Here is a 115,343-nt window from a genome sequence, read left to right as displayed (position 1 = left end):
GCTTCGCCGCCGGCCGACTGGCGGGCGATCTGCATCGCGGCGATGTTGATCCCCGCCTCGCCGAACTCCTTGCCGTAGACCGCGACGATGCCCGGACGGTCCGTGTAGGCCATCACGACGTGGTGCTTGTCGAGGGCGACCTCGACGTCGTAGCCGTTGATCTCGACGAGCTTCTCGACCTGCTTGGGGCCGGTGAGCGTGCCGGAGACGCTGATCGCCGGCCCGTCCGACTGGGCACCGCGGATGGTGAGCAGGTTGCGGTACTCGGGGCTGTCGGCATCCGTGATCAGCCGGACCGTGACACCGCGCTGCTCCGCGATGAGCGGTGCGTTGACGTAGGAGACCTGGTCGCTCACGACGTCGGTGAAGACGCCCTTCAGCGCGGCGAGCTTCAGCACACTGACGTCGTACGCCGCGAGCTCACCGTGGACCTCGACGTCGATGCTCGTCACCGGGGAGGTGGCCATCGCCGTGAAGACCTGGCCGAGCTTCTCGACGAGCGGGATGCCCGGGCGGACGTAGGGGTCGATGACGCCACCGGCGACGTTGACCGCGTCCGGCACGAGCTCACCGCCGAGGGCCAGGCGGACCGACTTCGCGACGGCGACACCGGCCTTCTCCTGCGCTTCGTCGGTCGAGGCCCCGAGGTGCGGGGTCACGACGACGTTCGGCAGCGACACGAGCGGCGAGTCCTTCGGCGGCTCCGACACGAAGACGTCGAGGCCGGCGCCGGCGATGGTGTTCGCGGTGAGCGCGCGGTGCAGGGCGTCCTCGTCGATGAGACCGCCGCGGGCGACGTTCACGACGAAGGCGGTCGGCTTCATCAGCGCGAACTGCTCGTCGGAGATCATGCCGACCGTCTCGGGGGTCTTCGGCATGTGGATCGTGGTGAAGTCCGCACGGCGGAGCAGGTCCTCGAGCGAGACGAGCTCGACCCCGAGCTGCTGGGCGCGGGCCGAGGTGACGTAGGGGTCGTACGCGATGACCGAGACGCCGAACGCCTGCAGGCGCTGGGTGATCAGGGCACCGATGCGGCCGAGACCGATGATGCCGACAGTCTTCTCGTAGAGCTCGACGCCGGTGTACGACGAGCGCTTCCACGCGCCGGCCGCCAGCGACGCGTGCGCGGCCGGGATGTGCCGCGCGAGCGACAGGATGTGCCCGACCGTCAGCTCGGCCGCGGAGATGATGTTCGACGTCGGCGCGTTGACGACCATCACGCCGGCGGTCGTCGCCGCCTTGATGTCGACGTTGTCGAGGCCGACGCCGGCACGGGCGATGACCTTGAGCTCGGGGGCCGCGGCGATCGCCTCGGCGTCGACCTTGGTGGCGGAGCGCACCAGGATCGCGTGCGCGTCCGACAGCGCGGCGATCAGGGCTGGACGGTCGGTGCCGTCCACGTTCCTGATCTCGAAGTCGGGCCCGAGGGCGTCGACGGTGGCGGGCGAGAGTTCTTCGGCGATCAAGACGACCGGCTTCGACACGACTGCTGTTCCTCACACGAGACGGGTGGTGTACCACCACCCTATCGACGGCCGGACCCGGTTACGACGACGGGAGGCAGGTCAGAGGTCGACGAGGCTCGGCACGTAGAGCTGCAGCGTGAGCCAGAGTGCCCCCGCGGCGGCGAAGGCCACGACGAGCACCGCGGCGGTCACGACCGCCGTGGACCGACGGGTCACCCACACGCCGACGGCGTACGCGAGCGGCGGGACGACGACGTCGAGCACGAGCCACACCCACGGCACCGGGCGCTTCAGCGACGCCCCACCGGCGGAACCGACGAACTCGTTGAACTTCTGCAGCTTGTCCGTGACCACCACGAAGTTGCCGACGCTCTGCGCCGTCATGTAGGCGAACAGCACCGCGAAGACCACCCAGACCACGATGCGCGCGACCAGTGTCTGCGTGGACCGGGACCCGGCGGTGGGACCACCGACGGCGGTCACCCGAAGCTCCGCGTCATGAGGAACGGCCACGGGAAGAGCGCCACCGCGCCGAGCAGCATCCAGAGCAGCCGCGTCCGGGTGCTGCGTGTGCGGGCGACCCAGATCACGACGGCGAACCAGAGCGCCGGCGCGACGATCGCCAGGAAGCGGAGCAGCGTGACGAACCCGGACAGCACCGCGTCGGTCGTCATCAGGTAGGTCGTCGAGGCGGTGAGCAACCAGGCCACCGTGTAGAGCAGGTACAGCCCGCCGAACACACCGAACCCGATCAGGGCACCGGACGTCTCGGGCGCGTCGGGGTCGCGAGTGTCGCGTTCCTTGACGGCGATCGGGTTGTGTGCGGCGTCGACGTGCGTGGTGTCGTCCGCGTCGCCCCACGACAGGGCTGCGTCGTCGTCGTGTTCGCGGGCCTCGGTCATGCCGTCGATTCTACGAGGGTCGCCGCTCATGCCTGGGCGGGCTGGGTCTCGAGGACGCCGGCGACGACGTCGCGGACGGCCGGGAACAGCGGGTGGCCCTCCATGAGCCCCGTGAGGATCTCGGTGAGGGCGTGCGCGGTGGCACCGGACCGGAGCAGGGCGTGCAGCTCGATCGACTCCGGGTCGTCCTGGTCGTCGAACTCGAGTGCGACCCGCACGGCACCGATGAGGTGGTCGACGGGGAGTCCGCGTTCGGCGAGCTGCGCGGCCGGACCGATGAATCGTTCGCGACGGCCGAGCTTCCGGAGCGGGTTGCGGCCGACGCGACGGGTCGTGTCGGGCAGCAGCGGGTTGGCGATGCGGGTGAGGTTCGCCGCGACGTAGCGCGCGTGGTCCTCCGGGTCGAACCCGTGCTTGGCGACGAGCAGCGCGGTCGTCTCCGCGAGCACCCCGTCGACCTCCGCCCGCACGTCGGGGTCCTGGAGGGCCTCCCGGATCAGCCGGATCCCCCGGACCCAGCCGTGGTAGGCCGCGGCGCCGTGCGCCGTGTTGACCGTGTAGAGCTTCCGCTCGACGAACGGCTGCAGGTCGTCGACCCACGTCACGCCGTCGATGACGGGGTGTTCGGAGCCGGTCCCGGCGAAGGGCGTGCGTTCGATGACCCACTCGTAGAACGGTTCGAGGACGACGTCGAGGCCGCCGGACTGCCCGAGCACCCCGGACTGGTCCGGGACGATCCGGTCGATCGCGCAGTTCGCGAAGACGGCGGCGATGTCGCGGTCCTCGAGGATCGGTGCGCGACGGATGCTGGCGTGCAGCGAGTCGGTGGCGTTGAACGCGTTCTCGCAGGCCACGATCGTGACGTCCCCGCGGTCGAGCGGGCGGGCCGCGAGCCCTTCGGCGATGAGCGGGGCCACGAGCGGGAGCGTCCGCGCGCCGACGGCCGTGGTGACGACGTCGGCGTCGGCGATCGCCTGCACGACACGCGCACGGTCGGTCTTGCTGTTCAGCGCCCGGAACCCGTGGACCTCGTGCTCGACCGGCATCTCGCCGACCTCGTGCACCACGAAGCGCCCGGCTTCGTTGAGGGCCGACACCACGCGCTCGTCCACGTCGACGAACGTCAGGTCGTAGCCGCTCGCCACGAGGAACTGGCCCACGAACCCGCGCCCGATCTTGCCGGCGCCGATGTGGACCGCTCGTCTCGTCACCGCCATCCGACGATCATCCCATGCTGATCGGTGCGCGCGAGCCACCCTGCGGACGAGCCGGCGGGGTCGGCGACGGAGCGCGTCGCCGCGCTGCACGGACGTCCTCGGGAGACGTCGGGGTACTGGAGGAGCTGTTGCATCGTGTCCGGGTCACATCGAGAGGCGGCGGTGCAGAGCACCGCCGCCTCGCGGGTCGAGCTTGTCTCAGGCAGACTACCGCGCAGCCGAACCGTCGACGTAGTCCGAGTCACCCTGCTTCCAGGCGAAGAGCTTGCGGAGCTCACGGCCGGTCGCCTCGACCGGGTGACCCTCGCCCTTCTCGCGGAGGGCGGTGAACTCCGGTGCGCCGGCGTCCTGGTCCTCGATGAAGCGCTTCGCGAAGGCACCGTTCTGGATGTCCGCGAGGACGGCCTTCATGTTCTCCTTGACGTCGGGCGAGATCACGCGCGGGCCGGAGACGTAGTCACCGAACTCGGCCGTGTCGGAGATGGACCAGCGCTGCTTGGTGAGGCCGCCCTCCCAGATCAGGTCGACGATGAGCTTGAGCTCGTGCAGGACCTCGAAGTAGGCGATCTGCGGCTGGTACCCGGCCTCGACCAGGGTCTCGAAGCCGTACTGGATCAGCTGCGACGTGCCACCGCAGAGGACGGCCTGCTCACCGAACAGGTCGGTCTCGGTCTCCTCGGTGAAGGTCGTCTTGATGCCGCCGGAGCGCAGGCCGCCGATCGCCTTGGAGTACGACCAGGCGAGGTCCCACGCGCTGCCGGAGGCGTCGACCTCGACCGCGACGATGACGGGGACGCCACGGCCAGCCTCGTACTCACGGCGGACCGTGTGGCCCGGGCCCTTCGGGGCGACGAGCGACACGTCGACGCCCTCAGGAGCCTCGATGTAGCCGAAGCGGATGTTGAAGCCGTGGCCGAAGACGAGCGTCGCGCCCGGCTGCAGGTTCGGGGCGATGTCGTCCTTGTAGACGATGCGCTGGACCTGGTCCGGCGCGAGGATGACGACGACGTCCGCCCACTTGGTGGCGTCGGCCGGCGTGTGGACCTCGAAGCCGGCCTCCTCGGCCTTCTGGCGGCTCTTCGAGCCCTCCTTCAGGCCGATCTTGACCTCGACGCCGGAGTCGCGGAGGTTCAGGGCGTGGGCGTGGCCCTGCGAGCCGTAGCCGATGACGGCGACCTTCTTGCCCTGGATGAGGCTCAGGTCGGCGTCGGCGTCGTACACGATGTCAGTCACGGTGCGTGGTCTCCTTCGTTGTGGGGTGTCTGGGGCGACCGGTGCTCAGCGCACCCGGTCGGTGATGCTCTTCGGTCCGCGGCCCATGCCCAGGAGCCCGGCGCGCGCCAGCTCCTTGATGCCGTAGGGCTCGAGGACGCGCAGGATCGCCTGGATCTTGCCGGGATCACCGGTCACCTCGACGACGAGCGAGTCGGTGGCGACGTCGACGACCTGCGCCCGGAAGAGCGTCACGGCGTCGAGCACCGCGGACCGGGTCTGGTTGTCGACCCGCACCTTGACGAGCATGTGTTCGCGCTGCACCGACTGGGGGAAGTCGAGCTCCACGATCTTGATGACGTTGACGAGCTTGTTGAGCTGCTTCGTCACCTGCTCGAGGGGAAGGTCCTCGACGTCGACGACCACGGTGATGCGGCTCAGGCCGTCCACCTCGGTGTTGCCGACGGCCAGGGACTCGATGTTGAAGCCGCGTCGGGCGAAGAGCCCGGCGACGCGGGTCAGCAGACCCGGCTTGTCCTCGACCAGGAGGGACAGGACGTGGCTCATGCGGGCTCCCCCGTCATGTCGGCGTCCTCGTCGTCCCACGTCGGGGCGAGGTCGCGGGCGTACTGGATGGACGAGTTGCCGATCCCCTGCGGGACCATCGGCCAGACCATCGAGTCGCGGCTGACCACGAAGTCGATGACCACCGGGCGGTCGTTGGTGTCGAGCGCGAGCTGGATGGCCGCGTCGACCTCCTCCGGCTTCTCGACCCGGATCCCGAGTGCGCCGTACGCGTCGGCGAGCTTCACGAAGTCCGGCACCCGACGTGTGCCGTGGCCGGTCTGCAGGTCGGTGAACGAGTGGCGGCCGTCGTAGAACAGCGTCTGCCACTGCCGCACCATGCCGAGCGACGAGTTGTTGATGATCGCGACCTTGATCGGGATGTCGTTGATGACGCAGGTCGCGAGTTCCTGGTTGGTCATCTGGAAGCAGCCGTCGCCGTCGATGGCCCACACGACGCGGTCGGGCTGGGCCACCTTGGCGCCCATCGCGGCCGGGACCGAGTACCCCATCGTGCCGGCGCCGCCGGAGTTGAGCCACGCGTTCGGGCGCTCGTACTGGATGAACTGCGCCGACCACATCTGGTGCTGTCCGACGCCGGAGGCGAAGACGCCCTCCGGTCCGGTCATCTCGCCGATGCGCTTGATGATCGCCTGCGGTGCGAGGAGCCCGTCGGTCGGCTCGGTGTAGCCGAGCGGGAAGTCCTCGAGCAGCTGGTTGAGGTGTGCCCACCAGTCGGCCGTGGAGGCCCGCTGGTCGACCGGTACGTCGGCCCACGCCGCCACCAGGTCGACGAGCACTTCCTTCGCGTCGCCGACGATCGGGACGTCGGCGTACCGGATCTTCGAGATCTCGGCCGGGTCGATGTCGACGTGCACGACCTTTGCGTCCGGGGCGAAGTCGTCGACCTTGCCGGTGACCCGGTCGTCGAAGCGGGCACCGAGGGCGATGATGAGGTCGCTCTCCTGCAGCCCGAGCACCGCGGGCACCGTGCCGTGCATGCCGGGCATGCCGAGGTGCTGCGCGTGCGAGTCCGGGAAGGCACCGCGGGCCATCAGGGTCGTGACGACCGGGGCGCCGGTGGCCTCGGCGAACGCCAGCAGCTCGGCGGAGGCACCGGAGCGGATCACACCGCCGCCGACGTAGAGCACCGGGCGCGACGACTCGGCGAGGAGCTGTGCCGCGGCGGTGATCTGCTTGCCGTGCGCCTTCGTGACCGGGCGGTAGCCGGGCAGGTCGAGCTTCGGCGGCCAGATGTACGGCGCCGACTTCTGCTGCGCGTCCTTGGTGATGTCGACCAGCACCGGGCCGGGGCGACCGGTCGTCGCGATGAGGTGCGCGGCCGCCAGGGTCGCCGGGACGTCCTCGGGCTTCGTGACCAGGAAGGAGTGCTTCGTGATCGGCATCGTGATGCCGACGATGTCGGCCTCCTGGAACGCGTCGGTGCCCATCAGCGTCGAGAACACCTGGCCCGTGATCGCGATGAACGGCACCGAGTCCATGTAGGCGTCGGCGATCGCGGTGACGAGGTTCGTCGCCCCGGGGCCGGACGTGGCGATCGCGACGCCGACCTTGCCGGACGAGGACGCGTAGCCCTCGGCGGCGTGACCGGCCCCCTGCTCGTGCCGGACCAGGATGTGGCGGATCGTCGTCGACGCCATGAGCTCGTCGTAGAACGGGATGATCGCGCCGCCGGGCAGGCCGAAGACGTCGGTGATCCCGAGGTGCTCGAGTGTGCGGAGGACGGCGCCCGAGCCGGTCAGGACCTCGGGCGATCGACGTGCTCCGGCAGCGGAGCGCGGTGTGGCTTCCGTGGGCATGAAGGGTTCCTTGCCTGGAGGGATGGCGATGGTGCGGGTGTCGACGTCAGCCCGTGACCGCGCCGAGGGCGGCGGACTGGACGAGCTTGGCGTACTTCGCGAGGACTCCGCGGGTGTAGCGCGGGGGCAACGGGGCCCAGCCGTCACGGCGGGCTTCCAACTCGGCGGGGTCGACCAGTAGGTCGAGCGAGCGAGCGGGGATGTCGACACGGATGCGGTCGCCATCGCGCACGAACGCCACTGGACCTGCGTCCACGGCTTCCGGTGCGATGTGGCCGATGCAGAGGCCGGTTGTGCCGCCTGAGAATCGACCGTCGGTCAAGAGTAGTACATCCTTGCCGAGGCCCGCGCCCTTGATGGCCGCCGTGATGGCGAGCATCTCGCGCATGCCCGGGCCGCCCTTCGGACCCTCGTAGCGGATGACGATGACGTCACCCTTCTGGATGCGCCCCTCGGTGAGGGCGTCCATGGCGGCGCGCTCCCGGTCGAACACCCGGGCCGGGCCCTCGAACACGTCGGCGTCGAACCCGGCGGTCTTCACGACGGCGCCCTCGGGGGCGAACGAGCCCTGCAGGATCGTCAGACCACCGGTGGCGTGGATCGGGTTGTCGAGCGTGCGGAACACCTGGCCGTCGAGCTGCGGCGGGTCGATCTCGGCCAGGTTCTCGGCGACGGTCTTGCCGGTCACGGTCATGCACTCACCGTGCAGCAGGCCGGCGTCGAGCAGCGCCTTCATGACCACGGGGATACCGCCCTGCTGGTCGATGTCCTTCATCACGAAGCGTCCGAACGGCTTCATGTCGGCCAGGTGCGGGACCTTCGAGCCGATGCGGTTGAAGTCGTCGAGGGTCAGTTCGACCTCGGCCTCGTGCGCGATCGCCAGCAGGTGCAGGACGGCGTTCGTCGAACCGCCGAGCGCCATGAGCACCGTGATGGCGTTCTCGAAGGCCTCGCGCGTCAGGACGTCACGGGCGGTCAGGCCCAGGCGGAGCATGTTCACGACGGCTTCGCCGGACCGGTGCGCGTAGTAGTCGCGGCGGCGGTCGGCGCTCGGCGGCGCGGCGGACCCCGGCAGCGACATGCCCAGCGCCTCGGCCAGGCTCGCCATGGTGTTGGCCGTGTACATGCCGCCGCAGGCGCCCTCACCCGGGACGATCGCACACTCGATCTTCTTGAGCTCTGCTTCGCTCATGGTGCCGGCCTTGCACGCGCCGACGCCCTCGAAGGAGTCGATGATCGTGACTTCCTTCATCGTGCCGTCGTCCTGCTTGACGTAGCCCGGCATGACCGAGCCCGCGTAGAGGAAGACACTCGCCAGGTCCAGACGCGCGGCCGCCATCAGCATGCCGGGCAGGGACTTGTCGCAGCCGGCGAGCAGGACGGTGCCGTCGAGCCGCTCGGCGTTCACGACGGTCTCGACGCTGTCGGCGATGACCTCACGCGAGACGAGCGAGAAGTGCATGCCCTCGTGGCCCATCGAGATGCCGTCGGAGACGGAGATGGTGCCGAACTGCAGCGGGTAGCCGCCGCCGCCGTGGACGCCTTCCTTGGCGCCCTGGGCGAGCCGGTCGAGGGACAGGTTGCAGGGGGTGATCTCGTTCCACGACGAGGCGATGCCGATCTGCGGCTTCTCCCAGTCCTCGTCGCCCATCCCGACGGCCCGCAGCATGCCACGCGAAGTGGTTGCTTCGATCCCGTCGGTGACGACCCGGCTGCGCGGCTTCACGTCGATGTCAGGCATGTCCAGAGTCTAGGACCGTTTGGGATACCAATGGCGCACCACCATGCATCCGCATGCTGTTCTGCCTGATGGTCCTCCAAGACACCGGTGACGGGAGGCGCGTGGCCGGGTCAGCGGGTCGCCCGCGCCCGCGCCAGCTGCTTCAGCACGTCGGTCAGCGCCCCGGGGTCGGCCACCCGGTGGGTGGCCAGGGTGTCGCCCTCCCCCACCTTCACGCCGACGTCGCCGTCGTGGAGCACCCGGAAGGCGTCCTCGTCCGTGACGTCGTCGCCCGCGAAGAACACGGCGTCCGCACCACGGAGGGCACGCAGGCGCTCGATCGCGTCGCCCTTCGTGACGTGCCGGACCGCGAACTCCAGGATGTCCTTGCCCCCGCGCTCGAGCACGTCGGGGTCCGCGTCGTGCGCCGCTCGGCTGGCCTCGGCGTTCGTGGCCGCGGCTTCCTCGGCGCCGACCCGTCGGGTGTGCACACCGTGGCCGGCGGGCTTGTGCTCGATGACGACGCCCGGGTGCCGGTCGCCGACCTCGTCGAGCGCCGCACCGATGCGCGCCACCCGGGCGGTCTCGTCCGGGGTCAGGGCGTCCGCGTCGTGGCCGTCGACCCGCCACTCGACGCCGTGCGAGCCGATCAGCGCCATGCCCTCGGGTGCGTGCGACACCTCGGCCAGGCTGCCGAGCGGCCGTCCGGAGACCAGCACGACCTCGGTGTCCCGAGCACGCTGCAGGGTGAGGACCGCCGCCCAGCTGCCGGGCAGGGCGCCGACCTGGGAGGGGTCGTCGGCGAAGGGTGCGAGCGTGCCGTCGAAGTCGAGCGCCACGAGCAGTCGCGGCGCAGCCGCGAGCGTCTCGAGGGCCGGCACGAGACCGCTGTCCGTCGTCTGGTCAGGCATCACGGTCCTCCCGGGTGTCCTCGGCGGCGCGCGCCTTCTGCGCGTCCTGGTCGAAGATCGACGTGCCGTCGGTCTGTGCCTCGCGGTGCGGCTCGCCCTGCTCGACCGACTCCGCGTCGATCTGGGCGCCCTTCGGCGCGTGCCGGTCGAGGGCTTCGAGGAACGAGCGCGACCACCGGGCCACGTCGTTGTCCTTGACGCGCTTCCGGAGGGCACGCATCCGGGTCGAGCGCTCGCGGCGCGGCATCTCGATGGCGCGCTGGATCGAGTCCTTGAGCGCCCCGATGTCGTGCGGGTTGACGATGACGGCCTGCTTGAGCTCGTCCGCTGCTCCGGCGAACTCGGACAGGATCAGGACGCCGTCGTTGTCGTGGCGGGACGCGACGTACTCCTTCGCGACCAGGTTCATGCCGTCACGGAGGGCCGTGACGAGCATGATGTCCGCGGCCAGGTACAGCGCGACCATCTCCTCGCGCGGGTAGCCGTGGTGCAGGTACGAGATCGGCTGGTGGCCGATGACGCCCAGGTCGCCGTTGATGCGACCGACGCTGAGCTCGATCTCGTCGCGGAGCATCCGGTACGTGTCGACCCGTTCGCGGCTCGGGCTGGCGACCTGGATGAGCGCGGCATCCTCGACCGCCAGACGGCCGTCCTCCACCAGTTCGCCGAACGCCTTGATGCGGTGCCGGATGCCCTTGGTGTAGTCGAGCCGGTCGACGCCGAGCAGGACGGTCTTCGGGTTGCCGAGGCCGTCGCGGATCTCCTTGGCGCGCTGCTGCACCTCGGGCCGGCGGGCGATCTCCTCGAAGCTCTCGGCATCGATCGAGATCGGGAAGTGCCGGGCCTCGACGTGCCGGACCGTGATGCCCTTGCGGCTGCGCGGCGCCTTCGGGTCGTCGACGGGCACGTCCACCGTCGAGCCCTTCGTCGTGTAGCCCTTGATGTGCCGGACCGCGCGGAGGAAGTCGCTGGCGTCGTCCTGGCGCTGGAACCCGATCACGTCGGCACCGAGCAGACCGTCGAGGATCTGCGCGCGCCACGGCAGCTGCGCGTAGATGCCGACCGGCGGGAACGGGATGTGGTTGAAGAAGCCGATCGTCAGGTCGGGGCGGAGCGCCCGGAGCAGTGCCGGTACGAGCTGCAGCTGGTAGTCCTGCACCCAGACGATGCCGTCCTGCTCGACGATCTCGGCGATCTGCTCGGCGAAGCGCTGGTTCACGCGCTTGTACGCGTTCCACCAGTCGCGGTGGTAGCTCGGGTGCTCGATGACGTCGTGGTAGAGCGGCCAGAGCGTGTCGTTGCTGAAGCCCTCGTAGTACTCCTGCACGTCGTCGGCGCTGAGCGGCACCGGGACGATGTGGATGCCCTCGTTGTCGAACGGCTCGACGGTGACGTCCGGCTGCCCGACCCACCCGACCCAGGCGCCGTCGTTCGCGCGCATCACCGGCTCGAGTGCGGTGACGAGGCCGCCCGGCGAGTGCCGCCAGCCCTCGGTGCCGTCGTCCTCGACGACGCGGTCCACGGGGAGGCGGTTGGAGGCGACGACGAAGGCGTAGCGCGTGCTGTCGGTGCGGTCTGCGGGCATGGGTGGCGGGTGCTCCGTTCCTGCCCGGCGGCCTGCCGGGGCGTCGGGACCGAAACTACCAGCGCGTGGGCGACCGGGCTGAGGGGACGCTCACCCGTGCCCGGCCGGGAGGCGCGGGGCCGGGTCCGGCACGCAGTCCTCCGTCACTAGGCTCAGCCCATGGTCGAGACCCGCTGCTGGCAGGACGGTTCGTCGGCGGAGCGGGACTTCCCCGTGGAGCAGGTCTCGGACCTGGTCGCCCGCGACGGCGCCTTCGTGTGGATCGACTTCACCGACCCGCAGCCCGCGGACCTCGAGCAGGTGCAGGAGGAACTGGGCATCCACGTCCTCGCGGTGGAGGACGCCGTCGAGAGCGGACAGCGGCCGAAGCTCGACCGGTACCGGGACAGCCTGTTCCTCGTGGTCTACGACGCCCACGGCCCGGGGAAGGACGGCGCGATCGTCACCCACGAGGTGAAGGCCTTCGTCACGAAGCACGCCCTCGTCACGATCCACGGCGCAGACTTCGACACCGCGGCCGTCCAGCGCCGGTGGGACGCGAACAGCGACCTGGCGGACCACGGCGTGCCCTGGCTGCTCTGGGGGCTGCTCGACGCGGTGGTGGACCACGCCACGAGCGTCCTCGAGACCATCGAGCGGGACATCGACGCGCTCGAGGACGACCTGTTCGAGACCGGCGACCCCCGCGAGCAGCAGATCCAGCGCCGCTCGTTCCGGCTGCGCAAGGCACTCGGGGTGCTCCGCCGACTGGTCGTGCCGACCCGGGACAGCGTCGGCTCGCTGCTGCACGGCGACGCCGAGACGATCATCAACGGCGTCCGCCCCTACTTCCGGGACGTCGAGGACCACCTAGTGTCCATCGCCGACTCCGTCGACCAGCAGCGGGACGCGGTGTCGAGCGTCCTCGACACGAACCTGAACCTGGCGTCGAACCGGCAGAACACCGTGATGAAGAAGGTGACGAGCTGGGCGGCGATCATCGCGATCCCGACCGGCATCACGAGCTTCTTCGGGCAGAACGTGTCGTTCCCCGGCGAGGGGGCCTGGAGCGGGTTCTGGGCGTCGATCGCGCTCACCGTGGCCTCGTCACTGGTGCTCTACCGGTCGTTCAAGCACCGCGACTGGCTCTGAGCCGCTGCCCCGAGCGGGATCAGATCGCGAGTGCGAACACGCCGGCGACGACCGTCAGCGGCGCCACGATGCAGCCGAGCGCGATGTAGCGCCCCCAGGACAGGTGGATGCCCTCGGCCGTCAGCCGCGCGTGCCACAGCAGCGTCGCGAGCGAGGCCCACGGCGTGATGAGGCAGCCCGCGTTGACACCGACGAGCAGCGCCGCGTAGCGCAGGGCCTCGTGTCCCGCCGCGGGCTCGAGCACCAGGTAGGCGGGCAGGTTGTCGATCGCGTTCGCCGCCACCGCGCCCGCACCGCCGAGGAGCAGCAGGGAGCCGCTGCCCGTGCCGCCACCGAGGGCGTGCACGATCGGGTCGGTGACGCCGGTCGCGTGCAGGGTCTCGACGACGACGAAGAGCCCGGCCGCGAAGACCAGCGTCGACCACGGCACCCGCGACGGCCTGAGCTCCGACGGCGCCCGGAAGGCGGCGACGACGACGAGCAGGACCGCGGCGGCGACGGCGGCCACCCAGACCTCGACGCCGGCGGTGAGCGCGACGACGAGGGCGACGAGCACCGCGGAGGCCGCCCAGAAGAACACCGGGTCGGACGCCTTCCGCAGCCCCACCGGCGTGTACCGGCCGAAGAGCGACCGTCGGAACACGACGAGCAGCACCGCGCACGGCACGACGACCCCTGCGAGCGCGGCCCAGACCATCAGGCCGGCGAACGGCAGCGGCCCGTCGAGTCCGATCTTGTCGACGGCGAGCAGGTTCGTCAGGTTCGACACCGGCAGCAGCAGGGACGCGGTGTTCGCGAGCCACACCGTGGTCAGGGCGAACGGCATCGGCGGCAGACCGACCCGACGCGCCAGCGTGATGACGATCGGCGTGAGCAGCACCGCGGTGGTGTCGATGGACAGGAAGACCGTGCAGAGCACGGCGAGGACGACGACCGCGCCCCACAGGCCGATGGTCCGTCCGCCGCCGACCCGCGCGGCGACGTCGGCCAGGCGGTCGAAGACCCCGGCGTCCGCGGCGAGTTCGGAGACGATCGTCAGGCCGAGGACGAAGCCCAGGACCGGCAGCACGCGGGCGGCGAGGGCGGCGAGTTCCGGCAGCGGCAGCAGGCCGAACGCGACGCACACCGCCCCGACGGCGAGCAGGACGGCTCCGATGACGGCTTGGCGCACGATGTGGCTCCTCAGTTCTCGCACCGGAGGACCCTTGTGCGCCCGGCGGCGCTCCAATGTAGCGCCCGGTAACGTGGCCAGGACGACGACAGGAGGAACCCGTGCGGAAGTTCATGTTCAGTGGTGCGGTGTGGGGCTCGCTCATCAGCGGCTACAGCGTGCTGCAGACGTCCAGGCGCGGACCGCGCGACTGGCGACTCGCCCTCACCTGGGTGGCGTGGCTCGCGACGACGATCGTGGCGGTCGGGACGGTCGTCGAGGACGACCGTGCGGTGAAGTCGAAGCAGCGCTAGTCGCGCTGGGTCGCGACGCGACCACCGACGCAGACGGGAGGCCCGGTACCAGCTGGTACCGGGCCTCCCGTCTGCGTCCTGGCGCGCCCGGCGCGTCTACCGGGTCCGGTCGGGCGGGACCTCGTCGGCGTGGATGCCGGAGGTCTGGATCGGCCCGGTGAAGAGGGCGGAACGTTCGTCGCCCTCGCCGAACAGCTGCGAGTCGGTCTCGCTGCGACGACCGCGTCGGGTCGGCGGCGTGCGGGTCGGCTCGGTGAGCTGCACGCGCTGCAGCGGGAGCGCGTCCGGGTGGTGCCGCTGCACCCACTCGACCATCTCCTCGCGGACGTAGCAGCGCAGGTCGAAGAGCCCGCCGGCGTCCGGGGCCGTGACGAGGATGCGGACCCGGACGAACCCGCCCACCGCGTCCGTCACCTGCAGCACCTTCGTGCGTCCGTCCCAGATCGTGCTCGTGGCGAGGATGCGGTCGAGCTCCTCGCGCATGTCGGACGGGCTGACCCGCCAGTCCAGGTCGAACTCGACGGCGCCGAGGAGCTCACTGCTCGTCCGCGTCCAGTTCTCGAACGGGGTGCTCGTGAAGTAGGTCGACGGCAGGACGAACCGGCGGTCGTCCCAGAGGTGCACGACCACGTAGGTGAGGGTGATCTCCTCGATCCGGCCCCACTGCCCCTCGACCACGACCACGTCATCGACGCGGATGGAGCCGGAGAAGGCGAGCTGCATGCCCGCGAAGACGTTGCCGAGCGTCGACTGGGCGGCGAGACCGGCGACGACCGAGATGAGACCGGCGCTGGCCAGGACGCTCGCGCCGGCGGCCTCGACCCCGTCGAAGGTCAGCAGGATCGCACCGACGGCGATGATGACGAGCAGGGCGACGGTGAGCCGCCGGATGATGAGCACCTGGGTGCGGATGCGGCGGGCCTGCCGGTTGTCGGGCACGTCGATGCGGAAGCGGTGCAGCCCGAGGTCCTCCAGGAAGATCGCGACCTGGCACGCGAGCCAGCAGCCGGTCGCGATCGTGACGACGAGGAAGCCGTGTGCGACCTCATCCCGCCACGGGAAGGCCTCGGCCTTGCGCGGGATGCTCGAGGCGAACGCGACCCAGAGCATCGCGACCAGCAGCACGGTGCGGAAGGGGTGGCGCGTCCGACGCGAGAGGACGTCGGCCCAGCGTTCCCGGCGCGCGATCGCCCGGAGGACCAGGTGCAGGACGAGGGCGACCACGGCGGTCACGAGCAGGGCGACCCCGATCGCGACGAGCAGTCGGAGGAGGATGTCCATGCCCCCATGCAACCAGGTCCGCGTTCAGGAACGGGCCACCCTCGCCTGTGCGGACGCTCAGCCCGGCGGATCGCCCGAACGGGGGGTTGCGTGTTGCCGCGGTCGCGAGCGCCTGTAGGTTGTCGCGCATGACAGCGCAGAACGACACGGGTGCGAAGCCGGCCCCGGCGAACGACTTCTCGCACGAGCAGGAGGGCTACCAGCACGGGTTGAAGCCCCGCCAGCTGCAGATGATCGCGATCGGTGGGGCGATCGGCACGGGGCTCTTCCTCGGCGCTGGCGAGCGATTGCACAACGCCGGACCGGCGCTGGCGATCACGTACCTGATCGCGGGCGTCTTCGCCTTCTTCATCCTGCGGGCCCTCGGCGAGCTCGTGCTGCACCGGCCGTCCTCGGGCTCGTTCATCTCGTACGCACGGGAGTTCTACGGCGAGAAGTTCGCCTACGCCGCCGGCTGGATGTACTTCCTCAACTGGGCGATGACGTCGATCGTGGACACCACGGCCGTCGCGGTCTACCTGAAGTACTGGTCGGCGTTCACGGCCGCACCGCAGTGGCTGCTCGCCCTCATCGCCCTGGTCGTCGTCCTGGCGGCGAACATGGTCGCCGTGAAGGTGTTCGGCGAGCTCGAGTTCTGGTTCGCCCTCATCAAGGTCGCCGCGCTCGTCGCGTTCCTCGTGGTCGCGATCATCTGGCTCGTCTTCGCGTTCCCCGTGGAGACCGGCGGCGAGGCGGTCCGCACCGGCTTCTCGATCTGGGGTGACAACGGCGGCATCCTGCCGAACGGTGTGCTGCCGGCCGTCCTGGTCATCCAGGGCGTCGTGTTCGCCTACGCCGCGATCGAGCTCGTCGGCACCGCGTCCGGCGAGACCCAGGACACCGAGAAGGTCATCCCCCGCGCCATCAACTCCGTCGTCTTCCGCATCGCGGTGTTCTACGTCGGCTCGATCGTGCTGCTCTCGATCCTGCTGCCCTACACGGCGTACAAGAAGGGCGAGAGCCCGTTCGTGACGTTCTTCTCGTCGCTCGGCAATCCGCACGTCGGGGTCATCGTCGGCTCGATCATGAACTTCGTCGTGCTCACCGCCGCCCTGTCCTCGCTGAACGCCGGGCTGTACTCGACCGGTCGCGCGCTGCACTCGATGGGCATGAACGGTTCCGCACCGAAGTGGACCACGAAGATGTCGAAGGGCGGGGTGCCGTACGCCGGCATCCTGCTGACGGCCGCGTTCACCGTCGCCGGCGTCGTGCTCAACTACTTCGTCCCCGGGCAGGCGTTCGAGATCGCCCTGAACATCGCGAGCCTCGGCATCATCACCGCGTGGGGCACGATCATCCTCTGCCAGATGAAGCTGCGGCAGTGGGCCAAGCAGGGGCTCGCGAAGGAGCCGACGTTCCGTCTGCCCGGCGCTCCGGTGACGAGCTGGCTGACCCTGGCGTTCCTCGCCGCGGTGATCGTGCTGATGGCGATCGACTACCCGATCGGCACCTACACGATCGCGTCCCTCGTGGTCGTCATCCCGCTGCTCGTCGTCGGCTGGTTCCTGCAGCGCGACCGCATCCTGCGCATCGCCTCGCTGCGGCAGGGCATCACCGGGCCGTACCCGGTGAACGGTCGCGACCCCGCCGCCCAGGTCCGCCGCCGCGACGGCGGTGACGGCACCGTCTGAACCGCGACCGACAGCAGGAAGCGCACGACCGGCACGACGGTCGACCGAGTCCGGCACCCGCAGGTACGATCAGCGGGTGCCGGACTCTCCTGTTCTCCCGACGCTCGACCTGCAGCACACCTGGCGTGGTGCGCTCTGCCGGGTCCGCGTGTTCCGCGACCGCGTGACGGCCGAGACCAGCTACGAGCGCGAGACCCTGCTGCCCGTGCCCATGGAGGCCGTCAGCGGCTGGCGCATCGAGGAGTGCGACTTCGACGCGGTGTGCGTCGAGTTCGTCACGATGACCGAGATCTGGCGGGTGCTGCTCTCCCCCGCGGACGAGTCGCTCGCGGACATGGCGTTGCGGACGGCGCTCGGCGCGCCGATGCCGGCGGCGTCGTAGCGGGGCCGACGTGCGCGCCCGCTGACGGGAGGCGCGGGGCGGGGCCGCCACGGGCCTCCCGTCCGACGCGTGCGCGGCTGGGTGCGTCCCGCTGGCCGCTCGGTGCATCCCCTGCCGACGTCAGACGAGCAGCAGTACCGCGGCGACGACCGAGGCGGCGGCGATGCCGAGCCCGATGAGCATCAGGATGAAGTGCACGCGCCAGAACGTGGTCGGGTGGCCGGCGGCGTCACGGGCACGGGTGTCCTTCGCGACGCGCTGGAAGAAGCGCGGCCAGGCGATCACGTTGAAGACGGCACCGATGAGCAGGACCACTGCGGCGAAGACGAGCACCCGACGATTGTACGTCCGGGCCTCGGCCGCCCCCCACGACCGGCCGAGACCCGCGACCACACCAGGTGTAGCACGTGCTACAGAGCCTACACGAGGGCCGGGCGGGCCCCGACGAACCGGGGTGGATCGGCGCCGAGTGTTCACGAGGACCCTGCTCAGGCGGTCACGAGGGCTCCGCTCAGGCGGTCGCGAGGATCCTGCTCGAGCGGTTCCGGGGGACGCAGCTCAGGCGCTCGCGAGGACCGCTTCCGCCTCGGCGAGGGCCGCTCGGTCCGCCGCGTCGAGGGGCCGGCGACTCCGTCGTGCGCCGTCGTTCACCTCGACGATGAGCCGACTCAGCCGCGTCGCCGGGTCGTCCGAGTCGGGGTACTCGTTGTCGGTGCCGAGCCGGGCGTGCACGGGCTCGAGGCGCTGGAGCGCCCGGGCCAGTGCGGCGGCGCGTCGCCCCTGCCCGACCCGGTGTCCGACGACGAGCAGGAGCATGCCGGAGGCGACCAGCAGGACGGCGCCGGGTGTCGTGACGTCGTACGGCAGGCCCAGGGCGTGCGTGACGTCGATCCGGCCGGCCACGTGCGCCAGGTCCATCACGGCGACGACGACCATCCGGACGGCACCGAACGCACCGCCGGCCACGAGTGCCCAGAGCCCGACGCGGTCCAGGCCGGTGCGTGCCTCCCGGATGCGCAGGACGCAGATGATGCCCGTGGCACCGAGCGCCAGACCGAGGTAGGTGGTCTGCGCGATCGAGTAGACGGCCGCCGTCGGCTGGTTGCCGACCGAGAGCATGAAGGCGGTCGTCGTCGGAACCGGGTCGAGCGTGGAGAACGCCAGGACGATGAGCACCAGGACGACCGAGCACGACGCGACGACGACGTTCCGCATCCAGGTCCGCGCCGCCCCCACGGCCTTCGCGACGCCCCAGAGCAGGGTGCTCGTCCCGAGGACCATGAGCACGTCGCAGACGAGTGTCAGGACGTTCCGGCCGCCGAGCAGCGGGTCGACCGCGCGGTAGAGCGGTCCGACGCCGGCGACGATCGTGGCCGAGAACAGCAGGAACGTCATCGTGAGCGTCCGGTCCTGGCCGCGCTGCAGCACGGCCAGGACGACCGTGCCGACGACGAGCAGGACCGCCTGGAGCAGCGCGAGGATCACCCGAAGACCCCGCGGAACGCGCTGGGACGCTCGCGGTGGCCGCGGATGAGCTGCGCGAGACGGTCCGCGAAGTGCTCGGCCTGGCGTTCGTACTCGTTCTCGAACAGGCCCCGGGCGAGCGCACGTTCGACCTTGTACTGCGGCAGGTCCGGGATCAGCGCGCGGATCGCCGCAGCTTGGGGTGCTGACTCCTGGTGCCCGTGCAGGACGTGGCCGAGCTCGTGCCCGATCACGAACGCGCGGAACGTCGGGGACGGCGTCGGCGAGATCATCACGAGGTGCTGGTGCTCGAGCGTCGCCACGAACCCGCACACCGGCTCGTCGGCCAGGAACGCCTCTTCACGGACCCGGATCGGCTTGCCGACGAGCTGCTCGGCGGCGGCGACGGCGTCCTCGACACCCGTCCAGCCCGCTTCGGCCCCCATCTGCCAGAAGCGCTCGAGGATGCGCGGGTCGCTCATGCAGCACCGCCGCGGCGCGACTCCTGCTCGATGACCTCGGCGATGCGCCGGAGGGCGTCCGGGGAGAGCTCCCCGGGGAAGGTCCGCGCCGCGAAGCCGCTGACACGTGCCGACCGGATCGACCGGACGAGTGCGAGCTGCGCCCCGATGCGGTCCGGCAGGTCGGTGTCCTCGAGCAGGAAGGCGTCGTCGACCTCGAAGAAGCCGGCGAGCAGTCGGAGCAGCTGGGTGTCGCTGTTCCGACGGCCGTCCCCGGACACCATGTAGGTCCACTTCGCCCGCGAGAGCGATCCGCCGTGCTCGTCGACGTACTGCTCGATCTCGGCGAAGGGCACGGGCGCGCCGCGCTGCGTCTCCTCGAAGTCGAGCAGCAGGTTGAGCCGGCGCGCGAGTTCGCCCGCGTCGAGCACGCCGCCCTTCGGCAGTGATGCCGTCATCGTCGCCCCCTTCGATCCCCGTGCCGGACCACTGTACCGCGCGACTACCCTCGGAAGGGTGTCGCGCCGGTACCCCTCGACCATCGCCGGCCCGGTCGAGCACGAGTTCGTCGTCTCCCGCTCCCGGTTCGTCACGACCGCCCACCCGGCTCCCGACCCGGCAGCGGCCGAGGCCGTCGTCGCCGAGGTCCGTCGGCGGTCCTGGGACGCGCGACACCACTGCACCGCCATGGTGACGGGCGTCCTCGGGGACCAGGCACGGTCCTCCGACGACGGTGAACCCTCCGGCACCGCCGGGGTGCCGATGCTCGAGGTGCTCCGACGCCGCGACCTGACCGACGTCGTCGTGGTCGTCAGCCGGTGGTTCGGCGGGGTGAAGCTCGGGGCTGGCGGGCTCGTCCGCGCCTACTCGACCTCGGTGTCCGGAGCGCTCGACCAGGCGACGGTCATCCGTCGCGCTGCTCGGACGCGGGTGCAGGTCGCCGTCCCGCACGCCGACGCCGGACGGGTCGACAACGCACTCCGGGCGTGGGTCGCGCGCCACGACGCCACCGCGGACGACACCGTGTACGGCGAGCAGGCGGTGTTCACGCTGTGGGTCCCACTCGACGGTGTCGCGACGCTCGAGGCGGAGCTGGCGAGCGTGTCCGCCGGGGCGCTCGTGCCGGTCCTCGGGGAGGAACGGGTCGTCGACCTGGCTCCGAGCTGATCCTCCGTGTCCTCGCGCAACATTTCGTGTTCCAATACCTCGTACTGCATTCCTCTGCCGGTCTAGCATCGCCCGGGTCATCGGCCACCGATGCCCGAACCGATCGAACAGAGGGAGTCCCCATGCGCCCACGCGCCACACCGCGTGCCGCGCTCGCGCTCGCCATCACGCTCGCCGTGACGAGTCCGAGCGTGGCCGCAGCCGCCACGTCGACCGACCCACCCGCCAGCACCACCGGGGCGACCGTCGGGCTGGCCGTCGAGATCGCGAAGGACGGCAACGGCCCCTTCACCCCGGACGACGGCCCGGGCGGCGACCGGGACGCCACCAACGGGATCGTGCGCACGCTCGACGCCGTCACCTACCGCGTCACGATGAACTCCACCGGCGGCACGAGCACCAACGAACGCTTCACCCTCTCGGCCCCGGCGGGCACGTCATGGGTCGGCGTCCCCGGTCCGTGCCGGGGCGCCGGGTCGTCGATCGACGGAGCAGACCTGGTGTGCAACCTGGGTGACGTCGCCGAAGGACACGCGGTCGCCGTCCCCGCAGTGCTCGACGTCTCCGGCGACCTGCGGCACGGCGACACACTCGCCGTCGCCGGCACCGGGACCGCGGACGGCGCCGAGAACGGCACGGTCACCACGGTCTCCCCCACCACGACGGTCTCGGCCGCGCCCCGCTACAACCTCAGCAAGAACATCAACGGCTCACGCCTGGACGCCGATGCGCTCGGCCCGGACGGCACCACCCACGGCATCCAGCTGGTCTACCCGATCACGGTCGACTGGCAACCGGTCGTGCCGGGCCAGGGCCTGCTCGGCTTCGAGCGGAGCGCCGGACCGATGACCTTCACCGACGACCTCTCGGAGATCCTCGGCGACCTGCCCTCCGACGCGGTGCTCTGGAACGGCGGGCACCCCGCCTGCGGCGTCAACGACGTCACCGACTGGCGCTTCGGCAACCTGCCCGGTGGTCGCGGTGGCACGGCGAACAGCGTGACGGACTCCGGCGCGATCACGTGCGAGCAGGACAGCGCCGGCGAGCCCGTGTCGGTGACGATCACCGGAACCGTCACCGACCCCACCCATCTCCCCACGACCGGGCTGACCGGTGCGCTGACACAGCCGAACCGGTCCTACTTCGTCTCCGGCTACCTGTCCGTCTGGATGCCCACGCCGCCACCCGGCACGAGCGTGGACTCGGTGAACACGTACTCGCCGCTGCGGACCACCTCGATCAGTGGAGCCCCGAACTTCCCCGGGTCCACCGAACCCCTCGGCGACAACCGAGCGGCACGCAACATCGTCGAGTTCGGTCCCGGCGGTGGCTACAAGCGCCTGTACCGGGTGCACGGCGATGGTGCGAGCGTGTCGGCCGGTTCCGCGCGGGAGGGCGATCCCTGGGTGACACCCGGCATGGTGCTCCGCAGCGACGTCGGTGCCACGAACACCGGCCTCCGCCCCCGTGACGGCGTCGTGCTCTGCGACACGTTCGACCGCGCCACCCAGCGGCTGACCCGCGTGGGTCCCGGCAGGGTCGCTGCGCGGACCGCGGGCCTCACCGGCGGGACCGTGCAGTACGCCGCGTACGACATGACCAGCCCCGAGGAAGGCCAACGACAGGCGACGTGCGACGACGACGACGGCCCCTGGTACGACCAGCCCGAGGACGTGCCGGGAGGCCTCGACGCGGTCGGGGCGATCCGCGCCACCGGGGGCGTCCGAGGCAGCACGACCGCCGTCCTCTTCTCGTACGTCGTGACGCGCGACGTCGCCGACGGCACCCGAGCCCGCGACTTCGGTCACCTGCGGTTCGGAGCCGACCAGCCCTGGATCCACGACACCGCCTCCGACCCGGTGCTCGGGGCCGGCAGCCTGTCCGACAGCGTCCTCGTCACCGAGGACCTCGCCCGGGTCACGAAGAAGGTCGTCGACGCCGGACACGACGCCACCGACACCCCGGACGCGACCCGGTTCGCCGTCGCCGGCAACACCCTCGACTACGCCCTCTACCCGTCGCTCACGAACGGCAACACCACGGGCAAGCCGTCCGACGTCACGGTCCGTGACGTCCTGCCGCCGAACGTCAGCTACGTCGCGGACAGTGCGACGCCCGCTCCGGAGACCGACACGATCACGGACGCCGACGGTGCGCAGCGGCAACGCCTCACCTGGACCCTCCACGACGTCGACCCCAACACCGAGCTGACCCCGATCACCTACACCGCCGAGGTGTCGACGTCGGCACCCGCGGCACCCGTCACCAACGAGGTCGTCATCGCCTCGCCGAGCGACCGGTCCGACGAGCGGTACCGTCGGGCCGAGCGCGCCGTGCAGATCGTCACCACCGGCGGGGTCGGCGTCCGGGAGACCGCCCTGGAGCCGGTCGTCGTCACGGGCGACGACCTCAGGTGGCAGCTCGACTACACGAACACCGACGCCAGCGCGATCGACCACGCGGACCTGATCGACGTCCTCCCGTTCCGCGGAGCCGGCGGGGACTCGTCGTTCCACGGCTCCGTCGGCCTCGCTGCACCGATCCCGATCGACGCTGCTGCCGACGAGTCCGTCGAGTACACCGCAGCGGACCCGGGCGACGTCGCCCTCGACGGATCGCACCCGTCGAACCAGCCGGGCGGTTCGACGAACTGGTGCGCGGAGGCGGACTTCGGCACCGCGGGGTGCCCCGGCACGCTCGCCGACGTCACCGCGTTCCGTCTCCAGCGAGGTGCTCCCGTCGCGGCCGGCGCGACCGTCACACACCGGATCGCCCTGCGGACCGACGGCCAGCACGACGGCGACCGCTACACGAACCGGTTCGGCCTGCGCGCCTCGAACCTGGCACTGGCGGTGCTGTCGAACGCGGCGACCGTCCGTGTCGTCGCCGGTGCCCTCGGTGACCACGTCTGGACCGACGAGGACGGCAACGGCATCCAGGACGCCGGCGAAACGGGCCTCCAGGGCGTCGACGTCCGACTGACCGGCACGGACGACCACGGCGACGACGTGGACCGCACCACGACGACCACCGCCGACGGCGACTACCGCTTCGGCGCGCTCCGACCCGGGGCGTACACGGTCACGTTCCGAGCCCCCGAGGGGCGCGCGTTCACCCGCCAGCACGCCGGCACGGACCAGGCAGTCGACTCCGACGTGGACCAGGACGGCCGCACGGCGGAGACGACCATCGCACGTGTCACGGCCGCTGGTGGCGAGCTGGAGGGTGTGCAGCGGCTGGACACGATCGATGCCGGAGTCCTGCCCGCGAACGACGTGGTCGATCCGCCGGGTACCGTCGACCCAGGCTTCACCGTGGACCCGACCGATCCCGCGAAGCCCGTCGACCCCGTCGGCCCCGTTGATCCGGACGTGCCTGGCGGGTCCGGGTCCGTCAGCGCATCGCCTGCGCCGGAGCCGGGTACCGGGCGGGGCTCGGCTGCCGACGCGACGACGGCCCGCGGAACACTCGCGTTCACCGGCAGCTCGGGGCTCCTGCTCCTCAGCACGGTGGCGATGCTGCTGGTCGTCGTCGGCGGCGTCCTCGTATGGCGCCGACGGCTGCGGCGGCGCTGAGCTCCGGCAGGCGGGGTGCTCCGGTCCGGAGGGACCCCGCCTGCCGTGATCACCACCGGACCTGCTGCGGCTCCGGCTGAGGATCCGGCTCCGGCTCCGGTTCCGGCTCCGGCTCCGGGGCTGGGTCCGGAGCCGGGCTGGGGCTGGGCTGGGCTGGGGGCGGGGGCGGGGGGCGGATTCCCCCGCGGACGACGCGACCTCCCGTGGCTGCCGAGGCAGCCTCCCGTGGCTGGCGAGTGCACTGAGCGTGCGCGCCCGCTGCACCCGCCGAGCCTGCCGAGCACGCCGAGCGACTCGTGGGCCACCGGCACCTCGGGCGCGGCGCGGAGCGCACGCGGCGCAGCACCGGCCGCTCCGCAACTCAGAAGACCCCGACCGGATCGGTCGGGGTCTTCGTGTGGTGCACCCCCTCGGACTTGAACCGAGAACCCACTGATTAAGAGTCAGTTGCTCTGCCAATTGAGCTAGAGGTGCGTGTGTGGAGTTGTTCTGGCGCTTCGGCGTGAGCCCCGCGACGGGAATCAACAATAGCATGACTTCGGTGCGCCCCTGACCACCCGGGGCGCCGAACGAACAGGAGCACCACTTGAGCGACCGTCTCGCCGCCGGCGACACCGCCCCCGACTTCACCCTCCCCGACCAGGACGGCACCGAGCACTCGCTCGCCGACCTCCGGGGCCGCAAGGTCATCGTGTACTTCTACCCCGCAGCCTCCACCCCCGGGTGCACGACCGAGGCCTGCGACTTCCGCGACAACATGTCGTCCCTGCAGGCCGCCGGGTACGAGGTGCTCGGCGTCTCGAAGGACGAACTGCCCGCCCTGCAGCGGTTCCACCACGAGCAGGCACTGAGCTTCCCGCTGCTCAGCGACCCGGACCTCGCCGTGCACCGCGCGTACGGCGCCTGGGGTGAGAAGAACAACTACGGCAAGATCGTCACCGGCACGATCCGGTCGACGATCGTCGTGGACGAGGACGGCTCGGTCCAGCTGCCGCTCTACAACGTCAAGGCCACCGGGCACGTCGCGAGCCTGCGGAAGAAGCTCGGCCTGCTCTGACCGCGTCCGGACCCCGGTCCTCGCGCCGTGCTGCTGGGAGTTCCCTCAGTCGCGTCGCGCGAGGACCGCGGTCACGGACTTCGAGAGCACCAGGGTGATGGCGAGCAACGCGGGGATGAGCAGCGCCCACCCCACGGCCGGCACCCGGAACACGCCCTGGAACGCGCCGATCGCCAGCGCACCCTGCAGGACCTGCCAGACGACGATTCCGCTCCGGACCCACGCCCGGCCGCGCCGCAGTCCGACGAGCATGGCGCCGAGCCAGAGGGTCGCGACGACCGCGAGGACGAGGAGCGCGACCGCCGATGCGATGCTCGCAGCAGGGGTCGTGAGCAGCTCGACGAGCAGGAAGACGGTCACCGCTGCCATCGCCAGGAACTCGAGTCCGACGACGACGATGAGCACGAGGAGCGCAGCGGGCCGCCCCCGGGGGACGACCTGGTCGTCCGGGATGGTGTCAGGCACAGCGATCCTCCAGCAGTGAAACCCTTGATTTGGCCATACCAGTATGGAACGATGTTCGAGGTCGTTTGGACGGCACGATGTGGTGTGCGTCTCCCGTGGTTCGACGCTCCTCCCCCGAGCGTTCTGCGGGTGTCGAACTCTCCCCGAGCGGGCTCCTCCCCACAAGGAAGCCTCCCGTACATCACATGAGCATGTGCAGAGTCCCGATCCCCCGAGTCACGGCCCCGGCCTGCCGTTCGAGCATCTAACGCAAGGAGCACCACCACATGGATTGGCGTGACCAGGCAGCCTGCCTCACCGCGGACCCCGAGCTCTTCTTCCCCGTCGGGAACACCGGCCCGGCCGTCGACCAGATCGAGAAGGCCAAGTCGGTCTGTGCTCGGTGCACCGTGACCGAGATGTGCCTGCAGTACGCACTCGAGAACAACCAGGACTCCGGTGTCTGGGGTGGCCTCAGCGAGGACGAGCGTCGCGCGCTCAAGCGCCGCGCCGCCCGCGCCCGCCGAGCCTCCTGACGCAGCAGGACTGCCAGACCGTCTGACGCCCGCCGTGCCCCCCGGGGCCGGCGGGCGTCGTCGTGCCCGGAGTCGCCGCGTGCCACGACCGCGCGCCGCGTCCGTTGGACACCGGTGTTCCTCGTTCGCATCGCGACATGACGCGGCGCGGAGGACGAACACCGGTGTTCCGCTACGCAGCCGTACCGGCGGTCAGCCAACGGAACGGGATCGAGATGGTCACCTCGGTGCCGCTACCGGTGAGCGTGTGCCAGTCGATGGTGCCGCCCAGCTCACCCTGGATGAGCGTGCGGACGATCTGCGTGCCGAGACCGGAGCCGACCTTGCCCTCGGGCAGCCCGACGCCGTTGTCCCGCACCTGGATCTCGATGTGGTCGTCGTGGCGGTTGGCGACGATCTCGACCTCACCGTCGCGGCCGTCCAGCCCGTGCTCGACGGCGTTGGTGACGAGTTCGGTGAGCCCGAGAGCGAGCGGGGTGGCCGCCTCGGATGGGAGGACACCGAACTCCCCCGTCTTCTTCGGGTGCACGGTCGTGTTGTGGGACGCGGCGACCTCGGTCACGAGCTTGAGCACGGAGTCGAACACCTCGTCGAAGTCGACCGTCTGGCTGAGCCCCGTCGACAGGGTGTCGTGCACGACGGCGATCGCAGCGACCCGGCGCATCGCGTTCTGCAGTGAGGTGCGCGCCTCGTCGGAGTGTGTCCGTCGGGCCTGGATACGGAGCAGCGACGCGACGGTCTGCAGGTTGTTCTTGACCCGGTGGTGGATCTCGCGGATCGTCGCGTCCTTCGTGATGAGCTCACGCTCCTGGTGCCGCATCTCGGTGACGTCACGGCAGAGCACGACGGCGCCGATCCGCTCGCCGTGGTCGCGGAGCGGGATCGAGCGGAGCGTCACGGTGACACCCTTCGCCTCGATGTCAGCGCGCCACGGAGCACGCCCGGTGACGACGAGCGGCAGGGACTCATCGACGTCGAGCTGTGCCCCGAGGAGCTCGGTCGTCACCTCGGCCAGGGACTTGCGCTCGAGTTCGCCGTCGAAGCCCATGCGGTTGAACGCGCTGAGGCCGTTCGGGCTGGCGAACGTCACGACGCCGTCGGTGTCCAGGCGGAGCAGGCCGTCGCTGGCGCGCGGAGCCCCACGACGGGGACCGGCCGGGGCGCCGAGGTCCGGGAAGTCACCGGTCGCGATCATGCCGAACAGGTCGTTCGCGCTCGCCGTGAAGTTGAGCTCCTGGCGACTCGGGGTCCGGGACTCGTCCTGGTTCGAGTGCCGCGTGACGACCGCGATCGGGCGGTCGGTGGTCTGCGCGCTCTTCGCCGACAGCCGTCGGAGGACGGGGATCGCGCGGACCCGGGTCGGGGTGTCCTCGTACCAGTCCGGCTCGGCCGAGTCGACGACACGGCTGCCCGTGAAGCTCTGGGTGACCTGGTCACGCCACTCTTCGCGGATCTCCTGCCCGACGATGTCGCGGTAGAACAAGGTCGCCGCCGAGGACGGCCGCGCGTGCGCGACGGCCACGAAGGTCGAGTCGTCCTTGGTCGGCACCCACAGCACCATGTCGGCGAAGGACAGGTCGGCGAGCAGCTGCCAGTCACCGACGAGCAGGTGCAGCCACTCGACGTCGGCTTCGGAGGAACGGCCTTGTGCGAGGACGAGGTCACTGAGGGTCGACACCCGATCAGTCTAGGTGCGCCCCCGCGAGACGACCGCGTCCCGCTGTGGAGAAGAACGCACTGTCCACAGGTCGCTCGTTTCGTCCGTATGTGATGTTCCACGAACCCTACGCTCGGCCTGACGAAAGGGGCCGGAGTGGCGGACAACGCACGACGGATCGACGAGGAGCCGGACGGGCACGGCACAGCCGCCGGGCTGGATGGCCTCCACGACGACCACGCGGAGCACGAGGGACACGATGACCAGCATGAGAACGGACCACCGGGCACGGTCGCCGCGGGGCTGCCGGACCCCGGCGAGACGGCACGCTCGTTGGCGCTCTGCGTCGCGGAGATCCTGACCGGTGCGCGCGAGGTCGAGACGATCGCGCGCTGGATCACGGAAGAGGTCCAACGACACCTGCAACACCGCGCTGCACTCGCGGCACGGGCCCGTTCAGCCGCTCGCCGACGCCGCCACCGTCCGGTGATCCGCGTCGGCAGCGTCGTCGTCAGCGTGCCGCGCGACGGTGTCGCCGAAGCCGCGGTCGTCGTGCACACCCGGAGCCACGCTCGCGCGGTGGCCATCCGGCTCGAGGAGCGCAAGGGCCGGTGGCGAGCCACCGCGATCGGCGTGCTCTGACGACGTCGCCGCCAGCGGACGGCCGGCCGGCCGGACGAAAGACGGCACGACGACGGACGGGAGGCCCGGTACCAGCTGGTACCGGGCCTCCCGTCAGGGGTGTGGCGCGTCAGCCCTTCTTGGCCGCCGCCCGGCGCTCGGCGCGGTTGCTCGCGTCGGCCTGGCCGGACGCGGTCGCCGCGGAGCCGAAGGCGGAGCCCTTCTCGGGGCCGGCGGCTTCTTCCTGCTCCGCCTGGGCGCGCTGCGCGCGGGCGGTCGCGGCCTGCTCGAGGCGCCCGGCCTCGTCGCGGACCTCGACCTCGCCGTCGATCGACGGTGCGGAGTACTCGAGTCCGGCGTTCTCGCCTTCCTCGTTGAGACCCTTCGCCTCGATGACCGCGCTCTCGCCGTCGGACTGCACCTGGACCTCGAGGTTGAAGAGGAAGCCGACCGACTCTTCGCGGATCTGCCCCATCATCGTCTGGAACAGCGCGTAGCCCTCACGCTGGTACTCGACCAGCGGGTCACGCTGCGCCATCGCTCGGAGGCCGATGCCGTCCTTGAGGTAGTCCATCTCGTAGAGGTGGTCGCGCCAGCGGCGGTCGATCACGGAGAGGACGACGCGACGCTCGAGCTCACGCATCGCCTCGTCGCCGAGGGCCTCTTCGCGGTTCTTGTAGGCGAGCTGCGCGTCGGAGAGGATCTCGCGCGCCAGGAACTCCCGCGAGGCCTTGCCCTTCGACCCGGCTTCGGTGATGACCTCGTCGATGGTGATCGAGATCGGGTACAGGGTCCCGAGTTCGGTCCACATGGCGTCGAGGTCCCAGTCGTCCGGGGAGCCCTCACCGGTGTGGGTGTCGATGACGTCGTCGATGACGCTCTTCAGGAACGACTGCGCGCGCTCGTGCAGGTCGTCGCCCTCGAGGATGTGCCGGCGGTCGCTGTAGATCGCTTCGCGCTGGCGGTTCAGGACGTCGTCGTACTTCAGGACGTTCTTGCGGATCTCGGCGTTGCGGCCTTCGACCTGCGACTGAGCGGACCGGATCGCGCGGCCGACGAGCTTGTTCTCGATGGCCAGGTCGTCCGGGACGTTGCCGCGGCCCATCAGGCTCTCGGCAGCACCGGAGTTGAACAGACGCATCAGGTCGTCGGTGAGCGACAGGTAGAACCGGCTCTCGCCCGGGTCACCCTGACGGCCGGAACGACCACGGAGCTGGTTGTCGATGCGGCGGGACTCGTGACGTTCGGTGCCGAGGACGTAGAGGCCGCCGGCGTCGCGGACCTTCTCGCTCTCCTGCTCCACCACGGCCTTCATCGCGGTGAAGACCTTGTCCCACTCGGCTTCGTACTCGTCCGGGGTCTCGGTCGGCGACAGGCCCTTGGCGTGCATCTCCTGCACGGCGAGGAACTCCGCGTTGCCGCCGAGCATGATGTCGGTACCACGACCGGCCATGTTCGTGGCGACCGTCACGGCACCGGCACGACCGGCCTGGGCGACGATCGCGGCTTCACGGGCGTGGTTCTTGGCGTTGAGGACCTCGTGCTTGACGCCCTTCTTGGCGAGCAGCTTCGACAGGTACTCGGACTTCTCGACGCTCGTGGTGCCGACGAGGACCGGCTGGCCCTTGAGGTGACGCTCTTCGATGTCGTTCGCGACCTGCTCGAACTTGGCCTGCTCGTTCTTGTAGACGAGGTCGGTCTGGTCGATGCGCTGCATCGGCCGGTTCGTCGGGATCGGGACCACGCCGAGCTTGTAGGTCGACATGAACTCGGCCGCTTCGGTCTCCGCGGTACCGGTCATGCCGGAGAGCTTCTGGTACAGGCGGAAGTAGTTCTGCAGCGTGACGGTGGCGAGGGTCTGGTTCTCGGCCTTGACCTCGACACCCTCCTTCGCCTCGATCGCCTGGTGGATGCCCTCGTTGTAGCGACGGCCCATCAGGATGCGGCCGGTGTGCTCGTCGACGATCAGCACCTCGCCGTTCATCACGACGTAGTCCTTGTCGCGCTTGAACAGGGCCGAGGCCTTGATCGAGTTGTTGAGGAACGAGATCAGCGGGGTGTTCGCGGACTCGTAGAGGTTGTCGATGCCGAGGTAGTCCTCGACCTTCTCGATGCCGGGCTCGAGGACACCGACGGTGCGCTTCTTCTCGTCGACCTCGTAGTCCTCGCCCGGGGTGAGCCGGGTGGCGATCGACGCGAACTCGGTGAACCAGCGGTTCGCCTCGCCCGAGGAGGGCCCGGAGATGATCAGCGGCGTGCGGGCCTCGTCGATGAGGATCGAGTCGACCTCGTCCACGATCGCGAAGAAGTGCCCGCGCTGGACCATGTCGGACGCCTGCCACGCCATGTTGTCGCGGAGGTAGTCGAAGCCGAACTCGTTGTTCGTGCCGTACGTGATGTCCGCGGCGTACTGCTCGCGACGCTCGATCGGCGACTGCCCGGCGATGATGCAGCCGGTGGTCATGCCGAGGGCGCGGAACACACGACCCATGAGCTCGGACTGGTACGACGCCAGGAAGTCGTTCACCGTGATGACGTGCACGCCGCGCGACGGGATCGCGTTGAGGTACGCGGCCGTCGTCGCCACGAGCGTCTTGCCCTCACCGGTCTTCATCTCGGCGATGTTGCCGAGGTGCAGTGCCGCGCCGCCCATGAGCTGCACGTCGAAGTGCCGCATGCCGAGGGTGCGCTTCGACGCTTCGCGGACGGCGGCGAACGCCTCCGGCAGGAGGTCGTCGAGGGTCTCGCCGTTGGCGTACCGCTCGCGGAGTTCCGTCGTCTCCTCTTGGAGTTCCTCGTCGGTGAGGCTCGCGAAGTCGTCCTCGAGGTCGTTGATCGCCGAGGCGTACGCCTTCAACCGACGGAGAGTCCGCCCTTCACCGATGCGGAGGACCTTCTCCAGCACGTTTGCCACGTGAGCTCCTTACGAAGTCGTCGTGCGCGGTCGACGCGCCCGATCAGCCAGTCATGCTAGCAACCCCGCCGGGGTCCGGCGCTGGGAGCAACACGAGTGCGCACGGCCCGGACGGGGCCGTGCGCACTCGGAGGTGGTGCGTCGCGTCGACTACGCGGTCGCGGACACGGTCTCCTCGACGAGGACGTGTTCGCTCCCTCGGGCGTCGGCGCCCGGGTTCTCGTCGATGCCGATCACGCCGTAGTCCCAGCCCTTGCGGCGGTACACGACGCTCGGGCGGTGGGTCTCGGAGTCGACGAACAGGTAGAAGTCGTGGCCGACGAGCTCCATGTGGTACAGCGCGTCGTCGACCGTCATCGGTGCGGCCTCGAAGACCTTCTGGCGGATGACGACCGGCGAGTACGCGGCGTCCTCTTCCTCGTGAGCGGCTTCCTGGTCGACGTCGACCACGGGCACGGCACCGGTGGCGACCGTCTCGATGAGCTTGCCGTCGGCGGGCTCGACGCCCATGCCCTCGAACGCGGCTCCGGCGGCCTCGGCCACGGAGGTCGGACGGTGACGTCCGCGGTGCACCTTCTTGCGGTCACGTGCCCGGCGCAGGCGCTCGGCGATGCGCGCGAACGCCAGGTCGAAGGCGGCGTACTTGTCCGACGCGGCGGACTCGGCCCGGACCAGCGGCCCCGGACCGATGAGGGTCAGTTCGACGCGGTCCTCGCCCTGCGCTCCGCTGCTCTTCTCGTGATGCCGGCTCACCCGCACCTCGAACGCGAGGGCCCGGTCGGCGAGCACGTCGATCTTCTCGGACTTCTGCTCCACGTAGGCCCGGAATCGGTCGGTGACCCCGACGTTGCGGCCCGTGATCGTCACGTCCATGGCGGCTCCCATCCACACTCGGCGGTTCGCCTGCGTCCGGCGAACACCAACGCCTTGCCGCGAGGCTAGACCCTGCGGGCTCGCCCCGTGCCGGTGCGGGCCCGCGTGCCGGAGACCTCCACCGGATGCCCAGGCGACGTCCGGGTCCGGCTGCTGCTCGTGCTCGCGCTCGCGCTCGTGCTCGCGCTCGTCGGGCACGCTCACACCTCCACCGTGGCGACGGCCACGCACCGGACGACTCGGCCGCCGGCGGCGCGGACGGCCCGGATGGCCTCGGCCATCGTCACGCCGGTGGTGACGACGTCGTCGACGAGCACGACGTCGCGGTCGGCCACGTCGTCGGCGACGAGGGTGCCGACCGTCGCCGCCACGCGCTCGATCGCGTTCCGCTCCTTCTGCCCGCCACCGGCGTACCCGTGTCCGCCCGGCCCGGCACCACCCGGCCCGACAACGGCACCGGCACCGGCACCGGCAGGCGTGTCGCTGCCCGAACCGGCACCGACCCGCCCGCCATCGGCGTCGGCTCGGTCGTCGCCGGGCAGGGGGACCCGACGCAGGGCCCGCGAACGCCGGACGCCGGCACGACGCAGGACCGTCACGACCGGGTCGAACCCGCGCCGCCGGTGCCCGCGGGGCGAGGGCGGGACCCGAAGGACCACCGTGCCAGCCGGGGACTCGGCGAGCGCCGTCCGGACGAGGTCCGCGGTGCGCCGGGTGAGCCCGCGCACCACGTCCACGCGTCCGCGCAGCTTCCACTCGAGCACCAGGGTCCGGACGAGGCCGTCGTACTCGTGGGCGGCGTCGAGCCGGACCCCGGCGACGAGCCGCGTCCGTCCGGGCAGCGCGTCGAGCGAGGACCGGCAGGCACGGCAGAGCGCGCGGTCCGGCACGCCGCAGCCGACGCAGACGACGGGCAGGACGAGTGCCAGGACGGCGGCAGCGGCGTCAGCCCAGGGGCGATCGGGAGCGCCGGACGTCGTGGACGGTGGCGGGAGGACGACCGGGTGTGTCTGGAGCGAAGGCATGCCCCGATGGTGCCCGGCGGGGACCACCGGGGGTGGGCCGCGGTGTCGGACTGTGGACGGGCCTCCCGTCCGGGGCGGGTGTGGAGGACGAGACGGCGCTCAGCGCTGGACGCCGAGCACCGACGCCTCGACTCCGGTGGTGTCCCACGCGCCGCCGGTCGACTGCAGCACCGACCCGTCCGACATCCGGAGCAGCAGTGCGCCGCCGCTCCCCCCGGTGATCGCGGTCGCCCGGCCGTCCGGCTTGGCGAGGGCGTCCCACTGTCCGCCGACGGTGGTGCGGACGACGCTCGAGCCGGCCGTGGTGCGCCCGACCGAGGCGATGTCGAGCTCGTCGATCCAGGCGGCGCCGACGGGGTCGCCCTCGGCGGCCTGCACCCGGACGGGCGGGCCGAGCGAGGTCGGTGCCCGGTCGGACCCGCGGGTGATCGCGACGACGTAGAGCGCGGCCCCGTCGTCGGTGTCGAGGAGCGCGAGCGCACGGGTGGAGTCGCGGGACACCTGGAAGGACACGAGTCTGCCGGCCGGGAGGGTCGAAGTGACGACGTGCGGGTCGCCGCCGAGCCCGTACGCGGTGATCGACCGAGTGTCGGACTGCTGGGCGACCCAGACGAAGCCCTGGTCGTCGATGCTCGGGGCGACCAGGTCCTCGCGGGTGTCGATCCGCAGCGGCGCCTTGCCGGACCGGACCACGAACACCCCGTCGTCGTTGCCCACGGCGGCGACCGTGCCGGAGGCCGACAGGGCGAGCGAGTCCGGACCGAGTCCGGCGATCCGGTCGCTGAGTCCGCCGCCGAGCGCGGTCACGTCCCCGGTGGTCGCCGTGGCGTACCCGGCGACACGGTCCTGCACGACGAGCGGGCGGGCGTCGACGTCGGGGTTCCGCTGCGCGCTCGTGCCGCTGGAGTCGGGCAACGGGACGGGGACGCCCTCGACGGTGAGGTCGACCGAGGAGATCGTGGCGACGGAGGAGAGCGACTCGGTGAGCTGTTCGCGCATCCGGACCTTCTCGACCGTGTTCGCCCGCAGTGCCTCGCTCGACAGGTCGACCTGTGCGCTGCCACTCTCGATGGTGACGGCGTTCAGCGAGAGCTGCGTGCCCTCGGGGAACGAGGACACGACGGAGCCCTCGAGCCACTCGGCGGGTCCGGCGAGCAGGGCGCTGACGATGCGGGTGCTCGTCGAGGAGCGGGCCAGGAACCAGCGTTCGTCGGGGACGAGGAACCGGTAGGTGGGGTCGTAGAAGTACAGGGCGTGCGGCTGGAACACGGAGGTGAAGTTGACCGGCGACAGGATGATGCCGTCCGGGGCGTAGGCGATGCGCCACTGGCCGTCCTCGCGGACGAACTGGAACGTCAGCGTCGAGGACGTCGGCCGGACGGCCTGGGTGTACTCGCCGTCGGCGTCGACCGAGGCGCTCGCCGTCAGCGTGTAGGTGAGCTCCTTGTCGCCGACCCGTTCGACGTCGCCGTCGCCCTGCCGGATGGTGACGCCCTGGCGCGGGTTCCACTTCTGCGAGAACCCGCTGCTGAGGAACTCCCGCGCGACCGCGTAGTCGTTCTGGGCACCCGTGGCGGCGTCGATGAACTGCGTGAGCAGGTCGGTCTGGTTCGCCCCGTCCTCGGGTCCGGTGGGGCGGTAGTCCACGCCGCCGGTCGGCGACTCGTCGGTGATCGACTGCCCGGAGCGGACCGGGCCGCCGGTCGGGATCGCGGCACAGGCGGTGGCGCCGAGCAGGGTCGCGGCGGCGAGCACCGCGGTGAGCACGAGCCGGAGGCGCGTGGTGCGGGTCCGTCGGTCGGTGCGGGTCCGTCGGTCGGTCCGGGTCATGCCGGCTCCTCCGTTCCGGTCGGTCCCTCGTAGGACTCGTCGAGTGCGGGCAGCGGGATCGCGGAGGTCGGCGGGGCCTCACTGCTCCGGCGGGGCAGGGTCAGCACGAACGCGGACCCCTCACCGGGGCGGGACCAGACGTCGATGCGGCCGCCGTGCAGCTGGGCGTCACCGAGGCTGATGGCGAGCCCGAGTCCGGTGCCGCCGATGGTGCGCTTGCGGCTCGGGTCGGCACGCCAGAAGCGGTCGAACACGCGGGCGGTGTCCTCGGCCGGCATCCCGACCCCGCGGTCGCGCACCGCGATGGCGACGGACCGGGAGTCGCTGTCGACCACCACGTCGACCGGTCGGCCGTCGCCGTGCTCGATGGCGTTGCCGACGAGGTTCCGGAGCACGCGGCGGATCCGGCGGGCGTCGAGCAGCATGGTGGTGTGCCCGCCCGGGGTCGCCAGGCGCAGCTCGATCTCGGCGCGTTCGGCGAGTGGGCGGAACTCCTCGACGATGTCGGCGGCGAGCGCGGCCGGGACGACGGGCTCCGTCTCGAGTTCGACGGCCTGGGCGTCGTAGCGGGAGATCTCGAGCAGGTCGGCGAGCAGCAGTTCGAACCGGTCGACCTGGGCGTGCAGCAGTTCCGCGGACCGCGCGACGGACGGCTCGAAGGCGTGGCGGGCGTCGAAGAGCAGGTCGCCGGCCAGGCGGATCGTGGTGAGCGGGGTACGGAGCTCGTGCGAGACGTCGGACACGAACCGCTGCTGGACGCGGGAGAGCTCCGCCAGCTGGGTGATCTGTCGGCTGACCGCGTCGGCCATGTCGTTGAAGCTCCGGGCCAGGGTGGCGATGTCGTCCTCGCCCCGGACCGGGATGCGTTCGTCCAGGCGACCGGCGGCGATCTTGCGGCTGGTCTCGGCAGCCCCGCGGATCGGGACGACGACCAGGCGGACGACGAGCGAGGTGACGAGGGCGATGAGCACGATGAGCGCGACACCGCCGATCGAGAGCGTCTGGGACACGAAGTCGAGCGTCTGCTGCGCATCGGACAGGTCGTACACGATGTACAGCTCGTACTGTCCGGCGCTCGGGATCTGCAGGGTCGACCCGACGGCGAGCCCCGGGCCCCGGCCGCCCGGACCGTCGAGCCGCACGGGTTGCAGGCTCAACTCTCCGGTGTCGGCGGCGACCCGCTTCCGCAGCTCGTCGGTGATGACCGAGTCGGGGAACCCGGTGCTCGCGACGTTCTGCAGGATCTGCGGCGTCCGGGCCCCCGGCGTCCGCTCGATCGCGATGCTCGTCCCGCCCGGACTGGTCGTGTTCGAGAGGATCGCGTTCTGCGCCTCGCTCTGCAGCGACTCGAGTTCGGTCTGGTTGTTGTCCTCGGCCGCGGTGGCCGCGTCGAAGATGTTCTGCGCCACGATCGTCGCCCGCGCCGACTCGGCCTCGATCTGGTCGCGGCGCTGTGCGTAGACGTTGTTCGAGATGCTCACCATCACCGCGGTGCCGATCACGGCGACGGCGAGCCCGGTGGTCGCGACGGTGATCGCGGCCGAGCGGACCATGAGCGACCGCCGCCAGAGGTACGCGATCCCGCGCCAGATCCGGCGGAGCCAGGTGCGGACCCGCCGGCGCGCCCGGCGGAACGGCGCCGGGGCCGACGACGACGGCACGTCGGTCAGCTCTGCGCGCCGGCCCGGTACCCGACCCCGCGGACGGTGGTCACGATGCGCGGGTTGTCCGGGTCGTGCTCGATCTTGGCGCGGAGCCGCTGCACGTGCACGTTCACCAGGCGGGTGTCCGCCTTGTAGTGGTAGCCCCAGACCTGCTCGAGCAGCATCTCGCGGGTGAACACCTGGCTGGGCTTCTCGGCGAGCGCGCGGAGCAGGTCGAACTCGAGGGGCGTGAGGGCGATGGCCGCGTCGCCCCGGCGGACCTCGTGTCCGGGGACGTCGACGACCAGGTCGCCGACGTGCAGGACCGTCGCGTCGGTCGCGGTCGGCCGCAGGCGGGTCCGGATCCGGGCGACGAGTTCCTTGGGGTTGAACGGCTTCACGACGTAGTCGTCGGCACCGTTCTCGAGGCCCGCGACGACGTCGGCGGTGTCGCCCTTCGCGGTGAGCATGATGATCGGCGTGCCGCTCTCGGCCCGGATGCGACGGCACACCTCGATGCCGTCGATGCCCGGCAGCATGACGTCGAGCAGCACCAGGTCCGGCTTCGTGGCGTGGAAGGCCTCGACGGCGTCGTTGCCGTCGGCGCTGAAGTCGGGCTCGTAGCCCTCCGAGCGGAGGACGATGCCGATCATCTCGGCGAGGGCCTGGTCGTCGTCGACGACGAGGATGCGCGGTGTCATGGGATGCGGACTCCGGAGGGCAGGGTGGGGCACCCAGGGACGGGTGCTCTCCGCTCACGATAGTCGAGCGCCCGTCGCCGCAGGTTTTCCGACAGGATGGACACGGTCGCGCGTTCCGGTGGCGGCCAGGCGAGGGGGCGGTTCGATGGTCGACGACGGATGGCAGGTCCCGGGGGCGAACCGGCCGCAGCAGGGCAGCGGGCCGCAGCCGCCGGCGACGCCGCGACCGCAGGCACCGCAGTACCCGGCGGCACCGCAGTACCCGGCGGCCTGGGGCCCGGTCGGACAGCCGGGAGGCACGCCCGCCCCCGGCTTCCCCGTCCCGCCCGCCGGTGGGCCGGCACCACTGCCGCCCGAGTCCCGCCCGGTGATCCCGCTGCGGCCGCTCGGCCTGGCGGACGTGCTCGCCGGCGCCTTCACGGTCTTCCGCCGCAACGCCCGCGTGCTGCTCCTCTGGGCCGTCATGCTCTCCGGGGTCCTCGGGCTGCTGTCCACCCTCGGGTCGGCGATCGGCCAGCAGATCCTGCAGAACCGCATGTTCTCGGTCGTCGACGGTGGCGGTCGTGGGGACTCCGACAGCATCATCGCCGGCACCGTGACCCTCTACGCCGTGCTGTCGATCGGCCTGCCGTTCGTCAGCTACCTGGCGCGCGGGTTCCTCGTCGCCCCGATCGCGGTGGACACCGGGCAGCGGGTGCTCGGACGCCGTGGCACGTTCCGCGGCCTGTGGTCCCTGCTCGCCGGTCGTCGGTGGTCGGTCATCGGCTGGATCCTGCTGCAGCTCGCCGCCGGGATCGTCGTCGGGGTCGTCTTCGTCGTCGTCGTCATCGCGTTCGTCGCCGCCCTGGCCGCCGGGGACACGTCGGCCGGCGGGTACGTGCTGGTGATCCTCCTCATGGTCCTCGGCTTCGTGGTGCTGCTCGCCTTCCTGCTCACCCGGTTCGCGTTCACGGTGCCGACGATCGCGCTCGAGGGGCGCGGCGTCTTCTCGGCCGCCGCGCAGTCGTGGCGGCTCACCCGACACGCGTTCTGGCGCACGTTCGGCATCCTGCTGCTCGTGCAGTTCGTCATCGGGTTCGCCGCGAGCATCGCCAGCATCCCGCTCACGGTCGGGCTCAGCCTGTTCTCGGGCGTCTTCGACCCGCTGGGGCAGACCACGTCGACGAGCGGGTCGCCCTCGGTCGGCGGGGTCGTGGCCCTCGTCGTCGGCAGCCTGCTCGTGATCGCGGTGCAGTGCGTGACGGACGTGCTGAGCAGCTCCGTGGTGACCTTCCTGGCGATCGACCGACGCATCCGCACCGAGGCCCTCGACCAGCGGATCGCGTCGCACCTGGACACCGGCCAGCCCGCGGACCCGTTCGCTCCGCACGCCCCGGTGGCGCGGCCGACGTGGACGCCGGGTGCGCCCTGGTCGCCGCCGCAGGGGTGGCCGCAGCAACAGCCACAGCAACAGCAGTGGCAGCCGCAGCAGCCCTGGTCGCCCCAGCAGCAGTGGCAGCCCCAACAGCCCTGGACCCCGCAACAGCAGTGGCAACCGCAGCAGCCCTGGTCCCCCCGACAGCAGCCGTCGCCCCACCAGCAGTGGCAACCGCAACAGCCGTGGCAGCCCCAGCAACCGTGGTCGCCGCAACGACCGCAGCAGCAGGGCTGGCCGCAGCAGCAGCCCCAGAAGCCCTGGACCCCCGGCCCGCAGGACGGGCCGCAGGACCCGCAAGACACGCGGCAGGACCCGCCGCGCGACGCGCCGCAGGACCCGCCGGGCGGCAGCCGGTGAGTGCCGCCGCTCCCGGGGAGGCCCGCCGTCTGCTCGAGCGCGAACTCGCCCACCGGGAGTACCGCGGCCCACAGGAGACCTGGTGGGACCGAGCCTCGCGCTCGTTCCTCGACTGGCTCGGCTCGCTCGCCCCGGACGGCGTCGGCTCGCCGGGCTTCGGCCGCACCCTGCTCGTCATCGCGATCGTCGTGCTGGTGGCCGTGGTCGTCCTGGTCGTCGTCACACGCGGTCTCCCCCGTCGCCGTGCCCGCAGCCGACCGACGGCCCTCGGTGGCGTCTTCGACGACGACGACCTCCGCTCCGCGCAGGCCGTCTCCGCCGCCGCCCAGGCCGCCTTCCGCGCCGGGGACTGGGCGACCGCCGTCCTCGAGGGCTACCGCGCCCTCGCCCGGGGCCTCGGTGAACGCGACCTGGTCCGCATCGTCCCCGGCGCGACCGCGCGTGCCATCGCCGACCGCGCCACCGTGCCGTTCCCGCAGCTCGGCACCACGCTGCGCGGTGCGTCCGACACCTTCGACGCCGTCCGCTACCTCGGTGCCGACGCCGACGAGTCCGCCGCACGTCGCGTCCTCGAGACCGAACGCGCCGTCCGGGAGGCCCGCCCCGCCCACGCAGACCGGCCGGCGGTCCCGGCATGAGCGCCACCACCACGCCGGTGCCGACGTCGGCACCGGGGTCCGCACCGACGTCGGCGCCCGCTGCGACACCGACCGCGGGGCCGGACGGGCCGGCTCCGACGGACCGCACCGTCCGGATCGTCACGTGGGTCGCGGTCGTCGTCGTCGGGCTGCTGCTCGCGGCCCTGACCGCCGCGGTGGGGCCGGGCGACCGGCAGCGGGCCGTCCCGCTCGACCCGACCTCGACGGCGACGAGCGGCTCCCGGGCCGTGGTGCGCGTGCTCGAGCAGCAGGGCACCCGGGTCGACGTGGTGCACGACGCGGACGCGCTCGACGTGGGCACGGGCGACACCGTCCTCGTCGACGACTCCGCCGGGGTGCTCGACCGCGCGGTCGCCCGGCGCATCGCGCGGACCGCTCCCGACGTGGTCCTCGTGACGAACGACCCCGGCATCCTCGAGTCCTTCGCCGTCGACGCCCGGCCGGCTGGCAGCACCTCGTCGACCCGCGTGGCCTCCACCGCGACGTGCCCGATCCCGGCGGCGCGGACCGCGGGCTCCGTCACGGTCGTCGGCGCCACGTACGACACCGACGACACCCGGGTGGAGCGCTGCGCGCCGTCCGGCACGGGCGCGGACACCCGGTGGGGGCTCCTCCGCGCCACCACCGCGGACGGCCGGGTCACGGTCCTCGGCACCACCGGCGTCCTCCGCAACGACACCGTCACCCGCGCCGGCAACGCGGCCCTCGCGCTGGGGCTGCTCGGCAGCGGGGACCGTCTGGTCTGGTACGTCCCGACGGCCGACGGCACCGATGCCGCACCGTCCCTCGGCGACCTCGCACCGCCGTGGGTACCGAGCGCGATCGCCGTCCTGGGGATCGTCGCGGTCGCCGCCGCGCTCTGGCGTGGTCGGCGGCTCGGGCCCCTGGTCGTCGAACGCCTGCCCGTCGTGGTGCGCGCCGCCGAGACCACCGAGGGCCGCGCACGCCTCTACGCCCGTGTCCGCGACCGCACCCACGCCCTCGACACGCTCCGGCTCGCGGCCGTGCGCCGGATCGGACGCAGCCTCGGGCTCCCCCGGTCGGCCCACGTCGACGAGGTCGTCCGGCGCGCCGCCGCCGTGACCGGGCGATCCGCCGACGCCGTCGGAGCCGTGCTCGTCGGCGGGACCACGGCGGACGACCGAGCCCTCGTCGACGGCGCAGCGGCGCTGGACGAACTCGAGCACGCGCTCCGGCGGGCCCGTTCCGGGGACGTGGGGCGGGCCTCCCGGCCGGACCCGACGACGGCGGCACCGACCAGACCGGCCCTGACCAGACCGGCACCCACCAGGCCGGGGCCGACCAGGCCCGACCCGAACACGACACAACCGACCACGCCGAAACGACCAGGAGGACGATCGTGACCGACCTGCCCGCCACCCCGCCCTCCGGACCCGTCCCCGCACCCGCCGCGGCGGGTGCACCCCGGCCGACACCGGACGGCGATCCGCTCCGCGACGTGCTCGGCCGTGTCCGCGCCGAGGTCGGCAAGGCCGTCGTCGGCCAGGAGGGCGCCGTCTCCGGCATGATCGTCGGCCTGCTCGCCCAGGGGCACGTGCTGCTCGAGGGTGTCCCCGGTGTCGCGAAGACCCTGCTCGTCCGGAGCCTGGCCGCGGCGATGTCGCTCGACACCAAGCGCATCCAGTTCACGCCCGACCTGATGCCCGGCGACGTCACCGGCTCGCTCGTGTACGACGCCTCGACCGGCACCTTCCCGTTCCGCGAGGGGCCGGTGTTCACGAACGTCCTGCTCGCCGACGAGGTGAACCGCACACCGCCGAAGACGCAGTCCGCCCTGCTCGAGGCGATGGAGGAACGCCAGGTCAGCGTCGACGGCTCCGCCCGGATGCTGCCCGACCCGTTCTTCGTCGCCGCGACGATGAACCCCATCGAGTTCGAGGGCACCTACACGCTCCCCGAGGCGCAGCTCGACCGGTTCCTCATGAAGCTGACGCTCGACCTGCCGCCGCGCGAGGTCGAGTGGCAGGTCCTCCGACGCCACGCCGACGGGTTCGTGCCGCGGGACGTCCGGTCTGCCGGCATCGTGCCCGTGGTCGGCGTCGACGAGGTCCGGGCCGCCCAGCGCGCCGTCCGTGCCGTCGGTGCCCGCGACGACGTGCTCGCCTACGTCGTGGACCTGGCCCGAGCCACCCGGCAGGCGCCGTCGGTCCGCATCGGGGTCAGCCCGCGCGGGTCCACCGCGCTCCTCGCGGCCGCGAAGGCCTGGGCCTGGCTGACCGGCTACGACGCCATCACGCCCGACCACGTCCAGGCGATGCTGCTGCCGGTGTGGCGGCACCGACTGCGGATCGCCGCCGACGCCGAACTCGAGGGCGTCGACGCGGACGGCGTGCTCCAGCAGGTGCTCGAGCAGGTCCGGGTGCCGATCTAGTGGCGATCTCCGGCCGGTTCGTCGCGCTGCTGGCGGTCGCCGTCGTCCCCACCGTGCTGCTCGGCAGCGGATGGGGCGCGCTGGCCTGGATCGGCCTGCTGCTCGCAGCCAGCGCCGTCGACCTGCTGCTCGCCGCGGACCTCGACCGGGTCCGCGTCGAGCGCCGGATGCCACGACTGGCGCGTCGGGACACCGCCGCCGAGGGCACCCTGGTCCTGGCGAACGACGGCCGCCGGGTCCTCCGTGCCCTGGTCCGGGACATGTGGGAGCCCTCCGCCGGTCAGGAGCCGCGTCGGATCCGGCTGACGGTGCCGTCCGGGGAGCGCCGCACCGCCCGGATCCGCTTCACCCCGTTCCGCCGCGGGCGACGGACCACCACCGGCATCGCGGTCCGGGCATCGGGTCCGCTCGGCCTCGTCGCCCGGCAGCGCGTCCTCCCCGCCCCGGGCGAACTCGTCGTCACCCCGCCGTTCCGGTCGCGGCGGCACCTGCCCTCCCGGCTCGCCCGGCTCCGTGAACTCGACGGCGAGACCACGCTGCAGCTCCGCGGCCACGGGACCGAGTTCGACTCCCTCCGCGACTACGTCCGTGGCGACGACGTCCGGTCGATCGACTGGCGTGCGACCGCTCGCCGCCAGGACCTGGTCGTCCGCACCTGGCGGCCCGAACGCGACCGCCGCGTCGTCGTGGTCGTCGACGCCGGACGCGCCGGAGCCGGACGGGTCGACGACGAACCCCGTCTGGACACCGCCATCGAGACGGCGCTGCTCGTCGGTGCCCTCGCGGCAGCCGCCGGCGACCGGGTCGACCTCGTCGTGCTCGACGACGCCGTGCGCGGCCGGGTGCACAGCGCGACCCGCTCGGACGTGGTGCAGCGGTTCGGCGAGACCCTGGCGCTGGTCGACCCGGAACTCCGGCCGACCGACTGGGCCGCGGTGCCCGGGATCGTCGACACCGTGACCACGCAGCGGGCCCTCGTGGTGCTCGCGACCAGCCTCGACTCGGTCGGCGCCTCCGGCGACCTGCTCACGGTCCTGCCGCTGCTCGCCCGTCGGCACGCGGTGGTCGTGACGTCCGTCGAGGACCCCGCCGTGGCGCGGATGGCGGCGACCGGCGAGGGCGACCAGCGGGCCGAGGGCGGAGCGCGCCGGGCGACCACGAGCGGACTGGTCTCCGCGCTCGGCGCCGGGTCCGGAGCGGGGTCGGCCGACGTGTACCGGCGGGCAGCCGCCGAACGGTCGCTGCTCGATGCCGACGGGGTCGCGGACGTCGCGCGCCGCGCCGGTGCCGAGGTCGTCCGCGGCCTCCCCGGTGAGGTGCCGCCGCGCACCGCCGACGCCTACCTCCGCGCGAAGGCGGCCGGGCGACTCTGAGCGGGACGCGCCGGCCGCACCCCGGACGACGCCGTCAGCCGGCGACGATCTCGCTGGCGCCCCGGTCGAACTCGTCGACGTCGCCGCGCTCCCCCGCCCGGTGCGCCCGTCCACCGACGCCCCACTGGTAGGTGAGGACGAGTGCGAGCGCCACGGTGCCGATCCCGATCTTCACGGGCCACGGCCAGTCCTGCCGGGTGACGGTGCCCTCGACGACACCCGACAGCAGCAGGGTCAGCACCAGGCCGATCGCCACCGTGATGAGTGCCCGGCCGTCCTCGGCGAGGGCCTGCGCACGGGTCCGCTGGCCGGGGGCGATCCACGACCACGCGATCATCAGCCCGGCGCCACCCGCCAGGAAGATCGAGTAGAGCTCGAGCTGGCCGTGCGGCGCGATGTAGAGGAAGAAGTCCCCGAGTCGACCCTGCGAGTGCATGATCGACGCCGAGACACCGAGGCTCATCGCGTTCTGCACGATCGAGTACGGCACGAAGAGGCCGGTGATGCCGAACGCCACCATGCTCGCCGCGATGTACGCGTTATTCGTCCACACCTGCGCCGTGAAGGCACCGAGGCCGTGGTCGGAGTAGTAGTCGACGAAGTCCTGCGTGGCGTACTGCCGGAGCGCCGAGTCGGTGCCGAAGGTCGCCACCGCTCCCGGCGTCGACGTGATCCACACCGCCGTGATGGCGGCGATGAGGGCCGTGGCGACGGCGACCCAGATCGTCACCCACCGGATCCGGTACAGCGCGGCCGGCAGCTGCAGGGCGAAGAACCGGACCACGGCGGTGACCGGGTCGATCGGCGTCCCCGTGAAGCGGAGGCGGGCACGGTGCAGGGTCAGGGACAGCCGGTCCCCGGTCGCGGAGCGAGGGGACACCTGCCGGATGCGCGCGAGGTCCGTCGCGGCCGACTGGTAGTCGCCGAGCATCCGGTCGACGTCGTCACCGGAGGCCGGACGGCGCCGGGCGAGCCGGTCGAGCTCGTCCCACCGCCCCCGATGGGTCTCCGCGTAGGCGTCCAGGTCCATTCGCTCCCCCTCGTCCGGATCGGAGCCGGGCTCCGGGTCGACGACCGTTCGCGGTCGTGTTCCGACAGAATGATCCCATGCCGAAGCGCGCCACGCCCCGGGACCTCGCGGACCGCCGCTTCGTCCGTGCCCTGGAGGACTCCGACGACGCCCTCGTCGTCGGGGAGGCCGTCGCCCTCGACGTCGTCCCCGCGAGCATCGTGCTGCGGGGTGCGGCCGCCCTGCTCGACGCGCTGTGCCTCGGCGTGCTCCTCGTGATGCTGTCCATCGGACTGTCGCGGGTGCTGCCGACCGGCATCGACACCGGCTGGTCCGCTGCCGCGCAGATCGTCGTGGTGGTCGTCGTGTTCGTGCTCGTGCCCGCGGCCGTCGAGACGTTCACCCGCGGCCGGAGCGTCGGGCGGTACGCCGTCGGCACCCGGGTGGTTCGGGTCGACGGCGGCGCCGTGTCGTTCCGGCACGCGTTCACCCGGGCACTGGTCGGGCTCCTGGAACTCTGGCTCACCGTCGGGTCCCTCGCCCTGGTCGTGGCGCTGTTCGGGTCCCGCCCCCGGCGTCTCGGCGACCTGCTCGCGGGCACCGTCGTGCAGTCCGAACGTCTGCGCCGATCGGTCGACCCGGTCGTGACACTGCCGCCGTCGCTCATCGGGTGGGCGGGCGTCGCGGACGTCCGGCGCTTGCCGCAGCGCCTCGAGAACCGGATCGGCGCGTTCTTCCGCGGCGTCGGCTCGGTGCAGCCCGGCCTGCGGGCCGAGGTCGCGCGGGCCCTGGCGGCCGAGGTCGCCGAGTACGCGCACCCGGTGCCGCCGGTGCCCGCCGAGGAATTCCTCGCCGGCGTGGTCGCACTGCGCCGCGCGCGTGACCTGCGCGCCTTCAGCGGCCGGGCACGCACCCTGGAGCGGGCGACCGCCACGGCGGGGGCGCGCCCGCCGGGCTTCCCGCGCTGACGTCCGCCGCTCCCCGGGCCGAACCGGGCTGATCTGGGCCGAACCGGGCTGGGCTGGGCTCAGTAGCGGTACTGCTCCGTCTTGTAGGGACCCTCGACCGGGACGCCGATGTACGACGCCTGCTCGGGCCGGAGTTCGGTCAGCCGGACCCCGAGGGCGTCGAGGTGCAGCCGGGCGACCTTCTCGTCGAGGTGCCTCGGCAGCACGTAGACACCGGTCGGGTACTGGTCGAGGCGGGTGTGCAGCTCGATCTGTGCGAGCACCTGGTTCGTGAACGAGTTGCTCATCACGAAGGACGGGTGCCCGGTCGCGTTGCCGAGGTTCATCAGACGCCCTTCGCTGAGGACCAGGATCGAGCGGCCGTTCGGCAGGCGCCACTCGTGCACCTGCGGCTTGATCTCGACCTTCTCGGCACCGGGCATCGACTCGAGACCGGTCATGTCGATCTCGTTGTCGAAGTGCCCGACGTTCGCGACGATCGCCAGGTGCTTCAGCGCGAACATGTCGTCCACGCCGACGACACCGAGGTTGCCGGTGCAGGTCACGACGATGTCGACCTGGTCCGCGACGTCCTGCAGGCGGGCGACCTGGTAGCCGTCCATCGCTGCCTGGAGCGCGCAGATCGGGTCGATCTCGCTGACGATGACGCGGGCACCCTGCCCGCGGAGGGCTTCGGCTGCGCCCTTGCCGACGTCGCCGTAGCCGACGACGAACGCGACCTTGCCGCCGATCAGGACGTCGGTGGCCCGGTTCAGGCCGTCCGGCAGCGAGTGGCGGATGCCGTACTTGTTGTCGAACTTCGACTTGGTGACCGAGTCGTTGACGTTGATCGCCGGGAACCGCAGCTCGCCGGTGCGCGCCAGCTCGTACAGGCGGTGGACGCCCGTGGTGGTCTCCTCGGTGACGCCTTCGATCTCGGCGGCGATCCGGGTCCACCGGTCGCTGGACTGCTCGAGCGAGGACGCGACCGTGGCCAGCACGATCTTCCACTCGGCGCTGGCGTCCGGGCCGGCGTCGGGCACCCGACCGGCGGCTTCGGCGTCGGCACCGGTGTGCACGAGCATGGTCGCGTCACCGCCGTCGTCGAGGATCAGGTTCGGACCGATCCACTGTGCGCCGGACTCGGCGGCCTCGGCACTCCAGTCGAAGACCTGGTTCGTGCACCACCAGTACTCGTCGAGGGTCTCGCCCTTCCACGCGAACACCGGGACACCGGCGGGGGCGTCCGGGGTGCCGGTCGGGCCGACGGCGACGGCCGCGGCCGCTTCGTCCTGCGTGGAGAAGATGTTGCAGCTGGCCCAGCGGACACGCGCGCCGAGGGCGACGAGCGTCTCGATGAGGACCGCGGTCTGCACGGTCATGTGCAGCGACCCGGCGATGCGGGCCCCGGCGAGCGGCTGCGTGGGGCCGAACTCGTCGCGGAGGGCCATCAGGCCCGGCATCTCGTTCTCGGCGAGACGGATCTGGTGGCGTCCGGCCTCGGCGAGCGAGAGGTCGGCGACGCGGAACGGGACGGCGGCGCGGGTGTCGGTCGGCATGCGGATCAGTCTCGCACGCACCGCCGACCGGAGCGGGGGTCCCGTGACGTCGGTGGACAGCACCACGGGGACGACGGGCGGTGCAGGAGGAAGCGGGACGCGCCTCCCGTCCGGCGGTGCCGCGGAGCGAGCGCGCCCGACGCCGCTCAGGAGGGGTGGCGCTCCGGCGTCCGCGGCGGCGGGTCCCGCCGGATCACGCGCCAGCCCTGCGGCACCCGCAGGGTCGCCGCGTGCCGGGCGCAGAGGTCGTACCCGTGCGGTTCGACGCGGCCGGAGAGCGGTCCGACGACGACCATCGAGTCGGCGTAGTCGTACGTCAGGGTCGCCGAGGCGCCCGCGCCACAGGCGACCTTGCTGCAGATCCGTACGTCCATACCGGAGACGACCCTACCGGCCGGACCCCGGAGGCTCCGCGGCCGGACCCCGGGGACTCCGCGGCCGGACCCCGGAGGCTCTGCGGCCGGGCCCCGGAGACCAGGCGCCGAGCCCCGCCGCGCGTCGTGCCGCGTACGATGGCCGGATGCGCCGCAAGCCCAGGATCGTCACCCCGGTCGACCGTGCTCGGGGACGCTCCCGCCACGGCCGCGGCCACCGGTCGAGCGTCACCGGACCGGAACTCGCGCCGGTGATCACCCGCGCCGAGGCCTTCGACCGCATCGTCGGCGACACCGCCCACTACCTGGTCGGGCTCTGGCCCGAGGAGCTGTCCGGCGTCGTGTTCCAGGTCGCCGACATGCCGACCGACACCGGCCTGCCCGACGAACTCCCGCGGTGGCGCGTCGAGCGTGACGACCGACGGGTGACGGTCTTCCGGATCCCGGTCGAGCGGGTCACCCACAGCCCGGAGAAGGACGACGTGGACCGTCGGATCGTCGTCGAGACCGCGGTGTTCCGCGCCGTCGCCGAACTCATCGACAAGGACCCCTGGGACCTGGCGCCGGACCGCTACCGCCACTGGTGACGTCCGGCGGGACCAGCGGACCGGTCCGACAGCCCCGCCCCACGACCGGAGCGCCCACGACCGGAGCGCCCACGACCTCTAGGGGTAGATGCGCACCGGGCTCGAGACCTCGGTCTCCGGCCGCACCGGGAACCCGGCGATGCCGTCGTCCCCCTGGTAGCTGACACCGGCGACCAGGCCGTCGGCACCGCTGATGGTGAGCTGCTGCGCGGTCGGCACCTTCACCGTGGCGGTCGAACCGGAGGTGACCCGCACCTTCTGCGAGTCGTCACCGGACCGGACCGTGACGGTCGCGTCCTGCCGGGTCGGGTTGACGACGTTCAGGCGCGCGCCGGAGCCGGCCGCGACCGCGGTCACCGTGGTGGCGGAGAGCGGCTGGGCCGAGGCGAACCACCCGAGGTCGGTGCGGCCGTCGTCGGTCGGGGTGGTGGTGCGCGCGCCCGCGACGATCGGCACCGAGGAGTCGATCGTGAACGAGTAGCGCCCGTCCGGGAAGTCGTCGAGCGGCACGTCGGTGACGACGCCCGGCTCGGCGGTGGCGTCGACGGTGGTGCCGCCGCCGTCCGCGGTGGTGATGCCGAGCGTGACGCGCGCAGCCTGGCTGCCGGGGACGTAGAGGCGCAGCACCGGGGCGGCGTCGGCGGTGTCCTCGCCGCGCTGCGCACCCTCGGCGTCCTCGAGGACGACGGCCGGGATCACCTGGGTCCGGGACGGCGATGCACCGCCGGAGACGATGTCGAAGCCGCCGGGGGTGAGCGTCCGGACGACGGTCTCCTGCATGTGCGCGACGATCTGGCCGCCGGACGAGGTGACGTGCACGACGGTCGACCCCTGGTCGGTGACGAAGCCGGAGAGCGGCACGACCTTCTGCGAGTTCGGGGCGACGACGATGCCGGTGGTCCCCGGGGCGCTGACGGTCCCGCTGCTGTCGGCGATGGTCAGGTCGACGGTCGCGTTGACGTCCGTCGGGTTGCTGAGCGTGACGAGGGTGGTGCGGCCCGTCTCGGTCGAACCGCCGACGAGCCAGGTCGACTGCGACGGGTCGTCACAGGAGGCTGCCCCCACGCCGACGACGTCGCCGTCGGACACGCTCTGGTAGCTGCTGCCCGCGACCTGCGGCGCGGTCGTGCCCGCCGGTGCGGTGAGGAGCGTCGGCGCGCTGCTGCCGGTGCTCGCGCTGCCGAGCTCGCTGCGGTCGACGCGGTCGCCGGTGGTGGCCGTGGCGATCTGGGGCGACCCGATCGTGCTCGCACGGGTGGCGTCGTTGCCGGCGTCGTCGGACAGGCGGAGCGCACTGCCGGCGCAGACCCGCTCGGCGGCGGCCGGCACCGGGGTGACGGTCCGCCCGGCGGGGTGCCCCGGGTCCTCGGTGGTGCCGATCGTGTGCGCGGCGGCGATCGTGCCCGCCGCGACGATGACGGCGACGGCGGTGGCGGTGCCGCGGAGGGCCCAGCGGCGCGCGGTGCTCGTGCTCATTCGTCGCGCTCCTCGTCGAAGGTGGTGGCGGGTTCGTCGGCCTCGAGGACGTTCGACGTCGCACGGCGGCGGCGCGGTGCGGTCGGGACGGCGAGCAGCGCGGCAGCGCCGAACACCACGCCGATGACGACGAGGTACAGCACGTGCGTGGCCTTCGTCGCCGCGGAGCCGGAGCTCGTCCGGTCGACGTCGCCCTCGTAGTGGAACAGCGACCCGTTGGTGGTCTCGCCGATGCTGGTGAACCGGGCGTCCTGGCCGATCGCACCGGCGGCACGGTCGTGGACGGCCCGGGCCTCGGCATCGTCCGGGGCGTCGTCGAGCAGCACGAAGCTGATGCCGAGGTCACGGAGGGCCGGGGCGGGGTCGTACCCGCTGCGGCTCGCCAGGTTGCCGGCGAGCGTCGCCAGGCGGCTGCCCGAGCTGCTCAGCGAGAGGGCCGTCGCGTCGAGCGTGGACTGGTCGTCGAGGGTGGAGCCCTGACCGCGCTCGAGGGCGACGGCGAGCGAACCGTCGGTCTGTGGCTGGACGACGAGTGTGCCGACGTCCGGGTTCGCCTGCGCCTCGGCGTTGACGTAGGCGCTGAGCACCCGGCCCGAGGTCGGCTGGATGGCCGCGCGGTCGAGGTAGAAGGCGGCGAAGGCCGGGGCGACCGCGACGGCGGCGAACACCGTGCCGACGAGCCCGAGGACCGGCGCGGCCCGGGGCACGGTGTCGACGCCGATGCAGGCCGCGACGATGACCGCGAGGGCGAACACCGACAGCGCGCTGCCGGGCCAGACGATCGTGGTGGTGGACCCGACGCCGGTGACGGTCAGGTGGGTCGCGCCGAACGCGGTCGCGTACCCGAGGAGTGCGGCGACGAGTGCCGTGCCGGCGAGCGACCAGCGGTGGCCGAGGACGGCCCCGACGGCACTGGCGGCGACGGGCAGGGCGAGCACGGCCATCGCGATCGGCAGCACCACGTCGCCGAGGCCGAGCGGGGCGACCGCGGACAGCCACCCGTTCCAGTCCGGCAGGGGCTGCCCGATCGCCAGCTGCAGCGCGCTCGGGGCGGGTGTCGCCGCGGGGACGCCCGGGTCGGCGAACACCGCGAGCGGGTTGCCCCGGGCGATCTGCGCGAGCACGAGCGGCACGAAGAGCACCGCGGCCGGCACCGGCACGAAGACCCGTCGGTGCGCGTGCCGCCAGCCGACCGCCAGGGCGACGAGCCAGCCGATCAGCAGGACCGGCAGGAGGGACGGCGCCGAGGCGGCGACGACCGCGAAGAGCAGGGCGGCACCGGAGGCCGACGCCCACGAGCGGTGCGCCTCCACCAGGGTGAGGAACAGCCAGGGCAGCAGGACGTGCGCGATCACCGCGCCGAGGTGGCCGGTGGTGACGGCGCCGACGAGTGCCGGTGCGACCGTGTAGAGGACGGCGCCGATGACCGGCACCCAGGTGCGCGTCGTGACCTTGCGCACCGCGGCCCACGCGCCGAGGGCGGCGAGCGGGAACGACAGCAGCATGACCAGGACGACCGAGGTGGACGGCGACCAGAACGTGATCGAGCCGAGCACCGCGACGACCGCGGCGAAGGGGTCCGAGGGGCCGGTGAAGCCCGTGCCGAGGGAGTGCCAGCCGTAGCCGACGTTCCGCCAGAGGTCGCCGACGTCGGTGCTCAGCGGCAGCAGTCCCCCGCCGGTGAGCGCGGGTGACCCGAGCAGCGGGAAGAGCGTGACGACGCTGAGCACGGCTGCGGCGAGGACCACCCAGATGCCGCCGTCGGCGAGGAACGAGGCGCGGGCGATCGGCGCGTCCTCGACCCGGGCGAGTTCGACGTCGCGGGAGGTCGTGCGGTGTTCGTGGACCCGCCGCCAGCTGATCCGCAGCGGTTCGATCGCGGCCCAGCCGAGCTTGCGGTTCGCCGCGAGGGTCTTCCGGGCACGTCCGACGCCGCCACCGAAGGCGACCGCGAACGCCGCGGCGAGCTCGCCGCCGACCGCGGCCGGGTGCTTCGCGACGAGGTGCCCGATCGCGCGGCCGAGGGCGAACGGCACGAGGGTCAGCCAGTGGATCCAGAGGACGCCGGCGGACGAGTAGGTCAGGCGGCGGTGCAGCTGCGCCTGTCGGTGCATCCGCACGCGGCGACGCTCGGACACCTTCGCGCGGCCGAACTCCTCGATCGGTCCGGCGCTGGTGGCCCGGGCCTCCGGGACGACGGCGACGCGGTGTCCGGCCAGGCGGGCGCGGACCGAGAAGTCGAGTGCCGCGTCGACGTCCGGCAGTGCCGGGTCGAAGCCGCCGAGGTGGTTCCACACGGACCGGCGGACGAGCATGCCGCCGGCGGAGACGCCGAGCACGTCGGTGTGCCGGTCGTGCTGGCCCTGGTCGAGCTCGTCCTGCACGAGCGTGACCGAGCGGCCCATCCGCGTCATGCTCTCGCCGAAGGCGGCGATCCGGGCCGGGTCGTCGACGTTGACGAGCTTCGGGCCGGCGATGGCGACGGAGGGGGCGATCTCGACGGCGCCGAGGAGCGCGGCGAGGGTGCCGGGCGTCGGGCTGTTGTCGTGGCCGATGAGCCACAGCCACTCGTCGGTGCCGTCCTCGGCGTCGGCGCGGGGTGCGACCTGCTCGCCGTGTCGGACGGCCTCGCCGAAGGACCGGCCGGCCGCGATGCGGGAGAGCTGGGCGCTGCCGCCGAAGGAGAGCTCGGAGGTGGACCCGTCGGTCGAGCCGACGTCGACCACCACGAGTCCCTCCGGCGGGCGGGTCTGTGCCGCCAGGGCGTTCAGGGTGCGGTCGAGATGGTCCGACCCGTTGGCTGCGACGAGGATCGCGGTGACGCGGGGCGTGGAGGCACTGGGCTGCATGACGGGAGCGACTCTACGGGCCGGGAGGCGCGGTGCCGGCCGCCGACGGCGGCGCGGCGTGAACCTGTGGGAACGTCAGGCGCGTTTGCGGAGCTTGCGACGTTCGCGCTCGGAGAGGCCGCCCCAGATGCCGAAGCGCTCGTCGTTCTCGAGTGCGTACTCGAGGCACTGCGACCGGACCTCGCACGAGGTGCAGATCTTCTTCGCCTCGCGGGTGGAGCCACCCTTCTCAGGGAAGAAGGCCTCGGGGTCGGTCTGCGCGCAGAGCGAGTCGACCTGCCACGAGAGCGGGTTCTCCTCGTCTGCCTCGGACGGCCGACGGACCCCCGGGACGCCGAGGGCGACGGGATCGACGTGCCAGTCGTCCGGCACTCCGGCTTCGAAGTCGGATGCGCTCACCCTGATCACCCCTTGACGTCTCGGTTCGGGTCCCTGACGACGGTGTCGTCGGTGTAATTACATCGGTGTGATTCCCCGGAGTCAAGTCGCGGATCATAGAAGCCGCTCCGGCTTCTGCCGTGGCATGTCCCCCATTCGGGCGTGTCGCGGCGCGTCTGCGGGCCTTTCGGGGGACACGCACGCCCCGCGTGGCGGGGTGGAGGCGGGGCGTGGCGGTCGTGCGGTGTCTACGCGGCGCGCTGCCGGGCCTCCCAGGCGCTCGTCACCATGTCGTCGAGCGTGTGCCGCATCGCCCACTCGAGGTCCCGCGCGGCGGCCTCGCCGGTGGCGACGATGCGGGCCGGGTCGCCGGCGCGACGCGGGGCGACCTCTGGGCGGAAGTCGATGCCGGTCCCCCGGGCCATCGCGTCCATGATCTGGCGGACGCTCACGCCGTCCCCGCTGCCGAGGTTGTACGCGCGCTGCAGCGGCTCCCCCGCTTCGAGCTTGCGAGCGGCGACCGCGTGCGAGTGCGCCAGGTCGGCGACGTGCACGTAGTCACGGACGCACGTGCCGTCCGGCGTGGCGTAGTCGTCGCCGTTGATCCGCGGCGTCCGACCGGCCAGCAGGGCGTCGAAGACGAGCGGGAAGAGGTTGTGCGGGCTGGCGTCGTACAGGTCCGGCTCCCCCGACCCGACGACGTTGAAGTAGCGCAGCGAGGTGGTGGTGAAGCCTGCGGCGACCTCCATGTCGCGGAGCAGCCACTCGCCGACGAGCTTCGACTCGCCGTACGGGGACTCGGGGGCCTTCGGGGTCTCCTCGACGACCACGTCGACGTCCGGCGTGCCGTAGACCGCGGCGCTCGAGGAGAACACGACCTTGTCGACCCCGGCGTCCGCGGAGGCACGGAGCAGGGTCGCCATGCCGGTCACGTTCTGCTCGTAGGTGTGCAGCGGCCGCTCCACCGAGACCCCCGCGTACTTGAAGCCCGCGACGTGCACGACACCGGTGACCTCGTGCTCGCGGAGCGTGCGGGCGAGGAGCTCGCCGTCCAGGATCGTGCCCTCGACGAACGGCACGCTCTCCGGCACGAACGCGCGGAAGCCGCTCGAGAGGTCGTCGAGCGCGACCGTGTCGAGGCCCGCCGCGACGAGCGCTCGGACTACGTGGGACCCGATGTACCCGGCACCGCCGGTGACCAACCAACTCATGCCGCCACGCTAGCGGACCGGCTGGTCCGCCCGGGAGTGCCGGCCCCCGCGGGCGGACCGGCTGGTCCGCCCGGGAGCGCCGGCCTACGCGCCGGTGGCGATGAAGACCGTCGCGGTGCGGCCGCTGCCGGCGTCCGCCTCGACCGACACGTCGCCCTCGTCCGGGGTGACGTAGCAGGACTCCCCCTGGCGGAGCAGCGTCGCCGAGTGCGCCCCGACGAGCGTGACGACCCCCTCGGTGCAGATCGCGATCGACGGCCCCGTCAGCGGTGCCGTGCCACCGGTCGTGAGCCCGACCGGACGACCGTCGCTCGTGACCCGCACCAGGGCGAAGCCGACGCCCTCGGGGGCGAAGCGGTCGACGACCGGGCTGAGGTGCTCCGGCTCGAGCAGCGGCGCCGGGTACGCCGTGAAGTCGAGGACGCGCAGGAGCTCGGGCACGTCGACGTGCTTCGGGGTCAGGCCGCCGCGGAGCACGTTGTCCGACGGGGCCATCAGCTCGATGCCCAGGCCGTCGAGGTACGCGTGGATGTTCCCCGCCGGCAGGTACATGGCCTCGCCGCGGGTCAGCGTCACGCGGTGCATGAGGAGCGAGACGACGACGCCCGGGTCGTCCGGGTAGGCCCGGGCGAGGTCGGCGGCAGTCGCGGTGTTCGGCGAGACGGTGGTCCCGGCGACGTCGGCGGCGGCCACCGCCTCCGCTGCCAGGTGTCCGACCGCGCCGATCACGGCCCCGGCGGAGTCGTCGGTCTCCTCGAGCCAGCGCACGGTGTCCTCGAGCCCCTGCTGCAGGTGCACGACGAGCGGGCCCAGCCGCCCGGACCCGGCGTCGAGCGCCTCGACCTCGGCGAGCGCGTCGGCGACCGGGCGGAAGCCACTGAGCGCCTCGAAGCGGTCGCTCAGTGCGACGACGAGCTCGGGCTTCGGGAACGGGTCCTTGTAGTTGCGGGCCGGGTCGTCGATCGGGACGCCCGCGGCTTCCTCGCGGTCGAAGCCCTCGCGCGCCTGCTCGGGCGTCGGGTGCGCCTGCAGCGAGAGCGGGGCGGCGGCGGCGAGGACCTTGAGCAGGAAGGGCAGACCGGTGCGGTCGTCGCCGAGGGCGGTCTGCGGTTCGGCGGCGATCCAGTCGAGCAGGGTGTCCGCGCCGCCGACCATGGCGGGGTTGACCACGACGCTCGGGCTGCCGGGGTGGGCGCCGAGCCAGAGTTCGGCCTGCGGGACGCCGGTGACGGTCCGTCCGAGGAGTTCGGGGATCGCGGAGACGGACCCCCAGGCGTAGTCGCGCGGGGTGTTCGTGATGCCGAGGAACATGGGTCGAGCGTATCCGGCGGCGCCGGACCGGAGCAGCGCGGGACGGGAGCGTCGCACGACGTGCACGATCCGCGATACATAGACTCTCGGCGATGTCCGAGCCAGCTGCACCCGTTCACGACCGTACTCGCTGGGACGTCCAGGCACTCCGCGCGTTCGCCGTCGTGGCCGTCGTGCTGTACCACCTGTGGCCGAACCGGCTGCCGGGCGGGTTCGTGGGCGTCGACGTGTTCTTCGTCATCTCCGGCTTCCTCATCACCGGCCACCTGCTCCGCGAGCAGGTGCGGACCGGCCGCATCGCGCTGGGGAGGTTCTGGGCGCGGCGTGCCGGGCGGCTCCTGCCCGGTGCCTTCCTGACGCTGACGGTGACCGGGATCGCGGTCCTGGCCGTCGTGCCGAGCTCGCTCTGGGGCCAGTACGGCCGGGAGCTCATCGCCGCCACGGTGTACCTGCAGAACTGGCAGTTGGCGTCCGACGCGGTCGACTACCTGGCCAGTGACAACCAGCCGTCGCCGTTCCAGCACTTCTGGTCGCTGTCGGTCGAGGAGCAGTTCTACATCGTCCTGCCGGTCCTCCTGGTGCTGCTGGCCGCCCTGCTGCGCCGACGCCGCCAGGACCCGGTCCGGACCGCCCGGGTCCTGCTCGGGACGGTCGGGGTGCTGAGCCTGGTCTGGTGCGTGGTCGAGACGCGGACGGCCCCGGGGATCGCGTACTTCTCGACCGCGACGCGCGCGTGGGAGTTCGCGTTGGGCGGGTTCGTCGCGACCGTGCCGCTCGCCGCGGCGCGCTCGGCCCGCGTGGCGGCGGTCCGGGCGGGAGGCACGTGGGCGGGTGTCGCAGGTCTCGTCGCGTCGGTCGTCGTGATCACGCCGTCGACCCCGTTCCCCGGCACCGCGGCACTGCTGCCGGTGCTCTCGGCCGCGCTGGTCCTGGCCGCGGGCGCGCGGAGCACCCTGGAGGTCGTCGGTCGGACGGCACCGGTGGCCTTCATCGGACGGACCTCGTACGCGATCTACCTCTGGCACTGGCCGGCGGTCGTCCTGCTGCCGGTCGTGCTGGGGCACCCGCTCGGCACCACGAGCAAGCTGGCGGTCCTGGTCGGCGCGCTCGTGCTCGCGGCGGCGTCGACCCTGCTGGTCGAGGAGCCCCTGCGCGCCCGGGTCCGGACGGTGCGGATGCGACCGGTCCGGGTGGCGGTGATCGGCCTGGTCGCGACCGCGGTCGTCGTCGCCCTCGGTGCCGGCACCCTGACGGCGGTGCACGTCCAGCAGGTCCAGGCCCAGGCGTTCACGGAGCGTCTGGCCCGTGGGGACGTGGACTGCTTCGGGGCGGCGACCCACATCGGATCGGCCGAGCCGTGCGTCAACCCCCGGCTGGCGGACGTCCGTGTCCCGGCCCCCGCGGCCGCACTCCACGACGACGCCAATGAGGACGCGTGCTGGTCGAACACCACCGCGGACTTCAACGTGTGCTCGTTCGGACCGCGGACCGGCTACCGGAAGCACCTGCTGGCGGTCGGCGACTCGCACAACAACGCGTTGATCACGGCGTACGCGGCGATCGCGGAGCGCGAGCACTGGCGGATCGACGTCGCCGGGCACATCGGCTGCTACTTCACCACCGCGACGCAGCAGGCACCGACCCAGGCCTACACCGACAGCTGCCAGGGCTGGAAGCAGAACGCGGTGCGCTGGGTGCAGGACCACGCGGACGGGCTCGACGCCCTCGTCGTGACGCACGCCGCGACCAAGAGCCCGGTCATCGCCACCGACCCCGCGGACGCCGACGAGACCGTCGTCCGGGGGCTCGTCGGGGCCTGGCGCAGTGCGACGGAGCACGGTGTGCCGGTCATCGCGCTCCGGGACAACCCGACCGCGCGCGACGACGTGCTCGCCTGTCTCGCCCAGATGCGGGGCCCCACGACGGGCGCCTGCGATCTGCCCCGTGATCAGGCGCTCGCGGCCTTCGACGGCAGCGAGCAGGCGGTGGCGGCGATCGGTGACCGGGCCCGGTACGTCGACCTGACGGACTGGTACTGCTCGGCGACGACCTGTCCGGCGGTGATCGGCGGGGTGCTCACCCACCGCGATCCGACGCACCTGACGGCGACCTTCGCCACGACGCTGGCGCCGGCCCTCGGATCGGCGCTGCGCTCGGCGCTGCACTCGCTCGGCGGGTGACCGGTGCGCGCTAGCCTGTCCCCCGTGACGAACACCTGGCCCCTCGCCCGCGGATCCGTCCCCGAGCGGGAGGCGTTCGCCCTCGCCACCGCGGTCCTGCTGACGCTGTTCGCCGGGGACGCAGTCCCGAACACGATCACCTGGTACGGCGCGGCGGCCGTCTGGGCGCTCGAGGGCGCCTGGGGCATCAGCGTCGTGGTCCGGGCCCGCCCGCCCCTCACCCGCACGCCACGCGCTCTCTGGCTCTTCCTCGCCTGGTGCCTGGTCACGGTGATCTGGTCGCACTGGCGCCCGGCGACGCTCGCGAGCACCGTCGCGCAGGTCGTGTGCGCGCTCGTCGCGTTCGCGATCGCGTCGACGCTGACGTGGCGCCGCATCCTCGACGCGGCCAGCCTGGCGTTCCGCTGGGTGCTCGGGTTGTCCCTGCTGTTCGAGGCCGTCGTGGCCGTCGTGGTCCGGCACCCGATCGCCCCGATCTGGACCGACTACGGCGACCGGAAGATCCCGGACGCGTTCTACTTCTCCCGCGCGGAGCTGTTCACCGGTGGACGCATCCAGGGGCTGCCGGGCAACGCCAACCTGCTCGCGATGGTCGCGCTGCTCGCCGCGATCGCCGTCGCCGTGCAGCTCGCCGAGGGCCGGCTCCGTCGGAACCAGGCGATCGGCTGGCTCGTGGTCGCCGGTGTGGTGTTCGCGCTGACCCGCTCGTCGACGGTGATCGTCGCCGCGGTCGCCGTCGCTGGTGTCCTCGCCGTCGCGCTGTGGATGCGCCGCGTGCCCAGTGGGCACCGGGCCGGCCGGTACCTCGGGCTGGTCGCCGTGGTCGCCGTCGTGGTGGTCGCGGTGGTCCTCGGCCGCGAGCAGCTCCTCGACGTGCTCGGTCGTTCCTCGGACCTGACCGGTCGTGGCACGATCTGGGCCGCCGTGTGGGGGCTCGTCGTGCAGCACCCGGTGCTCGGGTGGGGCTGGATCGGCTACTGGTGGCCGAACATCCCGATGCTGTCCGGTCTGGCACCGCTGCACGGCGTGCAGTACCTGCAGGCGCACGACGCCGGGCTGGACGTCTGGATGCAGACCGGCATCGTCGGCCTGGTCCTCTTCGCCGTCTACGTGCTCACCACCCTGGCGCGGTCGTGGGCCGGCGCGACGCGACCCGGGTTCGGACCGGACCTCCGTCCGCGCCCGTTCGACCCGGTGACCCTGTTCCCCCTGCTCGTCGTGGTCGCGCTCCTGGTGCAGTCCGTCGCCGAGTCGCGGCTGCTCTACCAGGGCAACTGGGTGCTCTTCGCCCTCATGGCGATCAAGTCGCGGATCGTGCTCGTCACCGAGGAGCCCGTCTCCGTCGGCGACGGTCCGCGGACGCCGCTGGCCAAGCGGGCGTTCCGGTGGGCTGCGAACCCCTGATCGACGGGCGCTGACCGACGCGCACTGACCGACGCGCGGAGCGTCCTGCCCCGGTGCCGCGTGCTCAGCGGTCGCGGAGCACCAGCGAGCAGGGCACCTCGGCGCTCCAGGGCAGCGCTCGGATCCGCACCGTCCCGGACGGATGCCGGGCACACGTGCGTTCCGCGGCGACGAACTGCGGCTGCCACGTCGGCCCGGAGGCTCGCTGTGCCACGCCGGGCACGTTGCCGACCCACGAGGCGACGAGCAGGGTGACCACGGACCAGCCGACGGTGACGAAGACGGCGGCGGTCGGGCCTCCCGTTTGTCGACGACGCCGACCGGACGCGTCCTCTGCCCGGTCTCGTCCCCGATGGACGCGGCGGTCGACGAGCACGGCGGCAGCGACGACCACGGACGCGCAGAGCAGGAGGCCGGCAGCGGCGGCGTACCGGGACGGTGTCGCGTCGACGAGGTCGCCGGGTGCGGCGCGGGACCACCGGCCGTCGGCCGAGGCGTTCGCGACCAGCGCTGCGGTCCAGACCGCCGCCGCACCGAGCGCGAGCGCCAGTGTGAGGACCGCGCGGCGGGGGTGACCGTCGCGGAGTGCGGTCGCCGCGCCGAGCACCACGACCACGAGGAGTGCGACGGCCGGCACCGCCACGACGGCCCAGCCGTCGGCCACCACGGCGCGCCCGACGGCACCGACGTCGGCGGTCCAGAGTCCACCGACCGTCTGCAGTGCCCAGCCGGCGGCGACGTCCTGGGCCGTGGGTGCGCCCGGCGCGGACGCGCGCGCAGTGGTCAGCGCCGTCCCGATCTGCGCGGCTGCGGTCCCGACGGCGGCGAGGGTCACGGGCAGTGCGCGCCACCGCGTGCCCCGCCGACGGTCCTCCACCCCGGTGTCGCCGCGCCCGGCCGACGGCGACCACGCCAGCACGAGGAGGGGCAGGAAGACGACGGCCTGCGTCTCCGACCCGACCACCAGCACGGTCACGAGCGCCAGGACCGCGGCGCCCCACCACGTCCGGACCCGGTGCGCGACGAGCCACGGTGCCAGGAACAGGCCGAAGGTGTGCAGGTTCGCCGCGGTGCCGGAGACCTCCCACGGCGCCGTGGGCAGCAGCACGGGCACCGCGGCCAGCACGAGTCGGAGCGGCCAGGACGGCACGACGTCCCGCGCCAGGACCCAGACGCCGCCGCACACCGCGCCGACGAGCAGGCAGGACATCGCCGAGACCGCGAGGACGTACCACTCGACCGGCAGCAGGAAGGCGACGTCGACCACCAGTCGCGGGACCACGTGCAGGTAGCCCGCGTAGGGATGCACGACGCTCTCGACGGCCCCGAGCTCGAGCCGTTCACGGAAGAACAGGCCGATGTCCTCGGCCCACCCGGTCCCGCGCGCCTCCGGTCCGAGCCGCACCCACGCGACGGCGGCGGCGAGCACCCCGACGAGCACGGCCGCAGGGGCCGCCCAGCGCTGTGTCCCGGGGCGTCGCATCGAGGGCCGACGCTACTGGTGGAGCGACGATCCGTGATATCGACGCTCCGCGATGGCGCAGCTGCAGCCGGGTCGCGTACGTCATCATGGACGGATGACGGACGGCCGGACGACCCGACGCGTGCGCGCACGTCGGTACCTGTCCGCCTGGATCGGGTTCTCCGCGGGCGGCCGGTTCAGCCAGGCACTCGCCACGACGATCGTGCTCTTCGCCTTCGGCGAGCCCACCGTCCGGGCCCTCGTCGGCGCTCCGGGGACGTGGGCGGTCCTCGTCACACTCGTCGTCCTGGCCGGGCTGAGCCTGCTCGGACAGCGCTACCGGATCGAGTGGCACGGGGTCCTGCCGCTGTCCCTGATCGCCCTCGTCGGGTACTGCGGGCTCAGCGTGCTGTGGAGCGAGTACTCCTGGGTCGCGCTCCGGGGGTTCGCGGCGACGCTCGGTTTCGTCGGGCTGGGTCTCTACCTGGCGCTCGGCCGCGACCTGGTGCAGGTCATCCGGGCCTGCGGTGACGCGTTCCGGGTCCTGTTGGCCGTGGCACTCGGGCTGGAGGTCCTCTCCGGTCTGGTCCTGGACCTGCCGATCCCGGCGTTCGGCATCCGCGGGGACATCGCGTTCGGTGGGCCGATCCAGGGCATCGGCGGCACCCGCAACTTCATGGGCTTCATCGCCGCCACCGCCCTCGTCACCTTCGTCGTCGAGTTCCTCACCCGGTCGGTGACACGGTGGCGGGCGATCGTGTCGACCGCCACCGCGGTCGTCACCCTCATGCTGGTGCAGTCACCCATCACCGGACTCGCGACGATCGCGCTCACCGTCACCGCGCTGGCGCTCTGGTCACTCCGACACGCCCGACCCGGCACCCGCCCCGTGGTGAACACGGTCCTCAGCACGTTCGTCGTCGCCATGGCGGTGTTCCTCGTCGTCGCGCGCGACCGGGTGCTCCCCGAGATCGGCGCCGCGGGCGGGACGACGACCCGGCTCGAGCTCTGGTCCGAGATCCGCACGTTCATCGCCCAGTACCCGATCCAGGGCTGGGGCTGGGTCGGCACCTGGCCCACCGAGCCGGTCGTGCCGTACGTGGCGTTCGTCGACCCGTCCGGGGTCCGCTTCACCTCGGGGTTGGACGCCGTGGTCGACGCGTGGCTGCAGATCGGCCTCGCGGGCATGCTCCTGCTCGTCGGCGCCGCCGCACTCGCCTTCGCCCGGTCCTGGGTGACCGCCACGACCTTCCCGGGGGTGGCGTACGTCTGGCCCGCGGCGGTGCTCGTCCTGCTCGGTGTCACGAGCGCCGCGGAGAGCTACGTGCTGCACGGTGCCGGGCTCATGCTCTTCGTCACCGTGCTGGTGGTCTCGGCCAGGCGGCGGTCCTGGCGGATCCGACTCCCCCGGACCTGACACGCCCCGGACCTGACACGCCCCGGGTCCGACCCGCCCAGTGCCTCAGGCGCGGCGCTGCTGCCTCAGGCGCGGCGCTGCGACCGGGGACGGAACCGGCGCTGCAGGCCCCACTGGGTGGTGCGGACCATCGCCTCGACGATGATGTCCTTGCTCATCTTCGACACCCCGTGCACGCGGTCGCGGAAGCGGATCGGCACCTCGACGATGCGTCCCCCCAGGTCGTGCGTGCGCAGCGTCATGTCGATCTGGAAGCAGTAGCCCTTCGAGTCGATCGACCCGAGGTCCATCCGGGCGATCGCTTCGGCGCGGTAGACGCGGAAGCCGGCGGTGATGTCGTGGACGGCCAGGCCGAGGATCAGCCGGGCGTACGTGTTCGCCCCGCGGCTGAGGACCTCGCGGCGCTTGGGCCAGTCGACGACCGAGCCGCCACGGATCCAGCGCGAGCCGATCGCGAGCATGACGTCGTCGGCGGGGTCCGCGTCGGCCACCGCCGCGATCAGCGCCGGCAGACGGTCAGCGGGGTGGGAGCCGTCCGCGTCCATCTCGACGAGCAGGTCGTACCCCTGCTCCAGGCCCCAGCGGAACCCGGCGACGTACGCGGTCCCGAGGCCGAGCTTGCCGGCGCGGCGGAGCAGGTGCACGCGGTCGTCGTCCTGAGCCATCGCCTCGACCAGGTCGCCGGTGCCGTCCGGGCTGCCGTCGTCCACGACCAGCAGCGACGCCGTCGGCACGGTCTCGAGGATGCGGGCCGCGATGTCGCGGATGTTCTCGGCCTCGTTGTACGTCGGGACGATGACGAGGGCTCGGGGTTCGGTGGTGCGGGTCATTTCCTTCTCACGGTTCGCGGTCGGCTCGGCGCTCAGCGCGCGGCGTCCTGGTCGATGATGGCGCAGGGCACGCTGACAGCCCACTGCGGCCCCGGGGCGATCTGCACGGACGCATCGGCACTCGGCGTCTGCGCGCAGCGGGACTCGGACGTCTCGATGCCCTGGTCCCAGTACGGGCCGGCCTGGCGGTTCGCCTTGTCCACCGAGAAGTTCAGCGCGAACGACAGTGCGACACCGAGGACCAGCAGGATCCCGACGACCCGGAAGGCCCAGACGACGCCGACCCGGTGCCGTCCGGTCGCTGCGCCCCGGTCGAGTCCGCCGCGGACGAGTCCACCCCGGTCGAATCCACCGCGGACGAGGCCGCCGCGCGTGAGGGCGATGTCGGCGAGCACGACGAACGCGCCGATGACGTACATGGACCCGGCCGCGCTGTAGCGGAACGTCCAGTTCCCGAGCCACTGGCCCGCGTCGAAGTGGGCGAACGCGAGCATCTGGTTCGGGTTGAGGAACACCGCTCCGAACCAGACCGCTGCCGAGGCCCACACCATCGAGCCGAGCATCCAGCGCTGGCCGGGGGCGCCGAGCCACAGGCCGAGGGCCGTCAGGACGGCGGCGACGACGAGCGGGAGCACCACGACCCAGACGCCGTGCTCGGCGATGACCCGACCGACGGCCGGCATGCTCCAGGTGAACGATCCGGCGAACGGCTGCACCGCGTAGCCGAGCACCATGTCGGCGACGGTTTCGTGCGGGACCGATGCGGCGGCACGCGGGTGCGTCAGGGTCGTGACGACCTGGGCCGCACCGCCGATCACCGACCCGAGGATGATCGGCCAGCGGTACCGGTTCCGGATGCCGACGAAGAACAGGGGGAAGAACGCCACGATCTGGATCTCGGTCAACCCGGCCAGCAACGTCGCGATGCCGAGCAGGATCCCCTTCGACCAGGAACGCACCGGCGTCAACAGGGCGAAGGGCATCAGGAACATCAGGAACCAGTGCAGATTCGCAGCGTTCGCCTGGATCTCCATCGGACCGAGGGGCACGAGCGCCGGGATCAGCGCCAGGAGCAGCCGGGCGACCACGGAGCGGATGACCCCGGCGGTGAGCACCCAGACCGCGGCGCCGACGGCGGCAGCGACGACGACGCAGAGCGCGGACACCGTCACGGCGAGTCGGTCGATGGGGCCGATGTGGGACGCGACCGCGACGACCAGCCGCGGCACGACGTGCAGGTAGCCGGCGTAGTCGTGGAACAGCGCCCCGGCGACCCCCAGGCGGTACTGCTCGTCGAGGAAGACCTTGCCGTCCTCGGCCCAGAGCGTGTTGCGGACCTGGGGAGTCAGACGCAACCAGCCTGCCACGGCGATGACGACCCAGAGGACGAGCGGGACGACGATCGACAGGACACGGCGGCGGACGGGACTGCCCGTCGGCTCGCCGTCCGTCATCCCCCCGACGGGCGGTCTGGTCTCAAGCACCGGACGATCCTCTCACAGCAGCCACCGGTGGGACTGGACCGGCACCGGGCGCGTCCCGCGCCGGGACCGGCGGCGAGAGCCACGGCACAGCAGGACGCCGCCGCCCGGTGGGCGACGGCGTCCGTGGTGGTCGAGCAAGGGCTCAGGGCTCAGGGCTCAGGGCTCAGGGCTCAGGGCTGGAGCTCAGGGCACCGTCACCGTCTTGCAGCCCAGCGGCGTCCCGGCTCCGCCGGCCCAGTCGACGGCCGTCGCGCACACCTTGTGCGTGCCGGCCGAGGCCCCCAGCGTGGCCCGGTACCCGTGTGCGGCACCGGCCGCGGGGTACGAGCGCGCCACGTCCGGGCGGCTGGCCGATGCGGTGACCCGCTTCACCGTCGAGTCGACGGTCAGGTCCACGGCGATCGAGGACTTCGTGTCCGGGTCGATCGCCCACCCCGCAGCACTGATGCCCCCGGCGACCGGCTTGACCTCGTCGAGACTCCCGATCGGTGCGGCGTTCACCACCGTGACGGTCTTGCACCCCAGCCGAGGGCTGTAGTTGCCCGAACCGGTGTTCAGTGCCTTGACGCAGACCTCGTGCGTGCCGCGTGACGCCGGGACCGACACGGTGAACCCGCGCGCCGAACCGTAGATCGGGTAGAGCTTCGCGACGTCCGGACGGGAGCCGTCCGCGGCGACGCGCTTCGCGACACCGTCGACGGTGACCTCGACCCGGATCGGGCTCTTGGAGTCGCCGTCGAGCGCCCACCCGGTCACGGTGACGGCCGTGGGCGTGACGGTGGCCCGCTCGAAGGACCCGATCGGACGGGATCCGGGCACGTCGACCGTCGAGCACGACCCGATCGTCGCGTTGCTGCCCTTGCCGACGTTCGTCCCCGTGACGCAGATGCGGTGGCTGCCCGCCGGGACGGGACTCGTCGCGCCGAAGCCGTGCGCCGCTCCTGCCTTCGGGTAGGCCCGGGCGACGTCCGGGCGGCTCTTCGTCGCGGTGAACTTCTTCACGGCCTTGCCGTCGGAGGTGACGGTGACGCCGATCGACTTCGCGGTCTCGGGGTCGATCGCCCACCCGGCGACCGAGACGCCGCCGGGAGCGGCGGCCGCCCGGTCGAGCGAACCGAACGGCGAACCGTTCAGCACGGTGACCGTCCTGCACCCGAGGTCGGCCGAGGTCTTGCCGTTCGACGAGAGCGCGCTGACGCAGACCTGCTGCGAGCCGGCGGGTGCGGCCACGGTCGCGGTGAACCCGTGCTTCGCCCCGGACTTCGGGTAGGCGGCGGCGACGTCGGGACGGTTGCCGGTCGCAGGGGCGGTGGTGGACGTCGATCCGATCGTGACCCGGATCCGCGTGCTCGCCGTGGTCGTGGTGTCGAGCGCCCAGCCGGCCACCGTGGCGGTGTTGTACGACGCGGTGACGGCGTCGTAGCTGCCCTTCGCCGTGGTGGGCACCGGCGCGTTGCCGGTGGTGGAGCCGAACCAGTCGGTGTACATGCGCCAGAAGTTGCGGTTGCCGTAGGCGGAGCAGCCGTCGCCGGTGCCGTAGAGGTTGTTCAGTGCGGCGGTGTTCGGCGTGTACGGCGTGTAGTAGTACAGCGCGGCGGTTGCCTTGTTCTGGACCGCGACGGACTTCGTGCCGCACGACGTCGGCACGTTGTACTGGATCGCTCGGTTGCCGCCCGGGTTGAACCAGGTGAAGTAGTTGCTCGTGCCGGGCGGGTTGCTGTAGCGCTTCCACTGCCACGCCGACCAGTACATCTGGTTGCCGACGCCGGCGTACGCGGGGTCACAGTGCCCACCGACGTTGTCCGGGCAGGCGTACCCCATGGCGCGCTCGAGCACGGCGGCGGACGGCCCGCGGGACGTGATCAGGCCCTGTTCCTTCTGCAGCGTGACCAGCATCACCTTCGGGCTGATCCCGCAGGCCTTGCCGACGCGAGTGACGATCTGGGCGGTCGAGAGGGACGACCCGCCGGTGACCGCGGCGCACATGGCATCGGCACCGCGGTTGTTCATCGAGTACCGGCCGTTGCGGAGGCAGTTGCTGTTCGTGCACGTCGACACCTGGCTGTCGAGGAACGCCTGCACCTGGTTGATCGTCATCGACCCGCCGTTGTAGAAGTTCGCGTCGGAGATGATGTTGCCGGCCTGGAACGACGAGCCACTGAGGGCGTTCGCAGGCTGTTGCCCCGCGGTCGGTCCGGCGATCTGGAAGCCGACCAGCACGCTCGCGACGGCGAGCACGGTGGCGGCGATGGCGACGAGCTTCTTCACGTCGGGGGCCTTTCCGGGGGCGGCGACGGGGTGTGGTCGAGCACGCGGTTCGGGTGTGAGCAACTGACGACCCCAGATCGCGACGGAGGCTCACGCGCCTCAGAAGACTACCTGTGCAACAGCGATCACACAGCCCCCACTTCACCCCCCGTCCGGGACGGCGCTCGACCCGGCCACGGGGCTCACGTCAGCAGCGACTCCACACGCCGACGCGCCTGCGCGTCGTGACCGTCGACGCGGCGCAGGCGACGGGCGCGGCGGAGCGCGGCAGGGGCCTCCCGGACGAGCCGCCACCACGCACCCGGGGTGAGCTGCGCGCGAGCGGGCTGCGCGAGGTCGCGCACCATCCGCACCACCGTCCGCGCGACGACCCGGCCGACCATGCGACCCGTCGCGTCACGAGCCGTCACGACGAGCCGGTTGCGCATGCTCTGGTACCGCACCAGCGGCGAGTCGCTGCCCGAACTCGCCGCGTGCCGGTGCACGACCACCGCATCCGGGGCCGCCCCGATCCGGTACCCCGCCAGGCGGAGACGCCAGGCGAGATCGAGGTCCTCGTAGTACATGAAGAGGGACTCGTCGAACCCGCCGACCGCCTCGACGGCGGCGCGGCGCAGGAACGCGGCGCCGCCGGAGAACCCGAACAGCGGGGCGTGCTCCGGGGCGTCGTCCACCGGCCGGAGCCAGTCCCGGTCCCGCCCGTTGCCGGAGCGGTCGAGGACGACCCCGGTGCCGTTCACGAGCGTCACCCCGCCGGTCTCGACCCGGCGCCAGCGTCGGCCGTCGGCGGCGACCAGGTCGTGGTCGGAACGGGAGGCCCCGGGCGCGACCGGCGCGAACCGTCCCTCCAGCACCGCGGTCGCGGCCACGGCCGCCGTGGTCGGTCCCCCCGCGGCCAGTGCCGCCAGCCCGCGGTCGAGGAAGCCGTGGTCGGCGACCGCGTCGTTGTTGACGAGGACGACGACCGCCCCGGACGACGCGGCGAGGCCGCGTGCCACGCCCCCGGCGAAGCCCGCGTTGGTCCGTTCCGGCACGACCACGAGCGCCGGGAAGTCCTCGCGGTACGAGCGCACCGTGTCGTCGTCGGCGTCGTTCACGACCAGCACCACCTCCACCGACGCGTCGACGCGCTGCGACAGCACGGATCCGACGGCCCGACGGGTGAGCTCGGGCTGGTGCCAGTCGACGATGACCACGGAGACGTCCACGCCGACAGTCTCCCAGGCCGACCGTCCGGGTCACCGACACCGCGCGGCCACCCCGGGAGGCCCGTGGTGTTCTCGGTATAGTGGTGCCGCCTTCCGGGGTTCCCGCGGCGCGCCCTCCGCGCTCCGCTGCCAGTCGATGTACGGAGTCCAGCCATGCCCACTTCCGCGCCCCGCGTGTCCGTCGTCGTCATCAACTTCCGCGGCACCGACGACACCCTCGAGTGCATCGCCCGTCTCAGCGAGGTGGACTGGCCGGCGGACCGTCTGGAGATCGTCGTCGTCGAGAACGGCTCCGGCGACGACAGCGAAGCCCGCCTCCGCGCGGCGCTCGGCGGCCAGGCCAACGTGCGGATCATCGTCTCGGCGGAGAACCTCGGCTTCACCGGCGGCAGCAACCTCGGCGCGCGCGAGGCCACCGGCGACGTCGTGGCGTTCCTCAACAACGACGCGAAGCCGCACGTCGACTGGGTCAAGGAGGGCATCGCCGGCTTCGCCCCGAGCCCCCGGGTCGCCGCGGTCGCGAGCAAGGTCCTCGACTGGGAGGGCCGCACGATCGACTTCGTCGAGTCCGGTCTCAGCTGGTTCGGGATGGGCTACAAGGCGCACATCTCCGAGGTCGACGACGGCCGCTTCGACACCCCGCAGGACCTGCTCTTCGGGACCGGGTCGGCGCTCTTCGTCCGCCGCGACGTCTTCCTCGAGGTCGGCGGGTTCGATGAGGGCCTGTTCATGTTCTACGACGACGTGGACCTCGGCTGGCGCCTGAACCTGCTCGGCTACCGCGTCCGGTTCGCCCCGCGCTCGGTCGTCTTCCACAAGCACCACGGCTCGATGAAGTCGTTCGGTGACCACCGTGAGATGTACCTGCTCGAGCGGAACGCCCTGCACCTGCTCTACAAGAACCTCTCCGACGAGAACCTCGGCGTGTTCCTCCCCGCGGCGCTGGCGCTCCTCGCCCGTCGCGCGGTCGCCAAGAGCGGTCGCGACTCGGAGGAGTTCGACATCCGTCGCTTCACCGGCGCGCCGGACGAGTTCGACGCCCTCACCGCGATCTCGAAGGAGACCGTCGCCGGGTTCTTCGCGCTCGACCAGTTCGTCGCCGACCTGCCGCGCCTGTCCGAGGAGCGTCGCCGGATCCAGTCGCAGCGCGTCCGCAGCGACAAGGACGTGTTCCGGCTGTTCGGGGACGCGTTCAAGCCGCTCTTCGAGGACGGCTACTTCCTGGAGGGCTACCGCGCCATCCTCGAGGCGTTCGACATCGAGGCGCCGATGCACCGGACGAAGGTCCTCGTCATCACCGGCGACGCCCTCGGCGAGAAGATGGCCGGCCCGGGCATGCGCGCGTGGAAGATCGCCGAGGCGCTGTCCGCCGACAACGACGTGCGCCTGGTGACCTGGAACGTGGCGAACCGCAAGTCCGACGCCTTCGAGGTCGCCCGTGTCCCGCTGCAGCACGAGCGTGCGATGCGGGAGCACGAGGAGTGGGCGGACGTCATCTTCTTCCAGGGCTACGCACTGCACCACTTCACGACCCTGCAGCGGTCGAACAAGATCATGGTCGTCGACCTGTACGACCCGATGCACCTCGAGCAGCTCGAGCAGGCGCGGGACAACGGAGACGTCGGCTGGCGCAACCAGGTGACCAGCACGACCGAGGTCATCAACGCCCAGCTCGAGCGCGGCGACTTCTTCCTCTGCGCCTCCGAGCGGCAGCGCCTGTTCTGGCTCGGACAGCTGGCCGCGGTCGGTCGCGTCAACCCGGACAACTACCTGGCCGACGACAACCTCCGCAAGCTCATCGCGGTCGCCCCGTTCGGCATGGACTCGAAGCCGCCGCAGCACGAGCGCAAGGCCATCCGTGGCGTCACGCCGGGCATCGGCGACGACGACAAGGTCGTCATCTGGGGCGGTGGCATCTACAACTGGTTCGACACGCCCTCCCTCGTCCGTGCGATCGCACAGGTCGCCGAGCGCCACGACGACATCCGCCTGTTCTTCCTGGGCGTCGCACACCCGAACCCCGACGTGCCGGAGATGGCGATCGTCTCCGAGACCCGGCGCATCAGCGACCAGCTCGGCCTGACCGGCAAGCACGTCTTCTTCAACGAGCAGTGGGTCGCGCTCGACGACCGGCAGAACTACCTGCTCGAGGCGGACGCCGGCGTCAGCACGCACTTCGCGCACATCGAGACGACGTTCTCGTTCCGCACCCGGATCCTCGACTACATGTGGGCGAACCTGCCGATCGTCACGACCGACGGCGACAGCTTCGGCGACCTGGTCGCGGCCGAGGGCATGGGCGTGGCCGTGCAGGAACGCGACGTCGACGCCCTCGCCGCCGCGCTCGAGTCGATGCTCTACGACCCGATCGCCGCGCAGGCGGCTCGTGACGCCGTGACCCGCGTCCGCGACGAGTTCACGTGGGAGCGCGCGCTCGCCCCGCTCGTGGAGTTCTGCAAGGACCCACAGGTCGCCGCCGACCGTGCGCACGACGCGGCCGTCCCTGCCGGGTCCGTCACGGCGGGGAGCCGTCCCCGCGTCGCGTTGAGCCCCGCACGGGCGCGCGAGATGGAGTTCCACGAGATCGCCAACAGCCGGCACGGTGTCGTCCGCGACGTCCGCCTGGCCACCTGGTACCTCAAGCAGAACGGCGTCGCCGGGCTCCGGGACAAGGTCCAGAACCGTGTGCGCATCATGCGCGAGAGCAAGAACGGGCGCTGACGGTCGCAGTCAGCCGTCCCGAGGGCCGATGTACAGTTGTCCGTCGCCCCAGCGCACCAACGTGAGGAACCCATGAGCAACATCGTCAGCGAGCGATTCGAGCGTCTCCGCCAGGAGCGCATGGTCCCCGCCGGTCGTCCGGCGACGGCGCTGCTCGGTTCCGTCCGGGAGGTCTTCGCACACCGGCAGCTGCTCGACCTGCTGATCCGCCGCGACCTGAAGTCGCGGTACAAGGACAGCGCGCTCGGGTTCGCCTGGACGCTGATCCGCCCGCTCGTGCAGCTGGCGATCTACTACTTCGTGCTCGGTGAGATCCTCGGCGCGTCGCGGAACATCCCCGAGTTCGCCATCTACGTGTTCTCGGGCCTGACCCTGTACGGGCTGTTCAGCGAGATCGTGGCCTCCGGGACCGCGTCGATCGTCTCGAACGGCGGCCTGATCAAGAAGGTCTACCTGCCGCGGGAGATCTACCCGCTGGCGAGCGTGGGTGCCGCGCTGTTCAACTTCGGCGTGCAGCTCGTCGTCCTGCTGGCCGCAGCGGTCCTGCAGAGCGGCTTCGCCTGGCTCCGGCCCGACCTGCTCTACTTCCTCCCCGCCACCCTGGTGATCCTCATCTGGGCGACGGCGCTGGCCCTCCTGCTCGCGGCGGCGAACGTCTACCTCCGCGACATGCAGTACCTCGTCGAGGTCCTGGTGCTGCTGCTGATGTGGGGCTCCCCCATCGTCTACAGCTGGCAGATGGTCGCGAGCCGTGCGCCCGAGTGGCTGCTGAACCTCTACTCGGCGAACCCGATCACCCTCGCGGTGCTCGGCATCCACCGTGCGTTCTGGACCGCCGGAGCCGACGCCGAGTACCCGTCGCACCTGCTGCTCCGCCTGGGCATCGCGGCCGTCGTCGGCCTCGTCGCCCTCGTCGTGTGCCAGCGCGTGTTCGCCAAGCTGCAGGGCAACTTCGCCCAGGAGATCTGATCCGATGACCATCGACAACGACCTCGCGCAGACCACCACCTCGCCGTTCGCCGACGCCCCGGCCGTCGTCACGGTGCGGAACGTCTCCAAGCGGTTCACGATCCGCAAGGACAACTCGCTCAAGGAGCGCGTCGTCACCCTCGGTCGCGCCGGCCGACGCCACAGCGAAGACTTCTGGGCGCTCAAGGACATCAGCCTGGACATCCCGGCCGGTACCACCATCGGGCTGCTCGGCCCGAACGGTTCCGGCAAGTCGACCCTGCTGAAGACCATCGGCGGCATCCTGGAACCCACCACCGGGACCGTCGACCGACGGGGCCGGTTGGCCGCGCTCATCGAGCTCGGTGCCGGCTTCCACCCCGACCTGACCGGTCGCGAGAACGTCTACCTGAACGCCGCGATCCTCGGCCAGTCGCAGGAGGAGACCGAAGCCCGCTTCGCCGACATCCTGCAGTTCTCCGGCATCGGTGACTTCATCGACACCCAGGTGAAGTTCTACTCATCCGGCATGTACGTGCGACTCGCCTTCGCCGTCGCCATCAACACCGACCCGGACGTCCTGCTGGTCGACGAGGTCCTGGCCGTCGGCGACGAGCAGTTCCAGAAGAAGTGCCTCGACAAGATCCGCGAGTTCCAAGCCCAGGGGCGGACCATCATCCTGGTGTCGCACTCGCTCGGTCAGGTCCAGGAACTCTGCGACTCCGCCGTCGTCCTGCACCACGGCGAGGTGATGTTCCAGGGGTCCGCCCGCCTGGCCGTGAAGAACTTCCGCGACATCCTCGAGGACCGTCGTGTCGCCGAGGTCGAGGCCCACGACCCGAAGGACGTGGCGAGCCCCGGCAAGGTGGAGCACGTCGAGCTCGAGATCCCCGGCAAGCCCGAGGGCGCCGAGCACCGCCACGGCGACGACCTGATCGTCCGGGCGACGTTCTCGCACACGACGGTCCTGCCCGAGTGGCGTGCCGGCATCAAGATCGAGACGCACCTCGGCCACCCGGCCTTCGGCGTCGACAGCCGGCAGCTCGCCACCCACCACGACCCCCTGCGCGGCACCGCGACGGTCGAGTGGCACCTGCGCGACGTGCGACTCGGCGGTGGGCAGTACTTCGTGCACGTCTTCCTGGCGAAGCCCAGCGGCGAGCACATCGTGATCCAACGCGAGGCGGCCCGCTTCGTCGTGGCCGACGAGGACACCCAGTCCGGCATCGCCTGGACGCAGGCCACCGAGCGCCAGGTCCGCTGAGGTGCGGGCACTCCCCGTGCTCGTCGACGCCACCTCGATCCCACCGAACCGCGGTGGCGTGGCGCGCTACATCTCCGGGCTGCTGCAGGGCCTGGCGGAACGCGGTGCCAGCGTGGCCGTCGTCGTGAAGGCCGAGGACCTGGACTGGCTCCGCGGCCTCGCGCCGGGGCACCGGTACCGTGCCGCCCCCACCTGGACGTCCTCCCGGCCGCTCCGTCTGGTCTGGGAACAGGTCGGGCTGCCGGCGCTGCTGCGCCGTGCCGGGGCCGAGCTCCTGCACAGCCCGCACTACACGTTCCCGGTGACCCGCGCCTCCCGGACCGTCGTCACGCTGCACGACGCGACCTTCTTCTCCGACCCGGCGGCGCACTCGCGCCTCAAGGCGACGTTCTTCCGCACCTGGACGAAGCTCGCTCGCCGGTTCGCCCGCGCGACCGTCGCACCGAGCCGAGCCACCGTCGCGGAACTCGACCGCCTGGCCGGCCGTCCACGGCGGCCGACGGCGGTGGCGCACCTCGGTGTCGACACGGCCGTGTTCCACGTGCCGACGGCGGACGAGGTCACGGCGTTCCGAGCCACCCACCAGCTCGACGCGAGCACCGACTGGATCGCGTTCCTCGGGACGGTCGAGCCGCGCAAGCAGGTGCCGGCGCTCATCGCCGCGCACCGTGCCCTGCGCGACAGCGCCCGCGACAGCGACAGCGACAGCGAGTCCGGCACCGGCACCGGCACCGCCCCGACGTTGCTCGTCGCGGGTGGACTCGGCTGGGACGCAGCGGCCGCCGCCGCACTCTCCGCCGCCGGCGACGTCCCCGGTGCTCCCCTCCGCTACCTCGGCTACCTGCCCGTCGACGAGCTGCGGTCGTTCCTCGGCGGCGCGCGCGTGGTCGCCTACCCGAGCACCGGCGAGGGGTTCGGGCTGCCCGTGCTCGAGGCGATGGCCTCCGGAGCCGACGTCCTCACCACCGACCGCCTCGCGATCCCCGAGGTCGGCGGTGACGCCGTGACCTACGTCGAACCGGAGACGACCGCGATCCGGGACGGCCTCGCCGCCCTGCTCGCCGACACCGCCGACGTGCGCGCCGAGCGGACCCGACGCGCTCGGGACCGCGCCGACACCTTCACCTGGGCGGCCTGCGCCGACCGGCACATCGAGGTGTACGCGTGACCGCCGACGGCCGTGCGGCGATCGTCACCGTCACCTACAACTCCGACGACGTCCTGCCGGACTTCCTCGCTTCCACCGCCGCCGCGAGCGGCTCGTCGGTCGAGATCGTCGTCGCCGACAACGACTCCGCGACCGCCGAGCACCTGCGGGCCGTGACCGAGGCCGCCGGCGCGCGTTTCGTCGCCGTCGGTGCGAACCTGGGGTACGGGGCGGCGGTGAACCGTGCCGTCGCGACCCTCGACCCCGACGTGCGGTGGGTCCTGGTGTCCAACCCCGACGTCGTCCTGGAACCGGCCGCTCTCGACCGGATGATCGCCACCGCGGCCGAGGACCCGACCATCGGCGCGGTCGGGCCGAGATTGCTGGAGCCGGACGGCGCGGTGTACCCGTCCGCCCGTCTCGTCCCGTCGCTGCGGACCGGCCTCGGCCACGCGGTGTTCGCCAACGTGTGGCACGACAACCCGTGGACCAAGCGCTACCGACAGGACGGCGACCACACCGTCCGTCGTGACGCGGGGTGGCTCTCCGGCGCCTGCGTCCTCGTGCGCCGGGACGTCTTCGAACAGCTCGGCGGCTTCGACGAGACGTTCTTCATGTACTTCGAGGACGTCGACCTGGGATGGCGGATCGGGCGGCTGGGCCTCCGGAACGTGTACGAGCCGGCCGCCGTCGCGACCCACGTCGGCGGGACCGCCACGCAGGGGTCCTCCGAGCGGATGCGTCTGGCGCACCACCAGAGCGCGTACCGGTTCCTGTCGCACAAGTACCCGGGTCGGCTGCTGTGGCCGCTGCGGACCCTGCTCCGCATCGCACTCGCCGTGCGCGCCCGTGCCACGCACACCCGCTGAACCCAGATAACCTCTCAGGGAGCAGTCCCACTCCCCGACCCGGAATGCAGCACATGATCCTCGCCGTCACCCTGATGGTCCGCGACGAAGCGGACGTCCTCCCTGCCTGGCTCGACCACCACGTCGCGCAGGGCTTCGACGTGTTCGTCATCACCGACAACGGTTCGGTCGACGGCACGACCGACCTGCTCGCGGCCTTCGCCGAGCGGGACGACGTCACCGTCGACCTGCGCCACGACCCGGTGCACCGCAAGCAGCAGGGCACCGTCGTCACCGGCATGGCCCGCGACGCGGCGACCGTGCACGGTGCGGACTGGGTGGTCAACGCCGACGCGGACGAGTTCATCATCCCCGTGGACCGGACGCTCACCGTCCGGCAGGTGTTCGAACGCCTCGACCCCGTGGTCGGTGCGTTCTTCGTCCCGGTGGTCAACCTGACCGGGGAACTCGCCACGTCCGGTGCCGGCATCGAGCGACTGCACTGGCGCGACGAGCGATCCGCCGACGAGCTGCGTGCCGCAGGGCTCATCGCACCCCCGACGCCGAACACCGTGCACGTCGGTGATCCGTCCGTCACGGTCGTCCAGGGCAACCACCGCGCCAGTGTCGCGAACGGCGCCCCGGTACCCGAGGAACTCGCGCTCGAGGTCCTGCACCTGCCCTGGCGGTCCTGGGACCAGTACGCGCACCGCGTCGAGGTCAGCGGCCGGGCCTACGAAGCCAACCCCGACCTGACGCCCAGCCCGCGCCACCACGGGATGATCGACTACCGCCGCCTGCAGGAGGGAACCCTGCAGGCCGTCTTCTCGCTGCGGTTCGTGACCGACGACGACGCGGCGACGGGCCCGTTCACCCGCGACGACGGGATCGTCGAGGTGCTGCGCCGCGCCGGGTCGTCGTCGCTCGGTGCTGCTCCGGACCCGGTGGTGAGTGACGAGGAACTGCGGTCGCTGCAGCGCACGGGCCGGGCGATCGCCTCCCGCGACTCCCGGATCCAGGACCTGGAGGACGCGGTCCGTGCGGGCGAGGGCACCGCGGACACCCTCCGCACGACGGTGCAGTTCGAGCGCGACCGGGCCGACGCCCTGCGGCGCGAGCTCCAGGGCGAGATCGACCGGATCCGTGCGCGTCGCGTGGTGCGGCTGGCCGACCGCGTCGGCGACGCCGCGCGACGCCTCCGCTCCCGCTGACCGCCAGCCGCGTCCGCTCCCGCTGACCGCCAGCCGCCCGGTGTCGGTCAGCGGCTCGCGCGCTCCTGCCGCACGGCAGCGATGAGCGTCTCCGCCCGTCGGGCGAAGGAGTGCTCGGCCCCGATCCGGGCACCGCGAGCAGCCCGGTCCTCGGCCGAGGCGGACTCGCCCAGCCGGACGAGCGCCCGCAGCTCGGCGACGTCCCGGTACGGGTGGACCGCGCCGTGGAACAGCTCCGCGACGCCGGGGACCGGGTCCGTGACGACGAGGGCCCCGGACGCTGCCGCGTCGAACAGTCGGTTCGACACGAACCCGTCGCGCGCCATGTCGTCCCAGTGGTCGTTGAGCACCACGCGGGCGCTCCGGTAGAGCGCCGGCAGTCGGTCGTTCGGCACGAAGACGCCGCGGTGCACGCCGTCCGGGAGCAGTCCCGCCCATCCTTCGCCCCAGACGGCGAGGTCGACGCCGGCCGCGACGGCGTCGCGGACGACCGGCCGGAAGACCTCGCGGGTCTTCCCGACGAAGGCGGTGTCGAGCTCCGGGAACGCCGGGTCGGTCGGTCCCGGGTGGAAGCGGGACGGGTCGGTCGCCTGCAGCAGGGGCGCCACACCCAGCCCGGTCTCCCGCTCCACGCGGGCGGCCCACACCGGACCGGCGGCGAACCGGAGGTCGTAGCGGGCGAGCTCGGACGCGGACACGAGATCGGGGTGTGAGATCACCCAGAGCACGTTGGTCGCGGTCGGGTGGACCGGGGTGTCGTCGAGGCCGCGGAGGGTCAGGGCGACGTCGTCGAGGTGCTCGGAGAACGGCCGGACGTGCGACTCCCGGTGGTCCACGACGACGTCCTGTCCGAGTGCACGCAGCGCGGTGGCGAGGTCGTGTGCGAAGAACGTGTCGCCCCAGTCGTCGCCCCGGGGCCCGGGGTGCGCCGCGATCCGGATCGACCAGCGGAGCCGCTCACCACGGTCCCGCGTGTGCAGGCGTTCGGCGCGGACCACCGGCTCGCGCAACGCCACGGGCGCCCCGGCCGGGTCGGCGGTGCCCGCCGTCGGACGGAACCCGAGGCGGCCGAGGGCGTCCGCTGCCGAGTCGTCGCCCCGGTCGCGCCAGACGGCGAGCGCGTCCGCCGCGTCGGCGTCGTACCGCCGTTCCCGGAGCGGCTCGATGCGGTACACCCGCCCGAGCGGGACCACGACGCAGTCTCCGCCGGCAGCGTCCGCGGTGTCGCGGGTGAGCCGGGCGACGGCGGTGCGGGTGTCGACGGTGCGGACCGGGACCGCGAGGTCCGCCGTCCGGGCGGCGAAGCAGGGCTCGTCCGCGGCGAAGACGCGTGCGCCGTCCAGGGCGTCGGCGTCCTCCGCGGGGTGTCCGCGCAGGAGTGAGGCGACCGGCGCCGTGCCGCGCACCAGGACCGCGCCGGCGCTGGTGACCACGTCGGTACCGGACCGGACGACGGGGACGGCGACCACGGCCTCCCGGCTGGCCTGCGCGTCACCACCCGCGCCCATGCCGTCGCCGGCGCCCGGGGCGACCGTGGCGACGAGGCGGGCGAGGGCACCGGCCGGCAGGGTGACGTCGGCGTCCTGCACGACGACCACCGGGGACCGCAGGACGGACCGGGCGGCGGCGACCGCGCCGCCCCAGGTGGCGGCCACGGTCGGTCCCGCCACGACGTGGTCGTCGCCGCCGACCACCCGCGGGTACGTGCTCGTGGGACCGGCGTGCACGTCGTGGACGGCCACGATGACCGTCGTCGCCCCCGCGGCGCGGGCGTCCCGCACCGTCGGCAGGTGTGCACCTGCCCGGTGCGCGGCCTGGCGGACCGTCACGACGACGTCGAACCCGTCGTGGTCGACCACCGGCGCGTCGGTCACCAGGGACGTGTCGACCGGGAGGCCCGGTGCAGCCCCGTCGTCCGTGTCCGGACCCGACGGGGACACGCCCCGACCGAGCAGTCGGCCGAGCCGCACGATCAGCCGCGGAGCAGGTTCTGCAGGTACACGCCGTAACCGCTCTTCGCCAGCGGGGCGGCGAGGGCCGCGAGGGCGTCGTCGTCGATCCACCCGTTGCGCCAGGCGATCTCCTCGATGCAGCCGATCTTGTGGCCCTGGCGGTCCTCGATGACCTTGACGTACTCGGACGCCTGCATCATCGACTCGAACGTGCCGGTGTCGAGCCACGCGGTGCCGCGGTCCAGGACCTCGACCCCGAGCGAACCCGCCTCGAGGTAGCGCTCGTTGACGGTCGAGATCTCGAGCTCGCCGCGGGCGCTCGGCTCGATGGTCTTGGCGATCTCCACGACGTCGTTGTCGTAGAAGTAGAGGCCGGGGACCGCGTAGTTCGACTTCGGGTGCGCCGGCTTCTCCTCGATGGAGACCGCGGTGAAGTCGTCGTCGAACTCCACGACGCCGTACGCCTTGGGGTCGGCCACGTGGTAGGCGAAGATCGTCGCGCCCTGCACCGTGGTGTTCTTCTGCAGACTCGTGCCGAGGCCGGTGCCGTGGAAGATGTTGTCTCCGAGGACCAGCGCGACGCTGTCGTCACCGATGAAGTCCTCACCGATGACGAACGCCTGCGCCAGGCCGTCCGGGCTCGGCTGGACGGCGTACTCGATCGTCATGCCGAGGGCCGAGCCGTCGCCGAGCAGCGCCCGGAACTGGTCGTTGTACTCCGGCGTCGTGATGACGAGGACCTCGCGGATGCCGGCCATCATCAGCGTCGACAGCGGGTAGTAGACCATCGGCTTGTCGTAGATCGGCATGAGCTGCTTCGAGATGCCCTTGGTGATCGGCCAGAGGCGGGTGCCGGAACCACCGGCGAGGATGATGCCCTTCATGGGTATGCGTCCTTACTTGTTCGTGGTCCGGAGGGACTCGGTGTAGGCGACGCACTCGTCGTACGTCGGGAGGAGTCCGAGCTCGGCAGCCTGCTCGAGGGTCGGCGCACCGGTGTCCTTCTCGGACAGGACCGGCTCGCCGATGCCGTCCGGCAGCTCGAGGCCGACCGTCGGGTCGAGGATGCTGATCCCCTTCTCGCGCTGGGGGTCGTAGTGGGCGCTCACCAGGTAGTTCACGGTGGACTGGTCCTCGAGCGCGACGATCGCGTGGCCGAGGCCCTCGGACAGGTACACGGCGCGGCGGTCGACGTCGTCGATGCGGACGGAGTCCCACTGCCCGAACGTCGGCGAACCGACGCGGATGTCGATGATGTAGTCGATGAACGCGCCGCGCACCGCGGTGACGTACTTCGCCTGGCTCGGCGGGACCAGGGCGTAGTGGATCCCCCGCGCGACGCCGCGCGACGAGATCGACATGTTCACCTGACGGAGATCGAGCGGGTGCCCGACGGTCTGCTCGAGCACGTCGGCCCGGTACGCCTCGAGGAACGCTCCTCGTGCGTCGCCGTGCTGGACGGGCGTGAACTCCCACGCGCCGGGGATCTTCAGTTCGCGGATCTGCACCGGAGCAGCGTAGCAAGCCGGTCGCTGCCCGCGTCCACGCCCGGCCGCGCGCGTCGGGCGGGCCGGGCAGCACGCGTCAGGCGAGCCCGAGCGCCGCGCGCCACGCCCGTTCGCCGGGTTCGTCCCGCCCGCTGGCGACGACACGTTCCGCCCGGACGTACGCCTGCGCACGACGGACACGGGCGTCCGGGTCGTGGAACGCCGTCCGGAGGGCCGCGCGCCAGTCGTCCACCCGGTCACCGGCGAGCAGGCCACCGTGCGCGGCGACGCCGGCGTAGGACGGGCGGTCCGACCCGACGAAGGGCAGCCCGAGCATCGAGTACTCCAGGAACTTCAGATCGCTCTTGGCGTCGTTGAAGCGGTCGTCCGTGAGCGGTGCGACGCCCGCCGACCAGCGGTCCGCGTGGTCGCGCAGGAACGCGACGAACTGCGGGTAGTGGCTGGCGCCCTCGGGCAGCTCGAGTCGGTCGTACCAGGCGTCGCCGTCGTCCTGCGTGACGCCGACGACCTCGAGCCGGACGGGTCGGCCGTCGTCGTCGACGAGACCGTCGAACACGTCGCGGAGCAGGTCGAGGTCGCCACCGTGGGTCGCGCTCCCCATGTAGAGGACGCGCCGCGGTCCCGCCGCCGCGGGGACGACCGGATCGTGCGCCCACAGCCCCGGCTGGACGCCGTTCGGGACGACGACCGCGTCGATGCCCTGCGCCGCGAGCACGGCGCGCAGCGGTTCCGTCGAGACGACCACGGCAGCGGCGGCGCGGACCAGACGGTCGACGGACGCCAGGCGCTCCGGGTCGTACTCGGCGCGGGCGAGCCGGGCACGCGCCTCCGCCGTGAAGAAGTCGTCGTCCACCTCGGCGACGATGCGGGTGCCCTCGGCGGACGCCCGGGCGAACGCCGCGTCGAGCGAGCCGAGCGGGAACGCGTCGCGCTGCACCAGGATCGCGTCGAGGTGCGCGGTGTCCGAGCCGTCCGCCCACCGCACCGGGTCGACCTGCGCCACACGGGCCGCCCCGGAGGCCGCGAGCGCCGACATCCGACCGGTCACCCGGATGTGCGCCGACGCCGGGTGCACACCACCGGCGCCGTGCACGACGAAGCCGACCAGCGGCGGCTGCTGCTCCGGTCCTCGCTGCTGCACGCCCCGGCCGAGCAGACGGGCGACGGTCGACCGGAGGAGAGCCATGCGCCCATGGTGGCACGGACGCAGGGAGTCTCTGCATACACTGGGACGTCCGTGTGCCCGTCCACAGCATCGGGTGCCGTCCCCGGGCCGGAACCCGCCGGCCGACCAACCCAGGGAACCCACCACCTCGTGAAACTGTTCGTCCAGATCCCCTGCCTCAACGAAGAGGAGACGCTCCCCGCGGTCCTCGAGACGATCCCGACCTCGATCCCGGGTGTCGACGAGATCGAGATCCTGATCATCGACGACGGCTCGACGGACCGGACGGTCGAGGTCGCCCGTGCCCACGGCGTCACCCACATCGTCCGGCACACCACGAACATGGGCCTGGCACGGTCGTTCCGCGACGGCGTGGACTACGCGCTCCTGCACGGTGCGGACATCGTCGTCAACACGGACGGTGACAACCAGTACCCGCAGGCGCACATCACCGAGCTCGTGCAGCCGATCATCAACGGCCAGGCCGAGATCGTCATCGGTGACCGGCAGACGCGCACCATCGAGCACTTCTCCGGCTTCAAGAAGCTCATGCAGCGCTTCGGGTCGTTCGTCGCCAGCCGGGCCGCAGGCCTGGACCTGCCCGACGCCGCCAGCGGGTTCCGCGCGTACTCGAAGTACTCGCTGATCCGTCTCAACATCGTCACCCGCTTCAGCTACTGCATGGAGACGATCGTGCAGGCCGGCTACAAGCGCCTGGCGATCGCGAGCATCCCGATCACGACGAACGCGAAGACCCGCGAGTCACGGCTCTTCAAGAACATCTGGCAGCACATGTTCCAGTCGGGGTCCGCCATCGCCCGGGTCTACCTGATGTACCGACCGATGGCGCTGTTCGCATCGGTCAGCGCCGTGTTCGGCGTCGCGGGGCTGATCCCGTTCGTCCGGTACCTCGTCCTGCTCTGGGCCGACAGCGGCGGCAACCACCTGCAGTCCCTGATCCTCGGCGTCACGCTCGTCATCAGTGCGCTGCTGTCGATGGTGATCGGCGTGGTCGCCGACCTGACCCGGATGAACCGCACCCTGGCCGAGGAACAGCTCGACCTGCAGAAGCTCGCGCGCTACGGCGACTGAGCGGATGCCGAGCCGACCGACCACCCCGGTGGACCGTGCGCGCGTCGGGCGGCTCGAGGGGATCACCCTCGGACTCGTCGTCGCCGTGTTCGCCCTGGTGCTCGGGCTCTGGGCGGTGCTCGTCCCGCCGTTCCAGGCGCCGGACGAGAAGGCCCACTTCGACACCGCGCTGCACCTGGCGATCGGGGACGCCTGGGTCGGACCGGGTGACCAGCGGTTCCTGAACGCCGTGCAGGCCGCCGCGGGTCAGGCTGCGGCCGGCACGGACACCCTGCCCGCGGCGTCGCGGGCCACGGTGCAGAAGCTCCGCGCCGCGCACCCGGGCATCGACCCGGGCGCCGTCGACCAGATGACCCAGCACCCGCCGACCGCGTACCTGCTGCAGGCCGCGGTCCTGCGGACCGTCGGTTTCGAGTACCTGCGCTGGGACCACGCGCTGCTGGCCCTGCGCCTGTTCGACGCGCTCGTGGTGCTGCCCTTGCCGGTGCTCGCCTGGGCGGCGGTCCGCCGGCTGACCCGGTCGCCGCGTGCCGCCGTCGTCGGCGCTGCCGCGGTGCTGGCCGTGCCGGAACTGGCCTCGATCGCGGCCTCGGTGACGAACGACGCGCTCACGATGTCCCTCGGCGGGTTCGTCACGGCCGTGCTCGTCCTCGCGCTGACGGGCGACCGGCGTCCGCGCGTCCTACTGTCGCTCGGGATCGCCCTCGGTCTGCTCGTCGTCACGAAGGGCACCGGGCTCCCCGCCGTCCCCGTGGTGGCCCTCGCCCTGCTCCTCGGCCACGGTGCCCCGGCGTGGGGTCGTCGACTCGTCGAGACGGCCGGGGTGCTCCTGCTGGCCGGCGCCGTCGGCGGGTGGTGGTGGGTGCGGAACCTCGTCGTGTACCGGACCCTGCAGCCCGACGGGTACGCCGCCATCCGGCCGCCGCAGTCCTTCCCCGCCGGACAGGGACCCGATGCGCTGACCTTCGTCGACGTGAGCTGGGGAACGGTCATCCGGACGTTCTGGGGCAGCTTCGGGTCGAACGCCTTCGCGTCGATGTCGCCGTGGCTGCTCGTCCCGCTCACGCTGGTCACCGTCGGCGTCGTCGCCGCCCTGGCCTTCCGGCGCGGGCCGGGGCGCCGGACCGCGGTGCTCCTCGCCGTCTTCCCGGTGCTGCTGCTCGCGGCGCAGACGTCGACCAGCATCCACGGCTACCTGACGACGACGACGGTCGTCGGGACGCAGGGGCGCTACCTGTTCCCCGCCGTCCTCGCCCTGATCGTGCTCAGCGCCCTCGCGTGGCGGCGTCTCCCGGGCGGGACCCGGCTCCGACGGATCCTGCCGGTGGTCCTGGTCGTCGGGATGGTCGTCCTCGCGACCGTCGGGCTCGCGACCGCCCGTGTCCGGCTCGTCCCCGGCGCCGGCTACGCGGTCTGGTCCGACGCGTCCCTCGGCGCGACCGCGACCGGGGTCCTCGCGTTCGTCGCCCTGCTCACCGCGGCGGCGGCCGTGGTGGGGGTCGCGCGGCTCCCGTCCACACCCCCCGATGCCGTCGACAGCCCGGTCCACCCGCCCCGCTAGACTGCTCGCCGACCGACAACGGCCCACGGCCAGGAAAAGGAAACCAGCGTGAAGATCCTCGTCACCGGAGGAGCCGGCTTCATCGGCTCGAACTTCGTCCGTCGAACCCTCCAGGACGCCTACCCGGGCCTCGAGGGCGCTGAGGTCGTCGTCTACGACGCCCTCACCTACTCGGGCAACCTGGCCAACCTGGCCCCGGTCGCGGACTCCCCGCGCTACCGCTTCGTCCAGGGCGACATCCGCGACGCCGCGGCCCTCGACCAGGTCGTGCCCGGCATCGACGCCATCGTGCACTTCGCCGCCGAGTCCCACGTCGACCGCTCCGTCCGCGACTCCGGCATCTTCGTCGAGACGAACGTCGTCGGCACCCAGCGCCTGCTCGACGCGGCCCTGCGCCACGGTACCGAGCGCTTCGTGCACGTCTCCACGGACGAGGTCTACGGCTCCATCAGCGAGGGCTCGTGGGACGAGGAACGGCCGCTCGAGCCGAACTCGCCCTACTCGGCGTCGAAGGCCGGCAGCGACCTGCTCGCCCGCAGCTACCACCGCACGCACGGCCTGAACCTCTCGATCACGCGCTGCTCGAACAACTACGGCCCGTACCACTTCCCTGAGAAGGTCATCCCGCTCTTCGTCACGAACCTCATCGACGACGTGCACGTGCCCCTCTACGGTGAGGGCAACAACATCCGCGACTGGCTGCACGTGGACGACCACACCCGCGGCATCGCGATGGTCCTGACCCGTGGCCGCGCCGGCGAGATCTACAACATCGGCGGCGGTACCGAGCTGACCAACAAGGAACTCACCGAGCTGCTGCTCGAGTCCACGGGCAAGGACTGGTCGTACGTCGACCGCGTCGCCGACCGCCTCGGGCACGACCTGCGCTACTCGGTCGACATCTCCAAGATCCAGGCCGAGCTCGGCTACGAGCCCCAGGTCCCGTTCGCGCAGGGGCTCGCCGACGTCGTCCAGTGGTACCGCGACAACCGCGCCTGGTGGGAGCCCCTCAAGGAGCGTGCCGCGCTCGCCTGAGCCGGACCGACACCATGACCCGATTCCTCATCACCGGCGCCGCCGGCATGCTCGGCCAGGACCTCCAGCAGGCACTGGCCGGGCGTGAGGTCACGGCGCTCTCCCGTGCCGACCTCGACATCACCGACCCGGACGCGGTCGCCGCTGCCGTCGCCGGGCACGACGTCGTCCTGAACGCCGCCGCGTACACGAAGGTCGACGACGCCGAGTCCCACGAGTCCGACGCGCACGCCGTGAACGCCCGCGGACCCGAGGTGCTGGCGACGGCCGCGGTGGCCGCGGGGGCGCGGCTCGTGCACGTCTCGACGGACTACGTGTTCGACGGCTCCGGCACCACGCCCTACGCCGAGGACGAGCCCACCGACCCGATCGGCGCGTACGGCCGAACGAAGGCCGCCGGCGAGCACGCGGTGCGCTCGGTCGCCCCGGACTCGTCGTACGTCGTCCGGGCTGCCTGGCTGTACGGCGCCGGTGGTCCGAACTTCGCCAAGACCATGGTCCGCCTGGCTGCGACCCACGACACCGTCAGCGTCGTCACCGACCAGGTCGGACAGCCGACCTGGACCGGTGACCTCGCACGCCAGATCGTCGCACTCGTCGACGCCGACGCGCCCGCGGGCATCTACCACGGCACGAACGCCGGCCAGGGGTCCTGGTACGACTTCACGCGCGCGATCTTCGCCGAGGTCGGACTCGACCCGGAACGCGTGCTCGAGACGGACAGCTCGGCCTTCGTGCGCCCGGCACCGCGCCCGGCGTACAGCGTCCTCGGCCACGACGGGTGGTCCCGCGCGGGTCTCGCCCCGATGCGCGACTGGCGGGACGCCCTGCACGCCGCTGCCGAGGCCGGGGTCCTCACCGCGTGAGCGGCGCGACTGCGCTCGTCGTCGGCGGCGGCGGGTTCCTCGGCCGTGCCGTCGTGGGCGCGCTCGAGCGCGCCGGCGACCGCGTGGTCGTCCCCCGTGTGCCCTGGAACGACACCGAGGCGGCCGCGACCGTGCTCCGGGAAGCCGTGACGGGCCTCCAGGCCGGGGACACGCCCTGGCGGCTCGTCTGGTGTGCCGGCAGCGGCATCGTCGCGACCGGCGAGCAGGCGTTCACCGCCGAGTCGACGATCCTCGAGCGTGTGCTGGACCCCGCCGGCGCGTCCCCGGACACCCCCGGCGCGGTCTTCTTCGCGTCGTCGGCCGGCGGCGTGTACGCCGGCGCGAGCGGCGCGCCGTTCGACGAGGACACCGACCCGCTCCCCCTCGCGCCGTACGGCCGCAGCCGGCTCGCTGCCGAGGCCCGCTTCCGGGACTTCGCCGAGGCGACCGGGACGCCCCTGCTCGTCGGCCGGATCTCGAACCTCTACGGCCCCGGCGCGAACCTGCGGAAGCCGCAGGGCCTGGTGTCACAGCTCGCCCTGGCCCACCTCGAGCGACGTCCCTCGTCGATCTACGTGCCGATGGACACCACGCGTGACTACCTCTACATCGACGACGCCGCGGCGATGGTGGCCGACGGGCTCGCGGTGGTCGCCGACCGTGCGGTCGGGCCGACCACGACGAAGATCTTCGCCTCCCAGCACGGACGCACCATCACCGAGGTCGTCGAGGCGGTGTCCGCCGCGTTCGGCGAGCCGCTCGACGTCCGCGAGGGCCACGACCCCGCCGCGACCTCGCACGGTCGGGACCTCCGCTTCCGATCGCGCGTCATGACGGCGCTGGACGACCGGACACACGTGCCGTTCGAGCTCGGCGTGCGTCGCACCGTCGACGCGATCCGGGGCAGCCGTCCCACCGACCAGGAGACCGCATGAGCCAGCACCGCCGCCGCGCCCCGTCCTCCCGACGCTGGCGCAGCCCGGCGTGGGCCAGCCTGACCGTGTGGTCGGCGGCGCTGTTCATGGTCGCTGCCTCGGTCGCACGGCTCTTCACGTACCCGCCGCTCGGCAGCAAGGACGAACCGGCGCACTTCGACTACGCCGTGCTGCTCTGGCACGGCCGGCTGCCGGTGTTCGAGGACGGGATCACCTACGCGGCCCCGTTCGGGGTCGAGGCCCCGGTGCAGTGGGTCTCGCAGCACCCGCCGCTCTACTACGCGATCCTGGCGCCGATCGTGGGCCCGCTCTGGGACGCCCACCACCCGCTCCTCGCGGTGATGGCCGGTCGAGGCATCAGTGCGCTGCTGGCCGGCGCCGTGGTGCTCGCCGCCGCCTGGGCCGCGTCCCGCTGCTTCCCCGGCCGGGTGCGCCTCCCTGGTGCGACCGCCGTGACGACCGCGTTCGCCGGCATGCTGATCCAGCAGGGCTCGTCGATCTACAACGACGTCCTGTTCGTCCTGCTCTGCACCCTGGCGTGCGGGGTCGCCGGCGCGGCGATCCGGTCCGAGGTCGGGCCGCGGCTGCTCGTCGGTGCGTCCGTCGTCGCGGCTGCCGGCATGGCAACCCGGCTGACGTTCGTCGTCTGGCTGGTCGCCATCATCGTGTCGCTCCTCGTCGCACGCTCCGTCCGGCTGGGCCGGCTCCGACCGATCTGGGCGAGGGTGGTGGCAGCGGCGACCCCGGGTGTCGCAGCCGTCGTGTGCGCGGGCTGGTTCTACGTGCACAACAAGATCGACACCGGGAACTTCAGCGGTCGGCACGCACAGTGGGGCCTCGAGCACGCGGACCGCGTCGAGCGGTCGTTCAGCGCGGTGACGTTCGACCCGTCCTTCTACACGAGCCTGTTCAGCGTGTACCGCGGCATCCTCCGGCCGTCCGACCCGACCCACTGGGTCCTCATGCTCACCCCGGTCGCGCTCGCGGTCGTGTGGGGTGTCGTGAGCCTGCTGCAGCGCCGTCGGGCACCGCTCCCGGCCGTGCCGAGCACGAGCACCGTGCCGAGCACGAGCCGCCCGTGGCTGCCCGCCGCCCTCGTCGTGGCCATGCTCGTCGCCGTGACGCTCCTGCTCGTGGTCGTCGAGATCCAGTACGTCACGGGCGGTGGTGCCCCGATCACGCGGTACGCACTCACCGTGCTCGAACCCATCACCCTGCTCATGGCGGCAGGCCTGACCGGGTCCCGTCGACTGTCGGGCGTCCTGGTGACGCTGTGGGTGGCGCTGGCGTTCGTGCCCTACCGCACGCTCTTCGACCTCCACGTGCGGAGCATCGTGCCCGACGCGGCGCAGTGGGTGCACGTCGCGTTCTGGGTGTCGGTCGTCGCGGCCGCCGGCTGCGTCGTCGGGGGCTTCCTCGACGCACGGCGGCGTCCGGACGCGTCGCGCCGACCGGACGCGTCGCGCCGACCGGACGCGGACGGGCCGCTGACGGTCGCCGGGGACGAGCGTCCGGGTCAGCCCGCGAGCGCGTCCGCGATCAGCGACCGGTAGCGGTCCCCCACGGCGTCGACGGTGTACGCAGCCGCCGTCGCGCGGGCACCGGCACCGAGACGCTCCGCGAGCGCGGGGTCGGCGAGGAGCCGGTCCACCGCCGCCGCGAGGGCGTCGGCATCGCCCGGGGCGACGAGCAGGCCGTTGACGCCGTCCTCGACCACGTCGACGATGCCGGGCACGGCGGACGCGACGACCGCGCAGCCCGCCGTCATGGCCTCGAGGAGTGCGACGGGCAGGCCGTCCCGGTCACCGTTCGCCGCGGGGACGGACGGGTAGACCGCGATGCCGGCCTTGGCGTAGTGGGCGGCGAGGGCGGCCTTGTCCTGCGCGCCGACGAAGTCGACGCCGTCGGCGGCACGGGCCTCGAGCGCCTGCCGGAGGGGGCCGTCACCGACGACGACGACCTCGTCCGGGCGGTGCTCGACGCGGTCGAGGGCGTCGAGGAGCACGGTCGCGCCCTTCTTCTCGACGAGGCGGCCGACGAAGAGCAGGCGGCCCGGGGTGCGGGTCTCGCTGGCCACCGCACGCGAGATCGGCTCGAGGTCGACGCCCATCGGCACGATGTGGACCTGGTCGTCGCGCGCGCCGAGCTTGCGGAGTTCGAGGGCCATGTCGGTGCTCATGCAGGTCACGGCGGCCGCGCTCGCGATGACGGCCCGCTTGACGCGCTGGAGGACCGGGTGCCGGAGCGCGTAGAGGTCGCCGCCCAGCGTGGTCACCACGCGCGGCAGGTCGCCGAGGACGAGCTTGCCGACGGCACCCTGCGGGATGATCCAGTGCAGCAGTGCGACGTCGGGTCGGGAGCGCCTGGCCTCCCGACGGAAGGCGAGGGCCATCGCACCAAAGAAGAACGGGACCTGCAGCCACCGCGCGGGTGCGGCGCGGAGGTTGTCGACGATCGCGCCGTCGGCCAGGTCCTGCCAGCGGGCCGGGAAGTACGAGTAGCGGCGGACCTCGACGTCGCCGATGCGCTGGTGCTTCGCCGCACCCTTCGTCATCGGGGCCACGACCACGACGCGGTGGTCGCTCGACAGAGCGCGGGCCAGGTCGAGCACGAACCCCGGGGTGCCGTCACCCGCTTCGGCCGGGAACGTCGATGCGGCGACGAGCAGGGTCGGACGAGCAACAGGGTCGGGATGCATCAGCGCTCTCGCTTAGAGTTGTCGGTCGATGGACGCACGACAGCCTACGGGGTCCGCCGCCGACGCAGATCCGGCCGATGGACAGCCCGCCAACACCCCCGAGACCGACCAGACGATCGGTGCCGAGGTGCCCGTCGTCGCGCCCCGGAGCCGGCGAGCCCGCATCCTGAACGCGGTCAAGTGGGCCGCGGCCGCCGTCGCGGTGGTGCTCCTCGTCGTCGGCGTGGCCCGGCAGTGGGACGAGATCGTCGTCGACTTCGCGCGGCTCGATGCCCGCACCGTCACGCTCGGCGTCGTGCTCACCCTCGTGGCCCTGATCGCGAACATGCTCTCGTGGCGGGCGATGATGGCGGCGACGGGGTTCCGGGTCCGACCCGCTGCGGCCTCGTCGATCTTCTTCGTCGGGCAGCTCGGCAAGTACATCCCGGGTGGCGTGTGGTCCATCGCCGCGCAGGCGGAACTCGGCCGCGCGCACGGGCTGGCGCGGACGGGCAGCGCCGTCGCGTCGCTGGCGTCGATGCTCGTCAGCATGGTGACCGCCGCGCTGGTCGGGATCGTCGCGCTGCTCCTCGGCTCCCCCGACGGCCTGCAGACGTTCTGGTGGCTCGCCGTCGTCGTGGTGATCGGGCTCGTGGCGCTGACGCCGCCGGTGCTCGGTCGGCTGATCGCGGTCGCGATGCGGGTCCTGCGCCGGCCGCCGCAGGAGATCACCCTGACCTGGACCGGCACCGTGATGTCCATCGTCTGGTCGGTGGTGATGTGGCTCGCCTACGGCGCGCAGGCGACGTTCGTCCTGCAGGCCTTCGGCGCCGACTCGGCCGTGCTCTTCCCCGTCGCCACCGGCGCGTACGCCGTCGCCTGGCTCGTCGGGTTCCTCGTCGTGATCGCCCCCGCCGGTCTCGGCCCCCGCGAAGCCGTCCTGCTCCTGCTGCTCGGATCGGTGACGGACCCGACGGGGGCCCTCGCCCTCGCCGTCATCAGCCGTGCGTTCATGACCCTCGGGGACGTGGTCCTCGCCGGTCTCGGAGCCGCGCTGGCGATCCGGCACCGCCGCCACACGGCCGCGGCCGACCCGGTCGGCAGCGTGCCGGGAAGTCCCGGCACGCCCTGATAGTGTCCCGTGCGGACGACCGGCCGACCTGTCCGGACGGCCGATCGTCCCGTCCGACCACCCCGAGGAGCCCCGCCGCATGACCACTCTCCGCGTGATCGTGGACCAGGTGATCGCACCGGTACCGGGCGGCATCGGACGCTACGCGGAGGAACTCACCCGGAAGCTCATCGAGACCGCACCCGCCGGGTGCGACGTCGAAGCCGTGGTCTCGGCGGCGTCCCCCGCCGAGCTGCAGCGGCTGCGCACCCTGCTGCCCGGGCTGGCGGACCTCGAGCGGCTCGCCCTCCCCCGTCGGGAGCTGTCCCTCGCATGGCAGGCCGGGCTGGCCCGCCGCGCGTCACACGGCATGGTGCACGCCCCGAGCGTGCTCGCTCCCCTCGTCAAGCACGACCGGGTGCAGGACGTCGGCCACCAGATCGTCGTAACGGTGCACGACACGGTCCCGTGGACCCACCCGGAGACCCTGACGCCCCGCGGGGTGCACTTCCACAAGGCGATGGTGAAGCGGGCCTACCGCTACGCCGACGCCGTCGTCGTCCCCACCCACGCGGTCGCCGCCGCGCTGAACGACGTGCACCGCTTCGACGACCGACTCCGGGTCATCGGCGGAGCGCCGAGCGCCCGACTCCGGGTACCCGTCGACGCGGACCTCCGAGCGGAGCGCCTGGGTCTGCCGCCGCGCTACGTCCTGGCGGTCGGCACGCTCGAGCCGCGCAAGGGCCTGCGCTCGCTGATCGAGGCGATGGCACACCCCGATGCCCCGACGGACATCCCGCTGGTCATCGCCGGGCCGGACGGCTGGGGCGACGTCGACGTCGCCGAGACCGCGGAACGCGCCGGCCTCGCCGCCGACCGGGTGAAGGTGCTCGGCCACGTCGAGGACGCCGACCTGGCCGTCGTCTACGACCGGGCGACGGTGTTCGTGTTCCCGAGCCTGGCCGAGGGCTTCGGGCTGCCCGTCGTCGAGGCGATGAGCTTCGGGACACCGGTCGTGCACTCCGACGACCCCGCTGTCCGTGAAGTCGCCTCGGACGCCGGGATCACCGTCGAACGGAACCCCCGCGACGGCTACCCGGAACGGATCGCGCAGGCCGTCTACCAGGTCGTCAACGACCCGCACCTGGCCGGCCAGCTCGCCGTCGCGGGTCCGGACCGCGCACGCATGTTCGACTGGCACGACTCCGCGCTCGAGGTCTGGCAGCTGCACGCCGACCTCTGACCGCGCGCGTCGGATCACGGCTCGGCATCGATGGTCGGCCGCACCGTGTCGCCGCCCTGGGCAGCCCGCTGCCACTGTCATCATCAGGGCATGCAACGACGTCGATCCCTCCCGGTCATCACCGCCTCGGTCGTGCTCGGACTCAGCCTGACGACGACCCTGGCCGCCTGCTCCAGCGGGGACGACCCGACTCCCTCCCGGACGCCCTCGAGCTCGCGGTCGGCCTCGCCGGAGCCGACCGGACGCCCGACCCGCACCCCGGCGGCGACGGACACCCCGTCGAGCGCGACCTCGGCGCCCCCGTCGGCGGGCACCCCCTCGGACGACCAGACCGGCTCGGCGGACGACGGCAACGCGCCCGGCACCGGCAACGGCAGCGGTGTCGACCAGCCGACCTCGGTGGACTTCGGCGCCGTCGCCGCCCAGGGCGTCGCGGCGGCGGGCGGTGGCACGACCGTCTCGATCGTCGGTGCCGGCGACAACTGGACCGTCGTCGTGTCCGGCCCGGACGGCTCGCAGACGCAGTCGGTGGTCTCCGCCACGCTCGACCGCGTCACGTCGGGGCCGTTCCCGAAGGACGCCGACGCCGCGACGAAGGCCGCGAACGTCGCCCGCTCCGGCTCGCTGCGGGTGCAGGCCGCCGACGCGGCGACACGCGCCCTCGCCGCCGTGCCGGGCAGCAGCCTCACGTCACTCGTGCTCGGTGGTTCCGGCTCAGCGCCGGTCTGGACCGCCACCGTCACCGCGTCCGGCGCCACCAGGACGGTCACCGTCGACGGTCTGACGGGGTCGGCCACCGCCTCCTGACCGGGCCCGAGCACTGTCTCCTGACGGGGTCGTCCACCGCCTCCTGACGGGGTCGGTGGACGGCCGCCGGTCAGAGCTGGTCGCGCAGCGCGGCGGCCTTCCGCTCGACGACCTGCTCGAGACGCGTGGCGTACTCCGCCAGCCGCTCCGCCACGGCGGGCTCGGACGACCCGATGATCCGCGCGGCGAGCAGGCCGGCGTTCGCGGACCCGTTGATCGCCATCGTCGCCACGGGGATGCCGGCGGGCATCTGCACGATGGAGAGCAGCGAGTCGAGACCGTCGAGACGCGCGAGCTGCACGGGCACACCGATCACCGGGAGCGTCGTGAGCGACGCGACCATGCCCGGGAGGTGCGCGGCGCCCCCGGCACCGGCGATGACGACGCGGATGCCCCGACCGGCGGCCGCACGGCCGAAGCGGACCATCTTGTCCGGGGTCCGGTGCGCCGAGACCACGTCGGCCTCGAAGGGGATCTCGAGTTCGTCGAGGATCTCCGCGGCGGGGCGCATGGTCGGCCAGTCCGAGTCGGACCCCATGATGATCGAGACGAGCGGTGCGGGCGCAGTGGTGTCGGTCACCCCACGAGCTTATCCGCGACCGGCGGCCGGACGGGCTGCCCGCTCACCGGACGGTGGTCGTGCGGCAACCGAGGTCGCGGTCCCCGCCGGCGCCGATGCCGACGGCGCGCACGCAGACGCGCCGCTCCCCGCTGGCCGCGACGACCCGCACCGCGAACCCGTGGGTCGTGCCGGCCCCGGTCCTGCGGTCGACGTCCGGCCGGCCCGCGGCCGCCGCGACCTGTGCGACACGCTCGCCGTCGACGGTGACCCGGATCGAGACCGGTGCGCCGGTGTCCTCGCGGTCGAAGGCGTACCCGCGGAGGTCGACCCGGCGGTGCGCGCTCGAGGTGGCCCGCTCGAACCGGCCGGTCGGAGCACTCGCGGCCACCGTCACAGCGACACACCGTGAGGTGACGTCCTGGCCGCCACCGGTGTTCGTCGCGCGGGCACAGACGGTGTGTGCGCCGGCTCCGGCCGGCAGCACGGCCACGAACCCGTGCGCGGTGCCGACACCACTCGTCCGCAGGTCGGCCCGCTCTCCGTCGGCGGTGGTCGTCCGCACCGTCCGACCGTCGACGCGCAGGGCGACGGTCACCGCCGCGCCGACGTCGTCGCCGTCGTACGCCAGACCCTCCACGCGGATGCCGGCGGCGACGACGCTGGCCTGGGTCACCCGGACCACCGGGTCGTTGCCGAGGACGGTGACGTCCTCGCACCCGAGCCGAGCGTCGCTGCCACGGCCGGTGTTCACCGCGGTGACACAGACCGTCCGCGTGCCCGCTGCGGCCGGGACGGTGAGGTCGAACCCGTGGTCGCCACCGACGCCGTAGGCGTCGCCGATGTCCTGGCGTGGGCGGTCGGCAGCGGCCGAACCGGATCCCTGGCCGTCGACGGTCACCCGGACACCGATCGGCGCGTCCGGTTCGTCCTCGTCGAACGCCCACCCGCGGACACGGACGGACCCGCCCGAGACCGTCACGGTGTCGAGGGTGCCGACCGGCGACCGGACGGCCGGCGGCAGCCCGAGGACGGCGTTCGCGACCAGCGCCTGCGCGGAGGCCGAGTACCACTTCCCCGCCGCCGGGCCGCCGTTGCAGGTGCCGTCACTCGCGCCGGGAGTCTTCACCCAGAGCAGCGCGTCGAGTGCCGAGCCGTCGGCGGCCACGCGCGGCGAGGGACCCAGACCGGCCCCCGGCGCGTTGCACCAGGTCCCGCGCCATCCCTGGCCGCTCCGTGAGGTGTCGATGACGTAGTGCGAGCCGCCCGTGCGCGCCGACACCTGTTCCGCGTAGGCCTGTTCCTGGGCCACCGCGTAGTGGTTCGCGACGTCGGTGAAGAACCCGCGGGCCTGCCGGACGCCCGCGCTCTCGAGCCGGGCCGCCATCGTCGCCGGTGGCACCCAGTTCGAGTTGCCCGCGTCGAGGTACGCCGGCACGCCGGCGGCGGTGAACGCGGCGACCTCACGCGACAGGATCCGGTACCGCTGCGTCCCGAGGGAGGCGGTGCAGCGGTCGTTGCTGAGCATCGCGAGCGAGTCGGGCTCGACGACGACCGCGGCGTGCTTGCCGGCGAGCCGCGTCGCGATCCGGTCGACCCACGCGTCGTAGGTCGCCTCGTCGAAGCCGCCGGCGGAGTAGCCGCCGCAGTCGCGCTGCGGGATGGCGTAGGTGACGAAGACCGCGGTGGTCCCCGTCGCCGCCGCGCCGGCGGTCGCCGTGTCGAGCGTCCGGTCGAGCGCGGCACCGGTCGTCCACTCGCCGAGCCACGTGGCGACCGGGTACCGGGCGATGGTGGACGCGGCCCGGGCCCCGGCCGGGTCCGACGTGGCCAGCGCGGTGGCGGCCTTCGCCGCCTCGCTGGTGGGCGACGTGTACGGGCCGTTCCGGTAGAGGTCGGCAGCGGACGCCGCGCGGATCGACGCGGGCGTGGCGATGGCAGCGGTGGCGGCGTGCGCCGGGACCGGTGCCGCGACGACCGAACCGAGCGTGAGCGACGCGACGACGGACGCCACGGCCCAGAGGACGACGCGGGCGGACGGACGGCCTGACATGGAGCTCCCCTCGACGACCGACGTGAGCCTCCATCGCACCACGGGACGGCGGCCGCGACCAGCCGCCAGTGCGGGTGCCACCTGGACGGGTGGTACCGGCACCGGGCGTGTCACCGGGCGGACGGGAGGCTCGTGGCGGGCCCGCCACGAGCCTCCCGTCCCGGCCCGGGATCAGTCGTCGAAGTGTGCCGCCGCGCTCCGCGCACGGAAGACGACGTCGTCCACGTCGTCGCCGGTGACGGTCACGTGCCCGATCTTCCGGCCGGGCCGCGGGGCCTTGCCGTAGAAGTGGTACTTCGCCTCGGGGAACGCTTCGAGCGCCGCGGGGTACCGCGCCGCGAGGTCACCGTCGGCCGGACCGCCGAGGACGTTCACCATCACGGCGACGCGCGTGTCCATGCCGGTGGTGCCGAGCGGCAGGTCGAGGACGGCACGGAGGTGCTGTTCGAACTGGCTGGTCGTCGCGCCGTCGATCGACCAGTGGCCGGTGTTGTGCGGACGCATCGCGAGCTCGTTGATGAGGATCCGTTCATCGCTGGTCTGGAAGAGCTCGACCGCGAGGACACCGGTGACGTCGAGTTCCTCCGCGATGCGGACCGCGATCGACTCGGCCAGGTCGGCGAGTCGTCCGGCGCTGTCCGGAGCCGGCGCGATGACCTCTGCGCAGACGCCGTCACGCTGCTGCGTCTCGACCAGGGGCCACGCGACGACGTCGCCCGAGGGTCGGCGCGCCACCGACTGGGCAAGCTCGCGGGTGAACGGGACGAACTCCTCGACCAGGAGCGCCTGCTCGCCGCCGGTCTCCGCCAGCGCGACGAACCAGTCGTCGACCTGGGACGGATCGGTCACGACCCGGACGCCCTTGCCGTCGTACCCGCCACGCGCCGTCTTCACGACGGCCTTCCCGCCGTGGTCGTCGAGGAACGTGCGGAGCTCGTCGGCGTCGTGGACGGCCGACCAGTCGGGCACCGGCAGTCCGAGCTCGGACAGCCGCGTGCGCATCAGGATCTTGTCCTGCGCGACCGCCAGCGCGGCCGGCCCCGGGCGCACGGCCACCCCGGCGCCGACGAGCGCGCGCAGGACGTCCTGAGGGACGTGCTCGTGGTCGAACGTGACGACGTCGACGTCCCGGGCGAACGCGAGGACCGTGTCGGCGTCGTGGTAGTCGCCCTCGGCGGTGGCGGCGATGGCCGCGGACATCCCGGGCCCCTCGGCCAGGACGCGGATGTCGATTCCGAGCTCCACGGCCGCCGGCACCATCATCCGGGCGAGTTGCCCTCCGCCGACGACTCCGACGCGCAACGCCATGCTGTGTCTTCCTTCCGCGGTTCCCACCACGCGGGGAGAACCGGTCGTCTACGATTCCGGGTGGTCGATCGCCGATCCACCGCCGCCGGTCGCACCGACCGGTCAGCACCTCACTCTACGGATCCAGGAGGCCCCGTGCGGCGTCTCATCGCACAGCTCGCCCGGTTCGGGGTCGTCGGCGCCGTCGGCTTCGTCGTCGACTTCGGGGTGTTCAACCTGCTGCGGGCGACGGTGCTCTCGCCGGAGGACGTCCACTCCGGACCCTTCTGGGCGAAGGTGGTGTCCACCACCGTTGCGATCGTCGTCAACTGGATCGGCAACCGGTACTGGACCTTCCGCCACCAGCGCCGTTCGGTCGCCGCGAAGGAGGGCGTCGAGTTCGTCGTCGTGTCGCTCGGCGGCATGGTGATCTCGCTCGGTTGCCTCGCGGTCTCCCACTACGCGCTCGGGTTCACCTCGGCGCTCGCGGACAACGTCTCCGGCAACGGCATCGGGCTGGTCCTCGGCACGGCGTTCCGGTTCTGGCTCTACAAGACCTGGGTGTACCACCCCGACCGGGTCGAGCAGGAGTCGGCGCGGAGCACGGAGGCGTCGAGCTCGACGCGCTGACGAGCTGACGAGCTCACGAGCTCACGAGCTACGGTTCCGTCGGCACGGCGGTCGCCGCCGCGGTCGGGAGTCCGGTCGACGGGTCGATCGCTGACTGGTCAGGGGACCCCGGATCCGTCGCCCCGGGGTCGGTCGTGCCGGCCGGCGCCGCCGGGTCGACGGGGGCTGCGGGGTCCACCGCGGAGACGGTGATCGTGATCGACGCCTCGGCCGCCATGCCGTTCTCAGCCCGGAACACGACGACGTGCGTCCCGACGGCGGCCTCGGTCGGCGTGCCGACGATCTGCAGGGTGTCCTGGTCCCAGGTGAGGCCGTCCGGCAGGTCCCCCGTGAGCGCCGTCAGGCCGACCGCCGGGAACGGGCTGCTCGCCGCCAGCTGGACGGAGACCGGCTGGCCGACCGTCGCCGCGACCGTCTCGGGAGCGTCGACGGTGGGCGCCTGGTTGACCGTGATCGGCACGTCGTACTGCGCCACCTGGTAGCCGTCGGGGCCGGTCGCCACGATGCAGCGCACCGGGGTCGTCCCCGGGTAGAACAGGCCCTGCTTGTCGACGCAGGTGTTGCTGATCACCCCGGACGGCGAGGTGGACGTCCACGACACCGTGGCCGGTCCCTGCCCGGGCTGGACCCAGACCAGCTGCCCGGGCGCCGCCAGCACGGTGCCGGAGAACTGCATGCCCGCGATGGCAGCGCCGTCGAGGCGGGCGTCCTCGATCTGCGCGTCGGTGAGGACCGCGCCGGTCAGGTCTGCACCGCGCAGGTCGGCGCCACGGAGGTCGGCGCGGCTGAGGTCGGCGCCGAACATGACCGCGTCGTGCAGGTCGGTGCCACCCAGGCGGGCGTCGGTGAGGTCGGCGAAGCGCAGGTCCGTCCCGCTGAGGCTGCGGCCGGACCAGTCCACGCCGGGGCAGTGCGTGCGGACGTCGGGCCCGGGGTGGAGCAGCACGGAGCAGGAGCCGACGGTGCGGGCGGCCGACTGCGTGCGTTCCCGAGCGGCGCGGATGGCGAGGAGGACGGCGACCACCAGGGCGACGACGAGGACGGCCGCCACCACGGAGAGCACCCGCCGCCGTGGTGCCAGGGTGCCGCTCACTGCTGCACCGCCGACGGCACCACGACGTCGTCCACGCCGGTCATCCAGTGCGGCAGCAGGTCGAGCGCCGAGTTGGTGTACCAGTCGGGCGAGTTCGCGTACGTGAAGAACGCGAACGGCGTGCTGAACAGGAGCACCACCACGAGGCCGAGGAGCAGGACGGGCACGACCAGCACGGTGCGCCACCGGTTGCGCAGGCGGCGCCATGCCCCCAGCGCAGCGACGATCAAGAGCGCGTACACGAGTGGCAGGACGGGCAGCATGTAGCGACCTGAGAAGGCGTACTCGTTGTCCAGCGTGAGCAGCGTCCGGAGGTTGAAGACGAACATCGCGACCGTGTAGACGCCCGCGACGGCGACGGCCCACACGAGCGCCCGGGTGCGGAACAGCGACCGGACCATGGCCGACGTCAGCACGACGGCGGCGACGACGACGAGGGCGCCCAGCACGATCACCGCGGGCTGCACCGACCAGGTCGAGTTCCGGTCCCGGTAGAAGAAGACGGACTGGAAGTACGTGGTCGCCCAACGGCCGGCGAACTCCAGCAGGTCGGGGACGCTCGACGACTGCCCGTTGGCCTGGGCGAGCTCGTGGCTCCGCGTGGCCTGGAAGTTGCGGGCGTAGATGGAGAACCGCATGCACTGCGCGTGCGTGTGCAGGGCGGAGCAGTCCGGGTTGAACGCCCGGTACGTGACGAGGTTGACCCCGAGCCGCTCGACCACGAGGGCGGTCACCAGGACGAACGACACCGACCAGAGCGCGGTCCGCACCGCCCGGGTCCGGACGGCGTCCACGAAGCCGCGGAGCGGGGTCGACAGACTGTGCCAGCCGTGGCGACGCAGCCCGAGCACCACGGCGACGACGATCGCCACCACCGCGAACGGGATGAACGTGTACTTGAACAGCACCGTCCACCCGCTCAGGACGACCGCCTTGGCGAGCGACCCCCAGCTCGGTTCGCGGAGGAACCGGGCACTGTACAGCAGTGTGCAGAGGAACAGTGTCATCGACGGGGCGTCGTAGCTGACGGCTGAGGACTGCCAGACGTAGCGGCCGGTGCCGATGAGCATGATCACGGTCAGGACCGCGACCGCCTCGGACAGCCCCATCGTCCGGAGGAGTCGACGGGTGACGATCAGCCCGATGGCCCCCACGACGACGTTCACCAGTCGCAGGGCGACCACGATGTACGAGTACGGCAGCCCGAGGTCGATGATCGGCTTCACCGCGAAGCTCATCACGTAGTAGTAGACGTAGCTCGGGAAGCGGAGCATCTCCCCCATCGCCAGGTCGGACGGCGCGATGTGGTGCAGCACCGGCCCGGCGGTCACCGGGCGCTGTGCGTAGTACAGGATGTTGGCGATGTGCCGGTGCTCGTCCGGTGCGATCGTGCCGGGGTACGGGACGTGTCCGTCACCGTCGACCACCGGGTACTTCAGGATCACCGCGAAGAGGACGCCCAGCACCACGAAGACGCCGATCGCCGTCCAGAACACCCACGGACGGGCGAGGAGGGCACCGAGACGGCCCGGCGTCTCGAGCAGCGCGTCCCGGACGACCTCGGACGGCCGACGCCGTGCCGCGTGGGCCCCGCGGAGGCGCTGCACGGGAGAGCCCCCTTCGAATGCGAACATCAACTCAACTCTAACCGGGAACCGTTGTCCCTCGCGTCCGATCGGCCTCGGCCGGGTCAGCCGGCGACGACGGTGATCCGGATCGTCTTCCGGACCGCCCGGCCGTTGTCCGCCCGGAGCAGGACGGTGTGCTCCCCGACCGCGGCCGACGTCGGGGTACCGACGATGCGCTGGGTCGCGGCGTCCCACCGAAGGCCCGTCGGCAGGCCGTCGACGTGCGCCTGGACCTGCGGGTACGGGCTGTCGGCGTGGACCTGCACGGCGGCCCGGCGACCGGCGGTCAGGGTGACCGAGGACGGCGCGGTGATCTCCGGTGCCTGCTTGACCTCGATCTGGATCTGGTACACCGCGGACTGTCCGGCGTCGGTGCCGGTGGCGATCTGGCACGACACCGGGTTGTCGCCAGGGTAGAACAGGCCCTCACGGGAGTCGCACGTGTTCTGCACGACGCCCGGCAGGGTTCCGGAGGACCACCGCAGCAGCACGGGCGTGGCCCCGTCGGCCCACACGGACTGCGACGGTGCGGCGAGTGTGGTCCCCGTGATGGTGATGCCCGCGACGATGGCCGCGCCGAGCCGGGTCTTCACCATCGTCGCGTTCGTCAGGTTCGCCGACGTGAGGTCGGCCTCGCCGAGGTCGGTGCCCGTCAGGTCCGCGCCGGTCAGGTCTGCGCCGTAGAGGATCGCACCACGGAGGTCGGCCCCGGCGAGGTCGACGCCCCGCAGATCCGCGAGCCGGAGGTCGCGCTGACGGAGGTCACGTCCGGCGAGGTCGGCGTTCCGGCAGTGGGTCCGGCTGTCGATCGACGGGTGGTTGACGATCGTGCAGCCAGCGACGTCCTCGCCGGCCGGGCCGGAGGACACACGCTGGTACGCGCCGGCGACGAGCACGACGAGGACCAGCACGAGGCCGATCGACCAGCGTCGGCGGCGGAACCAGGGCGTGGTGGTGCTCATGCGCCGGACCCCGCCCCCGTCAGCCAGTGCGGCAGCAGTCGAAGCGCCGTGTCGGTGTACCAGCTCGGGTCACGCGCGTAGGTGAAGAACGCGACGGGCGCGGAGTAGAGCACGAGGACCACCAGGACGACCACCACCACCGGGACGACTGCCACTTGACGCCACCCCGACGGGAGCGAGCGCCAGAAGGCGATCGCCGCGACGATCGCGACGGCGTAGATGAGTGGGAGCACCGGGAGCAGGTAGCGCCCCGAGAACGCGAAGTCGTTGTCGAGACGCAGGAAGGTCTGCAGGTTGAACACGAACATCGCCGCGACGTAGACACCGGCGACGGCGACGGCCCACACGAAGCCTCGCGTCCGCAGGATCGAGCGGAGCGTCAACAGCACGGCGATGCACGCGGCGACGAACACCAGCGCCCCGAGGAGCGCCACGACCGGCTGCACCGCCCACGTCGAGTTGCGGTCGCGGTAGAAGAAGATCGACTGGAAGTACGTCGTGCACCAGCGCCCTGCGAACTCCAGGAGGTCGAACGGTGTCTGCGGCGTGCCGCTGAGGACCGCGAGGTCGTGGTTGCGCTCGGCGTTGTAGTTCCGGGTGTAGATGTCGAACGTGAGGCACTGCTGGTGGGTGTGGAGCTTGTCGCAGTCCGGGTTGAACTGCCGGTAGACGATGAGGTTGACGCCGAACCGCTCCACGATGATCGCCGCGGCCACGACGAAGGCCAGCACCCAGGCGATCGTGCCGACCGTCCGTCGGCGCACCCCGTCGCGGAAGGACGACAGCGCGTGCCGCACGTCGACGACGCCCCGGAGCCCGTCGCGCTGCGCGACCATCACGACCGCGACCACGATGGCGACGACGACGAACGGGACGAACGTGTACTTGCCGATGATGGCCCAGCCGCCGACGACGACCGCCTTCGCGAGTGTCGCCGGGCTCGGCGCGTGGATGAACCGCCCGCAGAAGTACAGGCACAGGAGGAACAGCGTCATCGCTGCCGGGTCGTAGCTGACGGCGGCCGACTGCCACATGTACCGGCCGGTGAAGGCGAGCAGGACGACCGACAGCACGGCGATCGACTCCGAGAAGCCCGTCGCCTTGAGGAGTCGGCGCGCCACCACGAGTCCGAGCAGCCCGGCGACGAGGTTGACGAGCCGCAGGAAGACGACGATCCAGGAGTACGGCAACGCCTCGTTGATCATCACCTTCACGGGGAAGGACATGACGTAGTAGTAGAAGTAGCTCGGGAACCGGAGGACCTCGCCCATCGCGAGGTCGCGCGTGGGCACGCTGTCGATGATCGGCCCGGCGGTGATCGAGCGGTGCGCGTAGAACAGGACGTTCGCGATGTGGCGGTGCTCGTCCGGTGCGATCGTGCCCACGTAGGGAACGGTCCCGTTGCCGTCGACGATCGGGTAGTGCAGCACCACGGCGAACAGCACGCCGAACACGACGAAGACGATCATCGCGGTGCGGAACACCCAGGGGTGTGCCAGCAGGACACCCCAGTGGCCGAGCGCGGCGAGCGCACGCAGCCGGGTGACGAGCGTCCGGTCCCCGCGCTCCGCCGAGCGCCCTGCTCGCGTCGCGTCGACTGTTCTCCCGGACATCGCCACCGAGACTAACCGGTGCGGGTGAGGGGCCGCGACGACCGGCCCACCGGCGCCGGGCGTGGCCGGCCGCCGGTGGCCTCTGCGGGAGGGGCTCAGCGACCCATCCCGTGGTACGCGAAGCCCGCGGCACGCCAGGCGTCGCGGTCCAGGCAGTTGCGCCCGTCGATGACGACCGGGGTGGCGACCGCGGCGGCGACCGTGGCGGCGTCGAGTTCGCGGAACTCGTTCCACTCGGTGAGCACGAGCACGATGTCCGCGCCGGTGAGCGCCTCCGTCGCGGACTCGACGTAGTGCAGCTCGGGGTGCAGGCGTCGGGCGGTGCCGGTCGCCTCCGGGTCGTACGCGGCGACGACGGCGCCCTGCTCGTGCAGTCGGGCCGCGATGTCGAGCGACGGCGAGTCACGGACGTCGTCGGAGTTCGGCTTGAACGCGAGCCCGAGGACGGCGACGCGCTTGCCGGTGACGTCGCCGCCGAGGGCCTGCGCGGCGAGGTCGACGACGTGGGCACGACGGCGCAGGTTGATCGCGTCGATGTCCGCCAGGAACGCGAGCGACTCCCCCACGCCGAGCTCGGTCGCCCGGGCCTGGAACGCACGGATGTCCTTCGGCAGGCAACCGCCGCCGAACCCGAGGCCGGCGTTGAGGAACTTCCGGCCGATGCGGGCGTCGTGCCCGATGGCGTCGGCGAGTGCGGTGACGTCGGCGCCGACGACCTCGGCGATCTCCGCCATGGCGTTGATGAACGAGATCTTGGTCGCGAGGAACGCGTTCGCGCTGACCTTGACGAGCTCGGCGGTGGCCAGGTCGACGACGAGCCGCGGGGTGTCCTCGGCGAGCGCGACGGCGTAGACCTCGTCGAGGGCCGCGACGGCTGCGTCGCCCTCGGGTCCGGCGGGCACCCCGTAGACCAGGCGGTCCGGCGCGATGGTGTCCTGCACCGCGAAGCCCTCGCGGAGGAACTCGGGGTTCCAGACCAGGGTGGCGCCGGGGACGGCCGCACTGACGTCGGCAGCCAGGCGGGCCGCGGTGCCGACGGGGACGGTCGACTTGCCGACGACGAACTCGCCGGCGGAGAGGTGCTCGGTGAGCGAGGCGACGGCGGCGTCGACGTACTTCAGGTCGGCGGCGCCGGTCGGGCCCTGGGGGGTGCCGACCGCGACGAAGTGGACGCGGGCACCGGCGACCTCGGACATGTCGGTGGTGAACCGGATCCGGCCGGAGGCGAGGGCCTCGGTCAGGATCTCGGGCAGACCGGGCTCGAAGAACGGGGCTTCGCCCGCCGCGAGTCGTTCGATCTTCCCCGGGTCGACGTCCACCGCGACGACGTCGTGTCCGAGCTTGGCCATGGAAGCGGCATGGACGGCACCGAGGTAGCCGCAGCCGATGACAGAGATACGCACGTGGACGACGGTACCGGGTCGTGACCGGGTCCACGCGACGGTGAACCGCAAGAACGCAGGCGGTTCACCGCACCGTGTCCGCTAGCGGTCGTACCGCGTGGTCCCGCGGACGATGTCGTCCCAGTCGGGCTCGCGGTGCCGACGTCGGGCCTCGTGCGCCTCGACCAGGTCGTGCAGCACGGCGACGACGAGGTCCGCGTGCGGCACGTCGGCGAGCACGAGCGCCGGGTCGTCGCCGGGGAACACGAGCACGTCGCCGGACCGGAACAGTCCCTGCGCACCCTGCCGTCGCACGGTGACGTCGTAGCCGCGGGAGTGCAGGAGCTCCCGCCGGGTCCGGGTGCCCAGCCCGTGCGAGACGACGAGCCGCCGGGTCGTGACGACGTACCGCTCGGACATCCACCGCAGCAGCGGCACCAGGCCGCCGACGAGCACGAGCACGACGACGAGGACCGCGACGACGACGTTCAGCCAGGCGAGCTCCGCACGGAACACCCCGAAGCCGAAGCCACCGGCCGCCGCGACGAGGACGACGAAGACCGCGGGCCGGACGAGCCGTCGGGCGTGTGGTCGCAGCCGGGCGACGACGAGCTCGGTGGCAGGCTCGTCCGTCATGGGCTCATGCATAGCGCAGGTGGGTGACGTCCCCCACCGCGACGCCCCTGGAGGCGCCGGTCCGGTCCCGGATCGTGATGCGGCCGTCGTCGTCGACGCCGGTCGCGTCGGCCTCGACGACGGACCCGTCCGGCAGTTCGAGGCGGACCCGCTGGCCGATCGTCCCGCACACGGCGCGCACGTGGGAGCGGACCGCGTCGGCGGCCGCACCGCCGGCGACCAGCCCGGCCACGGCCTCCTGGAGGCCCGTCCACAGGTCCGTCAGGACGGCGTCGGCGAGTGCCGTGGCCGGTGCGGTCGCCCCGGCGACGAGCAGGGAGGTCGCGGTCGGGGTCGGCAGGTCGGCCGCCGGGATGGTGAGGTTCACGCCGACGCCGACGACGACGGAGCCGTCGGCGGCGACCTGACAGAGCACACCGCTGACCTTGCGGCCGTCGACGAGGACGTCGTTGGGCCACTTCACGAGCACGCGGCCGTCTGCAGCGTCGAGTGCACCGGCGTCGAGTGCACCGGCGACGGCGTCCCGGACGGCGGCGCCCGCGACGAGCGGCAGCCACCCCCGGTCCCGCGGGTCGAGCTCCGCCCGCACCAGCACGCTCGCCGCCAGGGTCTGGCCCGCCGGGGCCGTCCACGAGCGGTCCAGCCGGCCGCGTCCGGCGGTCTGCTCGAGGGTCACCAGGACGCTGCCGGAGGCCAGGTCCGGAGCGTCGCGGAGCAGGTCGGCGTTCGTCGAGCCGGTGGTCGGGAGCACGATCAGCGTCGCGCCGGCGCCCTCGACGGCGGCGCGGGCGGAGGCGAACTCGGACGTGACCGGTGTGGACATGCACGCAAACCTACGTCCCGGAACCGTGGGGGTCCTCCAACGGGGCCGTCCCGGACCGCCGGTATGGTGAACGGGTGACCACAGGAGACACCCCCGATCTCTCGACGACCGCCGGCCGGCTCGCCGACCTCCGCGTGCGGTACCACGAAGCCGTGACCGCAGCGGGCGAGACCGCCATCGCGAAGCAGCACGCCAAGGGCAAGACGACGGCGCGCGAGCGGATCGAGCAGCTCCTCGACGAGAACTCCTTCGTCGAGCTCGACGAGTTCGTCCGACACCGCACGCACGCCTTCGGCATGGACGCCAAGCGGCCCTACGGCGACGCGGTCGTCACCGGCTTCGGCACGATCCACGGCCGCCAGGTCGCGGTCTACGCGCAGGACTTCACCGTCTTCGGCGGCTCCCTCGGCGAGGTCGCCGGCGAGAAGATCATCAAGGTGATGGAGCACGCCATGAAGACGGGTGTGCCGATCATCGGCATCCTCGACTCCGGCGGGGCCCGCATCCAGGAAGGCGTGGTCGCCCTCGGCAAGTACGGCGAGATCTTCCGCCTCAACACCGCGGCCTCCGGGGTCATCCCGCAGATCTCGATCGTGATGGGTCCGGCTGCCGGTGGTGCGGTGTACTCCCCCGCCCTGACGGACTTCGTGATCATGGTCGACAAGACCAGCCACATGTTCGTCACCGGCCCCGACGTCATCAAGACCGTCACGGGCGAGGACGTCGGCTTCGAGGAGCTCGGCGGTGCCCAGACGCACAACGCCGTCTCCGGGGTCGCGCACTGGCTGGCCGAGGACGAGTCCGACGCGCTCGACTACGCCCGGTCGCTCATCGGGTTCCTGCCGGACAACAACCTGTCGGACCCGCCCGCCTACGACGTCGCACCCGAGCTCGAGACCACCGACGCCGACCGCGAGCTCGACGTCGTGATCCCGGACTCCACGAACCAGCCGTACGACGTCACGCAGATCATCGAGCACGTCGTCGACGACGGGGACTTCCTCGAGGTCCAGCCGCTCTTCGCGCCGAACATCCTCATCGGGTTCGGCCGCGTCGAGGGCCGCACGGTCGGCATCATCGCGAACCAACCGCAGGCGATGGCCGGCACGCTGAACATCGACGCCGGCGAGAAGGCCGCGCGCTTCGTCCGGTTCTGCGACGCGTTCGGCATCCCGATCCTGACCCTGGTGGACGTCCCGGGCTACCTGCCCGGCACCGACCAGGAGTGGACCGGTGTCATCCGCCGCGGCGCGAAGCTGCTCTACGCGTACGCCGAGGCCACCGTCCCGCTCGTCACCGTCATCACGCGCAAGGCCTACGGCGGGGCCTACATCGTGATGGGCTCGAAGCAGCTCGGCGCCGACATCAACCTGGCCTGGCCGACAGCCGAGATCGCGGTCATGGGTGGCCAGGGTGCGGTCAACATCCTGTACCGCAGCGAGATCAAGCGAGCCGAGGAGGCCGGCGAGGACGTCGCCGCCGTCCGGACGAAGCTCGCGAACGAGTACACCTACAACGTCGCGTCGCCGTACCTTGCGGCCGAGCGCGGGGAACTCGACGGGATCATCCAGCCGCACGCCACCCGCGTCGCGGTCATCAAGGCGCTCCGGGCGCTCCGCGGCAAGCGGGCCAGCCTGCCGCCGAAGAAGCACGGGAACATCCCGCTGTGAGCCCGCGCCACGCCGCTGCCGTCCCGGCCGACGCCCCCGCGTCGGTCGCGGACGTGCACGTCGTCAGCGGGAACCCGTCCCCCGAGGAACTCGCGGCCGTCATCGCGGTCCTGCAGCGACAGGCCGACGACGCGGCCGCGGCCGGACGTGCGCGGGCGGAGACCACACCGCGTGACGGCTGGACCCGGTCTGCGCGCGGCATGCGCGAGCCGCTCCACCAGGGCGCCTGGAGCCGGTCGCTCCGCTGAACCACGACACGGCCGGTACCGGTCCGGTACCGGCTCGGGTGGCGTCCGTCCATGTCAGGCCGCTGTACCCCGTCCGATACCGACGGGTGTCGACGTCACCATCCGGCGGACACACCGTTCGGTCTCCCCTCGCTCGGGGGACGTGCGGTCCGAGAACCGCTCGAGATCCGCAGAATTGTCCCCCGAAATGACGACTGTCACCCACTGGTACCGATGGCATCATTGACGGTGTTCGGTGTTCTTCCTCGAAGTACATCGCCGGTCGGTGGCCGACTAGGGTACGACGCCACCACCGTGACGAGTCAGGGCGATATTCGGGTTGTCGCTCTGACTCGGGTCGTGAACGGGCCGGTCGGTAGCTCCGACCGGCCCGTTCCCCGTTTCCGGCGACGTCAGTGCCGGTGAGACCCAGTGTGGGCGAAACTCAGCGCCGGCGAAACTCGGCGCCGGCGAGACTCAGCGCCGGCGAGGGCCGGCGAGCTCCGGCGATCAGGCCCGGGCCGCGTACCGGTCGATCTCGAGCCACAGCGCGACGGACGCGTCCTCGTCGTCGTCGTCCTCGTCGTCCTCCGCCGTCCCGAGCGCCGCGGACTGGCTCTCGGCCGCGTCCAACCGCAGCCCGACGACGGTGACCGCGGCGTCGGCGTTGTCCGGCACCGTCCGGACGATGACGTTGTCCGCGTCCGCGTCGTACGCCCGTCGCAGCGCGTCGGCGAGCTCGGCGTGCACGCGCTCCTGCTCGACCGTCTCGAGGTCGTCCAGTCCGCCGTCGTCGTGCAGCTGCACCACGGCGCCGCGGCGACGGAGGCGCATCACCTCGACCCGGACGTCGTCGGACAGCAGGGAGCGGCCGCGGATCTCGTCGCGGATCGCCTGCTCCAGGTGCAGGCTCTCGGCGCGCTCGTCCTCGTCCAGGGCGCCGCAGGTGTCGATGATGCGCTGGAGCATCGGCAGCGCCATCCGCGTCGTCTGTCCGAGCCGGACCTGACGCTCGGAGACGTGCGCGTCCTGCGCCGCCTGCCAGTCGACGGTCTCCTGCTCGGCCCGGACGAAGTCGCGGGTGATCCGGGTGGCGTGGCTCATCGCGATCGCGAAGCCGGTGGCGACCGACAACCAGATCACGTTGCCGAGCGCGCCCAACGCGCCCAGCGCCTCCGGGCCGGCCCAGGCCACCGAGTGGACGGTGCAGAACGCGACGCCGACCCAGGCGAAGCGTCCACGCTGCCGGACGGCGAGCACGACCATTAGGGTGCCGACGGCGGCGATCCACCAGGTCGCGTAGGTCGGTGCCACCCGCAGGTCGACGACCGTCGAGCAGACGATGGGCATCACGACCGCGGTGGCGAGTGCGAACCAGGCGACCCAGACGGGCAGCACCGGACCGCGGACGAACAGCGCGAGGGCGGTCGCCGCGGCGTAGAGGACCATGCAGGCGATGACCGGCGCGGCCTCCGCCGGTGTGCCCGGGAGGGTGGTGACCGCGAGCACCAGGTGCAGCAGCGAGAAGAGCGCAGCGAGCCCGGTGGCCACACCGGCGGGGATGGAGGCCCTCATCCGCGCGCCTCCCGCTCGTCGCGGTCCGCAGCCCCGTCGCGGTCCGCAGCCCCGTCGCGGCCCAGGCCCGGATCGCCGTCCGCGGCCTCGCCGTCGCCCGCGGCGCCGAGCGCCGGCCAGCGGAGCACGATGCGGGTGCCGGAGCCGGGCGCGGTCCGCAGGTCGGCCTCGCCGCCGGCGGCTGCCATCCGCTCGATGATCGAGCGCCGGACCCCGAGCCGTTCGGCCGGCACCGCGTGCGCGTCGAAGCCGGTGCCGTCGTCGGCGACCTCGACCTCGACGGATTTCCGGTCGGCGACGATCGTGATCCAGCGCGAGACGTCGTCACCGGCGTGCTGCACGCTGTTCACCGCCGCCTGCAGTGCGGCCGAGGCGATCGCGTCGGCCGACGAGAAGGGCAGCCCCGGGCCCGCCGCCGGGACGCTCCGGACCTGCACGGGAGCGCCCAGGGACGTGACGGAGGCGACGATCCGGTCCCGCAGGACGTCGAACGGCACGATCTGGTCCTCGCCCGGGCCGTCGGAGGCCGCGGCTGCGAGGTGGTCGATCGCGTTCCGCGCCATCCGTGCGGCGAGGGTCTCGGCGTCCGGTGTGTCCGCACGGGCGGCGGACAGCAGCGTCGTCAGCACGCTGTCGTGCACGATCGCGTCGACCTGGACCCGTTCGACCTCGGTCGCGTGCTCACGGATGGCCCGCGAGTACCGACGGACCGCGGTGGCCTGGGCGGCGTCGACCGCTGCGGCCGCGCGGCGGAGCACCACGATGAGGACCAGCGCCGCGATGCCGAGCACGGCCGTGTAGGCGCCGTCGAGGAACGCCCGCTGCAGGCCCACGGCGCCGCCGGCCGGCGAGAGCCGCAGCACGAAGTAGATGATCGGCACGAGGGCGTTGTAGACCGCGGCACGCCACGTGGCGAAGCTCAGCGAGGCGGCGATCGTGCCGACGTTGCAGAGCCACCACGGCCACGGGACCTGGTCGACCGGCAGCGCGCGGTCGACGGTGAGCGGGAAGGTCAGCAGCGCGACGAGGAACAACAGCGCACAGACGGTCTGGGCCACCTGGGACCACCGCTGCGCGATCGCGGACACACCGACCGCGACGAGCGAGAGCGCCATCACGATCGCCGACGCCGGAGCCCAGACCGGGTCGAGGTACGGCAGCTGCTTGAGGAGCCCGGAGACGTTCACCGCGCCGAACCCGATCGCGGCGATGGCCATCAGGATCGTGAAGGCCCGGTCGAGCGACGCCTGCGTGATCGTCGCGCGGACCGACCGGGACGGATCAGCCCAGCCGGCACCCCGCACGTGCCCCGGACCGGTGGCCGATGCGGGACCGACTTCCGGTGCCGGGCCGCCCGCCGACGACGGACGCCGGGCCGGTGTCGGCCCGGCGTCCGCCGCTGCGTCGGTGGTCACGAGGACCGTCCGGCGCGGGAGTCGTCAGCGACCATCGCCGTCGGGATCGATGCCGGAGTCGAGACCCGGCAGGATCCCGTCCTCGACGGCCCGTCGGAGCAGGTCGACCTTCGTCGGGGCGGGGCGCCCCACCTCGACGTACTTCACCCGGATGCGGTCGAGGTACTCACGTGCGGTCGAGTACCCGATGCCGAGCTGCTGTGCCGCGAGCTTCAGCGGCAGGCCCGATGCGTACAGGTGCAGGATCTCGCGTTCGCGGCGCCCGAGCTGGGCCTTCGCGAAGTCCCGGTCGGCGTCGATGGCGCTCGCCCACTCGAGGTTGTTGAGCACGTCACCCCGCGCGACGGTCGCGACGGCGGCCATCACGGTCTTCGTCGCGGACGACTTCGGGATGACGCCGGCGGCCCCTGCCGCCAGTGCCTCGCGGACGTTCGCGACCCGGTCGGCGATGCTGTGCACGAGGACGGCCGAGCCGGTGCCCTGCACGCCCTTGACGTTCTCGGTCACCGTCGAGCCGTCGCCCAACGACAGGTCGAGGACGACCACGTCGACCTCGCGCCCACCGAGCTGGGCGATGTACTCCGGGACGCTCGCGGCGGTGAGGACCACCTCGAACCCCTCGTTCTGACAGGCGGCCTGGATCCCCAGTCGGACGGACTCGTGGTCGTCGACGATGGCGACCCGGACCGGCCGGGTCTCGAGACCGGCAGTCCCTGCCGTGCCGGTCGATGTGCTGGTGGTCGTGTCTCCCACGGTTGCCTCTCGTTCCGACGACGCGCCGGGCCCTGATCCCGGTTGCCGTCTCGCCAAGGATACCCAGGTCAGCCTCAGCTTCGTACCCCGCCACGGTTCCCGACGGGGCCGACCACCCGCCGGAGCTCAGCCGACCGGCACCAGCCGCGCCACGGCCTCCAGGTGGTGGGTGTGCGGGAACAGGTCGAAGGCGCGGAGGGCCTCCAGGCGGTACCCGAGGTCGGCGAACGTCGCGACGTCGCGGGCCAGGGCGACCGGGTCGCAGGCCACGTAGACGACCTGCGCCGGCTGCAGCGCGGCGATCGACACGACGACCTCGCGACCGGCACCGGAACGGGGCGGGTCGAGCACGATCGTGCCGGCGCGGAAGCGGTCGCGCTCCGGACGGGAGGCCGACTCGACCGTGCGGGACAGCCACCGGTCGACACGGCCGGTCTCGGCACGCGCGCCGATCCACTCGGACAGGTTCTCGAGCGCGTGCTCGGTCGCGCGCGTCGCGCTCTCGACGCTCGTCACGCGGGCCCGCGGCCCGACGACGTCGGCGAGGGCCGCGGCGAGCAGGCCGACGCCGCCGTAGAGGTCGAGGTGCTGGCCCTCGGGGTCGAGCCGGTCACGGTCGACCAGGTCCTGCACGGCCGCGGTGAGGACGGCCGGCGCCTGCCGGTGGACCTGCCAGAAGCCGTCGTCGTCGACCGCGAACGTCCGCTCGCCGACGACCTCCTGGACGACGGTGGGGCGTTGCGCGTCGATCACCAGACGCGCCCCGCCCGAGCCGCTCGGGCTGAGGACGTCGACGACCTCGGCGCCGGGCATCGAGCCGCGGCCGAGCGGCGCCGAGCCCTGCACGGTCGCGGTGGCCAGCGGCAGCGAGGTGACCGGGACGACGGTGTGCGACCGGGCGGCGAAGGGTCCGGCCGTGCCGTCGGCGTCGACGTGCAGGCGGACGCGGGTGCGCCAGCCGAGCCCGTTCGCCTCGTCGTCACCGGGAGCGGCCTCCACCACGACCGGCGCGCCGAGCACGGCGTCCAGGTCGATCTTGCCGAAGCGGGAGAACGAGTCGACGAGCACGTCGCGCTTCAGGGTCCGCTGGTGTGCCAGGGCGATGTGCCCGAACTCGGCGCCACCCGGACGGACCGCTGGGTCGCGGTCGAGGCCCGCCTCGGGCCAGACGTGGTCCACCCGGTGCTCGCTCGGTTCGAGGACCTGCACGGTGTCGGCACGCCAGAACGACTTCTTCCGGTCCTCCGTCACCCGGGCCACGACGCGCTCCCCGGGGATCGCGTCCGTGACGAACACCACGCGCCCCTCGTGCCGTGCCACCGAGATGCCGCCGTGGGCGATCCCGGTGACGTCGAGTTCGAGCAGTGTGCCGACGGATTCACCCATGGTTCGATGTTCCCATGCGTCTGTACCTCGCGAGCACCTCCCCCGCCCGTCGCGCCCTGTTGGCGCAGTCCGGCATCGAGCCGGTGCTCGTCGCGCCGGGGGTCGACGAGGATGCCGCGGCCGCCGCCGAGCGGGACCGCCTGGGGCGTGAGCTGACCGGCCCGGAGCTCGTGTCGCTGCTCGCGGTGGCGAAGGCGACGGCGGTCGCGGACGGCCTGGTCGAGCGGACGGACGACGCCGAGCTCGACGGCATCGTCCTCGGCGGGGACTCGGCCTTCGAGGTCGACGGGGTGCTGTACGGCAAGCCGCACGACCCGGAGCTCGCCCGGCAGCGCTGGCGGCAGATGCTCGCCGCGGGCGGCGGCACGCTGTGGAGCGGGCACTGCGTCGTGGACCGGCGCGTCGGCGCCCACTCGGTTGCCGAGGCGACCGTCCCGGGGCCGGGAGGCGCGGTGCGGGCCGGTGACGAGCCTCCCGTCCGCCCGGTGGGCGCGTCGTCCCGCCCCGTGGGCGCGTCGTCCCTCGGACCCGTCGCGCCGGGCGGGTCGGCGCTCGTCGTGGACGGCGACCGGGTCGTCGCGGTCGACAGCGCGGTGCTGACGTTCGCCGATGACATGACGCCCGCGGAGATCGATGCGTACGTGGCGACGGGCGAGCCGCTCGAGGTGGCCGGCGCGTTCACGATCGACGGACGCGCCGCGGCCTTCATCACCCGCATCGACGGCGCGCCTTCGGCGGTCGTGGGCCTGTCGCTGCCGGTGCTCCGCTCGATGCTGCTGCAGGGGTTCGGGATCGCCTGGCACGACCTGTGGGCGCAGGAGTCGACGCCGGCGCTGTAGACATCCACCTGCTGTCCACGGTGTTTCTTGTGGACGGCGGTCAAAACAGGACCCGGGCACACGAATACGCTGATGTTCCATGCCCCGCATCAGCAAGGTCCTCATCGCGAACCGCGGCGAGATCGCCGTCCGCATCATCCGAGCGGCCCGCGACGCGGGCAAGGCCTCGGTGGCGGTCTACGCCGACCAGGACCGTGACGCCCTGCACGCCCGCCTCGCCGACGAGGCCTACGCGCTGAACGGCACCACGAGCGCCGACACCTACCTGGTCATCGAGAAGATCATCTCGGTCGCCCGCCGCTCCGGCGCCGACGCCGTGCACCCCGGGTACGGATTCCTCGCCGAGAACGCCGAGTTCGCCCGCGCCGTCATCGACGCCGGGCTCACCTGGATCGGCCCGTCGCCCGAGTCGATCGAGCGCCTCGGCGACAAGGTGTCCGCACGCCACGTGGCCGAGAAGGTCGGCGCGCCGCTCGCCCCCGGCACCATCGAACCGGTGCAGGACGTCTCCGAGGTGGTCGCCTTCGCCGACGAGGTCGGCCTGCCCGTCGCGATCAAGGCCGCGTTCGGTGGCGGTGGCCGCGGCCTCAAGGTCGCGCGGGACCGTGCGTCGATCCCCGAGCTCTTCGAGTCGGCCACACGTGAGGCCATCGCGGCCTTCGGTCGTGGCGAGTGCTTCGTCGAGAAGTACCTGGACAAGCCGCGGCACGTCGAGACCCAGTGCCTCGCCGACGAGCACGGCAACGTCGTCGTCGTGTCCACGCGTGACTGCTCGCTGCAGCGTCGCCACCAGAAGCTCGTCGAGGAGGCACCGGCGCCGTACCTGACCGAGGCCCAGCAGACCCTGCTGTACGAGTCGTCGAAGGCGATCCTCCGCGAGGTCGGCTACGTCGGCGCCGGCACGTGCGAGTTCCTCATCGGCGCCGACGGCACGGTCTCGTTCCTCGAGGTCAACACCCGTCTGCAGGTCGAGCACTGCGTGTCCGAGGAGGTCACCGGCATCGACCTGGTGCGCGAGCAGTTCCGCATCGCCGAGGGTGGCGTGCTCGACTACGCCGACCCGACGCCGCGCGGCCACTCGTTCGAGTTCCGCATCAACGGCGAGGACGCGGGCCGCAACTTCTTCCCCGCGCCGGGCCCCGTGCACGTGTTCAACGCCCCGTCCGGCCCCGGCGTCCGGGTCGACTCCGGCGTGGTCTCCGGCGACATCGTCTCCGGCGCGTTCGACTCGATGCTCGCGAAGCTCATCGTCACCGGCTCGACCCGGGCCGAGGCGCTCGAGCGTTCGCGCCGTGCCCTCGCCGAGTTCGAGGTCGCCGGCCTGCCGACCGTCATCCCGTTCCACCGTGCGGTCGTCGCGGACCCGGCGTTCGCGACCGCCGACGACGAGCCGTTCAGCATCTACACGCAGTGGATCGAGACCGACTTCGTCAACGACATCCCGGCGTGGAGCGGCGCCCCCGAGGAGCTGCCCGCCCCGGCGTCCCGCGACACGGTCGTCGTCGAGGTGCAGGGCAAGCGCATCGAGGTGACCATGCCCGCCGTCGTCGGTGGCGGCTCCGCCGGTGCCCGTCGTCCGTCCGGGCCGTCCGCTCCCCCGAAGCGTCGGTCCTCCGGCGTCAAGGGCGGCCGCGCTGCGTCCGGCTCGTCCGTCGCGTCGCCGATGCAGGCCACCGTCGTGAAGCTCGCGGTCGCCGAGGGTGACACCGTGGTGAAGGGCGACCTGCTCGTCGTCCTCGAGGCCATGAAGATGGAGCAGCCCGTCCAGGCCCACAAGGACGGCGTCGTCACCGGGCTGAACGCCCCCGTCGGCCAGACCGTCTCGTCCGGCCACGTCCTGCTCGAGCTGGCGTAGGCGCCGTCGGCCGGCGCGGCGCCCGGCGCCGATCGGCTGCGCACAACAGAAACCGCCCCGAACCACGGCTTCCCGCGGTTTGGGGCGGTTTCTGTTGTGCGACGACAGTCCGCACCGGTGGGTGCGGCATCAGCGGATCCGACGGAAGCGCCGGGGCTCGAGCGGGAGGCCCAGCCCCAGCAGCAGCGCACGGAACCGAGCCGTGTCCTGCGTCTCGGGCCACCCGAAGCGGCCGACCTGACGGACGTCCGGCACACGGCGGAGTCGGTCCTCGCGCCGCTTCTCCTGGAGGAGGACGTCCGCTGCGGTGAGGCCGGCGGCGCGCATGGCCGGGTCCCGGTACTTCGCCGCACCGTCGAACTCGAGCACGACGCCGTGGTCAGGGAACCAGAAGTCGACCCGCGCCGCAAAGCCGTCCGCGTCGTGGAACTCGGCCTGGAGTTCCGGCCGCGGTGCTCCGACCTCGTCGAGTGCCACCCGGGCGATCGACTCCCCCACCGATCCACTGCGCGGGTCGGCGAACTCGATCGCGAACCGAGCACGATCGCGGCCGTGCGCGGCGCTCTTGGCCTCGAGCTCCGAGCCGAGCTGCGTCCGGTCGACGCCGCGTCGGAGCGCGACGTCGAGGACGGGGACGGAGCGCCGCAGCTCCTGTGTGAGCGCGATGTCGACGACCGTGCTCCGGAGGTCCGTGACCAGACGGCCGGAAGGTGCCCTGGCAAGGCGGGTCGGTCGGTGCTTTCCGGGGTGCTTCCGGAGCAGCCGGAGCGCCTGGGACGTCTCCCGCCGCGGGTCGATCACGTGGACCACGTCGGGGAACTCGCCGCTCCAGGGCAACCCGTGCAGAGCGAGGGCCGACTCGTGCGACAGGACGAGGCGCGGAGCGATCAGCTCGTCGACGGCGTCGATCCGCGCGAGGTGGCGGACCCTGGCATCCGCCGCCCGCCAGCGCTCAGCGTCGACGAACCTGCCCGGTGCGAGCCGGACGAGGGCGCCCCGGTCAGCCGCTGCCACGAGCGCTGCACCACGACGGCCGGTGGGGTCGGCGCTCCCACCTCTGATGATCTCGAGTCGTTGCATGCCGGCAGCTTCACGCACCTCCACGTCGGCCGGGCGGCGCTTCCCGGGCCCTGTGCACAGCCAGCCTGCTGCCCTGGGCCGTGCAGGAGCGTCCGGCTCCGACCGGCGCCGCACAACAGGAACCCGCCCGAACCGCGGGATGTGGCGGTTCGGGCGGGTTCCTGTTGTGCGCAGGCGGCACGCGGCGGCAGCCGGGCAGGCGGCAGCCGCGCGGGCGGCAGCGCCCTACGAGACCAAGGGGCGGACAGCGGCGGCCAAGCGGGCGGCCAGGGCCGCGGCCTCGGCCGAGGTCGCCGCGACGGTGTCGATGTAGACCTTCACCTTCGGCTCGGTGCCGCTCG

The 115,343-nt window shown here is 72.2% G+C and carries 97 protein-coding genes and 1 tRNA gene (2 of these 98 cut by a window edge); 39 read left to right on the top strand and 59 right to left on the bottom strand.

Features of this window, described 5'->3' with window-relative positions; translation table 11 throughout:
• From serA to otsA, 10 genes are all read right to left on the bottom strand, one after another.
• Nucleotides 1-1,484, bottom strand: partial view of a phosphoglycerate dehydrogenase gene (gene serA / locus JOD51_RS06565; protein ID WP_204607551.1) — the 5' portion only. It extends 106 nt beyond the left edge of the window; 1,484 of the gene's 1,590 nt are visible here — the first part of the coding sequence; the start codon lies at nucleotides 1,482-1,484; the stop codon falls past the left edge of the window.
• 81 nt (nucleotides 1,485-1,565) lie between these two features.
• On the bottom strand, nucleotides 1,566-1,949 hold the full coding sequence (locus JOD51_RS06560; RefSeq protein WP_204607550.1) for a hypothetical protein: 384 nt from the start codon (nucleotides 1,947-1,949) through the stop codon (nucleotides 1,566-1,568).
• Entirely contained in the window at nucleotides 1,946-2,368 is a 423-nt protein-coding gene (locus JOD51_RS06555) for a hypothetical protein (RefSeq protein WP_204607549.1), read from the bottom strand. Before JOD51_RS06555 ends, JOD51_RS06560 begins: the two co-directional genes overlap by 4 nt.
• 26 nt (nucleotides 2,369-2,394) lie before the next feature.
• The gene (locus JOD51_RS06550; RefSeq protein ID WP_204607548.1) at nucleotides 2,395-3,585 is read right to left on the bottom strand and encodes a mannitol-1-phosphate 5-dehydrogenase; all 1,191 of its coding nucleotides are present in this window, start codon (nucleotides 3,583-3,585) and stop codon (nucleotides 2,395-2,397) included.
• A 207-nt stretch (nucleotides 3,586-3,792) separates the two neighbouring features.
• Nucleotides 3,793-4,818 (bottom strand): ketol-acid reductoisomerase, encoded by a 1,026-nt coding sequence (gene ilvC / locus JOD51_RS06545; RefSeq protein ID WP_204607547.1) that lies wholly within the window; start codon nucleotides 4,816-4,818, stop codon nucleotides 3,793-3,795.
• Nucleotides 4,819-4,863: 45 nt separating this feature from the next.
• The gene (ilvN, locus tag JOD51_RS06540) at nucleotides 4,864-5,364 is read right to left on the bottom strand and encodes an acetolactate synthase small subunit (protein ID WP_110904691.1); all 501 of its coding nucleotides are present in this window, start codon (nucleotides 5,362-5,364) and stop codon (nucleotides 4,864-4,866) included.
• Complete coding sequence (locus tag JOD51_RS06535) at nucleotides 5,361-7,181, bottom strand: acetolactate synthase large subunit (RefSeq protein ID WP_111076319.1); 1,821 nt, start codon at nucleotides 7,179-7,181, stop codon at nucleotides 5,361-5,363. Before JOD51_RS06535 ends, ilvN begins: the two co-directional genes overlap by 4 nt.
• A 46-nt stretch (nucleotides 7,182-7,227) precedes the next feature.
• Nucleotides 7,228-8,922 carry a dihydroxy-acid dehydratase gene (ilvD, locus tag JOD51_RS06530; protein ID WP_204607546.1) on the bottom strand — a complete coding sequence of 565 codons (1,695 nt, stop codon included), beginning with the start codon at nucleotides 8,920-8,922 and terminating at the stop codon, nucleotides 7,228-7,230.
• Between the two features lie 110 nt (nucleotides 8,923-9,032).
• On the bottom strand, nucleotides 9,033-9,812 hold the full coding sequence (gene otsB / locus JOD51_RS06525; protein ID WP_204607545.1) for a trehalose-phosphatase: 780 nt from the start codon (nucleotides 9,810-9,812) through the stop codon (nucleotides 9,033-9,035).
• The gene (gene otsA, locus JOD51_RS06520; RefSeq protein WP_204607544.1) at nucleotides 9,805-11,397 is read right to left on the bottom strand and encodes an alpha,alpha-trehalose-phosphate synthase (UDP-forming); all 1,593 of its coding nucleotides are present in this window, start codon (nucleotides 11,395-11,397) and stop codon (nucleotides 9,805-9,807) included. The genes otsB and otsA overlap by 8 nt, the downstream gene beginning before the upstream one ends.
• A gap of 159 nt (nucleotides 11,398-11,556) precedes the next feature.
• On the opposite strand from otsA, the gene JOD51_RS06515 reads away from it, so the two are divergent.
• Nucleotides 11,557-12,528: a magnesium transporter CorA family protein gene (locus JOD51_RS06515; protein WP_204607543.1), complete on the top strand. Its 972-nt coding sequence runs from the start codon at nucleotides 11,557-11,559 to the stop codon at nucleotides 12,526-12,528.
• Nucleotides 12,529-12,547: 19 nt separating this feature from the next.
• Here the strand turns inward: JOD51_RS06515 and JOD51_RS06510 are convergent, their stop codons facing one another.
• Nucleotides 12,548-13,699, bottom strand: a complete 1,152-nt coding sequence (locus JOD51_RS06510) for an SLC13 family permease (protein ID WP_204607542.1) — start codon at nucleotides 13,697-13,699, stop codon at nucleotides 12,548-12,550.
• A 101-nt stretch (nucleotides 13,700-13,800) separates the two neighbouring features.
• On the opposite strand from JOD51_RS06510, the gene JOD51_RS06505 reads away from it, so the two are divergent.
• The gene (locus tag JOD51_RS06505; RefSeq protein WP_110904698.1) at nucleotides 13,801-13,992 is read left to right on the top strand and encodes a hypothetical protein; all 192 of its coding nucleotides are present in this window, start codon (nucleotides 13,801-13,803) and stop codon (nucleotides 13,990-13,992) included.
• A 96-nt stretch (nucleotides 13,993-14,088) separates the two neighbouring features.
• Here the strand turns inward: JOD51_RS06505 and JOD51_RS06500 are convergent, their stop codons facing one another.
• Complete coding sequence (locus tag JOD51_RS06500) at nucleotides 14,089-15,273, bottom strand: mechanosensitive ion channel family protein (RefSeq protein ID WP_204607541.1); 1,185 nt, start codon at nucleotides 15,271-15,273, stop codon at nucleotides 14,089-14,091.
• A gap of 128 nt (nucleotides 15,274-15,401) precedes the next feature.
• Between JOD51_RS06500 and JOD51_RS06495 the strand changes: the two genes are divergently transcribed.
• Both JOD51_RS06495 and JOD51_RS06490 read left to right on the top strand, forming a co-directional pair.
• Nucleotides 15,402-16,943, top strand: coding sequence for an amino acid permease (locus JOD51_RS06495; protein WP_204607540.1), 1,542 nt, complete (start codon nucleotides 15,402-15,404; stop codon nucleotides 16,941-16,943).
• 76 nt (nucleotides 16,944-17,019) lie between these two features.
• Complete coding sequence (locus tag JOD51_RS06490; RefSeq protein ID WP_204607539.1) at nucleotides 17,020-17,325, top strand: hypothetical protein; 306 nt, start codon at nucleotides 17,020-17,022, stop codon at nucleotides 17,323-17,325.
• A gap of 120 nt (nucleotides 17,326-17,445) precedes the next feature.
• Here the strand turns inward: JOD51_RS06490 and JOD51_RS06485 are convergent, their stop codons facing one another.
• From JOD51_RS06485 to JOD51_RS06470, 4 genes are all read right to left on the bottom strand, one after another.
• Nucleotides 17,446-17,658, bottom strand: a complete 213-nt coding sequence (locus tag JOD51_RS06485; RefSeq protein WP_204607538.1) for an SCO4848 family membrane protein — start codon at nucleotides 17,656-17,658, stop codon at nucleotides 17,446-17,448.
• Between the two features lie 225 nt (nucleotides 17,659-17,883).
• Nucleotides 17,884-18,810, bottom strand: coding sequence for a hypothetical protein (locus JOD51_RS06480; protein ID WP_204607537.1), 927 nt, complete (start codon nucleotides 18,808-18,810; stop codon nucleotides 17,884-17,886).
• Nucleotides 18,807-19,271, bottom strand: coding sequence for an ImmA/IrrE family metallo-endopeptidase (locus tag JOD51_RS06475; protein WP_204607536.1), 465 nt, complete (start codon nucleotides 19,269-19,271; stop codon nucleotides 18,807-18,809). The genes JOD51_RS06480 and JOD51_RS06475 overlap by 4 nt, the downstream gene beginning before the upstream one ends.
• On the bottom strand, nucleotides 19,268-19,708 hold the full coding sequence (locus JOD51_RS06470) for a hypothetical protein (RefSeq protein ID WP_204607535.1): 441 nt from the start codon (nucleotides 19,706-19,708) through the stop codon (nucleotides 19,268-19,270). The genes JOD51_RS06475 and JOD51_RS06470 overlap by 4 nt, the downstream gene beginning before the upstream one ends.
• Nucleotides 19,709-19,766: 58 nt before the next feature.
• Here JOD51_RS06470 and JOD51_RS06465 point away from each other — a divergent pair, with 58 nt between their 5' ends.
• Both JOD51_RS06465 and JOD51_RS06460 read left to right on the top strand, forming a co-directional pair.
• Nucleotides 19,767-20,417 (top strand): IMPACT family protein, encoded by a 651-nt coding sequence (locus tag JOD51_RS06465; RefSeq protein WP_204607534.1) that lies wholly within the window; start codon nucleotides 19,767-19,769, stop codon nucleotides 20,415-20,417.
• Between the two features lie 122 nt (nucleotides 20,418-20,539).
• The gene (locus JOD51_RS06460) at nucleotides 20,540-23,992 is read left to right on the top strand and encodes an SdrD B-like domain-containing protein (RefSeq protein WP_204607533.1); all 3,453 of its coding nucleotides are present in this window, start codon (nucleotides 20,540-20,542) and stop codon (nucleotides 23,990-23,992) included.
• Nucleotides 23,993-24,390: 398 nt separating this feature from the next.
• Here the strand turns inward: JOD51_RS06460 and JOD51_RS06455 are convergent.
• Nucleotides 24,391-24,466 (bottom strand) — tRNA-Lys (locus JOD51_RS06455).
• A gap of 112 nt (nucleotides 24,467-24,578) precedes the next feature.
• Between JOD51_RS06455 and bcp the strand changes: the two genes are divergently transcribed.
• Entirely contained in the window at nucleotides 24,579-25,049 is a 471-nt protein-coding gene (bcp, locus tag JOD51_RS06450) for a thioredoxin-dependent thiol peroxidase (RefSeq protein WP_204607532.1), read from the top strand.
• A gap of 45 nt (nucleotides 25,050-25,094) precedes the next feature.
• Here the strand turns inward: bcp and JOD51_RS06445 are convergent, their stop codons facing one another.
• Complete coding sequence (locus tag JOD51_RS06445) at nucleotides 25,095-25,514, bottom strand: hypothetical protein (RefSeq protein WP_204607531.1); 420 nt, start codon at nucleotides 25,512-25,514, stop codon at nucleotides 25,095-25,097.
• Between the two features lie 266 nt (nucleotides 25,515-25,780).
• On the opposite strand from JOD51_RS06445, the gene JOD51_RS06440 reads away from it, so the two are divergent.
• Complete coding sequence (locus JOD51_RS06440) at nucleotides 25,781-26,029, top strand: WhiB family transcriptional regulator (RefSeq protein ID WP_022904217.1); 249 nt, start codon at nucleotides 25,781-25,783, stop codon at nucleotides 26,027-26,029.
• Nucleotides 26,030-26,201: 172 nt separating this feature from the next.
• On the opposite strand, the gene JOD51_RS06435 is transcribed toward JOD51_RS06440, so the two are convergent.
• The gene (locus tag JOD51_RS06435) at nucleotides 26,202-27,707 is read right to left on the bottom strand and encodes a sensor histidine kinase (RefSeq protein WP_204607530.1); all 1,506 of its coding nucleotides are present in this window, start codon (nucleotides 27,705-27,707) and stop codon (nucleotides 26,202-26,204) included.
• Between the two features lie 135 nt (nucleotides 27,708-27,842).
• Between JOD51_RS06435 and JOD51_RS06430 the strand changes: the two genes are divergently transcribed.
• Nucleotides 27,843-28,328 carry an Rv3235 family protein gene (locus JOD51_RS06430; protein WP_204607529.1) on the top strand — a complete coding sequence of 162 codons (486 nt, stop codon included), beginning with the start codon at nucleotides 27,843-27,845 and terminating at the stop codon, nucleotides 28,326-28,328.
• A 109-nt stretch (nucleotides 28,329-28,437) separates the two neighbouring features.
• Here the strand turns inward: JOD51_RS06430 and secA are convergent, their stop codons facing one another.
• The 6 genes from secA to mtrA all read right to left on the bottom strand — a co-directional run bounded on the left by secA (nucleotide 28,438) and on the right by mtrA (nucleotide 37,293).
• Complete coding sequence (gene secA, locus JOD51_RS06425) at nucleotides 28,438-31,221, bottom strand: preprotein translocase subunit SecA (protein ID WP_204607528.1); 2,784 nt, start codon at nucleotides 31,219-31,221, stop codon at nucleotides 28,438-28,440.
• Nucleotides 31,222-31,371: 150 nt separating this feature from the next.
• Complete coding sequence (hpf, locus tag JOD51_RS06420) at nucleotides 31,372-32,094, bottom strand: ribosome hibernation-promoting factor, HPF/YfiA family (RefSeq protein WP_239539795.1); 723 nt, start codon at nucleotides 32,092-32,094, stop codon at nucleotides 31,372-31,374.
• 200 nt (nucleotides 32,095-32,294) lie between these two features.
• The gene (locus JOD51_RS16985; RefSeq protein ID WP_239539794.1) at nucleotides 32,295-33,119 is read right to left on the bottom strand and encodes a ComF family protein; all 825 of its coding nucleotides are present in this window, start codon (nucleotides 33,117-33,119) and stop codon (nucleotides 32,295-32,297) included.
• A gap of 99 nt (nucleotides 33,120-33,218) precedes the next feature.
• Nucleotides 33,219-34,949: an LpqB family beta-propeller domain-containing protein gene (locus JOD51_RS06410; protein ID WP_204607527.1), complete on the bottom strand. Its 1,731-nt coding sequence runs from the start codon at nucleotides 34,947-34,949 to the stop codon at nucleotides 33,219-33,221.
• Nucleotides 34,946-36,610 (bottom strand): MtrAB system histidine kinase MtrB, encoded by a 1,665-nt coding sequence (mtrB, locus tag JOD51_RS06405; RefSeq protein ID WP_259559065.1) that lies wholly within the window; start codon nucleotides 36,608-36,610, stop codon nucleotides 34,946-34,948. Before mtrB ends, JOD51_RS06410 begins: the two co-directional genes overlap by 4 nt.
• 5 nt (nucleotides 36,611-36,615) lie before the next feature.
• Nucleotides 36,616-37,293 (bottom strand): MtrAB system response regulator MtrA, encoded by a 678-nt coding sequence (gene mtrA / locus JOD51_RS06400; RefSeq protein WP_110904734.1) that lies wholly within the window; start codon nucleotides 37,291-37,293, stop codon nucleotides 36,616-36,618.
• 145 nt (nucleotides 37,294-37,438) lie between these two features.
• Here mtrA and JOD51_RS06395 point away from each other — a divergent pair, with 145 nt between their 5' ends.
• Genes JOD51_RS06395 through JOD51_RS06375 form a run of 5 tightly spaced genes read left to right on the top strand, consistent with a single transcriptional unit; the run spans nucleotide 37,439 to nucleotide 43,491 of the window.
• Nucleotides 37,439-39,067, top strand: a complete 1,629-nt coding sequence (locus tag JOD51_RS06395; RefSeq protein ID WP_204607526.1) for a DUF7847 domain-containing protein — start codon at nucleotides 37,439-37,441, stop codon at nucleotides 39,065-39,067.
• Entirely contained in the window at nucleotides 39,064-39,705 is a 642-nt protein-coding gene (locus JOD51_RS06390) for a DUF4129 domain-containing protein (RefSeq protein WP_204607525.1), read from the top strand. Before JOD51_RS06395 ends, JOD51_RS06390 begins: the two co-directional genes overlap by 4 nt.
• A complete protein-coding gene (locus JOD51_RS06385) occupies nucleotides 39,702-41,090 on the top strand; it encodes a DUF4350 domain-containing protein (protein WP_204607524.1) in 1,389 nt (462 codons plus the stop codon). Before JOD51_RS06390 ends, JOD51_RS06385 begins: the two co-directional genes overlap by 4 nt.
• A complete protein-coding gene (locus JOD51_RS06380; protein WP_372377760.1) occupies nucleotides 41,087-42,118 on the top strand; it encodes an AAA family ATPase in 1,032 nt (343 codons plus the stop codon). The genes JOD51_RS06385 and JOD51_RS06380 overlap by 4 nt, the downstream gene beginning before the upstream one ends.
• Nucleotides 42,118-43,491 carry a DUF58 domain-containing protein gene (locus JOD51_RS06375; RefSeq protein WP_204607523.1) on the top strand — a complete coding sequence of 458 codons (1,374 nt, stop codon included), beginning with the start codon at nucleotides 42,118-42,120 and terminating at the stop codon, nucleotides 43,489-43,491. Before JOD51_RS06380 ends, JOD51_RS06375 begins: the two co-directional genes overlap by 1 nt.
• A 34-nt stretch (nucleotides 43,492-43,525) precedes the next feature.
• On the opposite strand, the gene JOD51_RS06370 is transcribed toward JOD51_RS06375, so the two are convergent.
• On the bottom strand, nucleotides 43,526-44,521 hold the full coding sequence (locus JOD51_RS06370) for a stage II sporulation protein M (RefSeq protein WP_204607522.1): 996 nt from the start codon (nucleotides 44,519-44,521) through the stop codon (nucleotides 43,526-43,528).
• A gap of 77 nt (nucleotides 44,522-44,598) precedes the next feature.
• On the opposite strand from JOD51_RS06370, the gene JOD51_RS06365 reads away from it, so the two are divergent.
• A complete protein-coding gene (locus tag JOD51_RS06365) occupies nucleotides 44,599-45,468 on the top strand; it encodes an RDD family protein (RefSeq protein ID WP_204607521.1) in 870 nt (289 codons plus the stop codon).
• 59 nt (nucleotides 45,469-45,527) lie between these two features.
• On the opposite strand, the gene ahcY is transcribed toward JOD51_RS06365, so the two are convergent.
• Entirely contained in the window at nucleotides 45,528-47,006 is a 1,479-nt protein-coding gene (gene ahcY, locus JOD51_RS06360) for an adenosylhomocysteinase (RefSeq protein WP_204607520.1), read from the bottom strand.
• Between the two features lie 146 nt (nucleotides 47,007-47,152).
• A complete protein-coding gene (locus tag JOD51_RS06355; protein WP_110904719.1) occupies nucleotides 47,153-47,380 on the bottom strand; it encodes a DUF3499 family protein in 228 nt (75 codons plus the stop codon).
• Nucleotides 47,381-47,526: 146 nt separating this feature from the next.
• Between JOD51_RS06355 and JOD51_RS06350 the strand changes: the two genes are divergently transcribed.
• On the top strand, nucleotides 47,527-47,967 hold the full coding sequence (locus JOD51_RS06350; protein WP_204607519.1) for a metallopeptidase family protein: 441 nt from the start codon (nucleotides 47,527-47,529) through the stop codon (nucleotides 47,965-47,967).
• A gap of 78 nt (nucleotides 47,968-48,045) precedes the next feature.
• On the opposite strand, the gene JOD51_RS06345 is transcribed toward JOD51_RS06350, so the two are convergent.
• From JOD51_RS06345 to manA, 5 genes are all read right to left on the bottom strand, one after another.
• On the bottom strand, nucleotides 48,046-49,443 hold the full coding sequence (locus JOD51_RS06345) for a DUF5719 family protein (protein WP_204607518.1): 1,398 nt from the start codon (nucleotides 49,441-49,443) through the stop codon (nucleotides 48,046-48,048).
• Entirely contained in the window at nucleotides 49,440-52,292 is a 2,853-nt protein-coding gene (locus JOD51_RS06340) for a glycosyltransferase family 2 protein (protein ID WP_204607517.1), read from the bottom strand. The genes JOD51_RS06345 and JOD51_RS06340 overlap by 4 nt, the downstream gene beginning before the upstream one ends.
• 75 nt (nucleotides 52,293-52,367) lie before the next feature.
• Nucleotides 52,368-52,700: a WhiB family transcriptional regulator gene (locus JOD51_RS17320; RefSeq protein ID WP_372377757.1), complete on the bottom strand. Its 333-nt coding sequence runs from the start codon at nucleotides 52,698-52,700 to the stop codon at nucleotides 52,368-52,370.
• A gap of 218 nt (nucleotides 52,701-52,918) precedes the next feature.
• Nucleotides 52,919-53,881, bottom strand: coding sequence for a UDP-glucose 4-epimerase GalE (gene galE / locus JOD51_RS06330; RefSeq protein WP_204607515.1), 963 nt, complete (start codon nucleotides 53,879-53,881; stop codon nucleotides 52,919-52,921).
• Between the two features lie 84 nt (nucleotides 53,882-53,965).
• Nucleotides 53,966-55,192, bottom strand: a complete 1,227-nt coding sequence (gene manA / locus JOD51_RS06325; protein WP_204607514.1) for a mannose-6-phosphate isomerase, class I — start codon at nucleotides 55,190-55,192, stop codon at nucleotides 53,966-53,968.
• Between the two features lie 92 nt (nucleotides 55,193-55,284).
• Here manA and JOD51_RS06320 point away from each other — a divergent pair, with 92 nt between their 5' ends.
• Together JOD51_RS06320 and JOD51_RS17535 are read left to right on the top strand one after the other, a co-directional pair.
• A complete protein-coding gene (locus JOD51_RS06320; RefSeq protein WP_204607513.1) occupies nucleotides 55,285-57,372 on the top strand; it encodes an acyltransferase family protein in 2,088 nt (695 codons plus the stop codon).
• Nucleotides 57,373-57,396: 24 nt separating this feature from the next.
• A complete protein-coding gene (locus JOD51_RS17535; RefSeq protein ID WP_204607512.1) occupies nucleotides 57,397-58,776 on the top strand; it encodes an O-antigen ligase family protein in 1,380 nt (459 codons plus the stop codon).
• 64 nt (nucleotides 58,777-58,840) lie between these two features.
• Here the strand turns inward: JOD51_RS17535 and JOD51_RS06310 are convergent, their stop codons facing one another.
• Nucleotides 58,841-60,259, bottom strand: a complete 1,419-nt coding sequence (locus JOD51_RS06310; RefSeq protein ID WP_204607511.1) for a hypothetical protein — start codon at nucleotides 60,257-60,259, stop codon at nucleotides 58,841-58,843.
• 94 nt (nucleotides 60,260-60,353) lie between these two features.
• On the opposite strand from JOD51_RS06310, the gene JOD51_RS06305 reads away from it, so the two are divergent.
• On the top strand, nucleotides 60,354-61,655 hold the full coding sequence (locus JOD51_RS06305) for an O-antigen ligase family protein (protein ID WP_204607510.1): 1,302 nt from the start codon (nucleotides 60,354-60,356) through the stop codon (nucleotides 61,653-61,655).
• A gap of 65 nt (nucleotides 61,656-61,720) precedes the next feature.
• Here JOD51_RS06305 and JOD51_RS06300 read toward each other — a convergent pair whose 3' ends face one another.
• From JOD51_RS06300 to JOD51_RS17530, 4 genes are all read right to left on the bottom strand, one after another.
• Nucleotides 61,721-62,485 carry a polyprenol monophosphomannose synthase gene (locus tag JOD51_RS06300; protein WP_204607509.1) on the bottom strand — a complete coding sequence of 255 codons (765 nt, stop codon included), beginning with the start codon at nucleotides 62,483-62,485 and terminating at the stop codon, nucleotides 61,721-61,723.
• A 32-nt stretch (nucleotides 62,486-62,517) separates the two neighbouring features.
• Nucleotides 62,518-63,969, bottom strand: a complete 1,452-nt coding sequence (locus JOD51_RS06295) for a hypothetical protein (RefSeq protein ID WP_204607508.1) — start codon at nucleotides 63,967-63,969, stop codon at nucleotides 62,518-62,520.
• A gap of 183 nt (nucleotides 63,970-64,152) precedes the next feature.
• A complete protein-coding gene (locus tag JOD51_RS06290; protein WP_204607507.1) occupies nucleotides 64,153-66,237 on the bottom strand; it encodes a LasA N-terminal domain-containing protein in 2,085 nt (694 codons plus the stop codon).
• A 182-nt stretch (nucleotides 66,238-66,419) separates the two neighbouring features.
• Nucleotides 66,420-67,445 carry a glycosyltransferase family 2 protein gene (locus JOD51_RS17530; RefSeq protein WP_204607506.1) on the bottom strand — a complete coding sequence of 342 codons (1,026 nt, stop codon included), beginning with the start codon at nucleotides 67,443-67,445 and terminating at the stop codon, nucleotides 66,420-66,422.
• A gap of 153 nt (nucleotides 67,446-67,598) precedes the next feature.
• On the opposite strand from JOD51_RS17530, the gene JOD51_RS06280 reads away from it, so the two are divergent.
• From JOD51_RS06280 to JOD51_RS06255, 6 genes are all read left to right on the top strand, one after another.
• Nucleotides 67,599-70,166: a glycosyltransferase gene (locus JOD51_RS06280; RefSeq protein WP_204607505.1), complete on the top strand. Its 2,568-nt coding sequence runs from the start codon at nucleotides 67,599-67,601 to the stop codon at nucleotides 70,164-70,166.
• A 72-nt stretch (nucleotides 70,167-70,238) separates the two neighbouring features.
• Nucleotides 70,239-71,135: an ABC transporter permease gene (locus JOD51_RS06275; RefSeq protein ID WP_204607504.1), complete on the top strand. Its 897-nt coding sequence runs from the start codon at nucleotides 70,239-70,241 to the stop codon at nucleotides 71,133-71,135.
• A gap of 4 nt (nucleotides 71,136-71,139) precedes the next feature.
• Complete coding sequence (locus JOD51_RS06270; protein ID WP_204607503.1) at nucleotides 71,140-72,378, top strand: ABC transporter ATP-binding protein; 1,239 nt, start codon at nucleotides 71,140-71,142, stop codon at nucleotides 72,376-72,378.
• A gap of 1 nt (nucleotide 72,379) precedes the next feature.
• Nucleotides 72,380-73,546, top strand: a complete 1,167-nt coding sequence (locus JOD51_RS06265) for a glycosyltransferase family 4 protein (protein ID WP_259559034.1) — start codon at nucleotides 72,380-72,382, stop codon at nucleotides 73,544-73,546.
• Nucleotides 73,543-74,394 (top strand): glycosyltransferase family 2 protein, encoded by an 852-nt coding sequence (locus tag JOD51_RS06260; RefSeq protein ID WP_204607502.1) that lies wholly within the window; start codon nucleotides 73,543-73,545, stop codon nucleotides 74,392-74,394. The genes JOD51_RS06265 and JOD51_RS06260 overlap by 4 nt, the downstream gene beginning before the upstream one ends.
• Nucleotides 74,395-74,447: 53 nt before the next feature.
• Complete coding sequence (locus JOD51_RS06255; protein ID WP_204607501.1) at nucleotides 74,448-75,584, top strand: glycosyltransferase family 2 protein; 1,137 nt, start codon at nucleotides 74,448-74,450, stop codon at nucleotides 75,582-75,584.
• 47 nt (nucleotides 75,585-75,631) lie between these two features.
• On the opposite strand, the gene JOD51_RS17525 is transcribed toward JOD51_RS06255, so the two are convergent.
• From JOD51_RS17525 to JOD51_RS06235, 4 genes are all read right to left on the bottom strand, one after another.
• Nucleotides 75,632-77,458 carry a glycosyltransferase family protein gene (locus JOD51_RS17525; protein WP_204607500.1) on the bottom strand — a complete coding sequence of 609 codons (1,827 nt, stop codon included), beginning with the start codon at nucleotides 77,456-77,458 and terminating at the stop codon, nucleotides 75,632-75,634.
• Nucleotides 77,459-77,556: 98 nt separating this feature from the next.
• On the bottom strand, nucleotides 77,557-78,420 hold the full coding sequence (rfbA, locus tag JOD51_RS06245; RefSeq protein WP_204607499.1) for a glucose-1-phosphate thymidylyltransferase RfbA: 864 nt from the start codon (nucleotides 78,418-78,420) through the stop codon (nucleotides 77,557-77,559).
• Nucleotides 78,421-78,432: 12 nt separating this feature from the next.
• Nucleotides 78,433-79,044: a dTDP-4-dehydrorhamnose 3,5-epimerase family protein gene (locus JOD51_RS06240; RefSeq protein WP_204607498.1), complete on the bottom strand. Its 612-nt coding sequence runs from the start codon at nucleotides 79,042-79,044 to the stop codon at nucleotides 78,433-78,435.
• A gap of 76 nt (nucleotides 79,045-79,120) precedes the next feature.
• A complete protein-coding gene (locus JOD51_RS06235; protein ID WP_204607497.1) occupies nucleotides 79,121-80,230 on the bottom strand; it encodes a glycosyltransferase family protein in 1,110 nt (369 codons plus the stop codon).
• A 129-nt stretch (nucleotides 80,231-80,359) separates the two neighbouring features.
• On the opposite strand from JOD51_RS06235, the gene JOD51_RS06230 reads away from it, so the two are divergent.
• From JOD51_RS06230 to JOD51_RS06205, 6 genes are read left to right on the top strand one after another with little or no spacing between them, the layout of a single operon-like run.
• Complete coding sequence (locus JOD51_RS06230) at nucleotides 80,360-81,301, top strand: glycosyltransferase family 2 protein (protein WP_204607496.1); 942 nt, start codon at nucleotides 80,360-80,362, stop codon at nucleotides 81,299-81,301.
• A 4-nt stretch (nucleotides 81,302-81,305) separates the two neighbouring features.
• Complete coding sequence (locus tag JOD51_RS06225; RefSeq protein WP_204607495.1) at nucleotides 81,306-82,862, top strand: DUF2142 domain-containing protein; 1,557 nt, start codon at nucleotides 81,306-81,308, stop codon at nucleotides 82,860-82,862.
• Between the two features lie 48 nt (nucleotides 82,863-82,910).
• Nucleotides 82,911-83,897, top strand: a complete 987-nt coding sequence (gene rfbB, locus JOD51_RS06220; protein ID WP_204607494.1) for a dTDP-glucose 4,6-dehydratase — start codon at nucleotides 82,911-82,913, stop codon at nucleotides 83,895-83,897.
• 14 nt (nucleotides 83,898-83,911) lie between these two features.
• On the top strand, nucleotides 83,912-84,763 hold the full coding sequence (gene rfbD, locus JOD51_RS06215; protein ID WP_204607493.1) for a dTDP-4-dehydrorhamnose reductase: 852 nt from the start codon (nucleotides 83,912-83,914) through the stop codon (nucleotides 84,761-84,763).
• Nucleotides 84,760-85,698 carry an NAD-dependent epimerase/dehydratase family protein gene (locus JOD51_RS06210; RefSeq protein ID WP_204607492.1) on the top strand — a complete coding sequence of 313 codons (939 nt, stop codon included), beginning with the start codon at nucleotides 84,760-84,762 and terminating at the stop codon, nucleotides 85,696-85,698. The genes rfbD and JOD51_RS06210 overlap by 4 nt, the downstream gene beginning before the upstream one ends.
• The gene (locus JOD51_RS06205; RefSeq protein WP_204607491.1) at nucleotides 85,695-87,251 is read left to right on the top strand and encodes a hypothetical protein; all 1,557 of its coding nucleotides are present in this window, start codon (nucleotides 85,695-85,697) and stop codon (nucleotides 87,249-87,251) included. Before JOD51_RS06210 ends, JOD51_RS06205 begins: the two co-directional genes overlap by 4 nt.
• On the opposite strand, the gene JOD51_RS06200 is transcribed toward JOD51_RS06205, so the two are convergent.
• On the bottom strand, nucleotides 87,215-88,396 hold the full coding sequence (locus JOD51_RS06200; protein ID WP_204607490.1) for a glycosyltransferase: 1,182 nt from the start codon (nucleotides 88,394-88,396) through the stop codon (nucleotides 87,215-87,217). The two genes, JOD51_RS06205 and JOD51_RS06200, sit on opposite strands and share 37 nt — an antisense overlap.
• A 28-nt stretch (nucleotides 88,397-88,424) precedes the next feature.
• Between JOD51_RS06200 and JOD51_RS06195 the strand changes: the two genes are divergently transcribed.
• The 3 genes from JOD51_RS06195 to JOD51_RS06185 all read left to right on the top strand — a co-directional run bounded on the left by JOD51_RS06195 (nucleotide 88,425) and on the right by JOD51_RS06185 (nucleotide 91,536).
• Nucleotides 88,425-89,507 (top strand): lysylphosphatidylglycerol synthase transmembrane domain-containing protein, encoded by a 1,083-nt coding sequence (locus tag JOD51_RS06195; protein WP_204607489.1) that lies wholly within the window; start codon nucleotides 88,425-88,427, stop codon nucleotides 89,505-89,507.
• Nucleotides 89,508-89,586: 79 nt separating this feature from the next.
• Complete coding sequence (locus JOD51_RS06190; RefSeq protein ID WP_204607488.1) at nucleotides 89,587-90,729, top strand: glycosyltransferase family 4 protein; 1,143 nt, start codon at nucleotides 89,587-89,589, stop codon at nucleotides 90,727-90,729.
• A 90-nt stretch (nucleotides 90,730-90,819) separates the two neighbouring features.
• Nucleotides 90,820-91,536 carry a hypothetical protein gene (locus tag JOD51_RS06185; protein WP_204607487.1) on the top strand — a complete coding sequence of 239 codons (717 nt, stop codon included), beginning with the start codon at nucleotides 90,820-90,822 and terminating at the stop codon, nucleotides 91,534-91,536.
• Nucleotides 91,537-91,606: 70 nt separating this feature from the next.
• Here the strand turns inward: JOD51_RS06185 and purE are convergent, their stop codons facing one another.
• The 3 genes from purE to JOD51_RS06170 form a co-directional block, all read right to left on the bottom strand.
• Nucleotides 91,607-92,116, bottom strand: a complete 510-nt coding sequence (gene purE, locus JOD51_RS06180; protein WP_204607486.1) for a 5-(carboxyamino)imidazole ribonucleotide mutase — start codon at nucleotides 92,114-92,116, stop codon at nucleotides 91,607-91,609.
• A gap of 43 nt (nucleotides 92,117-92,159) precedes the next feature.
• Nucleotides 92,160-94,148, bottom strand: a complete 1,989-nt coding sequence (locus JOD51_RS06175; RefSeq protein ID WP_204607485.1) for a glycoside hydrolase family 6 protein — start codon at nucleotides 94,146-94,148, stop codon at nucleotides 92,160-92,162.
• 171 nt (nucleotides 94,149-94,319) lie between these two features.
• On the bottom strand, nucleotides 94,320-95,456 hold the full coding sequence (locus JOD51_RS06170) for a 5-(carboxyamino)imidazole ribonucleotide synthase (protein ID WP_204607484.1): 1,137 nt from the start codon (nucleotides 95,454-95,456) through the stop codon (nucleotides 94,320-94,322).
• A 135-nt stretch (nucleotides 95,457-95,591) separates the two neighbouring features.
• On the opposite strand from JOD51_RS06170, the gene JOD51_RS06165 reads away from it, so the two are divergent.
• Nucleotides 95,592-96,065, top strand: a complete 474-nt coding sequence (locus JOD51_RS06165; RefSeq protein WP_204607483.1) for a GtrA family protein — start codon at nucleotides 95,592-95,594, stop codon at nucleotides 96,063-96,065.
• Nucleotides 96,066-96,093: 28 nt separating this feature from the next.
• On the opposite strand, the gene JOD51_RS16955 is transcribed toward JOD51_RS06165, so the two are convergent.
• The 7 genes from JOD51_RS16955 to JOD51_RS06135 form a co-directional block, all read right to left on the bottom strand.
• Nucleotides 96,094-97,158: a pentapeptide repeat-containing protein gene (locus tag JOD51_RS16955; protein WP_259559024.1), complete on the bottom strand. Its 1,065-nt coding sequence runs from the start codon at nucleotides 97,156-97,158 to the stop codon at nucleotides 96,094-96,096.
• The gene (locus JOD51_RS16950; protein WP_239539793.1) at nucleotides 97,155-98,792 is read right to left on the bottom strand and encodes a glycosyltransferase family 39 protein; all 1,638 of its coding nucleotides are present in this window, start codon (nucleotides 98,790-98,792) and stop codon (nucleotides 97,155-97,157) included. The genes JOD51_RS16955 and JOD51_RS16950 overlap by 4 nt, the downstream gene beginning before the upstream one ends.
• Nucleotides 98,793-98,848: 56 nt before the next feature.
• A complete protein-coding gene (locus JOD51_RS06155) occupies nucleotides 98,849-99,748 on the bottom strand; it encodes a pentapeptide repeat-containing protein (RefSeq protein ID WP_204607481.1) in 900 nt (299 codons plus the stop codon).
• Nucleotides 99,745-101,361 (bottom strand): glycosyltransferase family protein, encoded by a 1,617-nt coding sequence (locus JOD51_RS06150; RefSeq protein WP_204607480.1) that lies wholly within the window; start codon nucleotides 101,359-101,361, stop codon nucleotides 99,745-99,747. The genes JOD51_RS06155 and JOD51_RS06150 overlap by 4 nt, the downstream gene beginning before the upstream one ends.
• Before the next feature lie 95 nt (nucleotides 101,362-101,456).
• Nucleotides 101,457-102,764 (bottom strand): UDP-glucose dehydrogenase family protein, encoded by a 1,308-nt coding sequence (locus JOD51_RS06145; RefSeq protein ID WP_204607479.1) that lies wholly within the window; start codon nucleotides 102,762-102,764, stop codon nucleotides 101,457-101,459.
• A gap of 81 nt (nucleotides 102,765-102,845) precedes the next feature.
• The gene (locus JOD51_RS06140; protein ID WP_204607478.1) at nucleotides 102,846-103,379 is read right to left on the bottom strand and encodes a PH domain-containing protein; all 534 of its coding nucleotides are present in this window, start codon (nucleotides 103,377-103,379) and stop codon (nucleotides 102,846-102,848) included.
• Nucleotides 103,380-103,383: 4 nt separating this feature from the next.
• Nucleotides 103,384-104,202 carry a biotin--[acetyl-CoA-carboxylase] ligase gene (locus JOD51_RS06135; protein WP_204607477.1) on the bottom strand — a complete coding sequence of 273 codons (819 nt, stop codon included), beginning with the start codon at nucleotides 104,200-104,202 and terminating at the stop codon, nucleotides 103,384-103,386.
• Between the two features lie 74 nt (nucleotides 104,203-104,276).
• Between JOD51_RS06135 and JOD51_RS06130 the strand changes: the two genes are divergently transcribed.
• Both JOD51_RS06130 and JOD51_RS16945 read left to right on the top strand, forming a co-directional pair.
• Nucleotides 104,277-105,872 (top strand): acyl-CoA carboxylase subunit beta, encoded by a 1,596-nt coding sequence (locus tag JOD51_RS06130; protein ID WP_204607476.1) that lies wholly within the window; start codon nucleotides 104,277-104,279, stop codon nucleotides 105,870-105,872.
• On the top strand, nucleotides 105,869-106,120 hold the full coding sequence (locus tag JOD51_RS16945; protein ID WP_204607475.1) for an acyl-CoA carboxylase subunit epsilon: 252 nt from the start codon (nucleotides 105,869-105,871) through the stop codon (nucleotides 106,118-106,120). Before JOD51_RS06130 ends, JOD51_RS16945 begins: the two co-directional genes overlap by 4 nt.
• A 489-nt stretch (nucleotides 106,121-106,609) precedes the next feature.
• On the opposite strand, the gene JOD51_RS06120 is transcribed toward JOD51_RS16945, so the two are convergent.
• The 4 genes from JOD51_RS06120 to JOD51_RS06105 all read right to left on the bottom strand — a co-directional run bounded on the left by JOD51_RS06120 (nucleotide 106,610) and on the right by JOD51_RS06105 (nucleotide 111,228).
• Nucleotides 106,610-107,674 carry a DUF8320 family protein gene (locus JOD51_RS06120; protein ID WP_204607474.1) on the bottom strand — a complete coding sequence of 355 codons (1,065 nt, stop codon included), beginning with the start codon at nucleotides 107,672-107,674 and terminating at the stop codon, nucleotides 106,610-106,612.
• On the bottom strand, nucleotides 107,671-109,089 hold the full coding sequence (locus JOD51_RS06115) for a sensor histidine kinase (RefSeq protein ID WP_204607473.1): 1,419 nt from the start codon (nucleotides 109,087-109,089) through the stop codon (nucleotides 107,671-107,673). The genes JOD51_RS06120 and JOD51_RS06115 overlap by 4 nt, the downstream gene beginning before the upstream one ends.
• A 24-nt stretch (nucleotides 109,090-109,113) precedes the next feature.
• Nucleotides 109,114-109,842: a response regulator transcription factor gene (locus JOD51_RS06110; protein WP_372377747.1), complete on the bottom strand. Its 729-nt coding sequence runs from the start codon at nucleotides 109,840-109,842 to the stop codon at nucleotides 109,114-109,116.
• Between the two features lie 126 nt (nucleotides 109,843-109,968).
• Entirely contained in the window at nucleotides 109,969-111,228 is a 1,260-nt protein-coding gene (locus JOD51_RS06105) for a class I SAM-dependent RNA methyltransferase (protein ID WP_204607472.1), read from the bottom strand.
• Between the two features lie 14 nt (nucleotides 111,229-111,242).
• Here JOD51_RS06105 and JOD51_RS06100 point away from each other — a divergent pair, with 14 nt between their 5' ends.
• Together JOD51_RS06100 and JOD51_RS06095 are read left to right on the top strand one after the other, a co-directional pair.
• Nucleotides 111,243-112,067 carry a Maf family protein gene (locus JOD51_RS06100; protein WP_204607471.1) on the top strand — a complete coding sequence of 275 codons (825 nt, stop codon included), beginning with the start codon at nucleotides 111,243-111,245 and terminating at the stop codon, nucleotides 112,065-112,067.
• Between the two features lie 79 nt (nucleotides 112,068-112,146).
• Entirely contained in the window at nucleotides 112,147-113,922 is a 1,776-nt protein-coding gene (locus tag JOD51_RS06095; RefSeq protein ID WP_204607470.1) for an acetyl/propionyl/methylcrotonyl-CoA carboxylase subunit alpha, read from the top strand.
• A gap of 129 nt (nucleotides 113,923-114,051) precedes the next feature.
• Here the strand turns inward: JOD51_RS06095 and JOD51_RS06090 are convergent, their stop codons facing one another.
• Both JOD51_RS06090 and JOD51_RS06085 read right to left on the bottom strand, forming a co-directional pair.
• Entirely contained in the window at nucleotides 114,052-115,002 is a 951-nt protein-coding gene (locus tag JOD51_RS06090) for a hypothetical protein (RefSeq protein WP_204607469.1), read from the bottom strand.
• A 225-nt stretch (nucleotides 115,003-115,227) separates the two neighbouring features.
• Nucleotides 115,228-115,343 carry the 3' portion of a phospho-sugar mutase gene (locus JOD51_RS06085; RefSeq protein WP_204607468.1) on the bottom strand. It continues 1,516 nt past the right edge of the window, so the window shows 116 of its 1,632 coding nt (coding positions 1,517-1,632); the start codon falls outside the window, past its right edge; the stop codon is at nucleotides 115,228-115,230.

The organism is Curtobacterium herbarum, from assembly GCF_016907335.1.
Classification (GTDB): domain Bacteria; phylum Actinomycetota; class Actinomycetes; order Actinomycetales; family Microbacteriaceae; genus Curtobacterium; species Curtobacterium herbarum.
The sequence above is the reverse complement of the archived record's forward strand: the minus strand, read 5'-3'. Positions and strand labels throughout refer to the sequence as shown.

Coding starts and splice junctions, on each gene's coding strand:
- JOD51_RS06555 (WP_204607549.1), bottom strand. CDS start 2,368: ATGACCGAGGCCCGCGAACACGACGACGACGCAGCCCTGTCGTGGGGC.
- JOD51_RS06550 (WP_204607548.1), bottom strand. CDS start 3,585: ATGGCGGTGACGAGACGAGCGGTCCACATCGGCGCCGGCAAGATCGGG.
- ilvN (WP_110904691.1), bottom strand. CDS start 5,364: ATGAGCCACGTCCTGTCCCTCCTGGTCGAGGACAAGCCGGGTCTGCTG.
- JOD51_RS06535 (WP_111076319.1), bottom strand. CDS start 7,181: ATGCCCACGGAAGCCACACCGCGCTCCGCTGCCGGAGCACGTCGATCG.
- ilvD (WP_204607546.1), bottom strand. CDS start 8,922: ATGCCTGACATCGACGTGAAGCCGCGCAGCCGGGTCGTCACCGACGGG.
- otsB (WP_204607545.1), bottom strand. CDS start 9,812: ATGCCTGACCAGACGACGGACAGCGGTCTCGTGCCGGCCCTCGAGACG.
- otsA (WP_204607544.1), bottom strand. CDS start 11,397: ATGCCCGCAGACCGCACCGACAGCACGCGCTACGCCTTCGTCGTCGCC.
- JOD51_RS06515 (WP_204607543.1), top strand. CDS start 11,557: ATGGTCGAGACCCGCTGCTGGCAGGACGGTTCGTCGGCGGAGCGGGAC.
- JOD51_RS06500 (WP_204607541.1), bottom strand. CDS start 15,273: ATGGACATCCTCCTCCGACTGCTCGTCGCGATCGGGGTCGCCCTGCTC.
- JOD51_RS06495 (WP_204607540.1), top strand. CDS start 15,402: ATGACAGCGCAGAACGACACGGGTGCGAAGCCGGCCCCGGCGAACGAC.
- JOD51_RS06475 (WP_204607536.1), bottom strand. CDS start 19,271: ATGAGCGACCCGCGCATCCTCGAGCGCTTCTGGCAGATGGGGGCCGAA.
- JOD51_RS06470 (WP_204607535.1), bottom strand. CDS start 19,708: ATGACGGCATCACTGCCGAAGGGCGGCGTGCTCGACGCGGGCGAACTC.
- JOD51_RS06460 (WP_204607533.1), top strand. CDS start 20,540: ATGCGCCCACGCGCCACACCGCGTGCCGCGCTCGCGCTCGCCATCACG.
- JOD51_RS06440 (WP_022904217.1), top strand. CDS start 25,781: ATGGATTGGCGTGACCAGGCAGCCTGCCTCACCGCGGACCCCGAGCTC.
- hpf (WP_239539795.1), bottom strand. CDS start 32,094: ATGGACGTGACGATCACGGGCCGCAACGTCGGGGTCACCGACCGATTC.
- JOD51_RS16985 (WP_239539794.1), bottom strand. CDS start 33,119: ATGCCTTCGCTCCAGACACACCCGGTCGTCCTCCCGCCACCGTCCACG.
- JOD51_RS06410 (WP_204607527.1), bottom strand. CDS start 34,949: ATGACCCGGACCGACCGACGGACCCGCACCGACCGACGGACCCGCACC.
- mtrA (WP_110904734.1), bottom strand. CDS start 37,293: ATGACACCGCGCATCCTCGTCGTCGACGACGACCAGGCCCTCGCCGAG.
- JOD51_RS06395 (WP_204607526.1), top strand. CDS start 37,439: ATGGTCGACGACGGATGGCAGGTCCCGGGGGCGAACCGGCCGCAGCAG.
- JOD51_RS06385 (WP_204607524.1), top strand. CDS start 39,702: ATGAGCGCCACCACCACGCCGGTGCCGACGTCGGCACCGGGGTCCGCA.
- JOD51_RS06370 (WP_204607522.1), bottom strand. CDS start 44,521: ATGGACCTGGACGCCTACGCGGAGACCCATCGGGGGCGGTGGGACGAG.
- JOD51_RS06365 (WP_204607521.1), top strand. CDS start 44,599: ATGCCGAAGCGCGCCACGCCCCGGGACCTCGCGGACCGCCGCTTCGTC.
- ahcY (WP_204607520.1), bottom strand. CDS start 47,006: ATGCCGACCGACACCCGCGCCGCCGTCCCGTTCCGCGTCGCCGACCTC.
- JOD51_RS06355 (WP_110904719.1), bottom strand. CDS start 47,380: ATGGACGTACGGATCTGCAGCAAGGTCGCCTGTGGCGCGGGCGCCTCG.
- JOD51_RS06350 (WP_204607519.1), top strand. CDS start 47,527: ATGCGCCGCAAGCCCAGGATCGTCACCCCGGTCGACCGTGCTCGGGGA.
- JOD51_RS06345 (WP_204607518.1), bottom strand. CDS start 49,443: ATGAGCACGAGCACCGCGCGCCGCTGGGCCCTCCGCGGCACCGCCACC.
- JOD51_RS06340 (WP_204607517.1), bottom strand. CDS start 52,292: ATGCAGCCCAGTGCCTCCACGCCCCGCGTCACCGCGATCCTCGTCGCA.
- galE (WP_204607515.1), bottom strand. CDS start 53,881: ATGAGTTGGTTGGTCACCGGCGGTGCCGGGTACATCGGGTCCCACGTA.
- manA (WP_204607514.1), bottom strand. CDS start 55,192: ATGTTCCTCGGCATCACGAACACCCCGCGCGACTACGCCTGGGGGTCC.
- JOD51_RS06320 (WP_204607513.1), top strand. CDS start 55,285: ATGTCCGAGCCAGCTGCACCCGTTCACGACCGTACTCGCTGGGACGTC.
- JOD51_RS06310 (WP_204607511.1), bottom strand. CDS start 60,259: ATGCGACGCCCCGGGACACAGCGCTGGGCGGCCCCTGCGGCCGTGCTC.
- JOD51_RS06305 (WP_204607510.1), top strand. CDS start 60,354: ATGACGGACGGCCGGACGACCCGACGCGTGCGCGCACGTCGGTACCTG.
- JOD51_RS06300 (WP_204607509.1), bottom strand. CDS start 62,485: ATGACCCGCACCACCGAACCCCGAGCCCTCGTCATCGTCCCGACGTAC.
- JOD51_RS06280 (WP_204607505.1), top strand. CDS start 67,599: ATGCCCACTTCCGCGCCCCGCGTGTCCGTCGTCGTCATCAACTTCCGC.
- JOD51_RS06275 (WP_204607504.1), top strand. CDS start 70,239: ATGAGCAACATCGTCAGCGAGCGATTCGAGCGTCTCCGCCAGGAGCGC.
- JOD51_RS06270 (WP_204607503.1), top strand. CDS start 71,140: ATGACCATCGACAACGACCTCGCGCAGACCACCACCTCGCCGTTCGCC.
- JOD51_RS06255 (WP_204607501.1), top strand. CDS start 74,448: ATGATCCTCGCCGTCACCCTGATGGTCCGCGACGAAGCGGACGTCCTC.
- rfbA (WP_204607499.1), bottom strand. CDS start 78,420: ATGAAGGGCATCATCCTCGCCGGTGGTTCCGGCACCCGCCTCTGGCCG.
- JOD51_RS06235 (WP_204607497.1), bottom strand. CDS start 80,230: ATGGCTCTCCTCCGGTCGACCGTCGCCCGTCTGCTCGGCCGGGGCGTG.
- JOD51_RS06225 (WP_204607495.1), top strand. CDS start 81,306: ATGCCGAGCCGACCGACCACCCCGGTGGACCGTGCGCGCGTCGGGCGG.
- rfbD (WP_204607493.1), top strand. CDS start 83,912: ATGACCCGATTCCTCATCACCGGCGCCGCCGGCATGCTCGGCCAGGAC.
- JOD51_RS06205 (WP_204607491.1), top strand. CDS start 85,695: ATGAGCCAGCACCGCCGCCGCGCCCCGTCCTCCCGACGCTGGCGCAGC.
- JOD51_RS06200 (WP_204607490.1), bottom strand. CDS start 88,396: ATGCATCCCGACCCTGTTGCTCGTCCGACCCTGCTCGTCGCCGCATCG.
- JOD51_RS06195 (WP_204607489.1), top strand. CDS start 88,425: ATGGACGCACGACAGCCTACGGGGTCCGCCGCCGACGCAGATCCGGCC.
- JOD51_RS06190 (WP_204607488.1), top strand. CDS start 89,587: ATGACCACTCTCCGCGTGATCGTGGACCAGGTGATCGCACCGGTACCG.
- JOD51_RS06185 (WP_204607487.1), top strand. CDS start 90,820: ATGCAACGACGTCGATCCCTCCCGGTCATCACCGCCTCGGTCGTGCTC.
- JOD51_RS06175 (WP_204607485.1), bottom strand. CDS start 94,148: ATGTCAGGCCGTCCGTCCGCCCGCGTCGTCCTCTGGGCCGTGGCGTCC.
- JOD51_RS06170 (WP_204607484.1), bottom strand. CDS start 95,456: ATGGCGTTGCGCGTCGGAGTCGTCGGCGGAGGGCAACTCGCCCGGATG.
- JOD51_RS16950 (WP_239539793.1), bottom strand. CDS start 98,792: ATGTTCGCATTCGAAGGGGGCTCTCCCGTGCAGCGCCTCCGCGGGGCC.
- JOD51_RS06155 (WP_204607481.1), bottom strand. CDS start 99,748: ATGAGCACCACCACGCCCTGGTTCCGCCGCCGACGCTGGTCGATCGGC.
- JOD51_RS06150 (WP_204607480.1), bottom strand. CDS start 101,361: ATGTCCGGGAGAACAGTCGACGCGACGCGAGCAGGGCGCTCGGCGGAG.
- JOD51_RS06140 (WP_204607478.1), bottom strand. CDS start 103,379: ATGACGGACGAGCCTGCCACCGAGCTCGTCGTCGCCCGGCTGCGACCA.
- JOD51_RS06135 (WP_204607477.1), bottom strand. CDS start 104,202: ATGTCCACACCGGTCACGTCCGAGTTCGCCTCCGCCCGCGCCGCCGTC.
- JOD51_RS06120 (WP_204607474.1), bottom strand. CDS start 107,674: ATGAGGGCCTCCATCCCCGCCGGTGTGGCCACCGGGCTCGCTGCGCTC.
- JOD51_RS06105 (WP_204607472.1), bottom strand. CDS start 111,228: ATGGGTGAATCCGTCGGCACACTGCTCGAACTCGACGTCACCGGGATC.
- JOD51_RS06100 (WP_204607471.1), top strand. CDS start 111,243: ATGCGTCTGTACCTCGCGAGCACCTCCCCCGCCCGTCGCGCCCTGTTG.
- JOD51_RS06095 (WP_204607470.1), top strand. CDS start 112,147: ATGCCCCGCATCAGCAAGGTCCTCATCGCGAACCGCGGCGAGATCGCC.
- JOD51_RS06090 (WP_204607469.1), bottom strand. CDS start 115,002: ATGCAACGACTCGAGATCATCAGAGGTGGGAGCGCCGACCCCACCGGC.